Annotated in this window: 106 protein-coding genes and 3 pseudogenes (2 of these 109 only partly in view); 58 read left to right on the top strand and 51 right to left on the bottom strand. The window is 68.0% G+C overall.

Translation table 11 applies throughout. The features are described from left to right. Positions 1-56 carry the start of an aspartate/glutamate racemase family protein gene (locus Rai3103_RS06525; RefSeq protein WP_153571903.1) on the bottom strand. Its footprint begins 679 nt before the window's first position, so 56 of the gene's 735 nt are visible here — the first part of the coding sequence; its start codon is at positions 54-56; its stop codon lies beyond the left edge, outside the window. 299 nt (positions 57-355) lie between these two features. Between Rai3103_RS06525 and Rai3103_RS06530 the strand changes: the two genes are divergently transcribed. The 10 genes from Rai3103_RS06530 (at position 356) to Rai3103_RS06575 (ending at position 11,776) form a co-directional block, all read left to right on the top strand. Continuing rightward, the gene (locus Rai3103_RS06530) at positions 356-1,204 is read left to right on the top strand and encodes an aldo/keto reductase (RefSeq protein WP_153571904.1); all 849 of its coding nucleotides are present in this window, start codon (positions 356-358) and stop codon (positions 1,202-1,204) included. Between the two features lie 206 nt (positions 1,205-1,410). Beyond that, positions 1,411-2,154, top strand: a complete 744-nt coding sequence (locus Rai3103_RS06535) for a 2-oxo acid dehydrogenase subunit E2 (RefSeq protein ID WP_194793303.1) — start codon at positions 1,411-1,413, stop codon at positions 2,152-2,154. Between the two features lie 984 nt (positions 2,155-3,138). Beyond that, positions 3,139-3,558, top strand: a complete 420-nt coding sequence (locus Rai3103_RS06540; RefSeq protein WP_153571906.1) for a hypothetical protein — start codon at positions 3,139-3,141, stop codon at positions 3,556-3,558. 285 nt (positions 3,559-3,843) lie between these two features. Further along, complete coding sequence (locus Rai3103_RS06545) at positions 3,844-6,582, top strand: FtsK/SpoIIIE domain-containing protein (RefSeq protein WP_194793304.1); 2,739 nt, start codon at positions 3,844-3,846, stop codon at positions 6,580-6,582. Next, positions 6,575-7,111, top strand: coding sequence for a hypothetical protein (locus Rai3103_RS06550; RefSeq protein WP_153571908.1), 537 nt, complete (start codon positions 6,575-6,577; stop codon positions 7,109-7,111). The genes Rai3103_RS06545 and Rai3103_RS06550 overlap by 8 nt, the downstream gene beginning before the upstream one ends. A 13-nt stretch (positions 7,112-7,124) precedes the next feature. Beyond that, positions 7,125-7,589: a hypothetical protein gene (locus Rai3103_RS06555; RefSeq protein ID WP_153571909.1), complete on the top strand. Its 465-nt coding sequence runs from the start codon at positions 7,125-7,127 to the stop codon at positions 7,587-7,589. An 11-nt stretch (positions 7,590-7,600) separates the two neighbouring features. Then, positions 7,601-9,337 carry a hypothetical protein gene (locus Rai3103_RS06560; protein WP_153571910.1) on the top strand — a complete coding sequence of 579 codons (1,737 nt, stop codon included), beginning with the start codon at positions 7,601-7,603 and terminating at the stop codon, positions 9,335-9,337. 1 nt (position 9,338) lies between these two features. Continuing rightward, on the top strand, positions 9,339-9,602 hold the full coding sequence (locus tag Rai3103_RS06565; RefSeq protein ID WP_153571911.1) for a hypothetical protein: 264 nt from the start codon (positions 9,339-9,341) through the stop codon (positions 9,600-9,602). Continuing rightward, a complete protein-coding gene (locus Rai3103_RS06570) occupies positions 9,599-10,198 on the top strand; it encodes a hypothetical protein (protein ID WP_153571912.1) in 600 nt (199 codons plus the stop codon). Before Rai3103_RS06565 ends, Rai3103_RS06570 begins: the two co-directional genes overlap by 4 nt. 30 nt (positions 10,199-10,228) lie before the next feature. Further along, on the top strand, positions 10,229-11,776 hold the full coding sequence (locus Rai3103_RS06575; RefSeq protein WP_153571913.1) for an AAA family ATPase: 1,548 nt from the start codon (positions 10,229-10,231) through the stop codon (positions 11,774-11,776). 76 nt (positions 11,777-11,852) lie between these two features. Here the strand turns inward: Rai3103_RS06575 and Rai3103_RS06580 are convergent, their stop codons facing one another. The 12 genes from Rai3103_RS06580 to Rai3103_RS06635 all read right to left on the bottom strand — a co-directional run bounded on the left by Rai3103_RS06580 (position 11,853) and on the right by Rai3103_RS06635 (position 22,078). Then, complete coding sequence (locus tag Rai3103_RS06580) at positions 11,853-12,530, bottom strand: hypothetical protein (protein ID WP_153571914.1); 678 nt, start codon at positions 12,528-12,530, stop codon at positions 11,853-11,855. Position 12,531: 1 nt separating this feature from the next. After that, positions 12,532-12,831 (bottom strand): hypothetical protein, encoded by a 300-nt coding sequence (locus Rai3103_RS06585; RefSeq protein WP_153571915.1) that lies wholly within the window; start codon positions 12,829-12,831, stop codon positions 12,532-12,534. After that, positions 12,831-13,091 (bottom strand): hypothetical protein, encoded by a 261-nt coding sequence (locus Rai3103_RS06590; RefSeq protein ID WP_153571916.1) that lies wholly within the window; start codon positions 13,089-13,091, stop codon positions 12,831-12,833. Before Rai3103_RS06590 ends, Rai3103_RS06585 begins: the two co-directional genes overlap by 1 nt. 108 nt (positions 13,092-13,199) lie before the next feature. Further along, positions 13,200-13,760: a NifU family protein gene (locus tag Rai3103_RS06595; RefSeq protein ID WP_153571917.1), complete on the bottom strand. Its 561-nt coding sequence runs from the start codon at positions 13,758-13,760 to the stop codon at positions 13,200-13,202. Beyond that, a complete protein-coding gene (feoB, locus tag Rai3103_RS06600) occupies positions 13,757-15,703 on the bottom strand; it encodes a ferrous iron transporter B (protein ID WP_153571918.1) in 1,947 nt (648 codons plus the stop codon). The genes Rai3103_RS06595 and feoB overlap by 4 nt, the downstream gene beginning before the upstream one ends. Next, positions 15,700-16,095 carry a FeoA family protein gene (locus Rai3103_RS06605; protein WP_153571919.1) on the bottom strand — a complete coding sequence of 132 codons (396 nt, stop codon included), beginning with the start codon at positions 16,093-16,095 and terminating at the stop codon, positions 15,700-15,702. Before Rai3103_RS06605 ends, feoB begins: the two co-directional genes overlap by 4 nt. 220 nt (positions 16,096-16,315) lie before the next feature. Beyond that, complete coding sequence (locus Rai3103_RS06610) at positions 16,316-17,326, bottom strand: sulfate/molybdate ABC transporter ATP-binding protein (protein WP_153571920.1); 1,011 nt, start codon at positions 17,324-17,326, stop codon at positions 16,316-16,318. After that, positions 17,323-18,129, bottom strand: coding sequence for a sulfate ABC transporter permease (locus Rai3103_RS06615; RefSeq protein WP_153571921.1), 807 nt, complete (start codon positions 18,127-18,129; stop codon positions 17,323-17,325). The genes Rai3103_RS06610 and Rai3103_RS06615 overlap by 4 nt, the downstream gene beginning before the upstream one ends. Continuing rightward, on the bottom strand, positions 18,126-18,956 hold the full coding sequence (gene cysT / locus Rai3103_RS06620; RefSeq protein ID WP_153571922.1) for a sulfate ABC transporter permease subunit CysT: 831 nt from the start codon (positions 18,954-18,956) through the stop codon (positions 18,126-18,128). Before cysT ends, Rai3103_RS06615 begins: the two co-directional genes overlap by 4 nt. 4 nt (positions 18,957-18,960) lie before the next feature. Next, positions 18,961-20,067: a sulfate ABC transporter substrate-binding protein gene (locus Rai3103_RS06625; RefSeq protein ID WP_228489232.1), complete on the bottom strand. Its 1,107-nt coding sequence runs from the start codon at positions 20,065-20,067 to the stop codon at positions 18,961-18,963. Between the two features lie 149 nt (positions 20,068-20,216). After that, on the bottom strand, positions 20,217-20,894 hold the full coding sequence (locus Rai3103_RS06630) for a CE1759 family FMN reductase (RefSeq protein WP_153571923.1): 678 nt from the start codon (positions 20,892-20,894) through the stop codon (positions 20,217-20,219). Further along, entirely contained in the window at positions 20,891-22,078 is a 1,188-nt protein-coding gene (locus tag Rai3103_RS06635; RefSeq protein ID WP_153571924.1) for an LLM class flavin-dependent oxidoreductase, read from the bottom strand. The genes Rai3103_RS06630 and Rai3103_RS06635 overlap by 4 nt, the downstream gene beginning before the upstream one ends. 350 nt (positions 22,079-22,428) lie before the next feature. Between Rai3103_RS06635 and Rai3103_RS06640 the strand changes: the two genes are divergently transcribed. Then, complete coding sequence (locus Rai3103_RS06640) at positions 22,429-22,941, top strand: hypothetical protein (RefSeq protein WP_153571925.1); 513 nt, start codon at positions 22,429-22,431, stop codon at positions 22,939-22,941. Then, positions 22,925-23,317 (top strand): PNPOx family protein, encoded by a 393-nt coding sequence (locus tag Rai3103_RS06645; RefSeq protein WP_153571926.1) that lies wholly within the window; start codon positions 22,925-22,927, stop codon positions 23,315-23,317. Before Rai3103_RS06640 ends, Rai3103_RS06645 begins: the two co-directional genes overlap by 17 nt. Before the next feature lie 173 nt (positions 23,318-23,490). On the opposite strand, the gene Rai3103_RS06650 is transcribed toward Rai3103_RS06645, so the two are convergent. The 3 genes and pseudogenes from Rai3103_RS06650 to Rai3103_RS18995 all read right to left on the bottom strand — a co-directional run. Beyond that, positions 23,491-23,922 carry an ankyrin repeat domain-containing protein gene (locus Rai3103_RS06650; protein WP_153571927.1) on the bottom strand — a complete coding sequence of 144 codons (432 nt, stop codon included), beginning with the start codon at positions 23,920-23,922 and terminating at the stop codon, positions 23,491-23,493. 111 nt (positions 23,923-24,033) lie between these two features. After that, a complete protein-coding gene (locus Rai3103_RS06655) occupies positions 24,034-25,284 on the bottom strand; it encodes a DUF6884 domain-containing protein (RefSeq protein WP_153571928.1) in 1,251 nt (416 codons plus the stop codon). Between the two features lie 170 nt (positions 25,285-25,454). Then, positions 25,455-25,664: pseudogene (locus Rai3103_RS18995) on the bottom strand (DUF7662 domain-containing protein); the annotation flags it as partial. 66 nt (positions 25,665-25,730) lie between these two features. Between Rai3103_RS18995 and hrpB the strand changes: the two are divergent. The 13 genes and pseudogenes from hrpB (at position 25,731) to istA (Rai3103_RS06720) (ending at position 42,320) form a co-directional block, all read left to right on the top strand. Then, a pseudogene (hrpB, locus tag Rai3103_RS19000) lies at positions 25,731-28,411 on the top strand (ATP-dependent helicase HrpB). A 158-nt stretch (positions 28,412-28,569) separates the two neighbouring features. Then, positions 28,570-29,259 (top strand): YveK family protein, encoded by a 690-nt coding sequence (locus Rai3103_RS06665; RefSeq protein ID WP_153571929.1) that lies wholly within the window; start codon positions 28,570-28,572, stop codon positions 29,257-29,259. Beyond that, positions 29,217-29,990: a CpsD/CapB family tyrosine-protein kinase gene (locus tag Rai3103_RS06670; protein WP_194793305.1), complete on the top strand. Its 774-nt coding sequence runs from the start codon at positions 29,217-29,219 to the stop codon at positions 29,988-29,990. Before Rai3103_RS06665 ends, Rai3103_RS06670 begins: the two co-directional genes overlap by 43 nt. Positions 29,991-30,174: 184 nt before the next feature. After that, positions 30,175-31,542, top strand: coding sequence for a sugar transferase (locus Rai3103_RS06675; RefSeq protein WP_194793306.1), 1,368 nt, complete (start codon positions 30,175-30,177; stop codon positions 31,540-31,542). A 650-nt stretch (positions 31,543-32,192) separates the two neighbouring features. Then, positions 32,193-32,879: a glycosyltransferase gene (locus tag Rai3103_RS06680; protein WP_194793307.1), complete on the top strand. Its 687-nt coding sequence runs from the start codon at positions 32,193-32,195 to the stop codon at positions 32,877-32,879. 83 nt (positions 32,880-32,962) lie between these two features. After that, entirely contained in the window at positions 32,963-34,042 is a 1,080-nt protein-coding gene (locus tag Rai3103_RS06685) for a glycosyltransferase (RefSeq protein WP_153571933.1), read from the top strand. Positions 34,043-34,053: 11 nt separating this feature from the next. Next, on the top strand, positions 34,054-35,097 hold the full coding sequence (locus Rai3103_RS19005; protein ID WP_194793308.1) for a glycosyltransferase: 1,044 nt from the start codon (positions 34,054-34,056) through the stop codon (positions 35,095-35,097). A gap of 145 nt (positions 35,098-35,242) precedes the next feature. Continuing rightward, positions 35,243-36,295 (top strand): glycosyltransferase family 4 protein, encoded by a 1,053-nt coding sequence (locus tag Rai3103_RS06695; RefSeq protein ID WP_194793309.1) that lies wholly within the window; start codon positions 35,243-35,245, stop codon positions 36,293-36,295. Continuing rightward, positions 36,292-37,584 (top strand): lipopolysaccharide biosynthesis protein, encoded by a 1,293-nt coding sequence (locus tag Rai3103_RS06700; protein ID WP_153571936.1) that lies wholly within the window; start codon positions 36,292-36,294, stop codon positions 37,582-37,584. The genes Rai3103_RS06695 and Rai3103_RS06700 overlap by 4 nt, the downstream gene beginning before the upstream one ends. Positions 37,585-37,807: 223 nt before the next feature. Beyond that, positions 37,808-39,115: a polysaccharide pyruvyl transferase family protein gene (locus tag Rai3103_RS06705; protein ID WP_153571937.1), complete on the top strand. Its 1,308-nt coding sequence runs from the start codon at positions 37,808-37,810 to the stop codon at positions 39,113-39,115. An 83-nt stretch (positions 39,116-39,198) separates the two neighbouring features. Then, complete coding sequence (locus tag Rai3103_RS19010) at positions 39,199-39,726, top strand: glycosyltransferase family 2 protein (protein ID WP_422396038.1); 528 nt, start codon at positions 39,199-39,201, stop codon at positions 39,724-39,726. A 393-nt stretch (positions 39,727-40,119) separates the two neighbouring features. Then, positions 40,120-41,424 carry a hypothetical protein gene (locus Rai3103_RS06715; protein ID WP_153571939.1) on the top strand — a complete coding sequence of 435 codons (1,305 nt, stop codon included), beginning with the start codon at positions 40,120-40,122 and terminating at the stop codon, positions 41,422-41,424. Positions 41,425-41,612: 188 nt separating this feature from the next. Further along, positions 41,613-42,320: an IS21 family transposase gene (istA, locus tag Rai3103_RS06720; protein ID WP_228489235.1), complete on the top strand. Its 708-nt coding sequence runs from the start codon at positions 41,613-41,615 to the stop codon at positions 42,318-42,320. Here istA (Rai3103_RS06720) and Rai3103_RS06725 read toward each other — a convergent pair. The 6 genes and pseudogenes from Rai3103_RS06725 to rfbB form a co-directional block, all read right to left on the bottom strand. After that, positions 42,295-43,583, bottom strand: a protein-coding gene (locus Rai3103_RS06725; protein WP_153571940.1) for an IS3 family transposase whose coding sequence is annotated in 2 segments (ribosomal slippage) — positions 42,295-43,310 and positions 43,310-43,583 — 1,290 coding nt in all. Because the reading frame shifts where the segments join, the coding sequence is not laid out codon by codon here. The genes istA (Rai3103_RS06720) and Rai3103_RS06725 overlap by 26 nt on opposite strands. A gap of 52 nt (positions 43,584-43,635) precedes the next feature. Next, positions 43,636-44,645 (bottom strand): annotated as a pseudogene (istA, locus tag Rai3103_RS06730) (IS21 family transposase); the annotation flags it as partial. 491 nt (positions 44,646-45,136) lie between these two features. Further along, on the bottom strand, positions 45,137-46,282 hold the full coding sequence (locus Rai3103_RS06735; RefSeq protein ID WP_153571941.1) for an acyltransferase family protein: 1,146 nt from the start codon (positions 46,280-46,282) through the stop codon (positions 45,137-45,139). Then, on the bottom strand, positions 46,257-47,174 hold the full coding sequence (rfbA, locus tag Rai3103_RS06740) for a glucose-1-phosphate thymidylyltransferase RfbA (RefSeq protein WP_153571942.1): 918 nt from the start codon (positions 47,172-47,174) through the stop codon (positions 46,257-46,259). Before rfbA ends, Rai3103_RS06735 begins: the two co-directional genes overlap by 26 nt. A gap of 3 nt (positions 47,175-47,177) precedes the next feature. Next, positions 47,178-48,614, bottom strand: coding sequence for a sugar nucleotide-binding protein (locus tag Rai3103_RS06745; protein ID WP_153571943.1), 1,437 nt, complete (start codon positions 48,612-48,614; stop codon positions 47,178-47,180). A gap of 31 nt (positions 48,615-48,645) precedes the next feature. Further along, a complete protein-coding gene (rfbB, locus tag Rai3103_RS06750; RefSeq protein ID WP_153571944.1) occupies positions 48,646-49,644 on the bottom strand; it encodes a dTDP-glucose 4,6-dehydratase in 999 nt (332 codons plus the stop codon). Positions 49,645-49,819: 175 nt separating this feature from the next. Between rfbB and Rai3103_RS06755 the strand changes: the two genes are divergently transcribed. Genes Rai3103_RS06755 through Rai3103_RS06770 form a run of 4 tightly spaced genes read left to right on the top strand, consistent with a single transcriptional unit; the run spans position 49,820 to position 52,699 of the window. After that, complete coding sequence (locus Rai3103_RS06755) at positions 49,820-50,548, top strand: response regulator (protein ID WP_153571945.1); 729 nt, start codon at positions 49,820-49,822, stop codon at positions 50,546-50,548. Then, the gene (locus tag Rai3103_RS06760; protein ID WP_153571946.1) at positions 50,548-50,940 is read left to right on the top strand and encodes a hypothetical protein; all 393 of its coding nucleotides are present in this window, start codon (positions 50,548-50,550) and stop codon (positions 50,938-50,940) included. Before Rai3103_RS06755 ends, Rai3103_RS06760 begins: the two co-directional genes overlap by 1 nt. Beyond that, positions 50,934-51,725 (top strand): sensor histidine kinase, encoded by a 792-nt coding sequence (locus Rai3103_RS06765; RefSeq protein ID WP_153571947.1) that lies wholly within the window; start codon positions 50,934-50,936, stop codon positions 51,723-51,725. Before Rai3103_RS06760 ends, Rai3103_RS06765 begins: the two co-directional genes overlap by 7 nt. Beyond that, positions 51,722-52,699 (top strand): hypothetical protein, encoded by a 978-nt coding sequence (locus tag Rai3103_RS06770; protein WP_153571948.1) that lies wholly within the window; start codon positions 51,722-51,724, stop codon positions 52,697-52,699. The genes Rai3103_RS06765 and Rai3103_RS06770 overlap by 4 nt, the downstream gene beginning before the upstream one ends. 533 nt (positions 52,700-53,232) lie before the next feature. Here the strand turns inward: Rai3103_RS06770 and Rai3103_RS06775 are convergent. Together Rai3103_RS06775 and Rai3103_RS06780 are read right to left on the bottom strand one after the other, a co-directional pair. Further along, positions 53,233-54,399: a nucleotide sugar dehydrogenase gene (locus Rai3103_RS06775; protein WP_153571949.1), complete on the bottom strand. Its 1,167-nt coding sequence runs from the start codon at positions 54,397-54,399 to the stop codon at positions 53,233-53,235. 207 nt (positions 54,400-54,606) lie between these two features. Next, entirely contained in the window at positions 54,607-55,350 is a 744-nt protein-coding gene (locus tag Rai3103_RS06780) for an SGNH/GDSL hydrolase family protein (protein WP_153571950.1), read from the bottom strand. A 173-nt stretch (positions 55,351-55,523) separates the two neighbouring features. Here Rai3103_RS06780 and Rai3103_RS06785 point away from each other — a divergent pair, with 173 nt between their 5' ends. Then, complete coding sequence (locus Rai3103_RS06785; protein ID WP_228489309.1) at positions 55,524-56,015, top strand: GNAT family N-acetyltransferase; 492 nt, start codon at positions 55,524-55,526, stop codon at positions 56,013-56,015. 24 nt (positions 56,016-56,039) lie between these two features. On the opposite strand, the gene Rai3103_RS06790 is transcribed toward Rai3103_RS06785, so the two are convergent. The 7 genes from Rai3103_RS06790 to Rai3103_RS06820 all read right to left on the bottom strand — a co-directional run bounded on the left by Rai3103_RS06790 (position 56,040) and on the right by Rai3103_RS06820 (position 63,410). After that, on the bottom strand, positions 56,040-56,741 hold the full coding sequence (locus Rai3103_RS06790; protein WP_153571952.1) for a trypsin-like serine peptidase: 702 nt from the start codon (positions 56,739-56,741) through the stop codon (positions 56,040-56,042). Between the two features lie 71 nt (positions 56,742-56,812). Beyond that, positions 56,813-58,510 (bottom strand): GMC oxidoreductase, encoded by a 1,698-nt coding sequence (locus Rai3103_RS06795; protein WP_153571953.1) that lies wholly within the window; start codon positions 58,508-58,510, stop codon positions 56,813-56,815. 46 nt (positions 58,511-58,556) lie between these two features. Then, positions 58,557-58,946 (bottom strand): C-glycoside deglycosidase beta subunit domain-containing protein, encoded by a 390-nt coding sequence (locus tag Rai3103_RS06800; RefSeq protein WP_153571954.1) that lies wholly within the window; start codon positions 58,944-58,946, stop codon positions 58,557-58,559. A gap of 4 nt (positions 58,947-58,950) precedes the next feature. Further along, positions 58,951-59,967 (bottom strand): sugar phosphate isomerase/epimerase family protein, encoded by a 1,017-nt coding sequence (locus tag Rai3103_RS06805; protein ID WP_153571955.1) that lies wholly within the window; start codon positions 59,965-59,967, stop codon positions 58,951-58,953. 15 nt (positions 59,968-59,982) lie between these two features. Next, positions 59,983-60,996 (bottom strand): ROK family glucokinase, encoded by a 1,014-nt coding sequence (locus Rai3103_RS06810; protein WP_153571956.1) that lies wholly within the window; start codon positions 60,994-60,996, stop codon positions 59,983-59,985. A 10-nt stretch (positions 60,997-61,006) separates the two neighbouring features. Beyond that, positions 61,007-62,020, bottom strand: a complete 1,014-nt coding sequence (locus tag Rai3103_RS06815; protein ID WP_228489236.1) for a sugar phosphate isomerase/epimerase family protein — start codon at positions 62,018-62,020, stop codon at positions 61,007-61,009. A gap of 127 nt (positions 62,021-62,147) precedes the next feature. Next, positions 62,148-63,410, bottom strand: coding sequence for an ROK family protein (locus Rai3103_RS06820; protein ID WP_194793310.1), 1,263 nt, complete (start codon positions 63,408-63,410; stop codon positions 62,148-62,150). A gap of 131 nt (positions 63,411-63,541) precedes the next feature. Between Rai3103_RS06820 and Rai3103_RS06825 the strand changes: the two genes are divergently transcribed. The 8 genes from Rai3103_RS06825 (at position 63,542) to Rai3103_RS06855 (ending at position 72,621) form a co-directional block, all read left to right on the top strand. Continuing rightward, a complete protein-coding gene (locus Rai3103_RS06825; RefSeq protein WP_153571958.1) occupies positions 63,542-64,696 on the top strand; it encodes a Gfo/Idh/MocA family protein in 1,155 nt (384 codons plus the stop codon). Positions 64,697-64,907: 211 nt separating this feature from the next. Beyond that, positions 64,908-66,305: an MFS transporter gene (locus tag Rai3103_RS06830; protein WP_194793311.1), complete on the top strand. Its 1,398-nt coding sequence runs from the start codon at positions 64,908-64,910 to the stop codon at positions 66,303-66,305. A 136-nt stretch (positions 66,306-66,441) separates the two neighbouring features. Next, the gene (locus Rai3103_RS06835) at positions 66,442-67,659 is read left to right on the top strand and encodes an ROK family transcriptional regulator (protein ID WP_194793312.1); all 1,218 of its coding nucleotides are present in this window, start codon (positions 66,442-66,444) and stop codon (positions 67,657-67,659) included. A 140-nt stretch (positions 67,660-67,799) separates the two neighbouring features. Next, complete coding sequence (locus Rai3103_RS06840; RefSeq protein ID WP_228489237.1) at positions 67,800-68,855, top strand: sugar phosphate isomerase/epimerase family protein; 1,056 nt, start codon at positions 67,800-67,802, stop codon at positions 68,853-68,855. Positions 68,856-68,857: 2 nt separating this feature from the next. Next, entirely contained in the window at positions 68,858-69,325 is a 468-nt protein-coding gene (locus Rai3103_RS06845) for a C-glycoside deglycosidase beta subunit domain-containing protein (protein WP_194793313.1), read from the top strand. Between the two features lie 25 nt (positions 69,326-69,350). Further along, positions 69,351-69,767 (top strand): C-glycoside deglycosidase beta subunit domain-containing protein, encoded by a 417-nt coding sequence (locus Rai3103_RS17665; RefSeq protein ID WP_228489238.1) that lies wholly within the window; start codon positions 69,351-69,353, stop codon positions 69,765-69,767. A 227-nt stretch (positions 69,768-69,994) separates the two neighbouring features. Then, positions 69,995-70,906, top strand: coding sequence for a TIM barrel protein (locus Rai3103_RS06850; protein ID WP_228489310.1), 912 nt, complete (start codon positions 69,995-69,997; stop codon positions 70,904-70,906). A gap of 266 nt (positions 70,907-71,172) precedes the next feature. Continuing rightward, the gene (locus Rai3103_RS06855; RefSeq protein WP_194793314.1) at positions 71,173-72,621 is read left to right on the top strand and encodes an MFS transporter; all 1,449 of its coding nucleotides are present in this window, start codon (positions 71,173-71,175) and stop codon (positions 72,619-72,621) included. 244 nt (positions 72,622-72,865) lie between these two features. Here Rai3103_RS06855 and Rai3103_RS06860 read toward each other — a convergent pair whose 3' ends face one another. Next, positions 72,866-73,825, bottom strand: a complete 960-nt coding sequence (locus Rai3103_RS06860; protein WP_153571963.1) for a TauD/TfdA dioxygenase family protein — start codon at positions 73,823-73,825, stop codon at positions 72,866-72,868. Positions 73,826-74,027: 202 nt separating this feature from the next. Between Rai3103_RS06860 and Rai3103_RS06865 the strand changes: the two genes are divergently transcribed. After that, a complete protein-coding gene (locus Rai3103_RS06865) occupies positions 74,028-75,179 on the top strand; it encodes an ROK family transcriptional regulator (protein ID WP_194793315.1) in 1,152 nt (383 codons plus the stop codon). On the opposite strand, the gene Rai3103_RS06870 is transcribed toward Rai3103_RS06865, so the two are convergent. Continuing rightward, the gene (locus Rai3103_RS06870; protein ID WP_153571965.1) at positions 75,169-76,167 is read right to left on the bottom strand and encodes a dihydroorotate dehydrogenase-like protein; all 999 of its coding nucleotides are present in this window, start codon (positions 76,165-76,167) and stop codon (positions 75,169-75,171) included. The genes Rai3103_RS06865 and Rai3103_RS06870 overlap by 11 nt on opposite strands. Next, entirely contained in the window at positions 76,164-79,949 is a 3,786-nt protein-coding gene (gene nifJ, locus Rai3103_RS06875; protein ID WP_228489239.1) for a pyruvate:ferredoxin (flavodoxin) oxidoreductase, read from the bottom strand. Before nifJ ends, Rai3103_RS06870 begins: the two co-directional genes overlap by 4 nt. A gap of 668 nt (positions 79,950-80,617) precedes the next feature. On the opposite strand from nifJ, the gene trxA reads away from it, so the two are divergent. The 4 genes from trxA to amrS all read left to right on the top strand — a co-directional run bounded on the left by trxA (position 80,618) and on the right by amrS (position 83,847). After that, a complete protein-coding gene (trxA, locus tag Rai3103_RS06880) occupies positions 80,618-81,046 on the top strand; it encodes a thioredoxin (protein ID WP_153571966.1) in 429 nt (142 codons plus the stop codon). Between the two features lie 121 nt (positions 81,047-81,167). Beyond that, positions 81,168-82,022: an AmmeMemoRadiSam system protein B gene (gene amrB, locus Rai3103_RS06885; RefSeq protein WP_153571967.1), complete on the top strand. Its 855-nt coding sequence runs from the start codon at positions 81,168-81,170 to the stop codon at positions 82,020-82,022. Further along, the gene (amrA, locus tag Rai3103_RS06890) at positions 82,019-82,633 is read left to right on the top strand and encodes an AmmeMemoRadiSam system protein A (RefSeq protein ID WP_153571968.1); all 615 of its coding nucleotides are present in this window, start codon (positions 82,019-82,021) and stop codon (positions 82,631-82,633) included. Before amrB ends, amrA begins: the two co-directional genes overlap by 4 nt. Before the next feature lie 8 nt (positions 82,634-82,641). Next, entirely contained in the window at positions 82,642-83,847 is a 1,206-nt protein-coding gene (gene amrS, locus Rai3103_RS06895) for an AmmeMemoRadiSam system radical SAM enzyme (RefSeq protein WP_153571969.1), read from the top strand. A gap of 117 nt (positions 83,848-83,964) precedes the next feature. On the opposite strand, the gene ilvD is transcribed toward amrS, so the two are convergent. The 4 genes from ilvD to Rai3103_RS06915 all read right to left on the bottom strand — a co-directional run bounded on the left by ilvD (position 83,965) and on the right by Rai3103_RS06915 (position 88,291). Beyond that, positions 83,965-85,653, bottom strand: a complete 1,689-nt coding sequence (gene ilvD / locus Rai3103_RS06900; RefSeq protein WP_153571970.1) for a dihydroxy-acid dehydratase — start codon at positions 85,651-85,653, stop codon at positions 83,965-83,967. Positions 85,654-85,761: 108 nt separating this feature from the next. Next, complete coding sequence (locus Rai3103_RS06905) at positions 85,762-87,390, bottom strand: glutamate synthase-related protein (RefSeq protein WP_153571971.1); 1,629 nt, start codon at positions 87,388-87,390, stop codon at positions 85,762-85,764. A 68-nt stretch (positions 87,391-87,458) separates the two neighbouring features. Then, entirely contained in the window at positions 87,459-87,944 is a 486-nt protein-coding gene (locus Rai3103_RS06910; protein ID WP_228489240.1) for a PTS sugar transporter subunit IIA, read from the bottom strand. After that, complete coding sequence (locus Rai3103_RS06915) at positions 87,941-88,291, bottom strand: PTS sugar transporter subunit IIB (protein ID WP_153571972.1); 351 nt, start codon at positions 88,289-88,291, stop codon at positions 87,941-87,943. The genes Rai3103_RS06910 and Rai3103_RS06915 overlap by 4 nt, the downstream gene beginning before the upstream one ends. Positions 88,292-88,431: 140 nt before the next feature. On the opposite strand from Rai3103_RS06915, the gene Rai3103_RS06920 reads away from it, so the two are divergent. The 8 genes from Rai3103_RS06920 to Rai3103_RS06955 all read left to right on the top strand — a co-directional run bounded on the left by Rai3103_RS06920 (position 88,432) and on the right by Rai3103_RS06955 (position 96,881). Next, positions 88,432-89,160, top strand: coding sequence for a GntR family transcriptional regulator (locus Rai3103_RS06920; protein ID WP_153571973.1), 729 nt, complete (start codon positions 88,432-88,434; stop codon positions 89,158-89,160). Positions 89,161-89,270: 110 nt separating this feature from the next. Then, positions 89,271-90,521 carry a PTS transporter subunit EIIC gene (locus Rai3103_RS06925; protein WP_153571974.1) on the top strand — a complete coding sequence of 417 codons (1,251 nt, stop codon included), beginning with the start codon at positions 89,271-89,273 and terminating at the stop codon, positions 90,519-90,521. Positions 90,522-90,658: 137 nt separating this feature from the next. Next, entirely contained in the window at positions 90,659-91,438 is a 780-nt protein-coding gene (gene nagB, locus Rai3103_RS06930; RefSeq protein ID WP_153571975.1) for a glucosamine-6-phosphate deaminase, read from the top strand. Then, entirely contained in the window at positions 91,435-92,574 is a 1,140-nt protein-coding gene (nagA, locus tag Rai3103_RS06935) for an N-acetylglucosamine-6-phosphate deacetylase (protein WP_153571976.1), read from the top strand. Before nagB ends, nagA begins: the two co-directional genes overlap by 4 nt. A gap of 83 nt (positions 92,575-92,657) precedes the next feature. Continuing rightward, positions 92,658-93,362 (top strand): trimeric intracellular cation channel family protein, encoded by a 705-nt coding sequence (locus tag Rai3103_RS06940; RefSeq protein WP_153571977.1) that lies wholly within the window; start codon positions 92,658-92,660, stop codon positions 93,360-93,362. 81 nt (positions 93,363-93,443) lie between these two features. Continuing rightward, on the top strand, positions 93,444-94,688 hold the full coding sequence (locus tag Rai3103_RS06945; RefSeq protein ID WP_153571978.1) for an alpha/beta hydrolase: 1,245 nt from the start codon (positions 93,444-93,446) through the stop codon (positions 94,686-94,688). 4 nt (positions 94,689-94,692) lie between these two features. Next, positions 94,693-95,790, top strand: a complete 1,098-nt coding sequence (locus Rai3103_RS06950) for a hypothetical protein (RefSeq protein ID WP_153571979.1) — start codon at positions 94,693-94,695, stop codon at positions 95,788-95,790. Between the two features lie 317 nt (positions 95,791-96,107). Then, positions 96,108-96,881, top strand: a complete 774-nt coding sequence (locus tag Rai3103_RS06955) for a GerMN domain-containing protein (protein ID WP_153571980.1) — start codon at positions 96,108-96,110, stop codon at positions 96,879-96,881. Between the two features lie 53 nt (positions 96,882-96,934). Here the strand turns inward: Rai3103_RS06955 and Rai3103_RS06960 are convergent, their stop codons facing one another. Next, on the bottom strand, positions 96,935-97,579 hold the full coding sequence (locus Rai3103_RS06960) for a dihydrofolate reductase family protein (protein WP_153571981.1): 645 nt from the start codon (positions 97,577-97,579) through the stop codon (positions 96,935-96,937). A gap of 142 nt (positions 97,580-97,721) precedes the next feature. On the opposite strand from Rai3103_RS06960, the gene merA reads away from it, so the two are divergent. Then, entirely contained in the window at positions 97,722-99,215 is a 1,494-nt protein-coding gene (merA, locus tag Rai3103_RS06965) for a mercury(II) reductase (RefSeq protein ID WP_479685344.1), read from the top strand. A gap of 19 nt (positions 99,216-99,234) precedes the next feature. Here the strand turns inward: merA and Rai3103_RS06970 are convergent, their stop codons facing one another. Then, positions 99,235-100,986 carry a sialidase family protein gene (locus Rai3103_RS06970; protein WP_153571982.1) on the bottom strand — a complete coding sequence of 584 codons (1,752 nt, stop codon included), beginning with the start codon at positions 100,984-100,986 and terminating at the stop codon, positions 99,235-99,237. A gap of 151 nt (positions 100,987-101,137) precedes the next feature. Between Rai3103_RS06970 and Rai3103_RS06975 the strand changes: the two genes are divergently transcribed. Further along, positions 101,138-101,437, top strand: a complete 300-nt coding sequence (locus tag Rai3103_RS06975) for a LysE family translocator (protein ID WP_228489242.1) — start codon at positions 101,138-101,140, stop codon at positions 101,435-101,437. Between the two features lie 4 nt (positions 101,438-101,441). On the opposite strand, the gene Rai3103_RS06980 is transcribed toward Rai3103_RS06975, so the two are convergent. Next, positions 101,442-101,855: an arsenate reductase ArsC gene (locus tag Rai3103_RS06980; RefSeq protein WP_153573651.1), complete on the bottom strand. Its 414-nt coding sequence runs from the start codon at positions 101,853-101,855 to the stop codon at positions 101,442-101,444. Between the two features lie 60 nt (positions 101,856-101,915). Further along, a complete protein-coding gene (gene arsB / locus Rai3103_RS06985; RefSeq protein ID WP_153573652.1) occupies positions 101,916-103,001 on the bottom strand; it encodes an ACR3 family arsenite efflux transporter in 1,086 nt (361 codons plus the stop codon). A 111-nt stretch (positions 103,002-103,112) separates the two neighbouring features. Here arsB and Rai3103_RS06990 point away from each other — a divergent pair, with 111 nt between their 5' ends. After that, positions 103,113-103,496, top strand: a complete 384-nt coding sequence (locus Rai3103_RS06990) for an ArsR/SmtB family transcription factor (RefSeq protein ID WP_153571984.1) — start codon at positions 103,113-103,115, stop codon at positions 103,494-103,496. 58 nt (positions 103,497-103,554) lie between these two features. On the opposite strand, the gene Rai3103_RS06995 is transcribed toward Rai3103_RS06990, so the two are convergent. The 5 genes from Rai3103_RS06995 to Rai3103_RS07015 all read right to left on the bottom strand — a co-directional run bounded on the left by Rai3103_RS06995 (position 103,555) and on the right by Rai3103_RS07015 (position 107,203). Continuing rightward, on the bottom strand, positions 103,555-103,905 hold the full coding sequence (locus Rai3103_RS06995; RefSeq protein WP_153571985.1) for an SHOCT domain-containing protein: 351 nt from the start codon (positions 103,903-103,905) through the stop codon (positions 103,555-103,557). 141 nt (positions 103,906-104,046) lie between these two features. Next, complete coding sequence (locus Rai3103_RS07000) at positions 104,047-104,463, bottom strand: VOC family protein (RefSeq protein ID WP_153571986.1); 417 nt, start codon at positions 104,461-104,463, stop codon at positions 104,047-104,049. 308 nt (positions 104,464-104,771) lie between these two features. Further along, entirely contained in the window at positions 104,772-105,968 is a 1,197-nt protein-coding gene (locus Rai3103_RS07005; RefSeq protein WP_153571987.1) for an alkaline phosphatase family protein, read from the bottom strand. Positions 105,969-106,101: 133 nt separating this feature from the next. Further along, entirely contained in the window at positions 106,102-106,488 is a 387-nt protein-coding gene (locus Rai3103_RS07010; protein ID WP_153571988.1) for a VOC family protein, read from the bottom strand. 325 nt (positions 106,489-106,813) lie between these two features. Beyond that, complete coding sequence (locus tag Rai3103_RS07015) at positions 106,814-107,203, bottom strand: hypothetical protein (protein WP_228489243.1); 390 nt, start codon at positions 107,201-107,203, stop codon at positions 106,814-106,816. A 147-nt stretch (positions 107,204-107,350) separates the two neighbouring features. Between Rai3103_RS07015 and Rai3103_RS07020 the strand changes: the two genes are divergently transcribed. Beyond that, positions 107,351-108,418 carry a helix-turn-helix transcriptional regulator gene (locus Rai3103_RS07020; RefSeq protein WP_153571989.1) on the top strand — a complete coding sequence of 356 codons (1,068 nt, stop codon included), beginning with the start codon at positions 107,351-107,353 and terminating at the stop codon, positions 108,416-108,418. 18 nt (positions 108,419-108,436) lie between these two features. Here the strand turns inward: Rai3103_RS07020 and arsA are convergent, their stop codons facing one another. The 4 genes from arsA to Rai3103_RS07040 all read right to left on the bottom strand — a co-directional run bounded on the left by arsA (position 108,437) and on the right by Rai3103_RS07040 (position 111,950). Beyond that, the gene (arsA, locus tag Rai3103_RS07025) at positions 108,437-110,248 is read right to left on the bottom strand and encodes an arsenical pump-driving ATPase (RefSeq protein WP_153571990.1); all 1,812 of its coding nucleotides are present in this window, start codon (positions 110,246-110,248) and stop codon (positions 108,437-108,439) included. A 12-nt stretch (positions 110,249-110,260) separates the two neighbouring features. Then, positions 110,261-110,497 carry a thioredoxin family protein gene (locus Rai3103_RS07030; protein WP_153571991.1) on the bottom strand — a complete coding sequence of 79 codons (237 nt, stop codon included), beginning with the start codon at positions 110,495-110,497 and terminating at the stop codon, positions 110,261-110,263. A gap of 65 nt (positions 110,498-110,562) precedes the next feature. Beyond that, a complete protein-coding gene (locus Rai3103_RS07035) occupies positions 110,563-111,618 on the bottom strand; it encodes a permease (protein ID WP_153571992.1) in 1,056 nt (351 codons plus the stop codon). Then, entirely contained in the window at positions 111,609-111,950 is a 342-nt protein-coding gene (locus Rai3103_RS07040) for an ArsR/SmtB family transcription factor (protein ID WP_153571993.1), read from the bottom strand. The genes Rai3103_RS07035 and Rai3103_RS07040 overlap by 10 nt, the downstream gene beginning before the upstream one ends. 162 nt (positions 111,951-112,112) lie before the next feature. On the opposite strand from Rai3103_RS07040, the gene Rai3103_RS07045 reads away from it, so the two are divergent. The 3 genes from Rai3103_RS07045 to Rai3103_RS07055 form a co-directional block, all read left to right on the top strand. Further along, positions 112,113-112,475, top strand: a complete 363-nt coding sequence (locus tag Rai3103_RS07045) for an ArsR/SmtB family transcription factor (RefSeq protein ID WP_153571994.1) — start codon at positions 112,113-112,115, stop codon at positions 112,473-112,475. Between the two features lie 7 nt (positions 112,476-112,482). After that, positions 112,483-113,313 (top strand): arsenite methyltransferase, encoded by an 831-nt coding sequence (locus Rai3103_RS07050; RefSeq protein WP_153571995.1) that lies wholly within the window; start codon positions 112,483-112,485, stop codon positions 113,311-113,313. Between the two features lie 164 nt (positions 113,314-113,477). After that, positions 113,478-113,542, top strand: partial view of a S1C family serine protease gene (locus Rai3103_RS07055; RefSeq protein ID WP_153571996.1) — the 5' end (the start) only. Its footprint extends 886 nt past the window's final position; 65 of the gene's 951 nt are visible here — the first part of the coding sequence; the start codon lies at positions 113,478-113,480; its stop codon lies beyond the right edge, outside the window.

Here is a 113,542-nt window from a genome sequence, read left to right on the forward strand (position 1 = left end):
GCGATCGACTCGGTCATCGACTCCGTCGTGTTCACATTGACGACCAGGATTCTCATCGGATGCCTCCACCGCACTGAGTCGTCAGCGCGACACAGCCGCGACCGCTCACGGGGAGCGTGCGGGAAAGGATGAGAGAGCGGCCCTCGGGGCTGTGGGGGACAACGTTGTCCTTTCGTCCGGCGGGTCGAGCTCCTGGTGAAGATTCACGATGCGGAACTCGTTTTTCGCTAAGTGGTTGTTGGTAGCCTACGACAAGACGTAAGACAAGAGCAACGGGTCGGGGCTCACAGTTCTGGTGGCACCCCCGTCGAACCGGCCAAGGCGCCGACAACCGAAGCAGGACAAGGGAGGACGCATGGAGGCCACGCAGGTAGCGATCACGCCGGATGTCAGGGTTCCGGCGATCGGAATCGGTACCTGGTATCTGGGAGACCAAGATCACACCCGGGCGCGCGAGATCGCCGCGCTGCGCGCTGGGCTCGAGGCGGGTGCGCGGCTCGTCGACACCGCCGAGATGTACGGCAACGGGCGCAGCGAGCGGCTCGTCGGCGAAGCACTGAAGGGCATCCGCGACCAGGCGTTCCTGGTCAGCAAGGTCCTGCCCACCAACGCGACGCGCCGGGGCACCGTCGCGGCCTGCGAGGCGTCCCTGCGCCGGCTCGGCACCGACCACCTCGATCTGTACCTGTTGCACTGGTCCGGCCTGCACCCGGTGGCGGGCACGATCGCGGCGTTCGAACAGTTGCGGGCGGAGGGCAAGATCGCCGCCTGGGGTGTCTCCAACATGGACCCGGGGGAGATGGAGGCCATCTGGGGGACCCCGGGCGGGCCCGACTGTGCCACCGATCAGGTGCTGTACAACCTCACCCGGCGTGGGCCCGAACTCGACCTCTTCCCGCTCCTCGCGGAGCATCGGACCTCGGTGATGGCGTACTCACCGCTCGAGCAGGGCCGCCTGTTCGCGGGCGCAGCCGGACGGGCCCTCACGTCGATCGCCGCGGACGCGGGAACCACGCCGACGGCTCTCGCTCTGGCCTGGGCCATCCGGGACGGACGTACGGTGGCCATCCCGAAGTCGGGCGACCCGCAGCGGATGCTGGCGAACCTCGCCGCCCTCGACGTCACCCTCTCCGCCGAGACCCTGGCCCGGCTCGACGAGGCCTTCCCGGCGCCCCGGCGCCCGGTCCCGCTCGAGATGCTCTGAGGTCAGGATTCCGGAGGGGCGCCCGATGACCGCGGCCCCGATGACCGCGGGCACCCGACAACCCCAGCGGCGACCGCACCGATCGGCGATAGTGAGGAGAGGGCGGCGGAGGGCGGCTGGACATGGCTGGGGTGAACGCTCGGCAGGGGGCGCATCGGGCTGAGGGGTCACATCGTCCACATCGCGAGGGCTACCGCGTCGAGCGGATGAGCAAGGCCCGTCGGGCGCTGGCGATGGGGCAGAACGTGGCGGTCCGGCGACACCTGATGTACGCCCTGGTCGAAGCGGATCTCACCGAGCCGCGTCGGTTGCTGCGGGAGCATCGGGAGCGTACGGGGGAGCGGCTGTCCCAGACCGCGTATGTGGTGTCCTGTGTGGCGCGGGCGCTGGCCGAGTTCCCCGAACTCAACGCGTTCCGGCGCGGTCGATCACTGGTCTTCCTCGACGAGGTGATCATCGAGGTGCTACTCGAGCGCCGGATCGGCGACCAGCCCGCCGTCGGCTACCTTCCCGTCCGGCGCGCCGATACCAAGTCTTTCCGCGAGGTCCACGACGAGATCCGTGCCGGGCAGGCGGCCCGGCACGAGACGATCGCCGGGCAGCGGTGGCTGGAGATGGTGCCGCTGGCCCTGACTCCGCTGCTGATGTGGGGGATGCGGCGCAGCATCCGCTGGGGTCTCCGGATGGGCGTCGCCGGGGTCAACAACCTCGGGCTCGGCACCGGGACGGCCGGCTGGGGTTTCGCGCCCGGCGCGGGGACCCTCGCGGTGACCATCGGTGGGATCACCCGGCGTCCGATCTGGGTGGAGGGCCGGCTCGCGGATCGGGAGATCGCCGACATCACCCTCACCTTCGACCATGACGTCATCGACGGCGCCCCGGCGGCGCGGTTCGCACGGCGACTGGTCGAGCTGCTGGCCGAGGGTGCGTCGCTCCGGGACACGATCTGATCCGGCGCAGGGCGGCCGGCCGGTTGCCGCCCGACAGTTCACCGCCTTCTCGCCGTGGTGTTGACGGCTCCGCCTGCCGGCATTGACGTCCGTCCCGGGGGCGATGGACATCCAACCGTGCCTGGAGCAGATCACGCTTCCCTTGGTCGGATTACCGACGATCAGGCCGTGATCGACACCATGCCCGATAGACTCCGATCAATGTTGCGCCGGAAGCCCGGTATCCAGAGGAGTTGGATGGTCCGGTATCGGTTTGACCGGGATATGTGCAACGAGAGGCAGGCGATGCGGTGTTCTGACTGGGGGAAGATCACGGCACGCGTACATTGGTCCCGCAAATCCCCTGCTCGGCGTGGGCGATGTGACGCCGGTCGTGAACGACTCCTCGTGGCAAGGTCGCACGAATCTGTGCAGAGGAGTTCCTCGCGTCGGTCGTACGTCTCCCTTGACGCTAGAAGGAGAGAAGCAGTGGCCATTTGCAGCCTGTGCGGTCATGAGGCGAATGGGCCCTTTTGCAGGGCGTGTGGCGCCCCGGTCGGCTCGCCGCCGGACAATGTGACGGCGACTGCCTCGCCGCCTCTTCCAAGGGCCTCGTCCTCGCCGTCTGCGGTGCCGCGATCTTCGTCGGCCAATCTCTCGTCAGCGCGTCAGGACGGAACACCTCATGCAGGGGATGGCCCGATGAGCACCCCGGCTCGGGTGACGTCTTCACCCGCATCTCCTGTGACCACTGAACGTCGCGCCCCGAGTCCGAAGCGCATCCTCATCATCGGAGGTGGGCTGATCGCGCTGATCGTGGTGGTGGCGATCGCGGCGGACCTTCGCGGCTCCTCCCGGAGCTCTCGCTCAATCGCGTACCCGTCCGCTGAATCCGTGCCTGCCGCCACCTCTGCTGCCACCTGGGGCGCTACGAGGGCAGCAGCGTCAGCGTCGTCGGGGGCTGGGTGGTCGCCCTCGGCCGCGACCTCATCCGCCTCTTCCGACGTGGTGACTGAGCAGGAGGCTCGATCCTGGCTCGAGTCCGAGTCATCCACCTACCGCGTCACGACGGACGACCACTATGTCATCGCATTGTCCGCGAAGTACGTCGGTGCTACTGATCCACAACTGACTGCGGCCAATGGCACTCACACCTTCATGTTTCGCGACATCGTCGCCGAATTCCAGTCACTCCGCTCGCGTTTCGGCTCCGACGTCCACTTGGTCAAGTCGACATCCTTCGGCAAGCAGAACGCCAACGCGAACGTGCCGGCCGGAGAGTCCATCTATGTGACCGTCTATGATCCTGGCACCTTTCTGAGCAAGGAGGCGGGCCAGGCCTGGTGCGCTCGGAATTTTCCCGATCTCTCCGGGGCATCCCTCGACAACGTGTGTCTGCCGAGGGTGGCGTCCGTCCCACACTGAGCCGAAGGGCGCAGATGAGGCGATGAGCCTCTCGGCTATATGCTGACGCCGGAGTCTGATGACTCCTACTCACTCGGCTTTGGGGGGAAACACATGACCGAGGGGGATTCGGCGCGCCGCCGTATCCATATCGAGGGTGAGCCGCAATGGAATGGCGGTCGCCCGTCGGGGCGCTTTGTGCCGGGATCGACTTTTCGCCCGCAGACGCCGCCACAGCGGTCCGGGGCTGAGGATGTGCCATCGATTCTGGCCGAGGAGTCAGGGCGTCAGCTCGACCGTGCAGTCGTGGATGTTCGCCGTCGGGTTGCCACACTGAAGGGTCGCCTCGAGAGCGTCTCGGCGCTCATCCCTGCGCTGGCCGAGGCCACCAGTGCCGCCGACGAGCGCGAGCTCGCCCTGGCGCGGGCCCGCGCAGAGTCGCAGCGTGAGGCCCAGCTGGACTCGGTGATCCGACGATTCGAGGCCGACTCCCGGCGAGGCATGACGGGCGTCGTCGATCTGTCCCGTCGCCTGGCTCCGGGATGGGCATCAGCCATATGCGAGGGCTCCTGGAGCCCCCAGGAGGTCAGCATTCCCGCTGACTTCGTACGGGTCGGGGCCATCCCTCACGAGACCGTGGGTGGCGTGCCGCTCATCGTGCCGATGGTGAACCATCCGGGACTCGTGCTGTCCGGTGCGGCCTCCGCAACGGACAACCTGGCGCTGTCCCTCGCTGCCCGACTGTTCGCCCAGAGCCCTCTGAAGCATGTCGTCCTCGAGGTGTTCGACCCGAAGGTGCGGGGCACTCTGGGGACCTTGACCGGCTTGCGTGCGGGCCACCCCGGCGCTTTCCCTCCGCCGACCGTGGATGCCTCCTCGTTCGCCGGCCGCCTCGACGCAGTCATGCAGTCCGCAGTGCGCAATGTCGAGCTCTCCCGGCTCGCTGGTGTCTCGAGCCTTACCGACCTGTGGCGGCTTCGTGGAACCCCGGAAGGCACCCTCCACCTCGTGGTCATCCTCGACTACCCATACGCAGTCGACAGGGCCCTCCAGGAACGACTGCTCAGGATCGCGACCATCGGTGGTCCGTCCGGGACGAGTCTGCTCGTGGTCGTGGATCCGACCGCGGTCCCGGACCGTGAGGTGATCCCGGACGAACTCATCGGACGTCTGACCCTCGTCGAAGTGGGCGCCGACACGGTACGCGTCCCCGGCTACCCGTGCGACGGTGTCCCCGATCCGGCCCTGCGCCCCGACTTCGTCGAAGAACTGGTGCGGGGCGTCGGCGCCTCTGCGCGACTCGTGCAGGGCCCTACCATCCCGCTCGAGAGCCTGATGCCCGACGACGTCGAAGTGCCCTGGGCCCACTCTGCAGAACAGTCGCTCGACGTCGTCGTCGGGCGTACGGGGCGCGAGCCGCTGACCATCTCCTTGCGCACGGAGAATCCGCCCCATCCCAACATCCTCATCGGTGGCGCCGTCGGGCAGGGTAAGTCGAATCTGGTCCTGGACATCATCTACGGGCTCGCGGTGAGGTACTCCCCGCAGGAACTGGAGCTGTACCTGCTCGACTTCAAGCGGGGACTGGAATTCAAGCGCTTCGCTCCCGACCCGGATGGTCGCCACTGGCTCCCGCACGTCAGGGTTCTCAGCCTCGAATCGAACCAGGCCTTCGGCGTGGCGGTCCTCCGCTCCGTCGATGACGAGATGGAGCGGCGTTCGCAGCTCTTCAAGCAGGTAGGCGCCAATTCCCTGAACAGCTACCGCACCCTCACGTGTTCGCCTATGCCTCGGCTGTTGCTTGTCGTCGATGAGTTCCATGTGCTCTTCGAGGGAGAGGACCGCTACGTCGACCAGGCGGTGGAGCTGATGGACCGTCTGGCCAAGCAGGGCCGTGCCTACGGCATCCACCTCCTGCTGGCGTCCCAGACGACGTCGGGAGTCCGGGGGCTCGCCATCAAGGGGAACTCGATCTTCGCCCAGTTCCCGCTGCGACTCTCCCTCAAGAACACTGCTGCTGAGTCCCAGGCGATTCTCAGCGAGGGGAACACGGCTGCAGCTGATCTGAGCTATCGAGGTGAGGTCGTCCTCAATCGCAACTTCGGTAGCGATCCCGAGGGATCGAACGTTCGCGGCATGGCGGCGTACGCCGAACCGGACAGGATGGCCGCACTCCAGGCCCGCCTATGGGAACAAGGCCACGGTGAGATGCCGATGGTGTTCGTGGGACGCGAATATGCGGCCTGGGATTCTTCGCGCGACCACGTTCCTGAGGCGCACGGCCGGGGCCTGTCGATGATGTTGGGGCGCCCGGTCGCGGTGACGCGTGAGCCGGTTGTGCTGACGGTCGACCAGGATGCCGACCAGACGGTTGCCCTGGTGGGGTCGGACGTCCACGTCGCGGCGGCTGCGGTCAACTCGTTGGTCCGCTCCGCGATCCCGACCCTGGTGGAGCGTGGAGGGTCCGTGGTGATCCTCGATGGTCTCGAGGAAGGGGCGTGGCTGGATGCCCTGGCCGAGGATGTCCGGGGGGCCGGGGTGGGGATCACGCGCGTCCCACGGGCCGACATCGCCGGTCACCTCACCGGCACCCTCGGCCCTGCCGCGGAGACCGCGGGTCGAGGGGATGACCGTCCACCGCTGCTCGTGGTGGGCCTCGGGCTGCAGAGGGCACGGGGCATGGACCAGGCACCCTCGACGTCGGGCTTCGACATTGACTTCGGTTTCGACGGGGATGCGACGACAGGGCGCGGTGTGCTCAGGAGACTTGCTCGGGAGGGTGCACTCATGGGAGCACATCTGCTGGGCTGGTGGTCCAGCCTGCGGGCCCTGGAATCGGATCTGGGAATGGCCCACGACGGAGTCGCCCACTACGTGACCGTAGGGCTCGGGCTCGAAGAACTCCGCGCCGTGGCGGGGGCGATGACGCCGCCGATCGACGGCTCGCCTCGGGTCGGCTGGTTCGATCGCAACGGCGACTCCGGCCTGGTCACAGTGGTGCCCTTCCACCCCGATCAGTTCCGGATGGAGGACATCGATGGTTGAGGACCTCACTGCCTACACCCGAGCTATCGCCGGACTTCTTGGGCTTCCCGAGGCGCGTGATCGGGCGGTGGCGGACGCCCAGCGGGCGGGCCAGGAACGGATCGACCAGGCCTTGGCAACGCAGCGCCGTCACGCCGAGTCGACGAACAGAGCATCACGTCTCGTCGAGCAGGCACAGAGCAGCCTGCGTCGCCTCGAATTGCGGACGGGCGAGGTGGAAGCGTTGGCCGCGGAGGACGTGCCGCGCGACGTGGAGTCGCTTCCTCAGTATCTCGATGAGCTGATCCGGGACCTCGAAGCCTCGGAGAAGGCCCAGCAGTGGGTGGAGAACTTCCGTGCTCAGCAGGAGCTCGAGTCGGATCGGCTGGCCGCCCGGCAGAGCGACTTCCGTCCCGCCAACGCGCCACCGGTCCCGGTCGAGCCGACAGCCCTGGTGCGCCCATCGGTGCCGCCAAGGACTGCCTTGCTCCTCGCAGCGATCGCGGCCCTGGTGCTGGTCGCGATCACCGTCTTCCTTGTCTTGCAGTAGGAAAGGTCCCCACGTGGAATCACGCAGACACCTCGTTCCCCGCGAATCCTCTCGTCACGGGTCGTCCTTCGAAGTGCCGTCGCAGACGGTGGCTGCCCGGACGACGTCAGCGCACGTGATGAAGAACCGCGAGCAGCGCCGTTCGGCCGAGTTACTCGAGGCCATTGCCCAGATCGACACCATCACCGACCCGGTGACACAGGCCGAGTTGGCCGGCTGGATCCAAGAGCGGTACGAGGAACGCGGGGGCGGCACACTGATCGGTCTGTTCGGTCACTGCTACCTGGGGCACCCCTACGTCGACCACCGGATGGACGTCGCGGGCAACATCACCCAGCACTTCAAGATGGCGGACGCGGTTCCGGGACCGTTCGCCGCGGCCAGGCCGCTGGCTCGATCGTCGGCCTACCTGTTCATCGAGATCTATGACGACGGCCAGGTCGTACCCGTCCGTCCCGACGGTTCAAGCGCAATCTAGGAGCAAAAGTCATGTCATCAACTGTCCACGTGGATCTCTCCGGGGTGGAGCGGGCGCTCGATCGGATGTCCTCGCAGCTCTCCTCGCAGATCGACCAGGTCGACGCATCGGTCGGCGTGGTACGCAGTGACCTCCACCTGACCACGACCGAATTGCGTGAGCTTCGGGAAGAGTTCGAGGAGTACGTCAGGACGGCACAGCGTACGGCCTCGGTGCAGCAGTCCGAGACGCGCGTCGTCAACCTGAAGGCGGAACTCGACCGCCAGTTCGGCCACTACGGTGTCGTGCGCCGGACCTCCGTCGGACTCCTGCAGGCATTCGATGTCGGCAACGTTTCGAACGACGCCGTGAAGCAGGTATCCGAGGAGTTGATGGTCCAGACGCCCCGGTACTGGCTGGCACCGGTGATCGTTGCCCTCGCGGCCTGGTCGCGGGACAACAAGGAGGTGGCGGAGAAGTCGGTCCAGGAGGCCTACAACCGCGATCCCCGCAAGACGAGCCTGTTCTTCACGCTGGTCCTGCGTCGTCAGGGGCGGATGGATGGGGCCAACCGGTGGCTTAAGCACTACCTGGCCTCCCTCGATCCGAGTTCCCCAGGGCGCGAGTTCGCCGTCGTCCTCGAGGCGACCAGCTACAACGCCTTCGGACCCGCCGCGCAAGTCCTGCTGACCGAGCAACTGACCACCTGGAGGGCCGATCTGCGCCACAACCAGGAGACAGTGGAGGCACAGATCCGCACTTGGGCCGGGGAACTCGGGCGCCAGCGGGAGCAACTGACGGATGAGAGCTATCCGACACTCCGTAAGATCTCGCCGGAGTGGGACCGCCTCCAGTGGATGCTCGAGCAGTCGTCGGCGCTTCCGGTGACCATCGATACGTACCAGGCCATCGCCACGTCGGATGGCACGATCCCGACGGTGCTCGAGGGCATGCTCGACGACATCCTCGATGGACTCGTCACGGAGTACGACGCGGAGGAACTGCCGCTGCGCCGCGACGTCATCTACCACGAGTCGGTGATCGAGGAGCAGGGTGACCTCGACCGCGCCCGTGAGCGTACGGATCTGATGCTGAAGGCCACCGACGAGAGCATCGACATCGTGTCGCTCCAGACGATGGCAGCGATCACACCGGAGTTGGTCGGCGTGAGTACGCAGACACAACGCATCGCGATCGGCGTCGGGCAGAGCGACTTCCGGACCGCAGTGGGCCGGTACTGCGCCGTGTACCGCGGTCGGGCGGTCGCATCGCTGTCGCTCGTCCTGGACGGGCAGCACTCGAACTACGCCGCGACCTACGGATTCGGCGGCGTCACCCTGAGCACGGACACCCCTGAGGCCACGGGCATCATGACCATCCGCTCGGCGTGGGAATCTGCGTTGACCTCGTACATCGAGCGAGTCTCGTTCAAGAACTCCTGGTACACACGCCCAGTCCTGATCGCTGCGGCGATCGCGCTCGTCGTCGCTTTCATCAACCCTGTCGCGGGCCTGGTCGCCGCCCTTGTGGGAGGCGGCATCGTGTACTTCCTCGGGGAGAAGGCGAAGGAGAAATGCCGGGCCGCAGTGGCCGACGTCGAACGGATCCGTGAGACGGCCATCGGAGTGTCGGTCGACCTCTATCGGGACGCGACGGCGGAGTTCGTCGACGCGATGGAGACCTACTCCGCACTCGACAGTCAGGAGGGCGATCTGCTGAGGCTGATCGACACCTGGCCCACCGCAACCAACGAGATCCAGGAGTCCTGAAGTGTCCGATAACGCCCGACTCGAGCCCGCTGACGGCAATGTGCCCCTGCGGCGTCCCAGCACCCGGCTGCGGCAGTTCACCCCGAGGCCTGAGGCGGCCGAGGAGTCTGACTCGGTGGTCCTCCAGCGGAACGTGCTTCGACCGAACAATGCCTCGGCGACTGAGCACCAGACCGGTCGTCGTCATGTCGTGGCCGGCGACCTGCCCGACTGGGAACCGCTCCCGCCGGGGGAGTTGTTCCTGTCGCGCCCGTCCGGTCGATGACCTCCCCGACGTTCAGTGGACCCACGGCGTACGAGACGTGGGTCCACACGTTGCGGGCGTGGTCGAGCGACCCCACGATCTCGCTGTCCCACCTCCCACCCCTCCAGGACGACACCTACACACCCCAGACCTACGAGCGGCTGATGGTGTACATCACTGAGGCGTTGGAGGCAGTGTCGGCGCGCTGGGTGGACCAGTTGGGCCGCGCGCTGTCCACGTGGGGCTCGCCCTTCGATCTGGCGCATGAGCTGATCCAGCTCCGAGCCGGTCTGGCCCGCCGGGTGCAATTGTCCTCGCATCCATCATTGCCGCCAGGGATCCGGACGGTGCTCCTGGCGGACTCGCGTCGAACGGTCGAGCGTTACCAACGTGAGCTGGAGGAGGGCGTCCGCGAGGGGCTCTCCCGGGGCCGCTTGCCACGGGCCGACCAGGAGCACGTCCTGCGCGTCGTGGCCGAGAACTCTTTCGTTCGGGTCCTCGACATGGCGGTCAGCCAGGACGGCTCTCGTCAGACCGTCGCGCCGCTCCCGGTCGTGCAGAGCGATGGGCCTCCTGTTTCCCGATTCGGCCACCGCCGCCTGCCACCGTCCGTGTGAATCCCGTTTCTCCCTGAGAAGGAAGCATTCGTGCCCGACCTCATCGAAACCCAGCGCATCGTCCACAGCTACCTCAGCGCACGCGTGCCACTCGTGGTCATCAGGTCCATCGAGCCGACGCGTGTCATGGACATGCTGCGGGGGTGCGCCTCCGCCCTGCGATCAATGGCTTATTACGAGCACTCCAGGACCGAAGGACTGAAGGATCTGGTCTCGGGACAGACTGTCGTCGACGACACCTCCCTCGCCTCCGCGCTCGAGCACGCTCGCGTCACCTTCAAGGCGCGGAACAACGTCAACTTCGTGTTCTCCGACGTCGAGGACCTGGAGCAGGAGAGCTCCACTTCGCGACACCTTGCCGAGATGGTCCGGTTGGCAGAGTCGCGCAGCGGCTCGATCGTTCTCATCGTTGCGCGACCGGTCTGGAGTGGACTGGCTCGTCTCGGCATGAGCGTGCCTCTGGATCTTCCTTCCACCGACGAACTGGCCACAACGCTCGGAGGCATCCTCACCGATCATCAGGGAGTGGTGGAGGTGGAATGGGGGCACCGCGAACTGCGGCAGGCTGCCGAGATCCTCTCCGGCGTGACCGAGATGGAGGCGGTCAACGTCCTGATGACGATGTTGACCAAGCGCAAGCTGCTGAACTCCGACATTCCGCAGCTTTCCGAGTACAAGGACCGCATCTTCGGTGAGTTGACTGGTATCGAGCGAATCCAGCTCAGAGAGGACTACAGGGTCGGTGGGCTGAAGCAGCTCCAGCAGTGGCTTGTGGATCGCGAGACCCTGATGAAGGCGGACCTTTCCCAGACCTCACTGCACCCGCCCAAGGGAGTGCTGCTCGTCGGTGTGCCCGGTTGCGGCAAGTCCTTGTCTGCCAAGGCGATCGCGGCGCAGTGGGGACTGCCTCTCTACAGGCTGGACATGGCGGGGATCCTTGGAATGTACGTCGGACAGTCGGAATCTCAGCTCCGGGAGGCGCTGGACACCGCTGATCGGGTGGCCCCTTGCGTGTTGTGGGTCGATGAGATCGAGAAGGCTCTCGCCAACGGCGGTGGCGACTCCGGGACCTCCAAGCGCCTCATCGGGCAGTTCCTCTATTGGCTCCAGGAGTCCCGAGCCAAGGTCTTCATGGTTGCCACGTCCAACGACGTGACGACGTTGCCGCCGGAGCTGCTCCGCAAGGGACGCTTCGACGAGATGTTCTTCGTCGATCTGCCCGACCATCATGACCGGGAGGAGATCCTGCAGATGTACTTCGTCAAGTACCTGAAGACGGATCTCTCACCGGCGCTCGCGACCCAGCTCGTGGCTCAGTCGGAGGGCTTCTCGGGATCGGACATCGAGGCCGTGGTCCACGGTATCGCGTCCCGTATGTTCAGCCGTGGGACTGTCCAGCTCCCCTCGGATGAAGAGCTCAGCGACTGGTTCAGCGATGTGGTCCCCTACAGCCGAACCAACGCCGAAGACGTGGCGGCATTGCGCGCGTGGGCGCAGGGACGATGCATCCCGGCCGGTACAACCCCCTCGGTGGTGCCTGTCGGTGGCCAGCCGGTGCGGCGGGTGGTCATCTCATAGGCGGTGATTCGGTGTCTTCCTACCTCGTTGGTGTCTGCCCACCTCGTTGGGTACGACAACGAGAGCACTGGGCCGCTCAAACGACCTTCGCCGGCACGTGAGTGAGCCCCAGTCTGCGGGCGATGGCGATGCGATGCCTCCCATTGCCGGGATCAAGAGCGTCCATGCCCGGCTTCCTGTTCAGGATGATGCGGGAGTCACCGAAGAATCCGGAATACGTGTCGGCGTACGACCTCGTTCCCATCAGACCGAGGCGGGCATCCATGTCTCGAAAGTCGTCCTGAGTCATGCCTTTGGCGAGGCCGGGCTGGATGACACTGCGGAACGCCTGCCACGCCCATTCGAGGTCCTCCGGGCTGTAGCCCTTGACCCAGTCGAGCTGCTCATCGGGGGCGATGCCGGCCAGCGGAACCATGTCGATGTCGTCAGGGAACCCGTTCGGGTGGTAGCGGTCCAGCGAGACGTGTGCTGGAGAGGGACGGGCACCGGTCTGCGGTGAACCACCCACCAGCCGGGCGGCGAAGGCATCGGCCTCCTTGCTGAACTCGTCCAGCAGGTGACTCGCCTCGGCCAAGGCCTTCCCGGCCGCCTGCAAGGCGACAGCTGCTTGTCGGGCCGAGGGAACGCCCTGCGGGACCCCGGACGATGCACGTGTCGCCGAAAGGGAGGCCCGGGCGATCTGGCCACGGACCGGCCCCGACGCATCCCCGAGTTGCCGGACGGCTTGCGCCAGGCGCTCCAGGTCGGATGCCATGTCAGCCTCTCCTCTCCATCCTCCTGCGCTCCGCCTCGCTGGCGGCCACCGCCTCCTGCGAGGCCTTACGGGCCGCGGCTGCCGCTTGGTGGAGGTCCTGGACAGCTCCCGAAATCCTGCGCGCGGACTCCCTGGTGACGCTGATCATCTTCTTGTCGGCGCCGGTGGCAGTCGTGGCGAGGAGCCGGTCGGCATGGACCGCCAGCGCCGTAATCCCCGACTCGACGCGCTGGAGATGGCTCGCCAGTTCGGCGGCCTCGCGCGCCACTTGCTCGTACCGTGCCGGATCCGGTACGGGCATCAGAGCGATTGGCCGTACTGGGATGTCACTCGAGCAGCCTGCTGGAGGGCCTGGGCGGCTTCCTTGACCGCTTTGGACGCTTGCTGAAGGGCAGCCATGACCTCTTTGTCCTTGTTCTGTGCTGACCCCTGGAAGGCTTGCTGGACGCCCTGCGTCTGTTGATTGAACTGCTGGTCGAACTGGGCGAGGCCCGTCGCTGTCCGCTTCGAGGCCTCGGCGAGACCATTGAGAGTTTGCTTGAGCTGGGCCACTGTCGTCATGGCAGACGTCCTTCGCAGAGAGGTTTCAGCGGATCAACGGTATCGTCGCGAGGGTCCTCATCAGCGGCCTCCGCTGCCTCCAAGGAGGCCCGGCCTGTCGCCTACCGGCTAGCGCCGCCCCCACCGCAACAGCAACGGCTTCCCGTTCTCCTCCAGCACCACCTCGGCGCCGGGGCAGAGGGCGTCCACGGCCTTCCCGAAGCGCAGCCCGAGCGTCACCCCACGAGCCGGGCAGGACGAGCACGAGCCGTCCAGAGCGATGGTGGCGACACTGCCCTCGACGCGCATCAGCCGGGCGCGGCCGCCGTGGGAGCGTACGTACTCGCCGACTTCCCCGGCGATGACCTCCTCGACCGCCGACGCCAGCACCGATCCGGGCTGCGCGGGAGCCACCCACCCCGAGGGCTCCGCGAGGGCCTCGGCCAGAGCCTTCCGCACCGGGGCGCCGAGCGTACGCCAGTCACCGTCGGTGCTGAGGAGGACCGCCGTCGGTTCGACGACGATCGAGGTGAGCGTGCCTCCATCGCGCAGCGCCTGCAGCGCGGCCGGCACCGCCTTCGGCGCTCCGACGAACGGGAGCGTTCCCGCGGGAACGACCCACCGGATGGTGTGCGGGTCCGCGGTCGCCTCGGGGTGCAGGGCGACGACCGCGGCGCCGGAGGCGCTCATACGAACACCCCGACCACGACCCGGGTCAGGAACGCGAAGCCCCAGGCCAGCGCGAACATGTACGCCCACGCGATCAGCGGCCACTTCCAGGTCCCGGTCTCCCGGCGCATCACCGCCATTGTCGACAGGCACTGCAGGGCGAACATGAAGAACACCATCAGCGACGCCACCACCGGCGGGGTGAAGAGCGGCTCGCCGGCCCGGGGGCCGTGGTCGACGGTCATCGAGGCGAGAGCGTCACCCGGGTTCGCCGGGTCCGACGCCGCCGCGACCTGCCCCAGCGTCGAGACGAACGTCTCGCGGGCCGTCAACGACGAGATGACGCCGATGTTGATCCGCCAGTCGAACCCGAGGGGCTCGAAGACCGGTTCGATCGCCTTGCCGACCGCCGCGGCCGCCGAGTGGTCGAGCGTGTACGTCGCCACGGCTCCGCTGTCGGCAGGGTCGATCCCGGCGTCGTGCAGGCGGGCGGCTGAGGGCATCGGAAAGCTCAGCAGCAGCCACATCACCACGGTCGCACCGAGGATGATCGTCGTCATCTTCTTCAGGAACGCGGCGCACGCGTCCCAGACCGCGTGGAAGACCGTCGAGAGCCGCGGCAGCCGATACGGCGGCATCTCCATGTAGAACGGCAGTTGTCCCTGCCGGCGCCCGGTCACTCGGCTGAAGAACCAAGCGGTCCCCATCGAGGCGAACGCGCCGCCGAGATACAGCGCGAACATCACCGCGCCCTGTGCCCCGACCGGCCCGAAGCGTACGTCGGCCGGCACCAGCAGGCTGATCAGCATCACGTACACCGGCAGCCGGGCCGAACACGTCATCAGCGGCGCGGCGAGCATCGTCGCCAGCCGGTCCTTGGCGCTCGGCAGCGAGCGGGTCGCCATGATGCCGGGGATCGCGCAGGCCAGCGACGACAGCAGCGCCACGAACGCGCGCCCCTCCAGGCCGGCCTTCGCCATCACCCGATCCATCAGGAACGCCGCCCGGGACATGTACCCGGTCCCCTCGAGCAGCGAGATCAGCACGAACAGCAGCGCGATCTGCGGCAGGAAGACGATCACCGCACCGACGCCACCGATCAGGCCCTGGCTGAGGAAGCCGGCCAGCCAGCCGATCGGCACGTACGTCTGCGCAAGCCCGGCCAGCCAGTCGAAGAACGACTGGACGAGGTCCTGCACCGGGGCGGCGACAGTGAAGATCACCTGGAAGAACAGGAACATCGTCACGAAGAAGACGATCGTCCCCCACACCGGATGCAGCAGGACGCCGTCGATCCGTTGCGTACGGGCGTCGATCGCCGGCACCCGGTAGCCGGCCGACTCCAGCACGGAGGCCACCCAGCCGCTGACCTCGTCCGGGTCGGTCGGCGGGGGGATCACCGGGCGGGCCCAGTGGTGGGCGTGGTTGAGGTGTTCGCGCAACTCCGCGACGGCCCGCGGGTCGCCGGCGGCGATGCCGCGCACGGGGACGCCGAGCGCACGTTCCAGGGCGACGAGGTCGAGGCGCCCGTGTCGGCGGGCGAGTTCGTCGGTGAAGGTGACGATCACCGTGGTCGGCAGGCCGACGGTGAGCACCTGCGCGATCAGGCCGAGGGAGCGCCGCAGCGTGGTCGCGTCGACGGTGGCCAGCACCGCGTCCGGCGTGGTCGGGGAGACGCGTTCCGGGTCGAGGACGTCGTCGACGACCTGCTCGTCGGGGCTGATCGGGTCAAGGCTGTAGGCGCCGGGGAGGTCCTCGACGACGACCTGTCCGGCCGGGGTCTGGACGACGCCCTCATAGCGCGCGACCGTCACGCCGGGGTAGTTACCGGTCTTGGCGTGCAGGCCGCTGAGGGCGTTGAAGAGGGTGGACTTGCCGGAGTTGGGGCTGCCGACCAGCGCGATCCGCGGGGTGCCTTCGGCGACCGCGACCGCGCCACCACCGCCGTGGTGCTCGTGGCTCATGCCGCGAAGGAGCGTACGGCGGACGTCCCGGCGGCGACGAGGGGCGCGGTGTCGTCGAGGACGGTGCCAGCGAGGGCGGTGTCCACGAGACACGTGTCGACCAGGATCGTCCGGGCCTGTGAGGGCCGCAGGGCGATCTCGTAGTCGGCGACACGGTAGACGGCCGGACCGCCGAAGGGAGCCCGGCGGATCTTCTCCACGCGTGCCCCGGGGGCGAAGCCCAGATCGAACAGCCGGCGCGCGCACGCGGCGTCGGCGCCGTCGCAGACCCGTACGATGATCGCCGGTTCACCCTCGTGGAGCTCGGCCATCCCCCGCGGGGCATGGTCGGTGTCGGTGTCGAGGGGGCGGTCGACCTGGCGTTGGGACAGGGCGGCGGTGATCTGGGACATGCGGTTACCTCGGAAAGAGTGCGGGGGCTCGGCACCGTTGCCGACGACGGTAAGGCTAGCCTTACCTTGTTCTCTAGAGGAACCCCGCGCCCCTGTTTGTGGGACATTTCACACGGCTCCCCGCGCGCGGGGGAAGGGGCGCGTACCGCCCCTCGGTCTACCGCCGGGTCCCGTCCGGTAGTTCCTCCGGGTCGGCGGATGCGGGCCGGCCCGGCGAGGATCAGATCACGTAGTCGTCGAAGGAGGCCGTCGACGGGTCGCGATCGGCCGTCGCCAGCACGTGGTCCCCGACGGACAGGCCCAGGACGTTGGCGTCGGCGCGGGTCAGGGCCACGGTGAACCCCTCGCCCGTGCCGATGGACGCCAGTTCGATCCGGGTCTCGAAGCCGAGGTGGGTGACCCGCTCGACGATCGCGCGTTCGGTCACCGCGTCGGCCGACCAGTCCGTGTGGGCCAGCGCGACGCCCTCGTCGATCCGGCGCAGGTGGATGTGCTGCGGGCGGACCAGCGCGTTGCCGAGCCGCGACACCGAGCCGAGGAAGCCCATCACGAAGGCGTTCGCCGGGTGGTCGTAGAGGTCGGTCGGTTCGCCGACCTGCTCGAGGCGGCCCTGGTTGAGCACGGCGATGTGGTCGGCGACGTCGAGGGCCTCCTCCTGGTCGTGGGTGACCAGGATCGTCGTCACGTGCACCTCGTCGTGGAGCCGGCGCAGCCACTCGCGCAGCTCGGCGCGGACCTTCGCGTCGAGGGCGCCGAACGGCTCGTCGAGCAGCATCACCTGCGGCTGGATCGCGAGCGCCCGGGCCAGCGCCATCCGCTGCCGCTGCCCGCCCGAGAGCTGGGCGGGGTAGCGGTCCTGCAGGCCGCCGAGCCCGACCAGGTCGAGCAGTTCGTCGACCCGGGAGCGGATCACCGACTTCGACTCCTTGCGGATCTTCAGCCCGAAGCCGACGTTGTCCCGTACGGTCATGTGCCGGAACGCGGCGTAGTGCTGGAAGACGAAGCCGATCCCGCGCCGCTGCGGCGGCACGTCGGTGACGTCGAGGCCTTCGATCTCGATTGTGCCGGAGTCGAGGAGTTCCAGGCCGGCGATCGCCCGCAGCAGGGTCGACTTGCCGGAGCCGGACGGACCCAGCAGGGCCGTCAGCGACCCGGCGGGTACGTCGAGGCTCACCCCGTCGAGGGCGCGGAAGTCGCCGAAGTCCTTGACGGCGTTGGTGACGGTGATCATCGTTGCTTCTTCCACTTGTCCAGCACGGTGGTCGCGACGAGCGTCAGGAGCCCCAGCCCCATCAGGACGGTCGCGGCGGCGTACGCCCCGTAGAGGTTGTGGTCCTCGACGTAGCGGGCGTGCACCAGCAGGGTCAGCGTCTGCGAGACGCCGGGGAGGTTGGAGGAGACCAGCAGCACGGCGCCGTACTCTCCCAGCGCTCGGGAGATCGTCAGCACGGTGCCGTACGTCAGGCCCCAGCGGATGCCGGGCAGGGTGATCCGCCAGAAGATCTGTGGCCGGGTGGCGCCCAGGGTGGCGGCGGCCTGCTCCTGGTCGCGGCCGATCTCGCGGACGACCGGTTCGACCTCGCGCACGACGAAGGGCATCGTGACGAAGGCGGTGGCCAGCACCATCCCCGGCAGCGCGTAGACGACCCGGATGCCGTGGTGCGGCAGCCAACCGAACCAGCCGTTCACGCCCCACAGGGCGATCATCGCCACACCGGCGACGACCGGGGAGACGGCGAACGGCAGGTCGACGACGGTCTGCAGCAGTGCCTTGCCGGGGAACCGGCCCCGGGCCAGCGCGAGTGCGGTGATGACGCCGAAGACGACGTTGAGCGGGATGACGATGGCGATGACGAGCACAGTGAGGTTGAGGGCCGAGATGGCCGCGGGGGTGGTCACCCAGGACCACCAAGTCGCCAGGCCGGCCCCGAAGGTCCGGACCAGGATCATCCCCACCGGGACGGCGACGAGCACGCCCAGGTAGGCGATGGCCAGGATCCGCAGGCTCCATCGCAGGGTGCGGGTCTGCCTCACGACGCTTCCTCCCTCTGCTGCATCCGGCTCGACAGCCCGCGCAGGGTGGTGAGCACGACGAACGAGACCAGCAGCAGGACGACCGAGACGGCCGCCGCGGAGGCCGGGTCACCGACCTCGATCAGCTGCTGGATGTACTGGGAGGCGATCTGCGTACGTCCGGGCAGGTTGCCGCCGATCAGCACCACGGAGCCGAATTCGCCGATCGCCCGGGCGAATGACAGCCCGGTGCCGCTGGCCACGGCGGGCAGCAGGACCGGCCAGACGATCCGGCGGAAGATGGTCCAGCCCGGGGCGCCGAGGGAGGCGGCGGCCTGTTCGGCGTCGGCGTCGAGTTCGCGCATCACCGGCTGGACGGCGCGGACGACGAACGGCAGCGTGACGAACGCCAGGGCCATCAGCACCCCCGCGCGGGTGCCGGCGAGGTGGACCCCGACCGGGCTCTCCGGGCCGTAGAGCGACAGCAGCACGATGCTTGCGACGATCGTCGGCAGCGCGAAGGGCAGGTCGATCAGGGCGTCGACGATCTGCTTGCCACGGAAGTCGTCGCGGACCAGCACCCAGGCGATGACGGTGCCGGCGACCGCGTTCAGCAGGGCGACGCCCGCGGCCAGGGCCAGGGTGAGGCCCAGGGTGACCAGGGCGCTCGGTCGGGTGACGGCCGCCCAGAAGCCGGCCGGCCCGCCGGTGAGGCTGGTGGCGACGAGGGCGGCGATGGGCAGCGCGACGAGGACGCTGACCCAGAGGACGACGACGCCCAGCGCGGAACCGCTCACCCCGCCGAGGGCGAACCTGCCCCCGGGGGCCTTGAGGGTGGTCAGACTCATCGCGTCACCTTGTCGCTCGGCTGTAGATCTGGCTGATGGCACCGGTGTCCTTGGCGAACAACTGCGCGGTCACGCTCGACCAGCCCCCGAGGTCCTTCACCGTCCAGAGCTTGGCCGGGGTGGGGAACTGCGCGGCGTGCGCGGCGGCGACGGTGGGGTCGACCGGCCGGTAGCCGGCTGTCGCCAGGGCCTCCTGGCCGGCGGGGGTGGCGACGAAGTCGACGAACCGTTGCGCCGCGTCCCTGTTCGGCGAGGCGGAGACGGCCGCGACGGGGCACTCGATCCGGATGGTCTGCGGGGGAACGACGTACTCGACGTCGTCGCCCTTGCGGATCGCGGCGATCGCCTCGTTCTCGTAGCTGAGCAGCACGTCGCCGTGGCCCTGCCGGAAGGTCTCGGTGGCGTCCGATCCGGACGAGGGCCGGGTGGTCACGTGGTCCTCAACGAGGGAACGTACGTAGTCCAGGCCGGCCTGCTTGTCCTTGCCGCCGTTGCTCTCGGCGGCGTAGGGGGCGAGCAGGTTCCACTGGGCCGAGCCGGAGCTCAGCGGGTTGGGCGTGACGACGTCGACGCCGGGCCGGAGCAGGTCGTTCCAGTCGTGGATGTTCTTGGGGTTGCCCTTGCGGACCACCATGACGACGACGGAGTTGACCGGGGTGCCGGCGGTCGGCCCGGCGTTCCAGCTGCTGTCGACCAGGCCGGCTTTCACCACCCGGGTGACATCGGGGGTGATGGAGAAGCTCACCACGTCGGCCGGGGCGCCGGCGACGACCTTGCGGGACTGGTCACCCGAGGCGCCGTACGAGCTGAGGACGGTGACCTTCGAGCCTTCCGGCGTCGTGGCGTACGCCGCCCCGAGCGCCTCGAAGGCGGGCTTGGCCACCGAGAAGGCGTAGAGGTTGAGCACCTGCCCGCCGGCAGGGGCGGGAGCGGCGCCCGGCGTGTCGCTCGAACCGCCCGCGCAGCCGGCCAGCGTGACCACCAGGAGGAGGGACATCGCCAGGGACATCGCCAGGGCTACGAGCCGTCCCGGCCGTCGCCGGTCGCCGACGCCTCGCCCGGCCCACGGGCCATGGCGGAGCCGGCTGGCTCGGTGCTGCGAGTCGGGCATGCGACCTCCGGGGTGTCCCACTCCTATAAGTGCAGGTTAAATGACCTCTAACCGACCATGATTATAGGAATCTGATGCCGCCCCAAAGCAAACGGGCCCGCGATGTGGCCCGTTCGCCATGGTGTAGTGGCCGCGGGTGGCCCGGCGCGTCAGTCGCTGTGATTGCCGTCGTGACCAGCCAGCAGGCGGGTGAAGGGCGTGATGGAGGTCACATCGAACCCGTCACCGCGCTGGGCCCGGGTCGTGCGACCGGTCGGCACGAATCCCTCCACGGCGTCGCTCGTGGTCACCATCAGGGCGGCGAGTTCGCCGGCGGCCCGTACGATCCGGCGGTTGAGCTGCTCCCCACCGGCCCCCGCGCCGAAGTCCTCGGTGGCGGCGAACACGCCGGTCGGGACGACGGTCATCCGGAAGTAGGTGAACAGCGGGCGGATCGCGTGGTCCAGCACCAGGGAGTGCCGCGGCGTGCCGGCGGTCGCGCCGATCAGCATCGGGATGCCGTCGAGGTCGTCGGGGCCGAACACGTCCCAGAATATCTTGAACAGCCCCGCGTAGCTCGCGGAGAAGACCGGTGTCACCGCGATGACGCCGTCGGCGTGGCGGACGATGTCCTGGGCGCGGGTGACCTCGGGGACGGGCAGGCCCGCGGCGGTGGTCATCGTGGCCAGGGCGGCGGCGAGTTCGCGGACCTCGATGACGTCGACGTGGACGTCCTCACCGCGCGCGCCGACCTGGCTGTGGACGGCCTCGGTGAGCCGGTCGGCGAGCAGTCGGGTCGACGACGGGGTGCCGACCCCGGAACTGACGACGGCGAGACGGCGGGTCATGCGAGCTCCTCAGAGGTGGTGGTCTCGGACCGCTCGGTGGCTGCGTCCGCGTCCGCGGCCTCGCGGTCCTCCGGCAGGGTGGCGGGCTGCACCAGGCGGTGCTTGCTGCCCGGGCCCTGGGCGACGAGGGAGGCGTGGGTCGGCGGGTCGGAGGGGACGTGGGCCGGCCGGCGGGCGTCGAACTCGCGGCGCAGCACCGGGACGACCTCCTCGGCGAGCAGGTCCATCTGCTCCAGCACGACCTTCAGCGACAGACCGGCGTGGTCCATCAGGAACAACTGGCGCTGGTAGTCCCCGACGACGTCGGCGTACGACAGGTACTTCTCGATCACCTGCTCGGGGGTGCCGACGGTCAGCGGGGTCATCGCCGTGTACTCCTCGAGCGAGGGACCGTGCCCGTAGACCGGGGCGTTGTCGAAGTAGGGACGGAACTCCCGCACGGCGTCCTGCGAGTTGCGTCGCATGAACACCTGGCCGCCCAGCCCGACGAAGGCCTGGTCGGCGCGCCCGTGGCCGTAGTGCTCGAACCGCTGCCGGTAGAAGTCGACCATCTGGGCGACGTGGCCCTTGTCCCAGAAGATGTTGTTGTGGAAGAAGCCGTCACCGTAGAAGGCGGCCTGCTCGGCGATCTCGGGGGAGCGGATCGACCCGTGCCAGACGAACGGCGGGACGTCGTCCAGCGGCATCGGGGTCGAGGTGTAACCGCGCAGGGGCGTACGGAACTCGCCCTTCCAGTCGACCACGCGCTCGCGCCACAGGCGGCGGAGCAGGTGATAGTTCTCGATCGCCAGCGGGATGCCCTGGCGGATGTCCTTGCCGAACCACGGGTAGACCGGGCCGGTGTTGCCGCGGCCCATCATCAGGTCGACGCGGCCGCCGGCGAGGTGCTGGAGCATGGCGTAGTCCTCGGCGATCTTCACCGGGTCATTGGTGGTGATCAGCGTCGTCGAGGTGGAGAGGATGATGTTCTTCGTACGACCCGCGAGGTAGCCCAGCATCGTGGTGGGGCTCGAGGGGACGAACGGCGGATTGTGGTGCTCCCCGGTCGCGAAGACCTCGAGGCCGAGCTGTTCGGCGTGCTCGGCGATGGTCATCATCGACAGGATGCGTTCGTGCTCGGTGGGCTTCCGTCCGGTGGTCGGATCGGGGGTGACATCGCCGATGGTGAAGACGCCGAACTGCATGACAGGCCCTTTCGGTTGAACTGTCAACTAGTTTAGGACGCCCGGAGGTGGGACCCAAGTCCGTGCCGCTGTGCGCGCCGCTGTGTGCGGATCCGCACGCTGACCCACGCCGTGGGGAGTGCGTTGTCGAATTCGTATTTCACCCCCTCGTGACACCCCTCGGCGGCCACCGGGGCCTTGGGGCGGGTGCGACAAAGGCCTTTGTGGCACGTGGAGGGTTGCGGACGTCACCCCCGGGGTGAAGCCTGAGTTCGCGAACGCTCGCCTGATTCGTTTCGCCTGATTCGTCTCGCCTGATTCGTACTGGCCCATTCTCTGGCGCCGATTGTGATGGACCTCATACTGGAGGTATGAAGGTCCTGAAGTGGCTTCTGGTCCTCGTGGGTGTCGCTGGTCTCATCGGGGCCGGCGTCGACACCTATCTGAGTTGGTACCAACTGCAGAAACTCCTCGCTGTCGTCGCATCCGCTCCCAATGCCGCGCAGCTCGATCCCACCCAGGAGTGGGCCCTGGCCATCGGCCTCGCGGCGGCAGGCGGCCTGCTGCTGGGCATCGGCCTCGGCATGCCTCGCCGTTCGGCCACCCGCATCCGCAAGCAGACGCTCGAGACTTCCGCCACTGTGCGGGACGCCGAGATCCGTCGCCGCGCGGTGGGGACTCCACCGGTCACCACGGAGCGGGTCACGACTGACCCGGCCAGGGCTGAGCGGGAAACGACTGAGCCGGCGGGATGGCCGCCCGCGGGGGCGCCACCGGTTGAGCCGACCCGTGACCGGCACCGCCGCCGGGGGGCCCATTACGACGAGGAGGCCGGACGAGGCCCCGCCGCCCCCCCCGGGACTACCCGTGACCCGCGTCGCTGAGGCCGCGCACATCCTCGTGACCTCCTATCCGCCGGAGGACGAACCCGTCTCCTCGGTGGAGCGGGTGGTGCAGCTGGCCGACCTGCGGCTGGCCTATTGGCTGCCCAACGCCATCGAGGCGAGGGAGCGCTTCGCCGGCGGTCCTGTGGTGAGTGTCCGGCCGTGCTCGCGGGGCGGAAAACCCGAGTTGGCCGCCCCGCTGCTCGAGGGCCGCGTGGAGGTGGTGACGGAAGGTCCTCTCTTCGACGAGACGAAGGCGGCGATCAAGGCCAAGTACGGCCTGGGGGTGGCCATGGCCGAAGCGGTCGACCGCGCCCGAAGACTCTTCGGTGACCGGACACCGGAGGCTGTCGTGGTCGTCGACATCGTGGCGTGACCCGGGTGCGCGCGCGTGAGGTCGGGAGCCCCTGAGACTGGGTGGCGCCCGCGCGACCTGGTCGGTAGGGCGCGATGACGTCATAGGTTTGCCCTATAGAAAAATTGCGGCACTCTGCCGGCCCGACCGGCCCTTGGTCGCGCCGCCCCCGACGCCTCTAGTGGAAGGCGCCTCTAGTGGAAGGCGTGCCCCAGTTCGCTGCGCAGTTCGGCGTCCAGTTCGGGGTCGGGTTGGAAGACCCGCTCCTGGCCGCACTGCCTAGCCGTCTCCCGCGCCGAAGGCCTGCCGAGCTCAGGATTCGCCCCGCAGGCGAGCAGGAACCGCGCCACCCGCTGCTCGCCCTTGAAGATCGCCCCGGACAGGGCCGTCTGCCCATGGCTGTCCACGACGTCGAGCTTCGCCCCGCGGGCGACGAGGGCGGCGACGAGCTGGGCGTTGCCGTAGAACGCGGCCAGCATCAGCAGCGTGGTGCCGTGGTCGGTGGCAGACTCCAGGGAGTGCCCGGCGTCCAGGGCCGCCATCAGGGCGTGGGTCTCCCCGTGGCGGGCGAGATCCAGGACTTCGTCGGGCGTCAGGTCGTCCGGCGACGATGCCGTCGCGTTCATGCCGGGCAGCCTAACCCCGCCTCACGACAAGGGCGAGGGCAGGGTGGGCGAGATCACCGCGCCGAGATCACCCCGGCCGAGATCACCCCGCCGGGATACCCCCCGTCGAGATCACCCGGTGAAGCCGTTGAACGCGGTGCGGGCCTCCCGCAGTCCCATCCGGACGCCCGGCTCCGCGTGGTCCGGGCTCAGCTGGGGAACGAGGTGGGCGGCCACGCGTTCGGCCGCTTCGGCCAGGTGCTCGACGTCCTCGGCCGCGACGATGGCGACCCGCAGGTGCGCCTGGATCCATTCGGTCAGCGCGTCCTCGCTGGTCACCCCGGACCCGGGGTCGCGGAACAGGATCGCGCCCAGCGTCCGTCGCAGCGGCGAGAGCCGGATCGAGCGGCCCAGGTCCACCCAGGCGATCTGGTTGCGCAACGTCATCGAGGAGTTCAGGCCACTGCCCGGTCGTACGGCACCTGCCTGGCCGATCCAGACCAGTCCCGGGGCGACGCGGCTGCCGAGCCCGGCGGAGAGTTGGGTGGCGCCGACCTCGTCGACGAACCAGCTGTAGAGGCCTGGGCGGCGCAGCGTCGGGTCGATCCCGGCGAGGAGTTCGGAGGGCCGTACGGCGCGGGACGCGTCGCCGAGCAGGGCGGTGAACGGGTCGGCGCCACTCCCGGTCGGGTAGGTCGGAACGCCGGCGTTGCGAGGCACGGTGCCGTCGTACCAGGTGATCCGGTCTGCCACCGACAGGCCGCGCAGCGGCTCCATCACGTACGCCCCGAAGCCCAGCAGGTGGGGACGCAGCGCCTCCGAGGCTCCCGGGGTCGCGGCGTGCACCTCGACGCGGACCCGGCGCAGGGAGCCGGCGAGGAGTTCGAGTCGGGCGACGGTCCAGGCACCCCACGCGGCGCGGTACTCCGCGGAACTGGTGAGCAGCCGGCGTTCGTACGGTCCGACGATCTGTTCGGGGTCGAGCAGGCCGAACTCCCCCGACAGGATGAACCACGGCGCGCCGGTCCAGCGGGCGTACGCCTTGGCGCGGGTGAAGAGGGGGCCGGTGAAGAGGTCGCCGGCCGGTGCGGGGGTGCGGCCCTGCTCGCGGTCCTCCTCGATCAGGACGATGTCGGGGCGGGTGGCGACCACGGGACGCTCTTGCTCGCTCCGGGCGGCCGGGCGACGCGACACCGCGGCAGGGGTGGCCCGCGGTTCCGGGACGCGAGGCTCCGGTGCCGGGGGCTGCGGCTCGGGTTCCGGGGCCGGGGCCGGCGGCTCGGGCTCCGGCGCGGGTGCGGGACTCGTCTCGGGTGCGGGCACGGCCTCCGTGAGGAGCGCGGCCTCCTGGGTGGGGCTGATCCCGGCGGTGGCCGCCGCCATGGGGGTGATCTCCGTCGGACCAGGAGGGGAGACCTCCGGCGCGGGTTCGATCTCCGGCTCGGACGCGGGCTCCCGTTCGGGTTCCGGTTCCGGTTCGGCCAGTTCGGCGGCCAGCGGGGCGGTGTGGTGGCGGCGGCCCAGGCGGAGGGCCCGGGCACGAAGGTGATCAACGCGCCGGGGATGATCAGGGAGACGCGGTAGCCGACCTCGAGCCAGGCGTCGGCCTCAGGACGTACGGTCGCGTCGGTGAGCCACCAGTCCTCGGAGGTCTGCGCCTCCTCGGGGAGGTCGCCGATGAGGGCCTCCAGATCGGCCCACTCGAGCGTGATGCCGCCGGACTCGGTCTCGAGCCGCTCCGACAGTCGCTCCCAGGTGCTCATCGCACCCCCTTCTCCTCGTCCCGCCTTCACTCCTGGCCTGATTGTGCCAGGCAGGAGTGCGTACCGGTGCGCGACACTGGACCGGTGCCCCTCTTCGACCTCACAACGATCGGCGCCGGCCTGCCCGCCGCGGGCCTGGTGCCCGCGTTGCGACAGGCTCTCACCGACCGGGGCGTGGCGGTCGTCCAGGCCCCGCCGGGCGCCGGCAAGACCACCGTGGTGCCGCCAGCCGTCGCCGGCCTCGCGTCCGGACGGGTCATCGTCACCCAACCCCGCCGGATCGCCGCCCGTGCCGCGGCCCGCCGGCTGGCGCAGCTGAGCGGCACCGTTCTCGGGCGTGAGGTGGGCTTCACCGTCCGCGGCGAACAGCGGACGAGCGCCGCGACGCGGGTGGAGTTCGTCACCACCGGGGTGCTGGTGCGCCGGCTGCTGCGCGACCCGGACCTGCCCGGCGTCGGCGCGATCGTCCTCGACGAGGTGCACGAACGCCATCTCGACTCCGACCTGGCCGTCGCGATGACCCACGAACTCGCCGAACTGCGCGACGACCTCCTCGTGGTGGCGATGTCTGCGACCCTCGACGCCGAGCGCTGGGCGGGGCTGCTCGCCACGACGTCGGATCACGACGCAGGCCCAGGAATTGACACGGAGCCCGCCCCGGTCGTCCGGGCCGAGGCGGACCTCCACCCGCTCTCCGTCGACTGGGCCCCGACGCCGCCGGGCGTCGCCCGGCTGGACGCCCGCGGCGTGACGTACGCGTTCCTCGACCACGTCGCCCGGACCACTCGGCGCGCCCTGGCCGACCACCCGGAGGGGGACGCCCTGGTGTTCCTGCCGGGAGCGTGGGAGGTCGGGCAGGTGGTGGCCCGGCTGGCGGGTTCGATCGTCGCGGACGCGCCGGTCGACGTGCTGCCGCTGCACGGCCGGCTCACCCCGCGCGAACAGGACGCCGCCCTCTCCCCTGGGCCGCGACGCCGGGTCGTCGTCACCACCTCGGTGGCCGAGTCGTCGCTGACCGTCCCCGGCGTACGGCTCGTCGTCGACGCCGGGTTGGATCGCCAGCCGCGCTACGACACGCTGCGCGGGATGTCGGGCCTGGTCACCGTCAGCGAGTCGCGCGCCTCCGCCGAACAGCGCGCCGGCCGGGCCGCGCGGCTGGGGCCCGGGGCTGTGGTGCGGTGCTTCGCCGAACACGACTGGGCCCGGATGGCGGCGTACGCCCCGCCGGAGATCGCCACCGCGGACCTGACGGGCTTCGCCCTCGACGTGGCCTGTTGGGGAGCACCGGGGGCGGAGGGGCTGGCGCTGCCCGATCCGCCGCCGGCCGCCGCGATCGCGGCGGCCGTGGAGACCTTGACGGACCTCGGCGCACTGCGGGATGGACGGGCGACCGACCGGGGCCGGGCGATGGCCGCCGTGCCGGTCGATCCCCGGCTGGCCCGGGCGCTGCTGGACGGTGCGGGGGAGGTCGGGGCTGCGATGGCGGGGGAGATCGTCGCCCTGGTCGCCTCGGACGAAAGGCCACCCGGCGGTGACCTCGCCGCGCAGTGGCGGACGTTCCGGCGAGGGGGACGCCGGCGGCGCAGCGGTGGCGCCGGGAGGCGGAGCGGTTCGAACGGCTGGTGCGGGACGGGGCCTCCGCTGGTGAGGTGGCCCGGGAGGTGGCGTCCACTCGGTCAGCGCCGGTAGCAGCGCCCGCGAACGCGACAGAACGGTGCGGAAGCCGGCTCAGTGGCGATCTGGCGCTCAGCCTGGTGGTGGCGCTGGCGTTTCCCGATCGGGTGGCCCGGCGGCGCGGCGGCCGGGACGATCCGGCCTACCTGCTCGCCTCGGGGACCGGGGCGGTGCTCGAGCGCGGTTCGGCGCTGCTCGGTCAGGAATGGCTCGCCATCGCCCAGGTGGAGCGGTCCGCCACCGCCGGCTCCACCGGCGCGGTGATCCGGGCGGCGGCCGCGCTGGACGAGGCGACGGCCCTGGCGGCCGCGGCGCCGCTGCTGGTCGAGGAGGAGATCGCCACTTGGACCGGGCGCAAGGTCAGCGCGCGCCGTGTCCGGCGTCTCGGGGCGATCGAACTGTCCGCGGCGAACGTCCGGCCGTCACCGGAGGCCGGTCGGGAGGCCGTCCGGACGGCCCTGGCCGAGCGGGGACTGGGGCTGACCGGGTCGGGTGGGGTGTTCACCTGGACGGAGAACGGGCGCACCCTCGCCCGGCGGCTGGCGCTGCTGCACAGGGTGTACGGGGAACCGTGGCCGGCGATGGACGAGGCTGCGCTGCTCGCTCGCTGGCAGGACTGGCTGGTCCCCGAGGTCGATGCCCTGATCGCCGGAACGTCGGCGGATCGGCTGGACCTGACCAGCGCTCTGCGCCGGTTGCTGCCATGGCCCCTGGCCCGGCGCCTGGACGAACTGGTGCCGGAGCGGATCGAGGTGCCGACAGGCTCGAACATCCGCGTCGACTTCCCCGAGATCGACGACCCTGATGGCCGGCCGGTCTTGGCGGTGAAGTTGCAGGAGTGCTTCGGCCTGACCTCGACGCCAGCGGTGTGTGAGGGCCGGGTGCCGGTGTTGCTGCACCTGCTCTCCCCGGCGCGGCGGCCGCTGGCGATTACCGATGACCTGGCTTCGTTCTGGGTGAACGCGTATCCGCAGGTGCGGGCCGAGAACCGGGGCCGTTACCCGAAGCATCCGTGGCCGGAGGACCCGCTGACGGCGCCGCCGCAACGGGGAACGGCACGATCTCGCAGCTGAATACAGAGGTGGATCGTGTGAGGTTCCGGACACTGCGAACCGCACCATTCCGTCCTTCAGGTCGCTTTCAGGTTAAGGCGAGGCTGTCCTACGTCTATGTGTGACCTGTGTGAGGGCTAGCCTGCCGAGCACATGTATTGCGACCGGGGGGTCAGTGAATGGAATTGCGGGACTACGTTGCCGTTCTGCGCAAGTACTGGCGCAGTATCACGAGTGTCACCTTCCTCGGTGTGATTGCGGCGGTGGCCTTGAACTACTTGGTGACTCCGACGTATACAGCCAAGACCGCAGTGTTCTTCTCGGTCTCCGGTGCGACGTCAGCGTCCGACTTGGCTCAGGGAACGACGTTCACCTCGAAGCAGGTCGAGTCGTATGTCGAAGTGGCGACGTCCCCGTTGGTTCTGCAGCCGGTGATTTCCGGTCTAAAACTCCCGGAATCTCCCGAGACACTGGCGAGGCACATCAAGGTCACCGTTCCGACGAATACGTCCGTGATCAACATCACTGTGGACGACACCGACCCGGATGCGGCTGGAGCGATCGCCAACGCAACGGGGAACCAGTTGGTGACCGCCGTGAGCAGCCTTTCGCCGGACAACGGTAAGGGGCAGAAGGCCGTCACCGCCACGATCATCACTCCGGCAAGTGTTCCCTCCGTGCCGACCTCGCCGAAGACGGCGCAGAACCTGGCCCTCGGCCTGCTACTGGGACTCTTCCTCGGCGCGGGTCAGGGATCTTGCGGAACAGCTTGGACACCCGGGTGCGCACTGCGTCTGACGTCGCTCAGCTTACCGATTCTCCGCTGGTGGGGCGCATCGGCTACGACGCGGCCTCTGAGCGTGGACTGACTCTCATTTCCGATGCCATCACTTCCCCGCGGGCTGAAGCTTTTCGTCGTCTCCGCACTAATCTGCAGTATTTGGGGCGTGGACAGGGCGGCAACTCCTTTGTGATCACCTCGTCCGTGCCTGACGAGGGCAAGACAAGTACGGCGATCAACACTGCGCTCGTCCTGGCGGATGCAGGACTGCGTGTGCTGCTGATCGATGCCGACATGCGTCGACCCCGGGTGGGGCAGAGCTTGAGGTTGGAGGACGCCGCAGGGCTCAGCACCATCCTCATCGGCAGGGCTTCGTTGAGGGAGGTGGTCCAGGTTGCCGGAATGGGCACGCTTCAGGTCCTGACGTCGGGCCCCGTACCGCCGAACCCTGCTGAACTGCTCGGATCGATCTCGATGGTGCGGTTGTTGGAATGCGCCACGCATGAGTACGACGCCGTGGTGATCGATGCGCCACCACTCTTGCCGGTCACCGACGCCGCCATCCTCTCCGGTATGACCACGGGGGCTCTGCTGGTCGTCGGTAGCGGAGAGGTTCGGGCGCCGCAACTGGCTGCGGCTCTGGAAAGCCTGGAGTCCGTCGAGGGACGACTCTTGGGCATTGTGCTGAACAAGCTCCGTGGGAAGGACGTTGGGTACAGCGCATATCGCAACCGTTCCGGTCAAGGGCCCGAGCCCCGACGCGTCGCACGGCGAGCCGCAGGTGAGGAACCGGCGGATCGGCAACGCGTCATCGCATGAGATCGCAGGAGTAGCACGAAATTTTGCGTTGCCTGTGCTTTGCGCAGACGCGTGGGGATGGAACAACTTACGTCCGGGGGGACACATGTCGGTGCAGGTTGAGCAGGCGATCAAGCCGAGGGGACACCAGAGGGACGAATTGAGTCGAGGACGCGGCTGGTACGACGTGCTTCGGCGTCGCCTGGTGAGTGTCGACCTCGTGATGGTGACGGGGGCGGTCGCTGCGACCTACGGGCTCAAGTTCGGTGATGAACTGACCACCGAGGTTGGTGGCACGGGAGTCCCTTACGTCGTGGCCGGGGTCCTGATAGGACTGTTGCTGATGGCCGCCCTGGAGGCTTCGGAGTCGCGCAGCCGACGAATCTTGGGGGCGGGACTCGAGGAGTACCGGCGCGTTCTCAACGCGTGCTTCGTCGTCTTCGGTGGCGTCGCGATCGGTTCGTATCTCCTCGGTGCCGAGCTGTCGCGCTGGTTCTTCCTCACCACTCTTCCGCTCGTGGTCGGGATGCTCTTGGCAGGCAGGTGGGCCGTACGACGTCAGCTGAATGCGCAGCGTCGTGCCGGAGAAGCGCTCACGCCCACCCTGGTGGTCGGTTCGGTCGAGGACGTCGTCGGGATGGTCGAGGACATGCGTCGGCGCCCGGATGCCGGTTACCTCCCCGTCGCAGTGGCGCCAACGGACGGGGCGCTGGCCCCTGAGCAGCTTGAGGGTCTGGTTCTGGTGACCTTTGAGGAAGTAACCGAGTGGGCGCGCGGCGGCCGCGTCGAGGCCGTGGCCGTGACGAGTGGACTTACCCGCGGTGAGGCACGTCGGCTGGCGTGGGAGCTGGAGGACTGCCGTGCTCAACTAATGTTCGCTCCGCGCCTCACAGATGTGACGGGTCCGCGCGTCCATATCACCGACGCCCAGGGACTGGAGCTGGTCCACGTCGACCTGCCCAAATTCTCCGGGTGGCACCACATGGTCAAGAGGGGCTTCGATGTCGTCGTTGCGGCAACAGCACTTGTCATCCTCTCCCCAGTCCTACTCATCGTGGCATTGGCCATCAAGCTCGACGACGGTGGTCCGGTGCTCTACCGCCAGGAGCGGATCGGGCTGGGCGGACGGACGTTCACGATCCACAAGTTCCGTAGCATGGGCGTGGACGCGGATCGACTCCTCGACCGGATGATCGACGAAGCCGGAGGCCAGGCTCTCCTCTTCAAGATGGAGAATGACCCGCGGATCACTCGGGTAGGGAACTTCCTTCGCCGCTATTCGTTGGACGAACTTCCCCAGTTCTGGACGGTGCTCCTCGGCGGGATGAGCATCGTCGGCCCACGACCCCAAGTAGCACGCGAGGTCGCCGAATACACGGAAGCGGCGCACCGGCGCCTACGTGTCAAGCCGGGGATCACAGGTCTATGGCAGGTCAACGGCCGTTCGGACCTCTCTATCAAGGAAAGCGTTCGCCTAGATCTTAGGTATGTGGAGAATTGGTCGCTGCTGGGCGATCTAATTATCGTTCTAAAGACCGTGAAGGTGGTGTTCTTTCCAAATGGCGCATACTGACCCAGCAGCTCGGACTAACGGCAAAAAGGCACCGGCAGCGCAACCCTCTAGGTTACACACGTGCGACACATTCCCGTCTAACGTAGGCCTCAGTGCAGAAGCTGCTCTCTCCTATCCGGCAATTCTGACCAACTGAACCGCGAACCACTGTGCAGAATACCAGACATCCTCGTCTAGAACCATGAATTCGAGTACCCGTGAGACCTAAGCGAAACGCACGCAAAGCGATAGAGCAACCATCAGAACTAGAGGGCAGAGCACTTGTGGTCATCTGTCCGACTGAGTATGGAGGTCACATCGAGCATGCCGCAGAACTTGCCGCTGCCGGCAAACGCTCTGGTGTATTTGACCGCGCTTTACTCATATCGCGTCCAGGGGTGCGTGACTCAACCGCGGGCTGGAGTGGTGCATTCGAGATACAATCCATACTCCGACCGCGACGCCTTAAGGGGGGCATCGCTAAGCCACTGTTCCAGATAATCGATGCGTTATGCGAACAGCGAACGATACGTCTAAATGTCGATAAGATAGCGAAGTCGCTCGAAGTCAGCGTTCTTTATGAGACGGCCAAGTATGGCATCGTCCGAACGAATGCCAGGGTCATGAACGTCTTGTTCGTTCATAATGCAATCCCACATTCTATAGGGAGTATGAAACTGCGGGATCGAATCTTTCGAATTCAGGAAATGCGAGTCGCCCGGGCTGCAGACCGGGTTGTTGTCCATGGTGAAACGCAACGCGCCATTGTCTTCGGGTGGACTCCCTCGGACGTGATCGCGGTCGACTTGCCTGGCGACACACGCCAACTGCCGGAATCCGACTGGGAAAACCGTGATCCCTTCGCGCTCTGTCTTGGCGAAGTACGGCCTAATAAGGGTATCCATACGGCACTGGAGGCAGCGGCCGATGCCGGCTTCAGGTTGGTGGTCGCTGGACGACCGGTGCCAGAAGCGTACGGCACAGAGATGGAGTCGAAAGCGGCAGGGATTGGGCCCTTAGTCGATATGAAACTGGGCTATCTCTCGTCCGACGCCTTCGGCAGACTACTTGGGGAAGCATCAGTCATCCTCCTACCGTATATGACGTTCGGGGCGCAGAGCGGCATTCTTGCGCGAGCTATGCAATGCAAGAAACGCATCATCTCCTCCGATCTTCCGTCACTAGTAGAGCAGGCTGGCGATTACGGGCGGATCGACTTCTTTCCGGCTGGTGACTCGGCGGCTCTGGCAGCACTGCTTCGGAAGACCGCAAGTGCTACATCAGTAGAACCCGAGGCATCGTCCCTCGCATCCGAAATGGCGAGGTGGGATCGCTTGATCAAACAAGTGTTCGACTAGAATGAAAGACATAACGCCAGAACAATCGGTCACAGGACGGGCGGCCTCCGCATGACACCCGAAGATTCAGACGAGAACAAGGCATGAAGATCCTCCACGTCGTGAACAACCTTGAGACTGGTGGAGCGCAAACACTCATAGAGGCTCTGACACAGGAACAACAGTCTCTAGGCGTGGAAACCCACGTTGTAGTCCTCCTTTCCCGCGGCACCTTGAGCGATCGAATAGAAGCAGTCGCGCGTTCAGTAGTCTATCTAGAGATTCATGGCGTTTCCGACGCTCTAATAGTTGGGGCGCGCCGACTTAAAAAAGCCATCCGACGAATTGCGCCGGATATAGTCCACTCCCACCTCCTTCAGGCTGACTTGTTATCCATATTGGCCGCAACAGGCATCCCACACGTGTCTACAGTGCACACGAGTGGCGGTCACGAAGCAAGCCTCCCAGCAAGAATCGTTACTTGGCTTCTAAGCCAGTTATCGTCCAGCCCAGACGCGGTCATCGCCTGCTCACCATCTGCCGCACTATTTAGCTGCTCCCGGCTCCGAAGGCAACCCGACGCGATAATCCTCAATGGGACTGCCCTCCCGGACAACCGAGTTCTAAGGGTGGGCCAGAGGGACTACGTTTTACATCTCGCTCGTTGGCATCCAATGAAGGACCACGACACACTGTTCCAAGCTGTCGAGCTGCTGGGGCCCTGCGCTCCCCAACTCGTCTGTGCTGGTGAGGGTATGACGGTCGAGGGTGGCGGGGCCAAGTTAGTGGCGAGGTATCCGAGCGTTAACGCTACCTTCGAGGGCCCCGTGCCCGAAGTTTCGAGGTACTTCGCGAATGCGCTATGTCTGGTTATATCAAGCTCGCACGGCGAAGCCCTGCCCATGGCAGGAATCGAGGCGCTTAGTCATGGCGTGCCTGTGGTTACGACCGACGTGGGTGACTGCCGTCTTCTTGCAGTTGAACCAAAATTGGTCGTGCCACCTAAGGATATCGAAGCGATCGCGGCGGCGATTGCTTACGTGAAGGCGAGTAACGAGGAAACACCGACTCGTCTTGCGAGTCTGGCCCGGGCAGTAGCAGAGAAAACCTTTAACGTAAAGCAAACGGCCGCCGCCTATCGTCGCGTCTACGACAATGTTCTCCAGGAAAGAGGAGACTCGTGAGGATATTGCACGTGTCGGAATCACTCGCCACTGGCGTCCTAGATGTCGTCATTCGATTGGTGCGCGAGCAGCACGCTCTGGGCAACGAGATTAGCGTACTGTATTCAAGAAGAGGAGATAGTCCGACTGAGACTGAACTCTCATGTTTGCTTCCGGGGGTCCGGATACACGCAGTTGGGTCCTTAAGTCAGAACAGGCTCCAGAGAACGCGCTCCTTGCGCCGTCGCCTCCGCTCTCTCACGCAGCTTGAAGAATTTGACATCGTCCATCTGCACTCGACGTTTGCAGGAATCGCCGGTCGCACGATCGACATTAATTGCCGATGTATCTATTCGCCTCACGGCTTCAGCTTCCTTCGATCCGATAAGGGTCGCTTCATGCGCTCACTATATAGAACTCTCGAGCGTACCCTCGCATCTCGGACGGACCTTATCATCGGGGTCTCTTCAGACGAAGTTAGCATCGCATGCGATGAGCTATCTGCCCGCGCGGTACTCCTCAGGAATGTGCTGGACATAGATTCGCTGCCGCCGAAACCGGCCCTGGGGTCGCGATTCCCGATCGTGGCGAATATCGGGAGGTGGTCCGCGCAGAAAGCACCTGAACGTTTCGAACGTGCCGCGGAAGCCCTGTGGAAAATGGCGGAGTTCCGCTGGATCGGCGCGGGGGTGGACGAACCTAAGTCTGCGCGCGTCACAGGAACTGGGTGGCTAAGCCACTCTCAAGTACTTGATGAGCTTACGCAGGTGAACCTAATCTACTTCACGTCTCGATGGGAAGGCATGCCCGTCGGTCTGATGGAGGCCCAGGCAATGGGGATACCGGCAGTCGCTATACGATGCACCGGAGTGGCAGACGTGGTAATCGACGGGGTTACGGGTGTCATCGTAGAGGATGAGGAACAAGGGATGCATGCTCTCAAGGCACTCCTGGAGGACGAGAAGCGCTTAGGGAAGATGTCCCTCGATGCGTGGCGTAATCGAGACCGATTCTCTGCGTCTGGTTATGGAACACGCTCACTCAAGGCATATCAGGAAGTGAAGACTTGCGACTGAACTGCTGCCCTCTTTTTGGGAGCGGCAAGCGGCTTCGAGACCGGGAATTAAGGCCTGCATCGAGACCATTGAAAGAGGAGATGGCGTAATGACCGTACACTTCGTTCTCCCAGGCTATGCGCCTCGGCCGGTTGGCGGTTACCGCGTGGTGTATGAATATGCGTACTGGATTGCGAAGAACCAAAAGGATGGTGTTATCGTCCATCATGTCCCGGTGGCAGATGCTGTATACACCAGACCGGTCACCATTGATCACATCAGAGGCTTGGCTTCACGCGAGCTGCGTGCATTTGTAGACAGGCCAAAAAAGTATGGCGTCCCTTGGTTTCCGGCGACGAAGGAACTAGAATGTCGCTATGGAATCGACCATCTGTCGGCCCGGTTGTGTGACGGCGATATTGTGATCGCCACTGCCGCTCAAACCGCTTTACACGTTGGAAGAATCCTGAAGCGAAAGCCTGAAGTTCTAGGCGTGAACTTCATCCAGCACTTGGAGACGTGGTCGACTAGGGCGTCCTTAGTTGAGGCCGCTTGGAGGCTTCCTATGCTAAGGATTGTAATCGCTCCTTGGTTAGAAGAGCATGGGAAATCGCTGGGAGTAGAGAGTCTGCTTGTGCCCAACGCGATCGATCCCTCAACGTTCGAGGCGGGCGAGCCGGTATGCCGCCGAGCTGAGTCCGTCGTCGCTATGTTGTCAGACGCACCATTCAAGAGGGCTGATGTGTTGATTGCGGCCCTGGTGGAAGTTTCGCGGCGGCGGCCAGGCGTTGTCCTAACCTGCTTTGGTGTGGGCCCGCGACCAGAGGAATTGCCCTCCTACATCGGATACATTAGGAATCCGTCGCGGTCTGAGGTTGCTGCGTTGATGAAGAGTGCTCGTGTATATGTCTGCGCAAGCGATGCGGAGGGCTGGCACCTACCGCCTGCCGAGGCACTCCTTTCTGGGACTGCGGTAGCTTCCACTGATATCGGCGGCGTCCGTGCATACGCTGATGGAGCCGCGCTGTTCTCCCCACCGGGAGATAGTCTCGCGCTCGCCGAGAATACTTTGCAGTTGCTAACGCAGACCGATATTGCGCAGTCTCTGGTGGCGGTCGGACATGAGCGCTTGAGGACGTATAGTCCTGATGATGCCGCAGCGGCCTTTTGGAACGCCGTTCAGCGGGTTCGTGAGCCGCTGAACGAAAAGGGGAAATGATGGGCCGCCGTGCCGGTGTTGCCCGAAATATCACCACCACGTATGTCGCCCGGTTAGCGAGCATCTTAACGCTATTCGTTCTGTTTCCAGCTGTTGCAAGGGTAGTTCCCGCATCTGAATATGGTGTATACCTGTTGACAGCCGGAATGGCCAGTCTCTTTTCAGTCGACCTAGGAATGGCGGGTTCGGCGACACGCTACGTGAGCGAGGCGCACGTCCTTGGAGACGACTCAAGAATGCGATCCGTACTGGCTGGAAGCGCCGTGTTCTTTGTTGGGGTCGGAATCTTCAGTTCTGGTGCGCTGGTTGTCACAATTGTCTTCGGGTGGAAGGACTTTCATTTCACCCCTGAACAGGCCTCAATCGGTCTGGTGGCGGGCGCGGCCGCGGTCGCGCAGGTCGCGCTCGGATCAATCGCTGCGAACGAACGCGCGATACTGACTGGATTGGGGCGTATTGATCTAGCGAATTGGATTCTTATTGCGCAGGCTTTCACGAGATTCGGGGCCACGCTAGTAGTCTTGGGCGTTTCTCGCGAGATTATCTGGGTTGCGGTAGTTGACGCTTCCGCAGCAGTCATTGGGACGTTTCTCTTTGTCATAATTCGCAGAATGGTTCTGCGGACGAGGTTTGAGTTTGGCAGGGACTTCAACTGGGCGGTCCTTAGACATATGTGGGGACTTAGCCGCGACATGCTCGTCATGTCATTGGCGGCTACCGTTATTCTTTACGCCGGTGGAGTCGTCGTCGGGCTCACATCCTCGGCAGTATCGGTGGCCTTGTTTGCAGCTGGGCAGCGCATTTATCAGGCCGCCAAGGAGATTCCCAACAGCTTGACTGCTCCGCTACTTCCCATCGCCACTGCGAATCATTTAGACGGGGCTGGGCGGAACAAATGGCTGTATCTCGATGGGACGCGTTTCTCGCTTGCGCTGGTCTTGGCCTCTTTGCCGCCTGTTTGCGTCTACATGGCGACCCTAGTGGAGTGGTGGCTGGGGCCCAACTACTCAGTAGCGGCCGATGTGGCAATGCTCCTGACCGCCTCAGTGATTCTAAACTGTCTCCATCTCGTGGCAGTGCCGGTCATGGGGGGTCAAGAATCTCTCGGATGGTACTCCGTCCTTCATGGAATGTGGGCTGTTAGCGCCTTGGGACTTGGGTTTCTGTTCTCTTCTGAATTCGGGGCAGTGGGGATGGCATTGGCGGTGGCTCTTCCGCTCGTGATTCTTGAACCTCTGTATGTGGGGCGTGCGCTTCGGAAAACCGGGGGACTTGGCTCGAGTTCTTGACCAGGTCGATCGCTCGGCCCGTGGCCGTGACGATTCCGGCGACAGCGTTGCTCTGGGTGTGGTGGAGTCTGACGCGTCATTCAGGTCTGGCGGGGGCGCTAATCGGTTGTCTATTATGGGTGACTTCGTATTTGGTGGTTGCTTGGTCTTGGATCTTGGATCGCGATCAGCGGGCAGCAGTACGCTTGCGTGCATCGCTGGTGTTCGTTAGAGGGGAGAGACTGTGAAAGCATTTTTGTGCGGTTCATATAAGTGGGCGAATAAGGGCGATGCGGCGCTCGTAGTGAGTCTTATTGCTTGGCTGCGGCGCTTGGATGTGAACGCAACTGGGATGACGAGTTTTGACCCTGTCGGGGATCAAACCCACTACGACATTCCTGTTCACGCGATGCCGGTGCGTCCGCCGGGTCGATACCGCTTGTTCGCAGAAGGCCTGCTGTCGCGGTCACAACTAGCGCGCCGAATGTTGGCTCGTTGTAGAATGTTGGTGGCTTGGGGTTGGTTCGTCTATTTTCCCTACTGGGGGCGCCTGTATGTTCGGCACCCTTGGGTTGCACGCGTGTTTTCCACGAGGTCAACTTGGGTGTTGGCTAAGGAGATGCGAGGTTCTGATGTCGTCATAGGTGTTCCTGGGGGCTATATTCAGGCTCCTCGCCTGATTGATGACTGGTGGCTATTGCATCTCCCAGGCTTCCTGTTGGCAAAGGGGATGGGGAAGCCCGTCATACTTAGTCCGTGTTCCGTTGGTCCATTTGATTCCGCCCATCTCGCGTTGGCAAAGCGTTTCCTTATGTCGCTCGATCTAATTGCCGTTCGGGAGGATTATACTGTTCTGCTTCTCGAGGGATTGGGGATCTCTGAAGACCGTTTATCGAGGTCACCGGATATGGCATTCCTTTTTGATCGCCAGGACATCGGTGCATTTGGACAGCTAGCGTTGGCGAGTCTCGAGAAATATGCGGTGGAGCATTCTGGGTTGGTTGGTGTATCGGTTCGTGAGCACTCGTTTCCCGGCTCGGTGAATCCACAGGCTCGAATGGACGCATATCTAGCCGAGTGTGCTTTCGCGCTGCGTAGATTGCACGATGCAGGTGCTGGTATCGTTCTGATTCACCAAACGGAGGAAGACGCGCGAGTCACCTCGGAATTGGGTCGCCTACTCCAGCAGGAGCACGTGCCTTGCATTGTTCTTGACCCGAGGCTTGAGCCCTGGGATCTGCGGCAGGTGTATCGGAAGCTTGACATGCTTATCGGCACACGCATGCACGCCAACATTCTGGCAATGGGTGCCGGCACACCTGTCGTGGGGATTGGTTATGAGCACAAGACAATGGGAATCTTGGCGCGGTTAGGTCTAGACGAGTGGGGGCTATGGATTGATCAAGTTGTTGACGGGGATCTATGGCCACTCGTCCAAAGGTGCTGGAACGCAAGGGCCGCGAATTGCTCTTTGTTGCCAAGCGTTTTAAAGTCCGTGGATGACGAATTCGATCGAGTCGGCCGCGAGATCGCTCGTGTGGTAAAGGGATGATCTTGTGGGTGGTTTACGTACTCCGAATCGCTCCATATCCCCGAACTTGTCCATTCTAGGGCCGATGGAGTGGCGGTATGGCAATGACGTCGTCTGAAACCCTCGCTGAGGCTCTACCTCCTTTCGCTGTTGTGATAGTCCACTATCGAGATCGGCCCGCGGTTCAAGCTCTGATTGCAGCATCTGTAAGATGGACAGTGTCTCCACGTGAAATAGTTGTCGTTGATAATTCCGGCGACTTTGAGGCAACTGAATCTGATCGTGTATTTGTGGCGTCTATGGGGGGCAATCTCGGGTATGGACCAGCGGTGAATGAGGGTGTACGGATCGCCGTAGAGCGTGGGTTTGAGTTTGTCTTAGTTTTGACCCAGGATTGTTCGCTTGAAGACCATGCGTCAGCGTATCTCCTCAAGGAGTTGGTCGCTTCCGACGAAACTGCTATCGCCGCCCCTTGCTTATGTATCGGAGCGATGTCGAACGCGTATTTTCTGCTGGGGGCATACTCGGTAGTGACGGCAATACGGCGCACAAAGCCAGTGGGGTCCCCCTTCGGGACTATTCCGCTCAGGGGAACCGATCCGTGGACTGGGCGGACGGGGCGTGCCTCATGATGCGCGTGAGAGATTTTCTCTCGGTTGGTGGCTTTGATCCGGCGTACTTTCTTTACGTTGAAGAGGTGGATCTGCAGTTGCGATTGCGTATGCAGGGGCTGCGTATTCGTCTCGTGGAGTCGGCTCGGGCATGTCAGGAACCGGGAAACTACACACTATATCTGAAGCATCGGAACCTAACATATTTGACTGGGAAGTTTTCTTCGGTATTGTCGGCATGGCCATGGCTGCGCCACTGGCTCATTGACTCAGCTCGAATGGTTAGGCGTGGCAGGTTGGGTCAACCGTTGTGGGGAATTCGTGGAATTTTGGATGGCAGAGCCGGCCGAATGGGTCCGCCACCGGTAGGGTTATTGTGCATGCGCCGAGTTGGAAACGTGTGATGTCAGGCGAATGGTGAAGACGGTTGAAATACGTATGAGGCAGTGTGAGACGTCCAAACTAGGCGACGCCCGCTTTAATGGTGGCGTTCAGGTGATCGGACCGAGTAGTTTTCTTTCGTCGGCGTTTATTGTGTTGTCATTCTTTCCCTATCTAGCATTGCCGGTCGGAACGGGATCTAACGTCCCGGTGTCTGCGTTCCTAGGAATCGCGGTGTGGTCTTTAGCCCCAAGGGTTCGCGCATTGGATTTGATGGTGGTAGGTTTAGTCGGTGCACCAATATTGGCCAACGCACTCTCGGCCATGCTGCTAGGGGCTCGAATACCTGTGTCGGGTCTTGTTACCTGGCTCACCGTTGTTGGAGGGTTTGCCGGTGGCGCGACAGCGATCTCCGTGAGTGCGGATCGCTGTGTCAAGAGTATCGCATACTCAGTGATCGGGACCTTCGGTTTCGAACTCGTGCAGTTGAGGGGGATAAGGGCTGGGAGCGTGCCGTTTATTGAGTGGTACACTTTGCCGGGATATGGCAGGCTTTCGGATAATGCATCGTCTATTGTTGAGTTTGTTCGACGCCCCTTCGCTCAGTTTCCTGAGCCTTCCTTCATGGCGGGTACACTCTTACTTGCACTCGCGGTATTGTTGACGGTGTCTAGGTCCGTACGACCTAAGTTGTTGAGGTTAGAGCTCCTCGCCCTTGGGGTCGGATCAGTTGGCGTGATTCTGAGTCAGTCAGGCGTCGCGGTGGTTGGGCTGGGGTTGCTGGCAATAGTGTTCCTTGCAACGTCTGGAAGGGGGTTTAGGGCTAGGGTCGGGGGGATTATCTTTGTGGTGCTCGGAGTCGCCGGGGGTCTTTCGGTGTTGGAGCAGCGATCCCAAGCGCTGAACTTTTCTTGGACTGATAGATTGAGTTCAATCAGGGTTAGTCTTCAATATTGGTTCAGCGATCCGGGTTTGTTTATCTTCGGTCTTGGGCGTGGTGGGATGTCTCGTGCGTTCATGGACGGGAGTGTTCGAGTCTCCGCTCTTGACTTTACCGTGGCTCCGAAAGATGTTTGGAGCGTTGCCGTCCGGGATATTGTTGAATTGGGGCTGATTGTCGGAGGCATATTCGTTGCCTTCATGCTCTCTCGAATCGCAGCCGGCGGGCGGCGCCTTGGGTATATTCCGGTGCTTGTTTTGTGTGCCATTTGGCTGTTGGTAGCTTGCTTGGCTACCAGCTATGAAAGTGCTGTTTGGATATGGATCATGCCTGGTGCCTGTCAGGGGATTCGCGTGTTGAGCGGAACACGACCGGGTGGGAGTTCTCCGCGTCTTTGATCCGCATCGCGATCGCCAATTGGGTCAACCCGGTGCCCGGCTGAGTGTGACAACCTGAAGTGGCCCCACCTGGGGGGCGTTGTGCTGGCCTGAATTGGCCCCACTCCCGACCTGACCTGTCCTAGCTTTCGTGGCGTCCGACCAAAGACGTGCACGAGAGGCGAAGGGACGTGGAGGAGAGATCGAGAGTGGAGCAGTTCGAAGCTATCCGACGAGACGCGCGTGATGAAGGGCTGTCCATCCGGGCCCTGGCAGCCAAGCATCAGGTGCATCGCCGCACGGTGCGGGCGGCGTTGGCGGACGCGGTCCCGCCGCCGCGGAAGACCCCTGCCCGGACCGCGCCGGTGCTGGGCCCCTACGAGGCGTTGATCCGCGGGTGGCTGATCGAGGACCTGAAAGCGCCGAAGAAGCAGCGCCATACCGCCCGGCGGGTCTGGCAGCGGCTGGTCGAGGAGGAAGGAGCCGAGGTGGCCGAGTCCAGCGTCCGCAACCTCGTCGCCCGGTTACGCGCCGAGATCACCTCCCCACTGTCACAGGTGACGGTGCCGCAGACTCACCCGCCAGCCGAGGAGGCCGAGGTCGATTTCGGCGAGTTCGTCGGCGAGATCGACGGGCAGGCGATGAAGTTGTTCATGTTCTGCCTGCGGCTGTCGCATTCGGGCAAGGCGGTCCATATCGTCTATGCCAACCAGGCCCAGGAATCGTTCCTCGACGGTCACGTGCACGCATTCGAGGCGTTGGGTGGGGTGCCGGTCGGGATGATCCGCTACGACAATCTGAAGCCCGCGGTGATCCGGGTCCTGTTGGGCCGGGAACGGTTCGAGCACCCCCGCTTCGTCGCGTTGAACCGCCCCAGGTTTTCTGCCGCCCTCATGCGGGTTGCGGCGCTCTGTTGAGGGTCGCGTAGTGGGCGTTCTCGAACTCGTTCGGGGTGGCCATTCCGAGGCTACCGTGGAGCCTGCGGTTGTTGTACCAGTCGACCCAGCCGGCGGTGGCGTACTCGACGTCGGCCAGCGTTCGGTAGGGGCCCTCGTGGAAGATCGTGGTGCGGATGCATTCGGCCTTGTAGAGGCCGTTGATCGTTTCCATGAGGGCGTTGTCGAAGGCGTCGCCGACCGTCCCGATCGAGGGGGCGATGCCGTCCAGGGCGAGCTTGTCGGTGTAGGTCACCGCGGTGTATTGCGACCCTGCGTCCGAATGCGCCCTCAGCTGGCGGGGCCTGACGGGGTGGCCCTGGCGGGCGCGTTCCCACAGCGCCATCCGTAGCGGGATCATCACCAGGTCGACGTGCTTGGTGGTCTGGGCATGCCAAGCGACGATCCGCTGGGAGAACACGTCCACGATGAACGCGACGTAGACCCAACCCGTCCACGTGCGGCAGTAGGTGAAGTCCATCACCCAGGTGTGGTCCGGGCGCGGGGCGGTGAAGTCGCGGTTCAGCAGGTCACCGGCACGCACGCCGTCGGGGCTCGGGATCGTGGTCCGCACGGTCTTGGTCCGGCGGGCCCCTTCCAGGCCGAGCAGTCGCATCGCCCGGTCCACCGCACCCGCCGAGGCATCGGGCACCGTCGTGCGGCGCAGCAGCGCGGTCATCTTCCGCCGCCCGTAGAGCCCTTCGGGGGTCATCGTGCGCCGCTGGGTGCCGTCGGGCATCGTGACGCTGGTCCAGACCACGTCGCGGATCGCGTCGAGGACCAGGGCGTCGCTGAGCGTCCGCGCCGCGACACGGCCCGTTCTCCACGCCCGGTAGGTGCGCGCGGCGACCTGGACGCCCTGTTCCCGCAGGACGCGGATGATCGACTCGACCGCGTGCCCTTCGGCGCGGAGCTGATCAATGAATCCCATGATCAGCGGTTGCGGGGGTCGAGTTCCCCCACGAAGAAAGACGTTGCCGCCTTGAGTATGGCGACGTCCTCGCGCAACCGCTTGTTCTCGGCCTTCAGACGTCGGATCTCCGCGGTTTCCTCGCTGGTGACGCCCTCGCGGTCACCGGCATCGATGTCGGCCTGGGCGACCCATCGGCGCAACGACTCGTGTCCCACTCCCTCCTGTCGGGCGACCGCGGCGACCGCGGCGGTCGTGGACGGGTACTCCGACCGGTGCTCACGCACCAAACGCACCGCGCGCTCACGCAACGCGGGATCGATCTTCTTCGGCATGGTGCTCATCCTCCTGGACTCAAACAGGAGCGGCATCAAACCTGGGGCGGTTCACCCGGCGCCCGTAGACCCACTGGCTGATCTCGTAGGCCACCGCCGGCAGGGGCGTCAGCCCCGGCGCCTCCAAGGTGGTGAACACGCTCGCCCGGGAGCCGGGCCGCTTCTGGAACGGCTCGCGGTTGTAGGCGTCGATCCGCTCGACGATCGCGGCTCGCAACGCGGGCAGCGAGGAGAACTGCCGCTCCCGCAGCGACGCGATGACCCAGGTCGCGACGTGGCCCACGGTGTTCTCCACGCTCGCCTTGTCCTTGGGCTTCTTCACCCGGCCGGGCAACACCGCGGCCGAGTAGTGCGCGGCCATCTCGCGGTAGGCGTCGTCAGCACGATCTCGCCCTCGCGGGGATGCTTGAGCACCCCGGTCTTCAGGTTGTCCGGCACGATGCGGGGCACCGAGCCGCCGAAGAACTCGAACATCGCCACATGGGCCCGCAGCCAGGTGTCCTGGCGCATGTCCAGGGCAGGCTCGACGAACCCATACCGGCTGAACGGCAGACACCCCACGAACAAGTACACCGTCCGCGCCGCACCCGTCACCGGGTCCGTGAGGTGCATCGTCGGACCGGACCAGTCGACCTCGACGCTCTGGGCGGCCTTGTGACCGACCCGCGACGACGCGCCGGTGACCAACACATGATGCTGGTAGCTCCGGCAGAACCGGTCATAGCCCATCGCGGGCTCGCTGCGGGTCGCGCAGCCGTCGGCGTACTCCTGGTGCAGCAGTTTCAGCGTCACCCCGACCCGGGCCATCTGACGGTGGACCTCGTCCCAGTCCGGCTGGGCGAACACGCTCTCGTGCTCACCCCGCCCCGGGAACAACAGCCCGTAGACCTCGTCCTCCGCACGGTCGGCGATGTCGTCCCAGCCGACACCGGCAGCATCCGCGGCCTCCAACACTGCCGTCACACTCTTGCGCGACATCGCCTGCGACGCCGCGATCGCCCGCCCGGACAAGCCCTCGGCGCGCAACCGCAGGACGAGTTTCGCCCTGATCTTCCGTACCATGACTGCTCAACTCCTTCCGCCGTGTGCCCGATACACACGGCGGGGGAGCCTAAGCAGGGTGGCCCCCACACACGCCATCACCGGCCCCCAAACCCGCGATCAGGCGGTCAGCCCACCGGCCCCCGAAGACACGACCATCGGACCCCAGCGAAGCGAATATTCAACGTCACGAGTCGCGCAACCATCGCCGTTGCCAACGGGAACGACCTGAGGCGGGAACCACACAAGAGACCGCACTGCACGATCTCACGGCACAGGTACCGGCCGGTCGGCGGATCCGGGTGGCCATACCAAGTGTGATTGTGGGCAAATGAGTGTTGATTGAAGATCGCGACCGCGGGTTCTCGTACCCGACTTGGCTCATTTGGTGGCTCTTCACAGAAGAGAGTGGAGTCTGGCCAGGACCCTCCTTGATGCCCTCGTCCAGCTCACCCCGCAGGGCGCCTACACCCTCAACTGTGAAGAGCCGTTAATCTGCAGGCTCCTGAGGGTCAGCATTCACTGGGCATCGACACGGATCGTAGCTCAACCGTCGCTTCGCGCTGTCGTGTGTTGAGGAAGTGCCGCTCGACTAGCCAGAACATCCCTGAGGCGACGGCTAGCGCAACGGGGATGCCGAGGAACGTAAGCACTATGTAATGCGTAATGACGGGCAATCCCAGAGGAAGGGTTAGCAGGTTGAGGAGGGCCAGTAGTGGGCTGTGGAATAGGTATAGGCTGTAAGAAATGAGTCCGAGGAAGACCAGTGGCCGAGATTGGAGGAACTTGGCAGCATAAGTCGGCCGTCCCGATATTTCCCGACGCCCTATCCAGATGAGGCCAGTCGCCACGGAGAGCCCAGCCAATGTCTCGGCCATGCCGTCTCGAGCGATGCCTAGGGTGCTCGCGGCCGAAGCAGCGACTGGCGTCAGTGCGAGCAGTGCGAGTGCGGCAAGGCCGTAACGGCGTGTCGAGGTACCTGTGAGGGTTAGCTGCGCCGCCCACATTCCGGCCGCGAATAGTCCGAGGAACCAGGGGTGCGCGCTGGCACCGACGCCGTAGATCGCGGGAGTTAGTGTCACAAGTAGGAGGGTGCCGACTAGCCACCCAGGGGGTACCCGTCGCCACAGGGGCAGTAGGACCAGCGCCATTGCGAAGTAGATCTGCCACTCAATCGCGACGCTCCACATCGGGCCGTTGATCTTCAATATCCAGGCGGGAGAGGAGTCGTGTACGAGGAAGATGTGCGCGACGATGCTGTCCCAAGTGATCGGCAGCTTCGAATCCCATGCAGTGCCCCTTGTCGACTGCATGACGGGAACAACCCTGATCAGTGCAAGCGAGAAAGCGAGTGCAGCGTAGTACGGCGGCAGAATGCGCCGACCGCGTCGCTTGAGGAAGCCCCATATCCCACCGCGCAGCCTGAGGTCATCAGTGCGAGCGATAGGTAGCATCAGGACGTAGCCGGAAAGGACTATGAAGACCGCGACACCTGTGTAGCCGTACCCAATGACGTGATACCAGATCGACATCGCTTGGGCAGCTTCGCCTTGGTAGCCGGTGAATAGGAATGCGTGATAGGCCACGACGATCAAGGCGGCGATGCCGCGGAGGCCGTCAAGGTAGGGGAACTTAAGGCTTGCGCTGGGCCGAGTCATTTCCCCCCCGTGTGGCGTGCCAGCTGCGTCCGCGCTGCAGTTGTTCGAGCAGGTAGTCGCCGTAGCCGGACTTTCGCAGCCCCATTGCCCGAGTCTGCAGTTCGTCGTCGCTGAGGAAACCCATCCGCCACGCCGCTTCCTCCGGGCAGCCGACCTGGAGACCCTGGCGCTTCTGCAGGGTATGGACGTAATTCGAGGCGTCCAACAGGGAATCGAACGTCCCGGTGTCCAACCAGGCGGTCCCGCGAGGGAGTACCTCGACCTGCAGCCGGCCCTGATCGAGGTAGCAGCGGTTCACGTCGGTGATCTCGTACTCGCCGCGGGCTGACGGGGCCAGGGACCGTGCGATGTCGACGACGTTGTTGTCATAGAAGTACAGGCCAGGCACCGCATAGTTCGACTTGGGGACGGCCGGCTTCTCCTCGATGGACAACGCCCGGCAGGCCTCATCGAACTCCACCACGCCGTACGCGGTGGGATCCGCCACCCAGTAGGCGAACACCGCGGCGCCGTCCAGTTCCTCGAACCGCTGCAGGCGGGTGCCCAGGCCAGGGCCGTAGAAGATGTTGTCCCCCAGCACCAGTGCCACGCGGTCGCCACCGATGAAGTCGGCGCCGATGGTGAAGGCCTGGGCCAGGCCCTTCGGCTCGGGCTGCTGAGCGTAGGTGAGGGAGACCCCGTACTGGGAACCGTCGCCGAGCAGTCGCTGGAAGGCTGCCGCCTCGTGCGGAGTGGTGATCACCAGGATGTCCCGGATGCCGGCGAAGATCAGCGTCGACAGAGGGTAGTAGATCATCGGTTTGTCGTAGACGGGCACCAGCTGTTTGCTGACGCCGAGAGTGATGGGGTGGAGCCGCGTCCCTGAGCCCCCCGCCAGGATGATCCCGCGCATTCGTCATTGCCCTTCACTGGAGGTTGGACGTTGATCCAACGTACGTTCAGAGGTCAGGAGGGCCCGCAGGCGGGCCAGGTGCTGTGAGGCATCGCGGGGTGTGAAGCCGGTCGCGATGATCTTGTCCAGGGCGAGGGTGCTGTGCCGGGGACGGGCTGAGGTCTGTTTTCCGGCCGAGTAGACGGCGGTACTGACCGGGGTGATATCGGTGCGAGGGCGCCCGCAGAGTTCGTAGACATCAGCGGCGATGTCGGCCCAGGACTGGACGGGCCCGTCGCCGGTCAGGTTGTACACCCCGTAGGCGGGGCGGGTGGCGAGGAGGTGGGCGATGCCGGCGGCGAGGTCGTCGGTGAACGTGAGTCGTCCGTACTGGTCGTCGACGACGCTCGGCGTGATGCCCTTGTCGGCGAGAGCAGCCATGGTGCGGACGAAGTTGGGGCCGTCGCCGATCACCCAGCTGGTTCGCACGATGTAGTGCCGTGGCACCGTGGCGACCAGAGCATCGCCGGCGGCCTTGGTCTGCCCGTAGACCCCCAGCGGGCTCACCGGTTCGTTCTCGTCGTGAATCTTGGCGGTGCCGTCGAAGACGTAGTCGGATGACACGTGGACCACGGTGAGGCGGTGTTCGGTCGCGACCCGGGCCAGGTGCCCGACAGCCGTCACGTTCGCGGCCCACGCGTCCCGGCGGCCCTCCGGGGTCTCGGCGGCGTCGACCTTCGTGTACGCGGCGGCGTTGATCACCGTGTCGTAGTCCTGCCACCGGACTGCCTGGTAGGCGGCGGGGTCGGTCACGTCGAAGCGGTCCCTGCCCCAGGCCTCGGCGTCGGGCAGGACCTGAGTGAGGGCACGGCCGAGCTGGCCGTTCGCTCCCAGGATCACCGTCCGGCGCCGCGGCATCGGGACGACGTCGGCCAGCAGTGGATGTTGCCGGTCGGCGTCGGAGATGACCGCCTGCGTCAGCGGGATCGGCCAGTCGATTCCCAGCGCGGGGTCGGCAAGGTTCACATAGGTGTACGAGGCCCGCGCCTGCGGGCTCCAATGGTCATTGACGAGGTAGGAGTAGGCCGTGTCGGGCTCGAGCGTCTGGTAGGAGTTCGCCACTCCGCGAGGGACGAACACCGCAATGTCCGGCCCGACCTCGACGCTCACCACGGTCCCGAAGCTCTCGCCGGCCCGCAGGTCGACCCAGACGCCGAACACCCGCCCGGTCGCCACCGAGATCAGCTTGTCCCACGGCTCCGCGTGGATCCCGCGCGTCACGCCGACCTGCGGGTTGAACGACATGTTGTTCTGCACCGGCCCGAAGTCCGGGAGTCCCAGCGCCGTGAACTTCTCCCGCTGCCAGTTCTCCTTGAACCAGCCGCGCGCATCCGGATGGACCTGCAGGTCGATCACCAACAGGCCCGGAATGGCCGTCTCTCGAACAGCCAACGTCCCCATCACAGTCCCCTCATCGTCGCGTCCGGGCCGCTCACTGGCCCTGCGCCGCGTAGGCGGCCTCGACTGCCGCCTTCTGGGGCCGCCACCACGATTCGTTGTCCCGGTACCAGTCGATCGTCGCCGCCAGCCCCGCCTCGAAGTCCGAGTACACCGGCCGCCAGCCGAGCTCGTCGCGCAGCTTGGACGCGTCGATCGCGTACCGCAGGTCATGACCCGACCGGTCCGCGACATGGTCGTACGCATCCTCCGGCCGGCCCAGCAGCCGCAGGATCGTCTCGATGACGGTCTTGTTGTCCTTCTCCCCGTCCGCGCCGATCAGATAGGTCTCCCCGATCCGGCCGTGCGCGATGATCTCCAGTACCGCCCGGTTGTGGTCCTCGACGTGGATCCAGTCGCGGACGTTCAACCCCGCCCCATACAGCTTCGGGCGGCCCCCGTCGAGGACGTTGGTGATCTGACGCGGGATGAACTTCTCGATGTGCTGATAGGGACCGTAGTTGTTGGAACAGTTCGACAGGGTCGCGGCGACACCGAAGGACCTCACCCAGGCCCGGACCAGATGATCCGACCCGGCCTTCGACGCCGAATACGGGCTGGACGGCCGGTAAGGCGTCTCTGGGGTGAACTTCGCGGGATCGTCGAGGGCGAGGTCCCCGTACACCTCGTCGGTCGACACATGGTGGAAGCGCACGTCGTGGTGCCGGCACGCCTCCAACAACGTGAACGTGCCCACCAGGTTCGTCCGGATGAACGGTGACGGATCCCGCAACGAGTTGTCGTTGTGCGACTCAGCCGCGAAATGCACCACCACGTCAGTGGCCGCGACCAGATCGTTGACCACGTCCGGGTCGGCGATATCACCCTGCACGAACGACAGCCGATCGGACGGGAGCCCCGCCAACGACTCCCTGTTGCCCGCATACGTCAACGCGTCCAGCACCGTCACGCGGTGGTCTGTCGTCGCCAATACCTGATGCACGAAGTTCGAACCGATGAACCCCGCGCCCCCCGTCACCAGATAATTCATCACGGCCCGACCGTAGCGTCTGATGAGCTCGTCACTCGAGAAATGGAATGGCCTCCCCGGGCTGCGGCGCGCGTTGACGTCGCGGACGCCGCTCTCAGCGGCCGGCCTTGTTGACTTAGAATCCGCCGTATGACGGCGCGCTCGCCGCGAGGGTCGCTGCCTGGTCAGAGGAGGGAACATGGCGGCTGAGCCCTACGAAGCACGGTACCGGGGTCGGCGGCTGGGCGCCGGTGGCCCGGCCCTGCCGATCAGGCTCGGGGTGATCGACGACCATGAGGCCATTCGCGTCGGTGTCACCGGGGCGGCCATGATCGACGCAGCAGCTACCGACGTCCCGGTGCGGGTCACCAGGGCCACTCCCACAGTGGATGCTCTCGTCGGGGCAGGACGGGATGTGTGCCAGGTCGTTGCCCTCGACCTGTCCCTGGGCGACGGCTCGAGCCCTGGCATCAATGTCCATCGGCTGCGGGAGCACGGGTGCAAGGTCATCATCTACTCCCTGGCCGATGACGCGGAGGCGCTCAAAGAGGCCCTGGCCGCCGGGGCCGCTGGCTATGTGCGCAAGGCGGAGCCGATGTCGAAGCTGCTCGACATGGTCCGAGACGTCCATGCCGGGCGTGAGGTGGTCTGTCGGGAATTCGCCGCGGTGCTGGATGATGATCGGGAATTCTCGGGGAGCACCTTGACGGAGAAGGAGCGAACGGCCGTCGGGCTGTACGCCTCGGGGCTCAGTATCGACGCGACGGCAGCGCGGATGGGGTGCAGCGCCGCCACCGCCAAGACGTACGTGGACCGGGCGAAGGCCAAGTATCAGGCCCAGAACCGCCCGGCGACCCAGAAGGTCCATCTGTTCATCAACGCCATCAAGGACGGCATCCTGCCGCCGATCATCCCCGGATCGCGCTAGTGGACCCGACCGTACGCAACGGCAGCCACAGCGCGGCCGCTGAGGCGGTCTTTGCCCGATTGATAGCGGTTTTCGCGGTCGCACTGCTGGCCCAGGGAGCCGGCGACATCCTCGACCAAGTGCCAGGCCTGGCCCCCTGGTGGAACGTGCTGTTCGGCGGCGGGGCAGCGCTCACGCTCGTCTGGGCGATCGCGGCCAGCATCCGGGGGCGCGCTGACCCGAGGGCGTTGGGCGGGTTCGCCGGTGCCGTCGCGCTGGGCCTGCTGACCTGGCCGCTGGCCCACCCCGCCGCCGAGGGCGGCCCCCGTGGCTCTGGCACGTGCTCGCGCTGGGGACGACCTGCCTGGCCGCCGCAGCGGGCCTCAGGGCTGCGACCCTCTACGCCGTGGTGACCTCGGTCCTGTTCATCGTGGTCCGTCACTCGCCGTCCGGCGGCGCAGCGGCCGTCGTCGTCGCCGTCGAGGACGGTGTCTATGTTGCGGTCATCGGCGTTGCCATCGCGGCCGCGATCCAAGCCGTCCGCGTTGGCGCACAGCGCACTGACGCCGCGGAAGCCCAAGCCATCGCCGCCTACCGGGAATCAGCGGGCGCCCGGGCCCATCTCATCGAACGGCACCGTCTCGGGGCAATCCTGCACGACTCGGTCATGACAGCCCTCGTCTCTGCTGCTCGGGCCTCCACGCCCGAACAGCGCCGGGGCGCCGCGGAAGCGGCACGCGAAGGGATGAGGCAGCTCGAGGAGTACGCCGCCACAGGGTTGGCGCGAGACGACGTCCCCCTCGCCGAGCTACCCGCACGTCTCCGGGCGGTCGCCAAAAATCCTGCCCTGCTCCCGGTCGACATCGTCTCGACGCTGCCCGCGGATGGCGAGTTGTCGCTGCCGGCCCCTGCCGCCGACGCCCTGGTCGAGGCTGTCTACGCAGCGCTCGACAACGCCAGCCGCCATTCGGGCGCCTCGCGCGTGCAGATCGCCGCCGCCGTGGCGGACGGTATCCTGCGGGTCCAGGTGGCGGATGACGGCCGCGGGTTCGACCCCTCGGCGGTCCCGCAGAGCCGACTGGGGATCAGGCTGTCGATCGTCCAGCGGGCGACGGACGCCGGTGGACGTGCGGCCGTCGAATCGGCCCCAGGACTCGGAACCAGGGTCCTGCTCGAGTGGGCGGTTCACTCACCATGACCCGCTCCATACCAACAGCCTTCCTCATCGTCCTGGCGGCGGTCTTCGCGGGCCTGCAGGTTGTCCTTGGCCTGGGATCTCTCCAGGACAGCCTGGCACCGGAGGCGAGTGTGATCGCCATGGTCGTCTATGCCGTGCTGATGGCATTGATGCTCCGCCCTGGCGCGGCGCGGCTTCCCGCGGCGACGTCGTGGTCTGCCGTGGCTGGGACAGGGCTGATCACGGTCCTGGTGCAGTACGGCCTGCCCACGAACACCTGGCCGGGGTACGCAGCCTGGCACCCCTCAGCCCTCCAATGCCTGCTGGTCGTGCTCGCCCTGCGCGGCCGACCACGACTCGCCGCCCTCGGCTGCACGCTCTTCGCTGCCATGACCATCGCGTGGTCCCTGACGACGCAGCCTGGAGTCGGGGAGGGCGTACGCATCGCCCTCGCCCCTGTCCTGTTCGTCGCCACAGCCATCGCCCTTGCCCGGTTCCTCGACACCAACGACCGCCAAGCGGAGGCGAAGACGAGGCAGGCGCTTGCCCTCCTCGACGAGGCTGCGCGGGCACGTGCCCACACGGTGGAGGCTGCGGACTGGGTGGCGGGGATCAGAGACCTGGCCATGCCCTCCCTCGCGCTTGCGGCCGACCCCGATGGCCCGCTCCCCGAGCATCTGCGCCACCGCATGCTCGAGACCGAGGCAGCCATCAGGGACCGCGTCCGTGGCGGCTCTCTGGCCACCGACGAGGTCCTCCTCCGGATCTCCGTGGCACGGTCCCGCGGAATCACCGTTCACCTGCTCGACGACCGAGGCGCGGTGATGGCCTCGCACGAGCTGGGCGCCCTCGTCGACGCGCTGGACCAGCTCCTGCCCAGCCTGGACGGTCAGGGCACCCTCACCGTCAGAGCACGGCCCGAGGGCACGATTCCTGCCATCACCATTGTTTTCGCCCCGTCCGGGGCTGGGGAGTCTGTCTACATCGAGCTCTGAGCGGTCGTCTGGCACGGATGGCTGGACGACACCGCTTCCCCCATGCCCGATGAGAGGCTCCCCCCAGGCGCCTCTCATCGGGCATGGCGGAGGTGCATCGCATGCCCCCCGCGTGCGCCGCACCGTTCCGCGAAGATCCGCGAGCCGAGTGTCGCCTCGACTACCGGATCACCGGGTTGTCCCTGACAGTCTGGACCCATGCTGGGCGGCGCCGCCAGCATCAGGCCTCCGGACGGCCCTCGGCGTCCCCCGATCGGGGGACAACCGTCCCCTGATCGGGGAACGGGAACGGTTGGGAAGGGCGGACGCGTAGGCGACGACAGGGAAGTGGTCCGTCACCTCGACCGCTCCGACAGCCCTCGATTGCGACGCTCGTGGAACCAGTGAACCAAACCTGGGGGCTCCACTCGGGTTCAGTGCGCGCTGTTCAGAAAGTTCACGTGGGGGCGCTCGTGGCCAGTGTCAGCACACATTCTGCCGGAGCCGCAGAGCTTCCGGCGCGGAAGCTATGCGGAGTAGGTGGCAGGGGCTTGTTAATCGCTCCCGAACAGGTCCCGGGTGTAGACCTTCTCGGCCACATCGGCCAGATCCTCGGAGTGCCGGTTCGACACGATGACGTCCGACCGGCGCTTGAACTCCTCGAGGTCCCGGACGACCTCGCTGTGGAAGAACTCGTCCTCCTCGTACAGCGGCTCGTAGAGGATCACGGTGACGCCCTTGGCCTTGATCCGCTTCATGATCCCTTGGATGGAGGACTGGCGGAAGTTGTCCGAGCCGGCCTTCATCGCCAGGCGGTAGATGCCGACGGTCTGCGGGTTGCGGGCCAGGACGTCCTGGGCGATGAAGTCCTTGCGGGTCGAGTTCGACTCGACGATGGCCTGGATCAGTGTTTGCGGCACCTGGTCGTAGTTGGCCAGCAGCTGTCGGGTGTCCTTGGGCAGGCAGTAGCCGCCATAGCCGAAGGACGGGTTGTTGTAGTGGGTGCCGATCCGCGGGTCGAGGCCGACACCGTCGATGATCTGGCGGGTGGAAAGGCCTCGTTGGACGGCGAAGCTGTCCAGTTCGTTGAAGTAGGCCACCCGCATCGCCAGGTAGGTGTTGGCGAAGAGCTTGATCGCCTCGGCCTCCGTCGCCCCGACCAGGAGCACGGGGGTGTTCTCGTCCAGGGAGCCGGCACAGAGGAGTTCCGCGAAGCGTTCGGCCTCCGGCGACGGGTCGGCGACGATGATGCGCGACGGGTGCAGGTTGTCGTAGAGCGCCTTGCCCTCGCGCAGGAACTCCGGGGAGAAGAGGATCGTCTGGTCGGGGAACTCCGTACGCATCCGCTCGGTGAAACCCACCGGGATCGTCGACTTGATCACGATGATCGTCTGCGGGGAGATCTCGGCGATCTGGGCGATCACCGACTCGACGATCGAGGTGTCGAAGAAGTTGGTCTGCTCGTCGTAGTTCGTCGGTGCGGCGATCACGGCGAACTCGGCACCCGCGTACGCCGCAACGGGATCGGTGGTCGCGCACAGGTCTAGCGCACGGTGGGCGAGGTAGTCCTCGAGCTCCGGGTCGACGATGGGGCTACGGCGGGCGTTGACGTCGTCGACGCGCTCCTGGTTGATGTCGATCGCGCAGACCGTGTGGTGTTGCGCCAGCAGGACGGCATTCGCCATCCCGACATATCCCAGCCCGCAGACCGCAATCTTCATACCCGACACTCCCGGCTTTCCTGGGCCCGAGGAGGGCTCGGGCCACTGCCCACTGTACGGGCCAGGATCGAGCGATCCGAAAACTACGTCGGGTCATGGGACCACGATGAACCGCCCGTGTCAGCAGGGTGAATCGCTCGTGACGCGCGGGGATCCATGGGTCGCCAACGTTGGTTGAGGAGCGCGTCAGCGAGAGGTGGGGACGGCTCAGCCGATCTTGGATACCACGACGTCGGCGATGGTCCGCTGGCCATCCCCGTTGGGGTTCACCCCGTCGGCGGCCACCAGATCCCGGTGACCCGTCAGGGGCTGGCCGATGTCGACGTACGTCACGTCGGCCTGCTGGGCGGCCTTCTGCACCGCCTTGGCCTCGGTCGTGAGCGCGGCTGGCACTGCGCCGGCGTCCCAGAGGGGCGACAGCACGATGATCCGGGCGTTGGGAGCCCTGGAGTGCAGGTCGTTGAACAGCGCGGATGCCGCGGAGGAGACGTCGCGACCGGCGTCGATCCGCCCACCGGAGACGACGACCACGTCGGGGGAGGCGGCGATGGCGTCGTCCACCACGTCCCCGTACGCCGGGCAGGTGTCCTTGCCGCAGGCCGCCTTGGCCTTGGTGCCGCTCGCCGAGGTGAGGTAGCCGGTTCCGGCGTTGGCGAGGTTGACCTCCTGCCAGCCCTGCTTGTCGGAGACGATCGTGGTCCACCGGGTGCCGTTCCCTCCCGCACCGGCGGTGGAGGCGTCACCGATGAAGACCGCGACCTTCCGCTTCGGCGTCGGAGTGGGGGTGGGGGAAGGCGACTCCGATGCTGTCGGAGTCGAGTCCGACGTCGACGGCGCGGCGGGTGTCGCGTCAGGTGGGCGGTCCAGCTTGAGGTAGGCGAAGACGACCAGCGCGATCACCCCTGCGGCGAGCAGGGCGATCCCGATGTTCTCCCACCACTGTCTCCTCACACCTGAAGCCTACGGTCGGGCGGTCCTTTGAGAGCTGGATCACGGCGGGTCGGAGCGACGCGGCCCTGCGCCGCCCGACAAATGGTCGAGGAGCGGTCTGTTTCCTTGGTAACGTCTGTGGACATGGAGGCCGTCCCCACTCCCCCGCCGCCTTCGCCACGTCCCGCCTCGATCTGCGCCCGCTGGCGTACGCAGATCTCGACCACCTGGCCGAGCTCTACGCCGTACCGTCCGTGGTGCGCTATCTGAACAGCCAAGGGCCCTCGTTGGAGTGGACGCGCCGGGAGCTCGCCGGCTTCGAACGTCACTGGGCCACGTACGGCTTCGGGCAGAGCGCGCTGATCGAGCGCGCCACCGGACAGTTCATCGGCCGGGTCGGTCTGCAGGTGCGCGATCCCTGGGACGACATCGAGTTGCTCTACGTGATCGCGAGAGACCGGCAGCGCCGGGGCTATGCCAGCGAAGCCGCGGCGGCGTGGATCGCCTGGGCCCGCGAGCAGGGCCTCGCGTCGCGCCTTGTCGTCGTCATCCACCCTCGCCACGAAGCGGCGCTGCGGACGGCCCGAGCCCTCGGCTTCCAGCCGGATCTCAGCTACCCGACCGCCTGGGCGGGCGACCGGATCGCGCACCGGCTCGCTCCCGTCGCCGAGACCGCCGGCTGCTGAGGTCTGGCTCGTACGGCTGACCGTTCAGTCCACCACCCGGTGGATCCAGGCGACGGTCTCGTCGGTGAAGGCCGTGGACTCGGTGTCCCAATCGCTCGTGCCACCCTCGTTCGGGCCGCCGACCACACCGTGCAGCACCCCGTCGGGCGTGTACCACGGGGACCCGCTCGTCCCATTGGGGAGTTCGCAGGCATCCACCACTAACCCCGCGGGCCCGACCGTCACGGGCAGGTCGTCGCAGCCGGTCAACTCCCCGGTCTCGGTGGGATAACCCCAGATCGACACCATCTCGCCGGTCGCGGGGGCGGTGCCGACAGTGAAACCGCCCCCGACCGCAGCTTCGATGTTGCCGTCGACCCGCAGCAGGGACAGATCGAGGGTGTCGCCGTCCGCGCCGAGATGCCAGCGGGTGCTGACGTTGTCGAGCACCGTCCACGTCCGTCCCGCCGCGACCACCGATGACGGCGTCGCGCAGTGCGTCGCGGTCAGCAGCCAGGAACCACTGGGCGTGTCCAGCACCGCAGCGGTGCACGACCCCTGGAGGATCCAGGCGTGCATGTCGTCGACCGTACGGCTGGTGCGGGTGGTGGCTGAGACCGGGGTCGAGACCGGGGTGGCCGGAGATGCGAGCAGGGCGTGGATGCTCGGCGGGACCACGTACAGGCAGGCCAGGGCGACGGCGGCCGCGACCATGGTGAGCCTGCGCCCGCCCGGTCTCTCGCTCATCGTCCTGGCCCCCTCCCGCCCTCGCGGGCCCAGGATCGAGGCTACCCGGCGCCGGGCCCGCAACCGTACGCTCAGATCGTGGCGATCTCGGTGGGCCGCGTCAGGGTGCCGTCGCCGTCGTGCTCCGCGACGAACGCCGCCGTACGGGCCGCCAGCGCCATGATCGTCAGCGCCGGGCCTACCGTGCTGCCGCTGACGAAGGACGAGGCGTCCGGGACGAAGACGTTCGGCACGTCCCAGAGTTGGTTCACCCCGTTGACCACGGACGTAGCCGGGTCGTTGCCCATCCGGGCGCCGCCGGTCTCGTGGATGGCCGCCCCCAGCACGATCGACATCTTGATGCCCTGCTTGAAGATCGCCCGCTGCAGCGGGGTGAAGTCGGGCCAGACCTTCGCGGAGTCGAGCCCGGCGGCGGATCCGATGAAGTTCACCCGAAGGCCCGCCTCGTCGGCCATCTCGCGCAGCGCGTGCATGCTGCGGCGCAGCAGGATCCGGTCGTTGTCGCCCATCGACAGGTCGATCCGCGGCACCGGCAGGCCCCACTTGTCCTTGCGTCGGGCCAGGCTCACGGTGTTGTCGAAGCGGGCCAGCATCTCCCCCGACCCGCCGAGCCCGAACGCCGCCGGGTGGCCGTCCGGCACCGGGAAGCGGCCGCCGAGGCCCTGGAACGAGATGCCGCGGCGGTAGGCGGGGTCGTGCTGCCCGTCGAGGTTCTCGTAGCGGGGGATGAGGATGCCGCCCGGCGTCCCGTAGAAGGGGTCGCCCGGGATGTTGTCGGCCGCGTCCCACACACCCGGATGGCGCGGGGAGTCGAAGAAGCCGACGGTGATCGTCTGGTCCATCACGTAGTGGCCCAGGGTCCCCGACGAGTTCCCCAAGCCGCGCGGATGGCGGGCCGACCCGGAGTGGAGCAGCAGCCGGATCGACTCGATCGTCGACGCGCAGACGATCACCGCGTCGGCGTACACCCGGTGTTCCTGCTTGGTGGTGCGGTCGACGAAGACCGCGCCGGTCGCCAGACCGGTGGCGTCATCGGTGGTGATCCGGGTGACCTCGGCCTGCGTACGGATCGTCAGCCGGCCGGTCCGCCGGGCGGCGGCGATGCCCGGCGGCACCCGATCAGGGAACGGCGCCTGGACCCGCCAGGAGATGACCTTCCGCTCCGGCCAGCGCCCCTCGATCCGCTCCTTGAAGTCCCGCTCGACGGTGGTGAGGAAGCCCGGCCCGGCGTACGTACCGTCCGGCGGGTGCACCAGACCGTCGGCGTCGCCGTAGAGGCCGACGGCGCGCTCGACCCGGTCGTACCAGGGCTCGAGGTCGGCGTAGCTGATCGGCCAGTCGTCGCCGTAGCCGTCGAGGCTGGCGGCGTGGAAGTCGACGTCGGACATCCGCTGCAGCACCCGCCCGTAGCTGTGCATCCGGCCGCCGAGGAGCTTGCCGCGGATCCACAGGTAGGGGCGGCCGAACGGCGTGGTGTACGGATCCTCGAAGTCGTTGACGAGGAACCGGTTGGAGGTCTCACTGAAGTACGGGCGGCAGGCCTGCCGGAACTGGCCGGACGCCATCGCCTTGGCCCGCGGCACCAGGTCCATGCCCATCGCGGCCGGCTTCTTGCGCTTCGGCGGGGCGAAGTCCTCCTCCCGCAGTTCGCGCCCGGCCTCGAGGAGCAGGACCTCGAGACCGCGCTCGGTCAGTTCCTGGACGGCCGTGCTGCCGCCCGGCCCCGACCCGATCACGATCGCGTCGTACCGGCGTTCCGTGCTGCCCATGTCAGTTCCTCTCCGTGCTCCTCGTGAATGTCCGGCGGCCGGCGGATCAGACGGTGACCAGCCGGGTGCGCTCGCCGCCGAACGGCACCGGGATGTACGCCACCCGGATCTTCAGCCGCAGGGTGATCTCGTGCTCGCCGGCGGGCAGGCCGCCGGGCAGGAGACGGCGTACGTGCAGCGGGGTGCCGTACTCCCAGCGGTAGGTGGTGACCGTGGTGGCCTCGTCGAGGGTGAACCAGTCGGTGCCGTTGGGCGAGATGACGATCTCGTCGCGGGGCACGTCGACGCCGTCGACGACGAGTTCGACGTCGTGGACCATCGACAGGGGGATGCCGCGGTAATAGGTGATCAGGGTCTCGAGCTGGAAGCCGATGACCTCCTCGCCCTCGGTGATGTTGCGGGCGGAGCCTTCGGTGAAGACGTAGCTGTCGAACATGGGGTCACTTCCCGTCGTTGAGGTGGGCGGCGAGCATCGCCTGGTGGGCCCGGACCTGGCCCTGGTCGTCGACCGGCTGGTCGATCGGGGTGAACCGGTTGCCCTCGTACTCGCTGGCGATGTAGCCGTCGTAGCCGAGCCGGTTGAGCCGGGTGAGGATCGTCGGGTAGTCGATGGAGTACTCGGTGCCGTCGGGCAGCATCTCGTAGAACTTGCCGTGGAAGTGGCGGGTGTAGGGCAGGTACTCGTCGAGGACGTCCAGCGGGGTGTTCTCGTAGCCGGTGGAGAAGAAGGCGTACTCACCGTCGATGGGGGAGCGGAAGAGGCTGGTCAGCTCCTCGGGAAAGTTCATCCCGTGGCCGAACGAGGTCCCGAAGATCCGCCGCGTGTCGCCGTTGGCCTCGTACAGGTCGTTCACCTTGTCCGCGACGGCGGGGGTGAGGCCGATGCTGCGGAAGTAGTCGGTCGAGATGCGGGGATGGCGGTCGCAGAAGATGCCGAAGTCGATGACCAGGCCGAGGCGTTCGGACTGGACCCGCTTCATCATCTCGATCCACTCCCGGGTCAGGGAGCCCTGGAAGCTCATCCCGGCGTGGATCTCCAGCGCCATCGTGACGCCGATCTGCTCGGCGTACGGGAGGGCGGCCTCGGTGACCTCCGCGGAGGTGTCGGAGACGAGGCGTACGAGGTCGAAGCCCAGCCGCTTGCTCACGTCGAGGTCGCGCTTGAGCAGTTCGACCTGCTCAGGGACGCGCAGGGTGCGGTTCCGGTAGATCGTGGAGTTGATGAAGATGTCGTTGCAGACCGGCTGCAGGCCCGAGGCGTCGAGGGCTGTACGCCAGGTGGCGACAGTCTCGTCGGTCGGGAAGGGCGTGCCGGTGATCATCTGGTCGCTGATCAGCTCGACGCCTTGGGCGCCGGTGTCGGCGACGAAGGCGAGTGCGCCGGCGAGGTCCATCCGCCCCCGGGCGTACGAATCCTGCAGGCTGTAGAGGGAGACGGCAGTTTTGATCTGGTTCATGGGGTATCCGTTCGTTCAGGCGGGCACCGGGACCGCGGCGCCGGCGACGGCGACGGCGGGGTCCAGGGTGCGGGCGGAGTCGGCGGCGCCGATGAGGCCGGCGTCGTTGGCGAGGGCTGCGGTGACGATGTCCAGTTCGCCACGGAAGCCGCGTCCGGAGAGCTTGGCGAGGAATCCCTCGCGGGCCGCCGGGAGGATGAGGTCGCCGGCCGCGGCGGCGATGCCACCGCCGACCACGACGAGGCCGGGGTCGACGACCGCGGCGAGGGTGGCCACCCCGAGGCCGAGGTAGCGGCCGAACCGGACGAGCAGCCCGGTCGCGACGGGGTCTCCCTGGCGGGCGGCGGCGGTGACGTGGGCGCCGGTCAAGGGTTCGCCGTCGGCGATGGCGAGCATCGGCCGGGCCCCCTCGGGGTCGGCGACGGCGACGTTGCGGGCGAGCTTGGCCAGCGCGGTGCCGCTGGAGTAGGCCTCCCAGCAGCCTTCCTGGCCGCAGCCGCAGTAGTGGCCGTCGGGGACGATCGTCATGTGGCCGAGTTCGGCTGCTGCTCCGAAGGCTCCGCGGACCAGGTGGCCGTCGCAGATCACCGCACCGCCGAGACCCGTGCCGAGGGTGAGCATCACCATGTTCGCGGCGCCGCGGCCGTTGCCGAAGCGGTACTCGGCCCAGGCGGCGGCGTTGGCGTCGTTCTCGATGACCACCGGTAGGCCGATCCGCTCGGCGAGCCGGGCGCCGAGGGGATGGTTGCGCCAGGCGATGTTCGGCGCGAAGAGCATGGTCGTACGGTCGGGGCCGACGAAGCCGGCGGCGGCAGCGCCGACGGCGGTGACCTCCGGGTACTGCGCGACGAGTTCGGCGACCGCGTCGGCGACGGCGGCCTCGATCTGGTCGGGGTCGGCGGGATCGGTGGCGCGCATCGTACGGGCCCAGATCTGGCCCGAGGCGGTGACGACGCCGGCGGCGATCTTGGTGCCGCCGATGTCGACGCCGATGGTGAGGGAATCGTGGGTGAGGGAATCGTGGGTCATCGTCGTCGCCTCAGTGGTTCGAGAAGGCGGCGTCGAACGCGGCGGCCGGCGGGGTGAACAGGTTGTCGCGGACGAACTGCAGCGCCTGCGGGGCGCCGACGAGCCGGTCCATGCTCGCGTCCTCCCACTCGACCGAGATCGGGCCGGAGTAGCCGATGCCACCGAGAGTGCGGAAGATCGCCTCCCAGTCGACGTCACCCCGTCCGGCGGAGACGAAGTCCCAGCCGCGGCGCGGGTCGCCCCAGGCCAGGTGCGAGCCGAGCGGGGCGTTGCGGCCGTTGAAGCGGCGCTTCGAGTCCTTGCAGTGCACGTGGTGGATCCGGTCGGCGAAGTCGACCAGGAAGCCGGGGGCGTCCAACTGCTGCCAGTTCATGTGGCTGGGGTCGAAGTTGAGGCCGAAGACCTCGCGGTTGCCGATCGCGTCAAGGGTGAGCTTCGTCGTCCAGTAGTCGTACGCGATCTCCGAGGGGTGCACCTCGAGGGCGAACCTGACGCCGTTCTCCTCGTAGACGTCCATGATGGGGTTGAACCGGTCGGCGAAGTCGGCGTAGCCGTCGGCGATCATCTCCTCGCTGGCCGGCGGGAACATCGCGACGTACTTCCAGATCTTCGAGCCGGTGAAGCCGGTGACGACCTGGGCGCCGAGCCGGCGGGCCGCGACGGCGGTGACCATCAGCTCCTCGGCCGCGCGGGCGCGGACACCCTCGGGGTCGCCGTCACCCCAGATCCGGGCCGACACGATGCCGCGGTGGCGCTCGTCGATCGGGTCGTCGCAGACGCACTGGCCGGTGAGGTGGTTGCTGACCGCGTAGACCTGCAGGCCGTACTTCTCCAGCGTGGCCTTCTTGGCGGCGAGGTAGTCGTCGTCCTCGGCGGCGGCCCAGACATCGAGGTGGTCGCCGGAGGCGGCGAGCTCCAGCCCGTCGAAGCCCCACTCCGAGGCGCGCCGGCAGACCTCCTCGAACGGCATATCGGCCCACTGGCCGGTGAACAAGGTGACCAGGTGGGGCATCTTCTGCTGCATTAGCTCTCCTCATTGAGACAAATGAGGGCTCAAAAGCCTCCATTACGGCGCAAAGAGGGGCAACTCCTGCGCTCTTAAGCACAGAATATGCATAAGTGGCGAGGAGTGCAAGCGCAGCCGTCGTCGGTCAGGACTGCGTCTCCCGGGTCAGCAGGGCGGGCGCCTTCCGGGGGGATCCGACCGGGGCCCACTCGGCGAGGATGTCCGGGGAGAGCAGGGCGTCGCGGACCATCGCGACCGCTCCGTAGACCTCCTCGACCCGATCGCGCGCGCCGACCTCGAGCTCGAGGTGCTCCACCGAGGCACCCAGTGCCCGCGCGTGCAGGGTGCGGCTGAGGGTGCTGCGGAACAGCGGGTCCACCGCCAACGCGCTGCCGCCGACGACGACCCGGCGCGGGTTGAACCAGGTGACCACCGCGGCCAGAGCCCGACCCATCGCCTCGGCGGCCCGCAGGACGATCTCCGTGCAGGCCACGTCGCCCGACCCGGCGCCGGCCACCACGTCATCGACCGTGGCCGTGGGGTGGTTCGTCAGGTAAGGGCTGCGGCCCTCCGCCAGGGCGTGCTTGGCGTCGGCCTCGATCGCCCACTCGCCGGCGAAGGCGTCCAGGCAGCCGATCCGGCCGCACATGCAGATCCGCCGCGGGTCGTCGGAGACGGCGATGTGCGTGATCTCCCCGGCCACCCAGTCGGCACCCCGGTGCAGCTTCCCGCCCGAGATGATCCCGCTGCCGACGCCCTTGTCCATCCGTACGAAGATCAGGTCGGCCGGGGCGCCGGGGGCTTCCGCTCCGCCCAGGGCCATCAGATTGGAGACCGATTCCACCCACACCGGGACCTGCATCCGCTGGGTGAACCAGTGGCGGATGTCGAAATCCTTGGGCCAGCGCACCATCTGCGTCGACGTGACGGGGTCCGTGCTGCGCCCGGTGACGGCGTTGACCGGGGCCAGCATCCCGAGTCCGACTCCCCAGAGATCGCCCTCCTCCTGGGTGGCCAGCACCGCCTCCATCTCCTCGGCGATGCGGGTGCAGGTGCGGAGGGGGTCGGCGGTGAGGGGGAACTCGACGACGCGACTCTCCAGCAGGGTGCCGCTGAGGTCGGCGAGGGCGACCCGGAAGCGGTCGACGCCGAGAGTGCCGATGAGGATGCGGCCCTCCTCGCCGCGGAACTCCCAGACCTCGGCGGCCCGGCCACCCCGGGACCGCAGGTCGCCCGAGGGCCGGATCAGGGCGAGTTCTTCTGCTGCCTGGATGCGCAGCGTGATCACGTTGCGCCCGAGGCGGGTGGCGTCGGCGAGTTCCGGACGCGTCTGGGCGTGCCCGGTGCGGATGAGGCGCAGGATCTCGGAGACCTGCGCCCAGGGGTCCTGGGCTGGGACGGGGGCCACGATGGTGCCTTCCTTGAGGTCTGCTGAGGCACTCCCATCATATCGACGGGTTGACTTGCGCATCTTTCGGGCATATGGTCAGAGCACTTCTGATCAACGTGATCATAAGATCCACCGCTGGAGGGACTTCAATGACGAAACTTCGGATCGGGATCGTGGGCCTGGGGTTCATCGGAACCCAGAAGCACCTGGTCGGCCTGTCGCAGCACTTCGACAAGTGCGAGATCGTCGGCTTCTGTGACTTCGACCTCGACCGCGCCCAGGCCGCCAAGGACTCGTACGGCTCCGCCGACTCGTACGTCACGACCGACTACAAGGAACTGCTGGCCGACCCGAGCATCGACGTCATCCACGTCTGCACCTGGAACGTCAGCCACTGCGAGATCACCTGCGCCGCCCTCGAGGCCGGCAAGCACGTGCTCTGTGAGAAGCCGATGGCCATCACCGGCGCCGACGCCCGCAAGATGCTCGAGACCGCCGAGCGCACCGGCAAGAAGCTGTCCGTCGGCTTCCAGTACCGGCTCCGCAAGGAGTCGCAGTACCTGCGCAAGGTCGTCGACGAGGGCCGCCTGGGCGAGATCTACGCCGCGACCGCCCACGCCGTCCGCCGCCGCGGCGTCCCGATCTGGGGCGTCTTCACCGACAAGGAGAAGCAGGGCGGTGGCCCGCTGATCGACCTCGGCGGCCACGCCATCGACCTGGCCCTGTGGTACATGGACAACTACGACATCGACTCGGTCACCGGTGTCGTCAACTACAAGCTCGGTGACAAGCCCGAGGGCAACATGGCCGGCCCCTGGGACCCCGAGACCTACACCGTGGAGGACTCCGCCTTCGGCTTCGTCCGCTTCACCAACGGCGCCTCGCTGTTCGTCCGGGCCGCCTGGGCCCTCAACGTGGCCGAGTCCCGTGAGGCGTGTGTCGAGCTGTGCGGCACCGAGGGTGGCGCCGATGTCGTGCCGCTGGGCAGCGATCAGCTGGTGACCCTCAACAACGTCCAGGGCGGCGAACTTGTCACCACCAAGCCCGAGATCGGCGGCGCGTACTTCGGATCCGGGGAGAAGACCATGGCGGGCTTCGCCTACATGGGCGGCCTGGAGGCCGAGCAGTGGCTGAACGCCATCCTCAACGACACCGAGCCGCTGGTGACCGCCAAGCAGGCCTGCGTGGTGACCGAGATCCTCGACGCCATCTACACCTCCGCCACGACCGGCGAGCCGGTCTACTTCAACCGGGAGCCCGAGCTCGACGCGGCCGAACTGGTCGGCGCCCAGGGCGAGCACTGACCCTCCTCGGGCGCGGCGCCGACGCCGCGCCCCGGGCACGAGGAGCCGCGCGTCGAGCGGCACCACCCGCGTCCGCTGGCACGGACGCGGGTGGCCTCACCACTCACTGAAACTGCGCCGTTGGATGCGGCCGGCAGTAGCCAGACACAATGTGGTGTTATCAGAGAAGAGAACTCTCAAAATGGCTGAACAGCAACTGACAGGAGCTCGCGTGACAGCTCCTTTGGCGGCGACCGTGGACAAGAAGCTGTCCTTCGGCACCAAGCTCTCCTATGGCCTCGGCGACTTCGCCAGCCAGCTGATGTGGACCCTGGCCTCGAGCTACCTGGTCCTCTTCTACACCGACAACGTCGGCCTCGCGGCCGCCAGCGTCGGTGTCCTGATGCTCGTGGCCCGTGTGGCCGATGCTGTCTTCGACCCGATGCTCGGGGCGTTCGCCGAACGGCACCCCACCAAGTACGGACGCTTCCGCCCCTGGCTCCTCTTCGGCGCCCCCATCCTCGCGGTCAGCGTGATCCTCACCTTCATGACGGTCCCCGGCGGTCATACGGTCAAGTTCGTCTGGGCTCTCGTCACCTACCTGCTGATGGGCTTCCTCTACTCGGCGGTCAATCTGCCGTACGGTGCGCTGTCCACGGTGATGACCCGGGATGCGCAGGAGCGGGTCTCGCTCAACTCCTTCCGCATGATCGGCACCAATCTCGGCGCCGTGGCGCTCAGCGCCCTCACCATGCCGCTGATCCTCCGCTTCAGCGGGGTCGGTGACGGCAAGACCACGACGGTGGGCGGCTTCACCATCACCGCGGCGATCATGGCCGTCATCGCCGTACCGATGTTCTGGACCGTCTTCGCCAAGTGCAAGGAGGTCATCCAGCCCGACATCCAGCAGACGAAGGTTCCGCTGAAGACGACGCTCAAGGTCGTCCTGGGCAACAAGCCGCTGATGCTGGTCGCGGCCGCCCTGTTCTTCATCCTCACCGGCCTCTTCGGCCGGCTCGCCGTGGCGGTCTACTACTACATCTACCTGATGCACCGCTTCGATCTGATCGCCCTGCTGATGATGCTGCCCTCCATCGCGGGCGCCATCGGTATCGCGGTGTTCGCCCCTCTCGCCAAGCTGCTCGGCAAGAAGCGGACCGTGACGATCTCGATGATCGTCACCGCGGTGCCGACCATCATCCTGTTCTTCGTCAACCCGTCGAACGTGACGATGGTCATCGTGCTCACCGCCCTCTACGGCCTGGGCAACTTCGCCGCCCCGATCATCATGTCGATGGTGCCCGACTCGATCGACCACGCCGAGGACCTGACCGGTGTGCGCAGCGACGGGACGGCGTACGCCGCGGTCAGCCTGGCCACCAAGATCGCGGCCGCGGTCGGTGCGGCGCTCGGGGCCATCCTGCTCGGCGCCTTCGGCTACGTCGCGAACGCCCATGAGCAGACCGCGCAGGCGGCGATGGGCATCAACTTCACCGTGAACATCGTGCCGGCGGTCCTCAGCCTGCTGGCGATCGTTCCGGTGCTGCTCTACCCGATCACCGAGAAGAGCTACGCGGGGATCCGCGAGCGTCTCGAGGCCCGACGATCTGCGGCCCAGGCCGAGGTCTGAGACCGGGTCGGCGTCCGACGGTGGTGGGCCGGGAGCCCTCGGCCCACCACCTCCGAGCAGGAACGACAGAAGTCCGGCCCGTGGCCGGATCAAGCGGGCAGAACTGACCCGCAGCGATGAAGAATAGGAACGGAACATGCACAAGGGGGAGGGGCAGATGCATCAGCCGGGAAGCGCGGGTGAGATCCTCGAGATCCTCCGCGACGGCACGCCGCGGACCAAGCGCGACCTGGCCCTGCTCACCGGCCAGGCCCGGACCACCGTCGCCCAGCGGTTGGCCGTGCTCACCGACGCCGGCCTCGTCCGCGAGACCGACGAGGCGACGGCGACCGGTGGCCGCCCCTCGGCCGCGTACGCCTTCAACGCCGACGACAAGATCGTCCTGGCCGTCGACCTGGGGGCCAACCACGCCACCTGCGCGGTGAGCGACCTCTTCGGCGAGGTGCTCGCCCACACGACCGACGCGGTGCCGATCGCGGAGGGCCCGCAGACGGTGATGGGCCTGGTCCTCGACCGGCTCGACGCCCTCCGGTCCCAGGTGGTCGAGCTCTCCGTCGGGCCGGCGGTGCGCGAGGTGATGGCGGTCGGCATCGGCCTGCCCGGCCCGGTCGCCCAGGATTCCGGGCGCCCGACCAGCCCGCCGATCATGCCCGGCTGGGACGGTTACGACGTCCGCCGGGTGCTCGAGGAGCGGTACGGCTGCCCGGTGTTCGTCGACAACGACGCGAACGTGCTGGCCCTCGGCGAACGCGCCGTCGCCTGGCCGGGCGTCCAGGACCTGATGTACGTGAAGGTGGCGACGGGCATCGGCGCCGGCATCATCAGCGGCGGCCGGCTCCTGCACGGCGCCGAGGGTGCGGCCGGCGACCTCGGCCACGTCTACTCCGCGGCGGCGGGCGAGCGGCCGTGCCGATGCGGCAACCGGGGCTGCCTGGAGTCGCTCGCCGGGGGGATGAGCATCGCCGCGACGTTGACCGAGCAGGGCATCCCGGCCGGCTCACCGCGCGATGTCGTCGACCTGGTCCGTGCCGGCAACCTGGAGAGCATCCACGCCCTCCGCGAGGCGGGCCGGGCGATCGGCGACGTGCTCGCCGCCTGCACGGCGCTGTTCAACCCCCGGGTGATCGTCATCGGCGGCGAGATCGTCGAGGTCGGTGAGCCGCTGCTCGCCGGGGTCCGCGAGTCCATCTACTCCCGCGCCCTCCCGCTGGCCAGCCGCAACCTGCGGGTGACGGTGGCCCAGTCCGGTGCGCTCGGCGGCGTCCAGGGCGCCTCCCGGATGGCGATCGACGCGGTGTTCTCCGCTGAACACCTCGACGCGGCCCTCGACAGAGCGCCGGCGGCCGTCGGCTGACGTCCGCCTGAGACGATTTCGCCCCTCATACGGGGGCTCTGCACCTACTGCGGCGATCTCGGCGCACTGCGCGAGCTGGCCGCCCCACCGCGCCGTCCCCACGGCGCGCCCCCAGCATTCACCGAACGCGAAAGATGACCATGACCCACGACCTCCGTACGGGCGTCAGCCTGTACTCCTTCCAGGAGGATTACTACGAGGGACGCCGCGACCTGGAGGGCTGCATCGCGGCGGCCGCCGAACTCGGTGCCGAGGGCATCGAGACCCTGGCCGAGCAGATGATGCCCGGCTACCCCGACCTCTCCGACGACTTCTACGCCACCTATGCCGGCTGGATGCAGACGTACGGCACCGTCTCCGTCGCCCACGACTTGTTCCTCGACACCAAGAAGTGGCCCGACCGGCTGCTCTCCCACGACGAGATGGTCGCCTCCGTCCGGCGCGACATCGACCACACCGCCAAGCTGGGGGCCACCAGCATCCGCGTCATCGTCAACACCCCGCCGGAGGTCGTCGAGGCCGCCGCTCCGTACGCCCGCGACGCCGGGGTGAAGCTCGGAGTCGAGGTGCACGCCCCGTTCTCGTTCGACGATCCCTGGATCAAGCGACACCTCGACGTCGCCGACCGCGTCGGCACCGATGTCGTCGGCTGCGTGCCCGACCTCGGCATCTACGTCCGCCGCTTCCCCCGCGTGGTGATCGAGCGGGCGATCCGCGACGGGGCCGACGAGGCCGTCGTCCGCCGCTGCGCCCAGAACTACGACGACGGCGGTGACACGAAGGCCCTGTTCGAGCGGATCGAGGCTTCCGGCGCCGACCCGGTGACCGTCGGCTTCGCCCGGATGACGACCCACTTCATCCAGACCGACCCGAAGCAGCTCACCGACCACGTGGACTACATCAACCATGTGCACGCCAAGTTCTACGAGATGTGCCCGGACGAGACCGAATACTCGATCCCGTACCCGGAGATCATCACCGCGCTGCAGGTCGGCGGCTTCCGCGGCTACCTGTGCAGCGAGTACGAGGGCAACCGCCACATCCAGGACGTCGAGACCGTCGACTCGTACGGCCAGGTCGGCCGCCACCAACGGATGATGCGCCGGCTGATCGACAACGGCGCGTCCGTCGAGGGGCCCGCACCGGTCGGCCGCCCCGCCCAGGCCGGCCGCCCCGCCCACACCGAAGGGAACTGAACATGTTCGACACCTACATCGTCGGCGAGGGCAGCGTCCGCAACGTCGTCGAGGACGACCAGGTCGTCGGCTTCGCCTTCGACACCCGACTGGCCTACTACCGCGGTCTCGGCGTCAGCATGGTCGAGCCGTACCAGGTGCGGGTCGACGGCGGCGAGCCGATCCCCACCGAGCAGCTGCGATTCGGCCTCGGCGGACGGACCTGGACCTTCGACCAGCTCGCCCACGACGGGGACTCCCGCTGGGAACTCACCGACACCGCGACGATCACCGCGCTGGTCCCCGGCGGTCTCGCCCCGGGCGAACACCGCATCGAGGCGCTCCAGCCGCTGCGGATCAGCTACCTGCCGTTCCCCTCCCGGACGGCGTACGCGCGGACCGTCACCATCCCCTCGCACGACGCCGGCTCGCAGGACGCCTCCCCGCACGGCGCCGGCTCGCAGCACGCTCCCGCACACCCCATCGCCTGACCATCACACGAAGAAGGAGACAACAGTGCCCACACTGTTCATGAAGCTCCCGCACGAGGACAAGGTCCTCCGGGAGGACGCGCTCCGTGAGCTGACGCTCCGTGACCGTACGGTCGGGTTCACCCTCGACATCGGCCTCAACTACTACCGCGGCCTGCCGCTGTCGGCGATCGAGAAGCTCGAGATCACCGTCGACGGCGAACTCGTCCCGGCCGAGCTCATCCTCGTCGAGTTCAACGAGAAGCTGTTCCAGCCGCACGAACTGGCCCTGGCCTGGACCGAGTTCTGGGGGTCAAGCGCGACCTGCACGTCAAGGTGTTCAACGGCGGGCTCGCCGCCGGCGATCACGAGGTCGCCGTCCGGCTCGATCTGCGCAACGTCTACATGCAGTTCGGCCCCGGTGCGTACGGCATGGTCGACGGTTCGGCCACCCGGACGCTGACCCTGCTGCCGGCGGAGGCGGAGGCGGAGGCGGAGGCGGACGCCGGCACCGCGTCGGGTGTCGTCGTCACCGCATCGGGTGTCGCCGTCACCGAGCACCCCGAGCGCTCAGGGCAGTCCGAGCGCCCCGAGCCGGCACCGACCACCATCGGCCGCATCGAGCAGGCCGTGTCGCTGTACGGGTTCGAGGAGCGGCTCGTCGACGTCCCGTCCTACGGCGTGGCGGACATGTTCGCCGAGCTCAACGACCTGGGCGTGCAGAAGTTCGAGCTGATCGGCTCGATGGTGTTCGACCAGTACCCCCGTCCCAAGGCCGCCGAGATCCGGGCGATCAACCAACTGGCCGAGAAGTACGGCGTCCGGGCGAACAGCTACGGCGGCTACCTCGACAAGGGCAAGATCACCGGCCGGGACGCCACTGATGCCGACATCATGCTGGACGTCACCGCCGACCTGATGACGGCCCGCGACCTGGGCGCACCCTTCCTGCGCTCCGGCGACATTCCGCTGCACCTGCTGGAGGCCTCCGCGGCGATGGCCGAACGGTACGGCGTCCGCATCGGCATCGAGGTGCACGCGCCGCACAAGCCGAGCGATGCGAGCATCCAGGCGATGCTGGCGAGGATGGACGAGATCGACAGCCCGTATATGGGGCTGGTGCCGGACTTCGGCTGCTTCATCGAGCGTCCGGCCCAGCCGGCCCTGGATCGTCATATCGCCAACGGCGCGAAGCCCGAACTGCTCGACTACGTGATCGAGCATCGCCACGACGGTCTCGACGAGGCCGGGATGCAGGCCACGATCGCGTCGATGGGTGGCGGCGAGGCCGAGAAGTGGGCGATCAGCGAGATGTTCGGCTTCCTGTCGTTCGGGCCGGCCGACATCGAGGGCTTCAGGACGCTGCTGCACCGCACGCAGTACTTCCACTCGAAGTTCTACCACGTGACGCAGGACCTCACCGATCCCCAGATCCCCGTCGACAAGCTGCTGGCGGCGATCGTCGAGTCCGGCTTCCAGGGCGTCCTGTTGTCCGAGTACGAAGGCCATGCCTTCCACCTCGATGATGCGCACGAGCAGCTCGAACGCCACCTGCGCCTGGAGCAGAAGGTGCTGAACGGGCTGTCGGTCCTGGCCGGCTGAGCCCGATCGCCGTTCCTGATCCACACGATCCACACGATCCACACGATCCGAACGCTGCCGCGCGTGCTGAACCGTCCCCACGGTGGGGCGGCAGCACCTCCTCGGCAGCGTTCGGGTCCGTGGACGGCCCGGGCACCTACCGCCCTGCCCCCCGTACACTTTCCATGTCTTGGCCGAGTCGTCTCGGCGTTGGTCCGGCCGCGTGCGTTGCCGATCGAGGGCTGGAAACCCCCGTGACATCACCTCACCCGACGGAAGGCACCCGCATGCCAAGACCCACCCGTTCCGCGTCCCACCGCTGGTGGACCCTCGCCGTGGTCTCGTTGACCCAGCTCCTCATCGTCCTCGACGGCACCATCGTCAATGTCGCCCTGCCCCGGGCCCAGGCGGACCTCGGACTCTCCGACGCCAGCCGCCAATGGGTGGTCACCGCGTACGCGCTGGCGTTCGGCTCATTCCTGCTGCTCGGCGGCCGGGTCGCGGACTTCTGGGGCCGCAAGCGGACCTACCTGCTCGGGCTGGTGGCCTTCGGCGCCGGCTCGGCCTGGGGCGGGCTCACCGACACCGCCGCTGGGCTGCTCGCGGCGCGGGGCCTGCAGGGGCTGGCCGCGGCGTTCATGGCACCGGCCGCGCTGGCGTTCGTCACCCTCACCTTCCCCGACGGCCCGGAACGCAACCGCGCCTTCGCCATCTTCGGGTCGCTGGCCGGCCTCGGCTCGGCCCTGGGCATGCTGCTCGGCGGGGTGCTCACCGAGTTCTTCTCCTGGCGCTGGTGCCTGCTGGTGAACGTCCCGCTGACCGGGCTCGGCCTGATCGCCGGCTGGCGGCTGCTGGAGGAGAGCCGCGCCGAGGGGGATCGCCGCTACGACGTCGCCGGCGCCTTCACGGTGACCTTCGGCTCCGGGGCGCTGGTCTACGGGCTGACCCTGGCCGAACAAGCGGCCAATGCCCCCATCGCCGTCGCCCTGGTCATCCTCGGCGCCGCGGCCGTGGCTGCCTTCGTGCTGATCGAACACCGATCGCCACACCCCCTGCTGCCGCTCCGCGTCCTCACCGACCGCACCCGCGCTGCCGGCTTCTCGATCCAGGCGCTCCTCGGCGCGGTCGGGGTCGGCGTGATGGTCTTCCTCGCCTTCCACCTGCAGTTGGTGATGAAGTTGCCGCCGTTGCTGGCCGGTCTGGGCACGCTGCCCTTCACCGCGTCCCTGATGAGCACGGTGCCGTACGCGATCCGGCTGCTCGACCGGGTCGGCCCGCGCCGTCAGCTCGTCGTCGGCCCGCTGATCAGCGCCGCCGGCCTGTTCTTCCTCAGTCGGATCACCGTCGACGGCGGCTACTGGACCCAGGTGCTGCCGGGGGTAGTGCTGATGGGCGTCGGGATGGGCTTCACGGTGGTCCCGCTGAACAACCTGGCCCTGTACGGGGTGGAGCCGCGCGACGCCGGTGTCGCCTCCGCCACGGCGACGGCCACGAACCAGTCGGGCGGGTCCGTCGGACTGGCCGTGTTCACCGCGCTCGCGGCCATGGTCTCCAGAGCCACCGTCCATGGCACGAACCCGCTCGAGGCCACCCTCACCGGCAACCGCGCGGTCTTCGCGCTGGGTGCATGCATCTTCGCCGCTATCGCGGTGGTGGCCCTTGCTCTGGTCCGGCCTGGGGCCGAGGTCGAGTCCGCCTCGCCGGGACGGGAGGCTATGGCGGGGTCAAGGGGCTGAGTCGGGTCGGGTCGAACACTCCCTTGCCCTGGCGGGCGAGGGAGTGTTCGAAAATTCGACCATAGGGGAACCCTATGGAAGCCTTCCGACCGTACGTGTCGGCCGTCGCCGTGGCCCGATCGGCCGCCATCCATAGGGCAGACCTATGGTCAAATTCTCGTACCCATGGGGGCTGAGGCTGCTGAGATGTCCGCGTGTCGCACGATCTGGTCGGCTCCGCAGCCTGACAGGTCCGCCGAGGCCCTCAGCGCCGGGGACGTCCAGGCCCGTCGATGTCGGAATAGCTCGACGCATCGCCCCGCAGCACGCTGCTCTGCCGGCCGTCGACCCCGATCGGGACGTCCCCGGCCAGGGTGATGCGGTGCAACCGGCGGTGCTGGCCCCCGTAGTCGGCGACCGCGCGGTGCTGGGTCGCCCGGTTGTCCCAGATGGCGACGTCGCCGGGGCGCCACGACCAGCGGACGGTGCGGTCCTCGTCGACCGCGTAGCCCTGCAGCAGGCGGAACAGCGCCAGCGACGCCGATGTGGGCAGGTCGACGAAGCGCCGCACGAAGTGGCCGAGGAGCAGGGTCCGTTCCCCGGTCTCCGGGTGGATCCGTACGACCGGGTGCTCGGTCTCGTAGACCGTCGACTCGAACTCGGCCCGATAGTCCTGGTAGTTCGGGGCAAGGCCCTCGTCCACAGCGCGGGTGGCGTAGTCGTACACATTCGAGTGGACCGCCCGGAGGGACTCGGCGAGCGCCTTCAGCGGAGCGGGCAGCGCGGCGTACGCCGCCACACCCGAGGCCCAGATCGTGTCGCCGCCGTACGGTGGCAGCTCGACCGCGCGCAGGATCGACGCCTTGGGGATGCGGTCGACGAAAGTGACGTCGCTGTGCCAGGTGTTGGCGCTCTGGTAATCGGAATCGACCGGCAGGATCACCGCGCCGCGCGAGGTGACGGTCGGGTGCGCGATGGTGGGTGTCCCGATCAACTTGGCGAACGCCTGCTGGCCGTCGTCGGTCAACTGGTGCTGGTCGCGGAAGAAGATCACCTTGTGCTCGAGCAGGGCCCGGTAGATGAGGTCGACCGTCGAGGGGTCGAGGTCGCCTCCGAGCCGGACGCCGTCGATGCGCGCGCCGAGGTGCTCGCCGAGCTTGACGACGGCCGGACTGGACGGCTGGGGTGTGGGGGACTTCACGACGGACTGCAGATCGGTGGACATGAGGAGGCCTTTCGGTCGAAACACGTTGGTGGCCACCTCAGCAGAGCCACGACGCCCGGATAAGGGTTTGGTTCCGGCCGATTTCTTCCCTCCATAGCCCGTGCCCGTCGCCTGGCCCGGGCCGGTGCTACCGTTCAAGACATTAGGACAGCTTTTGATGTACGAAAGGAACGGTTATGGATGGCGTGGTGGGTCAGCCGTGGTGAGGCCCTCTCCCGTCGCGGCGTCTGCGGTCATCCAGTCGATCCGGCGGCTGGGCCCGGTCCTGCGCCAGGATCTCGTCCGCGACACGCACGTGAGCACCGCGACGGTGGCGCGCACCGTCAGCTCGCTGCTGGCGGCCGGACTGATCCGGGAACGTCCCGACCTTGTGCCGTCGGGCGTGGCCGGGCGCCCGTCCCTGCCGCTCGAGATCGACGGCCGACGCCACGCAGTGCTGGGCCTCCACGTCGGAAAGCATGTCCTGACCACCGCCCTTGCGTCGATCGACGGCAGGGTGCTGGTCACCGGCCGCAGCAGCGGCGGACCGGACGGGACGCGCAGCGGAGCAGCACCCGACCCCGTCCAGGTCATCAGCCGCGCTCTGCTCCGCTGCGCGTCCCGATTTCCGCGTCATCGGGTGCTGACCATCGGCCTCGTCGGGCCGTGGGGTGACGTGCCCTGGGACCCGGCCGACCTGCGTGACCGCGTGCAGCGGTCGACCGACCTCCCGGTCGCGGTGACGGACCATGTGGCCGCCCTGGCCGCCGCCGACCTGCTGAGCCGCCCCGGGCGTACGGACGGCTCGACGCTCTACCTCTATGCACGCGACACGATGGGCTTCGTCCTCGTCCGCGACGGACGGTTACCCGAGGACGGGAAGGCAGGGCGGCTCACCCACCTGCCGACCGGCGGCGATGTCCCCTGCGGGTGCGGTGAGGTCGGTTGCCTCGGGGTGAGTGCCGGCGACACCCCACTGGCGGTGCGGGCCCACCGTGCCGGGGTGGTCGACAGACCGGCCATCGCCGCCGTCGTCGCGGCCGCGCGGGGCGGCGACCCCGCGGCGCTCGCCCTGTTGCGGGAGCGGGCCCGCATCCTGGGGCGCGCCACCGGGGTGCTTCGCGACATGCTGCATCCCGACCGCATCGTCGTCGCCGGGCAGGCCTTCACCGGCTTCCCGGCGGTCTACGAGGACGTCCTCGCCGCCTTCAGGGCATCCACGACGTCGGCCTCCGGCCAGACACCGGTCGACCTGCACGGACTCGCCCACTCACCGACCGCGGTCCAGGCCGTCGCGGCCACTTCCTGCGCGCTTCGGCTGCTCTACGCCGATCCGCTGGCCGTGGTGGGGGAGACCCGGGCGCTCAGTGCGTGACGATCTCCCGGTACTGGCTCCGTTCGTACGAGGACGGATCCGGCACCGACGCGGCCGACATCGAGCCGCGCAGCTGGTCCACCGAGTCGTACTCGTTGTCGATCAGCCAGCCCCGCAGCCCGTCGAGCATCCGCGTGATGGCGGCGGGGCCGTCCTGGATCACCGCCGCCGTCGTACACGCCACGTCGGCCCCGACCAGCAGCGCCTTGGCGACGTCCTCCCAGCTGTGCACGCCTCCGGTCGCCGCCAACCCAACAGTGGGCAGTTGGGCCCGAAGGATGCCGAGCCAGCGCAGCGACAGGCGTAGATCGGCGGAGGTGGACAGCGCCAGCCGCGGGGTCACCGCGAGCCTGTCGAGGTCGATGTCGGGGGCGTAGAAGCGGTTGAAGACGACGAACCCGTCGGCCCCCTCGCGTGCGGCGCCGGCAGCGAAGTGCGCGAAGGAGGAGTAGAACGGCGACACCTTGACCGCGAGCGGGATGTCGACCGAGCTGCGGACCGCGGAGATGACGTCGAGCTGGCGGGCCTCGACGTCCGCGGCCGACAGGGCCGGGTCGGCCGCGACCGTGTAGAGGTTGAGTTCCAGCGCGTCCGCGCCGACCTCCGCCATCATCCGCGCGTACCGCTCCCACGACCCGTGATGGGTGGCGTTGAGCGAAGCGATCACCGGGACGTCCAGCGCGGCCCTCGCCTCCTCCAGGAGACGCAGGTGGTGCCCGGCGCCGAGCTCCGGCAGTTCCATGGTCGGCAGCGGCCCCGTGGCGAACTCGGCGAACGCGTCGCCGGCGTCCATCGACTCGGCCAGCCGCAGCTCCTCCTCGAGCACGTCCTCCTCGAACAGACTGGGCAGCACCACCGCGGCGGCGCCGGCGTCCTGCAGGGCCAGCAGCGTGTCGACGTGGCGGGTCAGCGGCCCCGCCGAGGCGATCACCGGCCCCGAGAGGGGCAGGCCGAGATACGTCGTCGCGAGGACGGGCTCGGTGGTCACGGGTTCCTCCGTTCGATCTGCAGGCCGGTCGTGCGGACGCCGGTCCGGGGCGTCTGCGGGGCGGCGGGCGCCGGGGTGTTCTGGTCGGTGGGGCCGTCCTGGCTCGGTCGGCCCTCAGCGTCGGGTTGGCCCTCGGTGTCGGGTTGGCCCTCGTCCGCTTGGCCCTCGTGCACGACCGTACGTTCCATCCCGGCCAGCTGCGAGTAGTAGCGCCATCTTTCATCGGCGTCCGACTGGGCGAGTGCCGCCAGCTCAGCGGCCCGCTGCGGGTCGGAGCGGGTGAGCATCGAGAAGCGCGTCTCGGCCCGCATGAAGTCCGACACCGGCTTGGTCGGCGCCTTGGAGTCGAGGTGCAGCGGGTGCCCCTCGCCGGCCGTGTCGGGGCGGAACCGGTAGAGCGGCCAGTACGCGCTGGCCACCGCGTCGGCCTGGTGGGTCATCGACGTCGCCATCTCGATGCCGTGGGCGATGCAGGTGCTGTACGCGATCAGCAGCGACGGCCCGTCCCATGCCTGCGCCTCGAGCATCGCGCGGATGGTCTGCTGCTGGTTCGCACCGATGGCGAGCTGGGCGACATAGACGTTGCCGTACGACTGGGCCAGCAGGCCGAGGTCCTTCTTCGCACCCCCCTTCCCGGAGGCCGCGAACTTCGCCGCCGCGGCCCGTGGGGTCGCCTTGGACGCCTGACCGCCGGTGTTGGAGTAGACCTCGGTGTCGAGGACGAGGATGTTGACGTTACGACCCGAGGCGAGCACGTGATCCAGCCCGCCGGAGCCGATGTCGTACGCCCAACCGTCGCCGCCGACGATCCAGATGGTCTTCTCGACCAGTTCATCGGCCAGGGAGAGCAGGCGCCGGGCGGTCGGATCCCCTGGCTCCTCGCCCTGCGGCCCGGTCAGCGCCTCCCGCAGCCGGGCGACCCGGGCCCGCTGGTCGGCGATGCCCTGTTCGGTCGACTGGTCGGCGCCGAGCAGCCCCTCGATCAGCTCCGCGCCGGACTGGTCACCCAGTGCCTTCACGAGCGGGCCGCGGACCGCCTCGACCAGTCGGCGCGCCTCGGTGTGCTGCTGTTCCCAGGCCAGGCGCATGCCGAGTCCGAACTCGGCGTTGTCCTCGAACAACGAGTTCGACCAAGCGGGCCCCCGCCCCTGCGGATCCTGCGCGTACGGGACGGTCGGCATGTTCGCCCCGTAGATAGAGGAGCAGCCTGTGGCGTTGGCGATGATCATCCGGTCGCCGAAGAGCTGGGTGAGGGTCCGGATGTAGGGCGTCTCCCCGCAGCCGGAGCAGGCCAGCGAGAACTCGAACAGCGGCTGCAGCTGCGCCGCGCCCTTCACCTGGTCGTGCCGCACCAAGGTGCGGTCGATCTCCGGGATGCCGAGGAAGAAGTCGAAGTTCGCCCGCTCCACCTCCCGATGGGCACGGGCCGGCTCCAGGTTGATCGACTTGTGCTTGACCTCGGTCTTGGACCTGGCCGGGCAGACGTCGACGCAGATCCCGCAGCCGGTGCAGTCGTCCGGGGCGACCTGGACGATCAGGCGGTGGTCCTTGAGGGTGCGGTCCTTGTACGGCTTGGACTGCAGGGTGACCGGGGCGCCCTCGAGGGCCTCCTCCGGGGTCACCTTGATCCGGATCGCGGCGTGCGGGCAGACGATGGCGCACTTGCCGCAGTCGATGCAGATGCTCGGGTCCCAGATCGGGATCTCGGAGGCGATGGCCCTCTTCTCCCAGCGGGAGGTCCCCGTCGGCCAGGTGCCGTCGACCGGGAACGCCGAGACCGGCAGCTCGTCGCCGTGGCCGTGCAGCATCGCCTGCGTGACCCGGCGGACGAAGTCCGGGGCCTCCGGCGGCACGGGGACCTGCCGGTGCTCGGTGCTCGTCGCCTCGCCGACCGGCAGTGGGTAGAGATGGGCGACGGCGGAGTCGATCGCGCGATGGTTGCGCTCGATCACGGTGCGACCGCGCTTGGCGTACGTCTTCTCCACCGAGGCCTTGATCGCGGCGATCGCCTCGTCCGGCTCGAGCACCCCGGACAGGTAGAAGTAGCAGGTCTGCATCACCGTGTTGATCCGCTTGCCCATGCCGGCGTCCCGGGCGACCGTCTCGGCGTCGACGACGTACGGCTTCAGGCCGCGGTCGAGGATGATGCTCTGCACCTCCACCGGCAGGCGGTCCCACGTGCCGTCGGGTCCGTAGGGGGAGTTGATCAGGACGGTGGCGCCGGGCTTCGCGACATCGAGGGTGCGCATCGCCGAGAGCAGGCCGAACTGGTGGACGCCGACGAAGTTCGCCTCCTCGACCAGGTAGCTGGACCGGATCGGCGCCGTGCCGAAGCGCAGGTGGGACACCGTGGTGGCGCCGGACTTGCGCGAGTCGTAGACGAAATAGCCCTGGGCCCAGCGACCGGGCAGCTCTCCGAGGATCTTCACCGTGTTCTTCGAGGCGCCGACGGTGCCGTCGGAACCGAGGCCGTAGAACACCCCGGCACGTACGGCGCCCGGCAGCGCGAAGTCCGGGTCGACGTCGAGGGAGAGGTGGGTGACGTCGTCGTTGATGCCGACGGTGAAGCGCTTCTTCGGCGCATCGGCGGCCAACTCGTCGAAGACGGCCTTGGCCATCCGCGGCGTGAACTCCTTGCTCGACAGGCCGTAACGGCCGCCGATGACGCGTGGGAGCGTACGGGGCGCCGCGATCTCGTCGGAGGGGCCTGTCGCGAGCGCGGTGAGGACGTCGGCGAGCAACGGCTCGGCCGGGGCACCCGGTTCCTTCGTACGGTCGAGCACGGCGATGCTGCGGACGGTCGGGGGCAGGGCTGCGAGGAAGGCGTCGATGGGGAACGGCCGGTAGAGCCGGACCGTCAGCACACCGACCTTCTGGCCGTGGACGTTGAGTTCGGCAGCCGTCTCGGCCAGGGTCCCGGCGGCCGACGCCATCACCACGACCACCCGGTCGGCGTCGGGGGCGCCGGCGTACTCGACGAGGTGGTAGGCCCGCCCGGTCAGCGCGGCGAACTCGTCGAACACCTCCTGCACCGCCTCCGGAACGGCGTCATGGAACCGATTCGACGCCTCGGCGGCCTGGAAATAGGTGTCCGGATTCTCGGCGGTGCCGTGGAGGGTCGGATGGTCGGGGGAGAGGCCGCGCGCCCGATGCGCCAGCACGTCCTCCTCGCGCACCAATGCCCGCATCGTGTCGTACGGCAGCAGTTCGATGGTGGTGATCTCGTGGGACGTACGGAACCCGTCGAAGAAGTGCAGGAACGGGACTCGTGTCCGGAGGGTGGCGGCATGGGCCACCGCGGCCAGATCCTGCGCCTCCTGGACGCTCCCGCTCGACAGCATCGCCCAACCGGTCTGCCGCACGGCCATCACGTCCGAGTGGTCGCCGAAGATGCTCAAGGCATGCGTCGCCACGGTGCGGGCGGCCACGTGGATGACCGCCGGTGTCAGCTCGCCGGCGATCTTGTACATGTTCGGGATCATCAGCAGCAGGCCCTGGGAGGCCGTGAACGTGGTGCCCAACGACCCCTTGGTGAGGGCGCCGTGCAGGGCGCCGGCCGCGCCGCCTTCGGACTGCATCTCGATCACCTCGGGCACCTCGCCCCAGATGTTCGCCCGCCCGTGCGCGGACCACGCGTCGGCGAGTTCGCCCATGCCGGAGGACGGGGTGATCGGGTAGATCGCAATGACCTCGCTGAGCGCATGCGCGACCCGCGCCGCCGCCTCGTTTCCCTCCACGGTGGCGTGGACCACTGTGCCCGTCTCTTCCGTCGGTACGCTCACATGCCCTCCTACGACGCTTTGTAGGACATTGTGTCACTTCGGTGGTGAAGTGGCGGTCTGCAGTTCTTGGGGACCGGGGGCGGGTGGCCGGGATCCTTCCCGAGGTCCGCGGCGTCGGTGGCACCATGCGCGCCGCGGCAGGTCAGTAGTCGAAATTTTTGCTATAGGGGAGACCTATGGAAGGCGCTCGTCTGGCCGTGGTACCGCTGTCCCCGTCCTGGCCCAGTCAAAACCTGAGAGGCCGACGAATCTGCACGCGGCCGACGAATCTGCACGCGGCCGACGAATCTGCACGCGGCCGACGAATCTGAACCTCGACGATCTACCAAGATCGGCCCGCCTGAGATTCATCAGCGAGCTTGAGAATGATCGGCGCGGCTGAGTTTGGTCGGCCAGGACGCTCTCGAACCCCGCCTTCGAGCCCAGCCTTCGAGCCCCGCCTTCGAGCTCCGCCTCGACGCCCTCCATGAGCCAGAGACCGAGCCGCAAAGCCCCGAGCTGCCGGAAAGCCCTTTCCATAGGGCAAACCTATGACGGAATTGTCTATCACTGACCCTGCTGACGTGGTCTGAGGCGGCCGCGCCGCACGACGAGAGCGTGGCGGAATGCATACCCATCCGGGCGGCGTTGGACTGACGCATGACCCGCCTGCCCCGAGGATGGAAACCATGGCCAGCAACGTCATCACGTGCCCGTCCTGCGGCACTCGCAACCGGGTGCCTGCCGCCGCCCAAGGGGTGCCGAAGTGCTCCCACTGCCACGAGCCGCTGCCGTGGATCGCCACCGCCGACGACGAGACCATCCAGCAAGTGATCAACTCCTCCAAGGTCCCCGTCGTCCTCGACCTGTGGGCACCGTGGTGCGGCCCCTGTCGGATGGTCTCACCGGCGCTGGAGACCCTGGCCCGGGAGCGGGCCGGCCGGCTGAAGCTGGTCAAGGTCAACGTGGACAACTCCCCACGGACGCAGGCCCGCTACCAGGTCCAGTCCATCCCGACGCTGATGATCTTCGACAAGGGCAAGCAGGTCGCACGGCAGAGCGGAGCGATGCCCCTCAACCGACTGCGGGCCTGGCTCGACCGATCCCTGAAGGCCTGATCGGCATGGTCCACGGCTCGGCGGGGGAGCCCGGAGGTTCGTCGTACGACCCTCCCGTGGACCGGTCCCCGGATAAACTGGCAGTCCACCCTGAGTGCCAGCGCTGCACGTGGAGGCCGTGATGCAGACCGTACGTCCGCCGGCCGTTGCCGGCACTTTCTATCCGGGGGACCGTGCCGCGCTCGAGTCGATGATTGCGGGACTGCTCTCCGAGGCACGCGCCGAGTTGCCTGCCGAGGATGAGCGCGGTCCCGTGCCGAAGGCGCTGATTTCCCCCCATGCCGGTTACATCTACTCCGGCCCGACCGCCGCGCGGGGCTACGTACGTCTCGACCCTGCGCGCGAGACGATCCACCGCGTGGTGCTGCTGGGGCCTGTCCACCATGTCCCCATCCGCGGGCTGGCGCTGCCCGGGGCCCGGTTCCTACGGACGCCGTTGGGAGACGTCCCCGTCGAGGTGCCCGACGTGCTGGGCACGCTGCGCCAGGTCGACACCGACGTCGAGGCCCACCGCTGGGAGCACTCGCTCGAGGTGCAGTTGCCGTTCCTGCAGACGGTGCTGGCCGAGTTCGCCGTGGTGCCGCTGGTCGTCGGACAGGCCTCCCCCGAGTCGGTCGCCGAGGTGATCGAAGCACTCTGGGGCGGCCCGGAGACGCTCGTGGTGGTCAGCTCGGATCTGTCCCATTATCTGCGCTACGCCACGGCCAACGGCATCGACACCGCGACGGTCGACCGGATCCTCTCCCTCGAGGGGCCGCTGGAGTCGCGGCAGGCCTGCGGCGCCTCCCCGGCGAACGGGCTGCTCACACTGGCTCCGCGTCGTACGTTGCGGCCGGTGCTCTACGACCGTCGCACCTCCGGCGACACCGCCGGTGACAAGGACCGGGTCGTCGGCTACGCCTCGATCGGCTTCCACGAGCCCATCACGGGAGCCCGAGCCGGAACCGAGCCTGGCTCGGGAGACGGTGCCGCATGAGCGGTGCGCTGCCGGACGACGCGGGCCGGGTGCTGCTGCCCCTGGCCCGCGAGGCCATCGCGGAACACCTGCGCCTCCAGGTGGGCGTTGAGGACGGGTTCGAGGCGCCGTACGGTGCGCCCGAGGCACCCAACTGGGAGGTCGACGAGCATCCGGCCTGGCTCGACGCGCCGGGCGCGACGTTCGTCACCCTCACCATCGACGGGGAGCTGCGCGGCTGCATCGGCACCCTGGAGGCGTTCCGGTCGTTGGAGGAGGACGTCCGGCGTAACGCGGTCAACGCCGCGTTCAGGGATCCACGCTTCGCGCCGTTGGGGCCCGAGGAGTTCGACCTCGTCCGGGTCGAGGTGTCGGTGCTGTCGGCCCCTGTCCCGCTCGACGACGTCCGCTCGGAGGCCGAGGCGATCGCGCGGCTGCGGCCAGGCGTGGACGGGGTCATCCTGCGTTCGGGATCTCATCGCGCGACCTTCCTGCCCCAGGTGTGGGACCACATCCCCGCGCCGAAGGACTTCCTCGCCCACCTGCGTCGCAAGGCCGGACTACGGCCCGACCACTGGGACGAGCACACCCGCATCGAGCGCTACACCGTCCGAGCGTGGGAGGAGGAGTGACCCAGCACATGCCCGGAGAGTCCTTCCCGGCCCGGTGGTGGCACCCCGCCGAGGACGGGCGACTGGTCTGCGACGTCTGCCCGCGGGCGTGCGCCCTGACCGACGGCCAGGCGGGGATCTGCACCGTACGCGCCCGTGAGGGCGACAAGCTGGTCCTCACCACGTACGGCCGCGGCGCGGGGTTCTGCATCGACGCTGTGGAGCGCCGGCCGCTCTACCACTTCCTGCCCGGTTCGGCGGGGCTGTGCCTCGGGACGGCCGGCTGCAACCTCAACTGCCGCACCTGCCGGGTCTGGCGGCCCGAGACCGTCGCGCAGGTCACCGGGCTGCTCGAGGATGCCTCTCCGCTGGCGGTCGCCGGTCTGGCCGCCGATTGGCGGTGCGCCAGCGTCGCCTTCACCTACAACGACCCGGTGATCTACGCGGAGTACGCGATCGCCGTCGCCCGGGTGGCCCACGTGCTGGGCCTGCGGACGATCGCCGTGACGGCCGGGTACATGGAACGGGCGGTGCGCCGCGACTTCTTCGGCATGATGGACGCCGCCCTGATCGAGCTCAAGGTGTTCGACGCGGAGGCGCACCTGCGCTACGCCGGCGGGGACCTGCAGACCGTCCTCGACACCCTCGTCCACGTCCGCCACAGCCGGACCTGGCTGGAGATGAGCACCCTGCTCGTGCCCGGGCTGAACGATGATCCCGCGCAGCTCTGGGCTATGTGCACCTGGATCCGCGCCGAACTGGGCCCCGACGTCCCGCTGCACTTCTCCACCCTGGGGACGAGCCAGCGTCGGCCCGCACCAGGCCCCGCCGGCCGGTCGGGGACCGGCGCCGCCTCGCACGGTGTGCCGGCGGCTCGTACGCATCCGGCCTCGCCGACGCGGCAGACTCCACGGGCGCCGCAGACCCGACCCACGCCCCAGACCCCCACGCCACAGACCCCGCCCGACGACCGGGCCCATCTGGTGATGGCCCGCGAGATCGCGCTGGAGTGCGGGCTGAACTACGTCTACACCGGCCTCGCGGACGTCCCGGAGGGTCGGACCACCCACTGCCCCTCGTGCCGAGCGGTCCTGATCGAGCGCGACGCCGTGATCCGGCGCTATCGCCTGACCTCCGAGGGTCGCTGCCCGGAGTGCCGGGCACCCGTCCCCGGCGTCTTCGCCGACCGGGCGGGCGAGTCCGGGGCGCGGAAGATCCCGGTCCGGGTCACCTGAGCCACCCGACGGGCATGCCTGGGGAGGACGGCGACTCGAGGTCGGTTGTCTTTCTGATGAGCATAGGTCTTCCCTATGACCTTGCGGTGGAGCACAGCCGCAGGCGCGCTCTCACGCTCAGCTCGTGACGGCCCCCTCCGACGCCGAGTGGACCAGCCGGCTGTACTTCGCCAGGACCCCGTGGGTGTAGCGGTGCGGCACCGGCGTCCAACCGTCCCGCCGGGCCGCAAGCTCGTCCGGGTCGACCAACAGGTCGAGCGTACGGGCGGCGATGTCCACCCGGATCCGGTCCCCGTCGCGGACGAAGGCGATCGGGCCGCCGTCGACGGCCTCAGGGGCGAGGTGACCGATGCACAGGCCCGTCGTGCCGCCGGAGAACCGCCCGTCGGTCAGCAGCAGCACGTCCTTGCCCAGCCCGGCACCTTTGATCGCCCCGGTGATGGCGAGCATCTCCCGCATGCCGGGCCCGCCCTTGGGTCCCTCGTACCGGATCACCACGACGTCGCCCTTCTGCAGCCGGCCCTGGTCGAGGGCGTCCATCGCCGCCTGCTCACGCTCGAACACCCGCGCCGGCCCCTCGAAGACCTCCGCGTCGAACCCTGCCGACTTCACCACCGCCCCGTCGGGGGCCAGGGATCCCTGCAGGATCGCGATCCCGCCGGTGGGGTGCAGCGGGCGGTCCATCGCCCGGATCACCTTGCCGTCCAGCGGTCGCGGACCGATCTCCTCGAGGTTCTCGGCGAGCGTACGACCGGTCACCGTCAACGCGTCGCCGTGCAGCAGCCCGGCCCCGAGCAGCGCGGCCATCACCACGGGGATGCCGCCGTGGAAGTCCATGTCGGCCATCACGTACTTCCCGAACGGCTTCATGTCGGCCAGGTGCGGCACCCGATCACCGATCCGGTTGAAGTCGGTGAGCTGCAGGTCCACGTCCGCCTCGTGGGCGATGGCGAGCAGGTGCAGCACCGCGTTGGTTGATCCGCCGAGCGCCATCAGCAGCGTGATCGCGTTCTCGAAGGCGGCCCGGGTGAGGATGTCGCGGGCGGTGATGCCCTGGCGCAGCAGTTCGACGACTGCCTCGCCCGAGCGATGGGCGTACGTGTCCCGGCGCCGGTCAGCGGCCGGCGGGGCCGCGGAACCGGGCAGGCTCATGCCGAGGGCCTCGGCGAGGGAGGCCATCGTGTTCGCCGTGTACATGCCACCGCAGGCACCCTCGCCGGGACAGATCGCGCGTTCGATCGCGTCCAGGTCCTGGCGGCTGAGCAGCCCTGCCTGACAGGCGCCGGCGGCCTCGAACCCGTCGATCAGCGTCACCTCCCGCTCGGTCCCGTCACTCAGCAGTGCCTTGCCGGGGGCGATGGAGCCCGCGTAGAGGAAGACGGCGGCCAGGTCGAGCCGGGCAGCGGCCATCAGCATCCCCGGCAGGGACTTGTCGCAGCCGGCGAGGAGCACCGAACCGTCCAGCCGTTCCGCCGACATGACCGTCTCCACCGAGTCGGCGATCACCTCGCGCGACACCAGGGAGAAGTGCATCCCCTCGTGCCCCATCGAGATGCCATCGGACACCGAGATGGTGCCGAACTCCAGCGGATACCCACCGCCGGCATGCACCCCCTCCTTGGCCGCCTTCCCCAGCCGCTCGAGGGAGAGGTTGCAGGGGGTGATCTCGTTCCAGGAACTCGCGATGCCGATCTGGGGCTTGTCCCAGTCGTCGTCGCCCATGCCCACAGCGCGGAGCATGCCGCGGCTGGCGGTGGCGTGGATGCCGTCGGTGACGACGCGGCTGCGGGGCTTGATGTCGGGCATGGTCTTCCTCGATCCGTGCGCGTGTGCCTCTGGTCACAGTACCGCCGTGAGTTTGTCAGCGGGGTCATCCGGAAGAACGGGAGGATTGCAGCGGACAGCTCCGGCAGCTCAGCTCGACGGCCCGGCGAAGGCCACACCCGTGAGGGCCGCGATGTCGGTCTTCCAGGTGGTGAGGTCGTCGGGCTGGAAGTCGCGCAGGTGGGAGTGCCCACAGGCCCGGGCCAGAGTCTGCATCAGCCCGGTCGTGGCCGCGAGGAACCTGGCCAGGCGCCGGGCGGACTCCTCGACCACCAGCCGGCTGCGGAGGTGCGGCTGTTGGGTGGCGATGCCGACGGGACAGTTGTTCGTGTGGCAGGCCCGCATCCCGAGGCAGCCGATGGCCTGCATGGCGCTGTTGCCCACCGCGACGGCGTCCGCCCCGAGCGCCAAGGCCTTGACGAAGTCCGTCTCGCGGCGCAGTCCGCCGGTGATCACCAGGGTCACGTCGCCGCGCCCGGACCGATCCAGGTGTCGCCGGGCCCGCGCCAGGGCAGGCATCGTGGGTACGGAGATGTGGTCGCGGAAGATCAGCGGCGCCGCGCCGGTCCCGCCGCCACGCCCGTCGAGGATGACGTAGTCGGCGCCCGCCTCGAGGACGAAGTCGAGATCCTGCTCGATGTGCTGAGCCGACAGCTTGAAGCCGATGGGGATCCCGCCGGTGACCTCGCGCACCTCGTCGGCGAGCGCCGCGAAGTCGTGCGGCGTCCGCAGGTCCGGGAACGCCGCCGGACTGATCGCGTCCTGCCCCGGTGACAGCCCCCGCACGGCGGCGATCTCCGGGCTGACCTTCGCCGCGGGAAGCAACCCACCGGTGCCGGTCTTCGTCCCCTGCCCGACCTTGAAGTGGAAGGCCTGGCATGTGGCGGCCTTCTCCAGGCTCCAGCCGAAGCGCCCCGACGCCAGTTCGTAGAAGTAGCGGGAGTTGGCCTCCCGCTCCTCGGGCAGCATCCCACCCTCGCCCGAACAGATGCCGGTCCCGGCCATCTCGGCCCCGCGGGCCAGGGCGAGTTTCGCCTCGCGGCTGAGGGCGCCGTAGCTCATGTCCGTGACGAGGATCGGGATCGCCAGCCTTAACGGCCGAGCGGCTCGGGGGCCGATCACCACGTCGGTGCCCACCTCGGCGTCGTCGGCCAGCGGTCGGCGCGCCACCTGGGCGGTCAGCAGTTGCAGGTCGTCCCAGCGGGGAAGATCGACGAGCGGCACGCCCATCGCCGCCACCTCGCCCTGATGCCCGATCCCGGTCAGGCCGTCGCGGGCGAGCATCTGGATATAGGCGTTCTGGGGCTCTTCGGGGCCGCCGTGGATGTCGGCGTACAGCCCTTGGTAGGCCTCGCGATCGTACGGCTGCGGATGCTCCCGCTCCCAGGCAGCGATCTCGGCCTCGTCGACCATCACCGCATCGGCCTCGATGTCGACCCAGGCGCTGAACTTCGCCAGCACCTCGTCATTGGCGTACGCGCTGACGCCGGTCTGGTAGCGGTAGTCCCACCCGTGCACGCCACAGACCAGGTCGTCACCCCGGATGAAGCCGTCGGCAAGCAGGGAGCCGCGGTGCAGGCATCGCCCGTAGAGCACGGAGACCGCGTCGTCGTGGCGGATCACCACCAGGTCGACGCCCGCGGCGAGCGCGTAGGTGGGCGTACGGTCGGCGAGTTCACTCCAGGTCGCGATCCTCACCGCTGACTGCTCGGGCGCCATGGCTCACCCTACCTCCGTGGCCCGCGCCGGCGGGGGCGTACGAAGCCGCCGCCCCCGCCGGCACACGGTCAGGAGGCGCGCCGCCCGCGTCGACTCGACCCCTCGGCCGGTTCGACCTCGAACAGTGCCTCACCCACGTCGGCGTGCTGGCCGAGCAGCGGTGAGACGATGCTGCCGGGCGCCGAGTCCAGCACGCACACCAGCACCACCGGGGAGAGTCCCTGCGCCTCGATGGCCGCCGGATCCCACCGGATCATCTCCTGACCGGCGACGACCTCGCCCTTGAGGGGCCCGAGGATCTCGAAGCCCTCGCCGTTCAGCCGGACGGTGTCGATGCCCAGGTGCACCAGGATCCCGCGGCCATCCGGGGTGGCGATGGCGTACGCGTGGGGGTGCACTTTGGCGACCTTGCCGGCGACCGGTGCGACGGCGACACCGACCGTACGGTCCGGGTCGACGAGCACACCGGAGCCGACCATCTCGGCGGCGAACACGGGGTCGGGGGCCTCGCTCAGGGGGCCGACGGTGCCGGGGAACGGGTTGAGGATCTTCACATCAGGTCCTGCATGTCCTCGGCGATGGTGTCGGCCTCGGGGCCGACGACGACCTGGACCACCCGGCCCTGCTTCACCACGCCCATCGCGCCGGCGGCCTTGAGGGCGGCCTCGTCCACCAGTGCCGCGTCGCGGACCTCGGTGCGCAGGCGGGTGATGCACGCCTCCATGTCTTCGATGTTGTCCGCCCCGCCCAGTCCGGCGAGGAGCGCTTCGGCCTTGTGCGTGCCCGGCTTGCTCATGGCTGTCCCTTTCTGCTGCCCCGATCGGCTCTGATCGGAGGTCGGTCGTGCTGTCCGGTGAGTCCTGCTCGGGTCGAGCGGTGACTCGTTGCGGGCTTCCTCCATTGTCACTTGACAGGGCGGCCGCGGTGGAGAACACTTGCTGGTACGTACCGGACTGTACCAGACCGAACCGGTACGAGCCAAGAGGTAGATTGCGACAGATCTACCGCGGATCACCGCAGATCGCAGGGCAAGGAGGACCAGTGAGCCAGACCAAGGTGCTGAAGCTCGGCGCTGTCCCGAAGTACTCGCAGCTCGAGGCCGAGCTTCGGGCGCGCGCCGCCGCGCTCGGTCCCGGTGAGCCGATCGAGTCGGAACGCTCGCTGATGGAGACCTACGGCGTCAGCCGCGCCACCGTCCGCCGTGCGATCGCCGACCTGGTCAACGACGGGGTGCTGGTCAGTCTGGCTGGCCAGGGCACCTTCGTCGCCGAGGCCAAGGTGCAGACCAACCTCCACCTCGCCTCGTTCACCCAGGACATGACCCAGCGCGGCCGCGTCCCCTCCACCGCTGTGCTCTCCATGCGACTCGCTGAGCCCGACGCGCGCGCCGCCGAGTACTTCGGCACCGGCGCGCCGGCGTGGCACCTCGAACGGGTCCGCTGCGCCGACGGCGAGCCGATGGCCCTGGAGGACCAGTGGATCGACCCGCGGATCGCCCCCGACCTGGGCACCAAGGACCTGCGCGGCTCCACGTACGCCATCTTCGCCGAGGACTACGACGCCCCGGTCGACGCCGCGGAGCAGACGATGTGGGCCACCACGGCCGACGAACGCCTCGCCGAGATCCTCGACATTGAGGTCGGCCAGGCGGTGCTCGTCTTCGACCGCTGGTCGAGCAGCCGCGGCCGCCCGGTCGAGTCGGTGCGGTCGTGGTACCGCGCCGACCGCTACCGCGTCCACATGAGCCTCGACACCTCGATGCGCGCCTGACCCTCCGAACCACCACCGATGACCCCCACGAGGGGCCACCCCCCGAACAGGCCCTGGCTGATCCAGGGCCCACCACCGGCCGACGTACGGCCCACGAAAGGAAACACCTCATGTCCACTGCCACCGCTGAAGCTGGCAAGAACAAGGCCTGGCTCGCCTGGCTGCAGAAGCTCGGTCGCAGCCTGATGCTGCCGATCGCCGCGCTGCCGGTCGCCGGTCTGTTGCTGCGACTCGGTCAGGACGACCTGCTGGGCAAGGACGGCCTCCATTGGAACGCCGTCGCCTCCGTCGTCGGTGCCGCCGGCGGCACCCTCTTCGACAACCTCCCGCTGCTGTTCGCCCTCGGTGTGGCGATCGGCATGGCCAAGAAGGCCGACGGCTCCACCGCCCTCGCCGGCCTCGTCGGCTACCTCGTCTACAAGGCCGTGGGTGACGCCATGTCCCCGCTGATCGGACTGCCGGTCGGCGCCAACGGCAAGCAGACGGTGATCAACTACGGCGTGCTCGGCGGCATCCTCGTCGGCATCATCGCCGCCTCCCTCTGGCAGCGCTTCCACCGGGTGAAGCTGCCCCCCTACCTGGCGTTCTTCGGCGGTCGCCGGTTCGTCCCGATCATCACCGCCCTCGCCACCATGGTGCTCGCCGTGCTGATGGCCTTCATCTACGGCGGCTTCAACGCCGGCCTTTCGGGGCTGGGTGTCTGGTCAGCGCAGAACTCGATCATCGGTGGCTTGGTCTATGGCACCGTCAATCGCCTGCTCATCCCGCTGGGCCTGCACCACATCATCAACACCACCGTGTGGTTCCAGGTCGGTGAGTGCGTCAAGGCGGGAGCCCCGGCCCACGGCGACCTGACCTGCTTCTTCGCCACCCAGGGTGCCCAGGGCGGCACCTTCATGACCGGCTTCTTCCCGATCATGATGTTCGCCCTGCCGGGCGCGGCCCTCGCCATCTGGCGCAACGCCCGCCCCGAGGCCCGCAAGATCACCGGCGGCCTGATGCTGTCGACCGCCCTCACCGCGTTCCTCACCGGCGTGACCGAGCCGCTGGAGTTCTCGTTCATGTTCGTGGCGTGGCCGCTGTACATCGTGCACGCCGTCCTCACCGGCACCTCGCTGGCCCTGGTCAACGCCCTCGGCATCCGCGACGGCTTCACCTTCTCGGCGGGCCTGTTCGACTACGTCCTCAACTTCGGCATCGCCACGAAACCGTTGTTGTTGATCGTCATCGGCCTGGCGTACGGCGTCCTCTACTACTTCCTGTTCAGCATCATCATCAAGCGGATGAACCTGAAGACGCCGGGTCGCGAGGAAATCGCCGACGCGGCCGAGGGCGAGACCGTGGACGCTGACCGGTCCTGACCGCGCTCTCCTGACCCCGTGGGTTCCTGACCGGCGCCCTCACCCTCTCCCAGCTTGACCTGGGGCGTACGGCCACGCCATCCCGGTGGCCGTACGCCCCCGCCCGGCCCGGCCGGGCCGACACCGAAGGAAGAACAGTGGAAGTCATCATCAAGGATTCGGCCGCCGAACTGGCGACGGTCGCCGCGGACATCGTCCAGCGCCTCGTGCACCGCAAGGCGGACGCCGTGCTCGGCGTCGCCACCGGCTCCAGCCCCGTCGGCCTCTACGACGAACTCGGCCGCCGCGTCGCCGCCGGCACCCTCTCGCTGGCCGGCTGCCAGGCCTTCATGCTGGACGAGTACGTCGGGCTGGCCGCCGACCACCCGCAGCGCTACCGCAACGTCATCGAGACCGAACTCGTCGCCCGCACCGACATCCGCAGCGAACGGGTGCACGGGCCCGACGGTCTGGCCTCCGACATCCCGGCGGCCTGCGCGGCGTACGAACAGGCCATCCGGGACGCCGGTGGGGTCGACCTGCAGGTCCTCGGGATCGGCACGGACGGGCACATCGCCTTCAACGAGCCCACCTCCTCCCTCGGCTCGCGGACCCGGATCAAGACCCTGGCCCGCCAGACACGGATCGACAACGCCCGCTTCTTCGACGATGAGGCGCAGGTGCCCACCCACTGCCTGACCCAGGGCGTCGGCACCATCCTCGAGGCCCGGCGGATCGTCCTGCTGGCCGAGGGGGAGCAGAAGGCCGAGGCGATCCGCCAGCTGGTCGAGGGCCCGGTCTCGGCGATGTGGACCGCCACCGCGCTGCAGTGGCATCCGTACGTCACCGTGATCGTCGACCAGGCTGCCGCCTCCCGGCTGGCGCTGCACGACTACTACCTCGACGTGTACGCGCAACGTCCCGGATGGCAGGAATGACCGCGACGGTCCTCCGGGCGACCCGCGTGCTCACCCCGGACCCAGTGGACGACGGTTGGGTCCGGGTCGAGGGGGAGCGGGTGGTCGGCGTCGGCTCGGGGCCGGTCCCCGCGGCGGCGGCGCAGGACGCCGACGTCGTCGACCTCGGTGATCGGCTGCTGGTGCCGGGTTTCGTCGACATCCACGCCCACGGTGGCGGAGGGGCGGCGTACACCGACGGGGTGGACGCCGCGCGGACCGTGGTGGCCGCCCATCTCGCCCATGGCACCACGTCGGCGATGGCGTCGCTGGTCACCGACGCCGTGCCGGTGCTCGAGGACCAGGTGCGCGCCCTCGTCCCGCTGGTCCGGGCCGGTGAGCTGCTCGGGATCCACCTGGAGGGCCCCTGGCTCTCCGAACTCCACTGCGGAGCCCACGACCCCGACCTGCTACGTGACCCGATGCGTCACGACATCGACACCCTGCTCGCCGCCGGTGAGGGGACGGTCCGGATGGTCACCCTGGCGATCGAACGGCTGGGCGGCCTCGCCGCCGTACGCCACCTCGCCGAGGCCGGCGTCATCGTCGCGCCCGGTCATTCCCATGCGACGTACGCCGAGGCGAACCTCGCCATTGACGAGGGTGCCCGGGTCGCGACTCACCTGTTCAATGCCGAGCGGCCGATCCACCATCGCGAGCCCGGACTCGTCGTCGCCCTGCTGGAGCGTCCCGAGGTCACCGTCGAACTCATCGCCGACGGCGTCCACCTTCACCCGGCGATGGTGGGCGACATCGCCCGGATCAAGCGGGGCCGGTTCGTCCTGGTCACCGACGCGATGGCCGCGGCCGGCAGCGAGGACGGCGACTACGAGCTGGGCCCGCTCAAGGTCGAGGTCCGCGGGGGAGTTGCCCGACTCGCCCACGGCGGGGCCATCGCCGGCAGCACCCTGACCCTGGACCGGGCCGTACGCTTCTGCGTCGAACGCGCCGGGATCGACCTCGTCGACGCCGTCCGGGCGGCCACCCTGACCCCCGCCACCGTCATCGGCCGCGACGACATCGGCCGGATCGCCCCGGGGGCGTACGCGGACCTGGTGGTGCTGCGCCCCGACCTGACCGTCGAGGCGGTCCACCGGCACGGACGAAGGGTCCGCTGACGCGACGACGGCACCTGCACGATACTGAGGACCGCGGGTGGGGTAGCTGACGCGGTGTCGGTGACGAGGGTCGGAGGTGTGTGGTGTCGGGTCTTTCGGCAGCGGTGGTCCAGGCGTCGGGGTTCCTCGACCTCACCGGCGTGCTGTCCAACGCCATCCTCGGCGGTGTGGTGGCGCGCAACGAACGCTTCGACCCGATCGGCTTCGCGACGTTGGCGATCATCTCCGGGCTGGGCGGGGGACTGATCCGCGACACCCTGCTGCAGCACGGCACCCCGATCGCCCTGACCGACCCCTGGTACGTCATCACGGCCCTGATCGGCGCGACCATCGCCTTCCTGATCCCGGTCGAGGGCAGGCTGTGGAACGCGATCTTCCCGTGGATCGACGCCCTCGCGCTGGGGACGTGGGCCGTGGCGGGCGCGACGAAGACCCTCTCCGTCGGGCTCGGGGCCCTGCCGGCGGTGATCCTCGGCGCGGTGACGGCGGTGGGCGGTGGCGCCGTCCGCGAAGTGCTGCTGCGTCAGGTCCCCTCGGTCTTCGGCGGCAACACCCTCTACGCCACGCCGGCGCTGGTGGCCAGCGGTCTGCTGGTGCTGCTCAACCGGCTGGGACATCCCACGGTGGGACTCGTGGTCGGGACATTGGGCGGGGCGGGATTCATGTTGCTGTCCCGGTGGCGTCAGTGGCAGTTGCCCGAGGCGTACCACCTCACCCCGGTCCGGGTCTGGAAGCGGCGGTCGGAGCCGGGGGAGACGTCCGGTCGGCGGTGGCGTCGGGGGCGTTGAGGCGACCTTCTCCCCGCCAGCCTTCTCCCCGTCAGCGTACGACGGCAGGGTGATGGCCCGAGGCCCGGGCATGATGGGTCCATGCCGCGCGCACGGGTGATCGCGACAACCGCCGGTCTGCTGGGCCTCGTCCTCGTCGCCGCAGCGGGGTGGGTGTGGCCGCGACCCCATTTCGCCACGACCGGGCGGCACCCGGTCGGCACGACGACGCTGACCTGGACCGACACCTCCCGGCCAGAGATCACCAGCCAGGACCCCGCGCGGCGCCGCACCCTGGTCGCCCAGGCCTGGTACCCCGCCGTGCCGGGAGCGTCCGGGCCGCGGGCACGCTACTTCGCCGACCCCGCCTTCGCGGAGGCCATCGCCCGCCTGTTCGGAGTGCCGAACTGGCTGCTGGCCGGGGTATCCGCCGCCGAGACGCCCGCCGTCGTCGGGGCTGCCCCAGCCGTGGGACGCCATCCGATCATCGTGGCGTGCACCGGCCTGTCGGGTTCTCGGTCATTGAGCTCCTTCCAGGCTTTGGAACTCGCGTCGCACGGCTACGTCGTCGTGGCCCTCGACCAGCCGGGCGCCTCGGCCGCCGTCACCCTTCCCGACGGCCACGTGGCACCCGTGCTGGGACTCAAACCCACCTTCGACCCGCTGCTCTACCACGGCATCGAGCCCCGCACACCGGCGCCGGTGGTGAACGGCCACCCGCTCCCCACCGGGATCGCCACGTACCTGGCCGACGACGTGTCCTCCACACTCGACCACCTCGCCGACCTCGCCGATCTCGCGACCGAGCCGACCGGACTGGGCCCGCATCTGGACCTTGAGCGCGTCGGAGTCACCGGGGTCTCGCTGGGCGGAACCACGGTGGCAGAGGCGTCCGCCCGCGACCACCGCATCCGCGCGACCCTCATTCTCGAGGCACCCCTGACCCAGGCCGCCACCACGCGTGGGCTTCCGCAGCCCGTGATGGTCATCACCCGCGGTGCCAACGCCATGCGCCGGGAACGCGACAGTGCCGGCGGCTGGACCGAACATGAGATCGACGTCCACCAGCAGACCCAGCGCGCCGTGATCGACCAAGCCCCCGGCGAGGCCTGGTTCGTCCGCATCGACACGCTGTCCCACATCGACTTCACCGATCTGCCCGCCTGGACGCCTCTGTTCCGCCTGGCAGGCTGGTCCGGGCCGCTCGACGGCCGGCGAGGCCACCAGATCATCAACGGCCTGAGCCTGACCTTCTTCGACCACACGCTGCGCGGCGCGGGCACCGCCCCGGAGGCGGCTGCCGGCGCCTGGCCGGAGGCCACCATCGAACCGCGCTCGGCAGGATGAGGCCATGGTTGAGGTGAACTGGAAGGGGATCGCTCGGACCGCGAAGGCGCTGGGCGGCGAGGGCACGAACTACCTGCTCCTCAAGACCAAGCAGCAGATCGACGAGGACACTCTTGATGCCGCGCTGCCGATTGTCGAGGAGGGGCCGGACAACGGTGGCTGGTTCCTCGGCCCGCAGGGCTGGATGGTGCTCGTCGAGGGACTGGACGAGCAGGTCAACCCGTGGATCGAGCAGCTTGCCGCCCGCCTGACAGCCGCGGGAATCGAGGGGACCCTGACCGGGGCGAGCGTCGCCGTACCGCCGATGTGGACCCGGGGAGATTGGGATTCACGCGGGCTGTACGCCAGCATCGCCTACGCGGCGGAGGCCCGCTCTTCCTCCGTCGAAGCCGGGGACCCGGGTGCCGATCGCGCTGCGCAGCGGTCCGTCGACCTGGGGTTGAGCTGGTTGACCGCACATGGCGGGAAGGTGATGGTCTCCACCGGCATGATGGTGCGAACGGCGTTCTGGGTCCCGGCCGAAGCCGCCCGCGGCATCATGATCCAGGACGTCGAGCAGCTCGGATCGGCTCTTTCGATGAACTTCAACAAGGCGGGGCTGGAGTACAGCCACCTGTACGTCCAGCCCTGGGGGCTGGAGCTGGGCCGCACAACCGCCGATTACCGGTGGCGCGACATCGTCGGCGACTTTCGCGCCACTCTGGTGTCCGCGGCGTCGCTCGGGCAGGTCTCCTATGCCTCGGTCGCGCACCGAGATTTGGGGGCCCTATGGTGTACTGACACCCCGGGCAGCGAGCAGTATGCCGGGAGCGCCTACAGGGACCACCCGGAGCTGTGGAGCGAGTTCGTCCTCGAGCCGTGCGGCGTACAGATCCTGACGAATCGCCACCTCGAGGCTGCCAACGACCTGTCCGCGTGGCAGACCACCCGGCTCGACGACACCCACGTGCTGGTCCAGGCCCGCGACCTCGAACCCTGGTACGCCACCCGCCGGTGGTCGTACGAGCTACTGGACCCGCAGCTCATGGCCCAGGCCCGCGACGACTTCGGCGCCATGATCCTCACCCCGGAGCGGGCCCGCGAGGTGGGCTTGACGGCCTGAGGATCCGCTGCCGTGGGGTGCATGGCGAAGAGCGCCTTCGCCGCGGTGCGGTGGGGTGCGGTGCGGTTCCCCGCAGCCGCCGCCGTTTCAGTTACGCGCCGGGCATCGGCGCCCGGCGGGTAACTGGAAGCCCGGCTGCTGTGGCCGGGTCAGGCCGGGGTCGCCCGGCTGGTCGGCCAGGGTCGGCTGGGGAACGAGGAACGGGGGTCCGGAGTCGGCGCCGGCTGTGACCCCACTGACGCCGTCCGCCCTTGTCAGCCCTCGGTCCTGCCAGGAGAATGCGAATCATCCCGATCGTCCGCACGAGGGGGCGTCCGATGAGGAAGCTGATCGGCATCGTCGCCGCGCTGGGGCTGGTGCTCGTGGTGGGCGCGTGCAGTCTGATGCCCACGGCGGGGCCCACACCACAGCCCATATCGCCGGCCACACCACGTACGAACGCGTCCACCTCGCCGTCGGGAAGCGTCACCTCGTCGACGCCGGCCGCCACGATGACGGTGACCCTCTACTACGGCAACCAGTTGCTCAACCCCGGATCGACCGACTGTGCCCAGGTCTATGCCGTCCATCGGACGGTGCCCGCCTCCGGTGACGTCCTGACGGCGACGATGAGGGAACTGGTCGTCGGCCCGACGATCGCCGAGACGGCTCAGGGGTACGTGTCGTTCTTCTCCCCGGCCACCTCCCAGAGCCTGATCAGTGCCAAGGTGGTCGGGAACACGAGCTACCTCAACTTCACCGACTTCCGCCCGATCATCCCCAATGCCAGCACGTCCTGCGGAAGCGCCGCCCTGCTGGCCCAGTTGCGCACGACCGGCCAGCAGGCGGGGATGACCCCCGGGTGCTGTACGCGATCAACGGTCAGCCGCGGACCTTCTGGGAGTGGCTCCAGGTGGGCTGCGACGCGTCCAACGACAACTGCGACCCGGCGCCGTTCGGCGGCTGACCCGACCCACCCCCCGTCCGGGCCTGGCCGGGTCGCGGTGCCCGACCACCCCGCACAGGCGCCGTCGTTCCATTCAGCCGCCGGGCGCCGACGCCCGGCATCGGAATGGAAGCCCGGCGGCTGCGACGGCGCCGTGAGCTCGTGAGCAGCCCGTAGGCGGTTCGGGCCGGCCCTCGTGCGATTCCGACCCGGTGGACCTCAGTCCCGCCAGAACAGGTGGTGCACCACGCCGCTGACGCTGGGGACCTTCTCCAGGTGGTAGCGGTCGAGCAGCTCGTCGGGGCTGTCCCAGAGCCGCTCACCTCGTCCGGCGGTGATCGGCACGACGGCGATGTGCAGCACGTCGACCAGGCCGGCGGCGAGGAACTCCCGTACGGTCGCTACCCCGCCACCGATGCGTACGTCACCGCCGTTCGCCGCCTGCTTCGCCGTCGCGAGGGCCTCCTCGGGTGAGGCGTCGAGGAAGTGGAAGGTGGTGTCGGTCAGGCTGAACGAGGGCCTGAGGTGGTGGGTGAGGACGAACACCGGGGTGTGGAACGGCGGATCGTCGCCCCACCAGCCTTGCCAGCTCAGGTCCTGCCAGGGTCCGCGTTGCGGTCCGAATTTGTTGCGCCCCATGATCTCGGCGCCGATGCCGTTTGAGAAGTCCCGGCTGAAGTAGTCGTCCAGTCCGCGGCTGCCGCCGGGCTCCCGCCGGCCGACCCAGCTGGCCGTCGCGAAGGCCCAGGCATGCAGGTCCGCCGGGTCGAGGCTGCCGAAGGGACGCTCCAGGCTCTGTCCCTCCCCGCTGCCGAAGCCGTCGCTGGACACGCTGAAGGATTGGACGCGTACGAGTTGGGTCATGGCCGGCACCTCCGTCGGTTCGGTTCTGCCTTGATTGTGGCGCAGATCACTTGTCGCGTGTGGGGTGACCCGCGGATCTGGCTACTGCGGGGGAGTATCACTGCAGGAGATCGGATGGCGATGGAGGCGGGAGGTGCCCGACATGGACACATCGGTCACGACGGGTACAGCGGATACGACGAGCAGATCGGGCAGGCAGGAGATGGACGACGTCAGCGTCGATCTCGCCATCATCGGCTCCGGCGCCGCTGCCTTCGCGGCGGCGATCCGGGCCAGTGGACGCGGACTGTCGGTGGCCATGATCGAACGTGGCACCCTCGGCGGCACCTGCGTGAACACCGGCTGCATCCCCTCCAAGGCGCTGATCGCGGCCGCCGACGCGCGGCATGTCGCCATGGACGCCGGCCGCTTCCCGGGTATCGCGGCCGCTGCGGGTCCGGCGGACCTGCGCGCTCTCGTCGGGGGCACGCAGAGCCTGGTCGAGACGATGCGGACGGAGAAGTACGCCGACGTCGCCGAGGCGTACGGCTGGACGATGCTGACCGGCGAGGCGGCTTTCACGGGTACGCCGGAGGTGCCATGGCTCCGGGTGAGCGCGCCGGACGGCAGAGGCGTACGCGTCGAGGCGCGGCACTACCTGGTGGCCACCGGTTCCGCGCCGTGGATGCCCCCGATCGAGGGCCTCACGGACGTGGATCCCCTGACCTCGACGACCGCGATGGCGCTGGAGGAGGTGCCCGCGTCGCTGCTGGTGCTGGGCGGTGGGTACGTGGCACTCGAGCTGGCCCAGCTCTTCGCCCGGCTCGGGTCGAGGGTGACGATGCTCGTCCGCTCCCGGTTGCTCTCCCATGAGGACCGCGAGGTGTCCAGGACGTTGGAGGGGGTCTTCGCTGACGAGGGGATCCGCGTCGTACGCCGCGCCGAGGTCACCGCGTTCGGGCGGGTCGAGGCCACCGGAGAGGCCGTCGCCACGGTGACGGTGCGCGGGGAGCGGGAGGAGTTCCGGGCCGAGCGGGTGCTCGTGGCGACTGGCCGCCGACCGGTCACCGACGGACTGGGCCTGGCCGGGGTCGGCGTCGACACCGGACCCACCGGGCAGATCGCTGTCACTGACGACCTCGCCACCGCCAACCCCCGGATCTGGGCGGCCGGCGACGTCACGGCCCACCCGGAGTTCGTGTACGTGGCGGCATACCACGGCGCGATGGTGGTCGACAACGCCTTCGGCGACGCGCGACGGACGGTCGACTACAACACGCTGCCGCGGGTGACCTTCACCGACCCGGCGGTGGGGGCGGTGGGCCTGACGGAGAAGCAGGTCGTCGCCGCCGGGCACCGCTGCCACTGTGCGGTCCTGCCGCTGGCGTACGTTCCGCGGGCGGTGGTCAACCGCGACACCCGCGGCTTCATCAAGATCAACGCCGACGCCGACACCGGCCGGATCCTCGGCATCACCGCGGTCGCCAAGGACGCCGGGGAACTGGCCGCCGCCGGGGTGCACATCCTCGAGGCCAACCTCGGCATCGAGGACGTCGCTCACCGCTGGGCCCCGTACCTCACGATGGCCGAGGGCCTGAAGATCGCCTGTCAGGCCTTCACCACGGACGTGTCGATGCTGTCCTGCTGCGCGACATGAGGACGCGATGTGAAGCGGGTCAGGGCCGGATCACCGCCGCGTAGACGTTCTGGTCCAGGCCGCCCGAGGTGTCGAAGCATGTGGTGCTCAGCGACGTGCAGGTGCCACCGGTCTCCGGATCACCCGCCACATCGGCGCCGTCGGCGTCGCCGGTGCGATCCGCGGCAGCGACCGTGTCACGCTGATCGGCCCAGACGGCGCCGATCCGGTCACCCTGCGCGGCGACCGTGATGTAGTCGCCGAGGAACGGCACGCGTCGGCCGCCGAACTGCTCGTAGTTCGGGTTGAAGGGCCTACTGGTCACCCGGATGCTCGTGCCCCAGGTGCTCCCTCCGTCGGTGGAGGCGGCGTAGCGGACGTTCAGGCAGGCGCTGGTGGCCCCGGTCGCGCTGTTGCACGGCGGCCGGGTCGCGGCGTAGTCCCCGTCCCCGCGGGAGTCGTACCAGATAGCGCTGACGCGGCCGGCCGAGGCGACCAGATAGGGGAAGAACTGGTGCCCGGTGCCGGACGGTGCCAGGGCCGTCGGGGTCGACCAGTGGCTGCCACCATCCGTGGACGTCGCGACCTGGATCTGTCCCTGACCCGACGGCAACGCCGTCTGGAAGGCCATCACCACGGTCCCGTGCACGGTGTCGGCCGCGAGGTACGGCTGGGCGAGATCGAAGCGCGGGAAGGTGAAGCCGGTGGGGCAGGCGTACGGCCCGTCCCCGCAGTCGCGGGCGCCGTTACCGGAGAACTGGGACGAGTCGAACGCGCGGTAGGGGACCGCGATCCGGGCGTTCGTGAAGGTCTTCCCGTAGTCGGCGGAGGAGACGAAGGCTGCACCGGTGACCGAGTTCATGGCCGGGCCACCAGCACTCCCCACCCAACTGACGAAGACCTGACCGCCGGCACCGATCGCGATCGAGGGGCCCTGGTTGCCCGACGTGGCGGCGGAGAGCCGGACCGGAGTGCTGAAGGATGCACCATGATCGGTCGACCGGCTGAACATGATGCTCGCGCCGCCGCTCCCGCGGAAGTCCGACCAGGCGGCGTACACGATGCCGGTGGCGGGGTCGACCGCCATGGCGGTCTTGTCGTTGCTCGAGCCGAGTCCGAACGTGTTCTGGGCGAGGACCACGGTGCGGACGTACTTCTGGCCGTCGGTGCGGTTGTCACTCGGGTCCTTCGGTGCGTAGGTCGCCACCCAGACCGACCCGATGTTGTCGCGGGTGGTGAAGCCTGAGTTGCCGTTGTCGGTCCCGCGGTTGAAGTTGTTGCCCATGAAGAAGAGGTTTCCGCTGCCGTCCCAGGCCATGACGGGGTCGCCGGAGGCGATGGCCCCGCCGGCGACCAGGCTGCTCAGTGGCGAGGCGGCGCCCTGCGTGGAGGAGTCGCCCAGGTAGCCGGGCAGGAGGCTGTTGGTCCACGTGCCACCGCCGTTACTGCTGCGATAGAACCCGGCCCACGCATCGCCGACGGTGGCCGTCGTGCAGTAGTTGTTGGAGCCGGCGGCCCACACGTCGGGGTTGCGGGGGTCGATGGCCAGGGTCGGCTCGTTCTGCTGTCGGCGATCGGTGGTGCAGCGTGCCAGGACGGCGTCGGTGTACGACCCTCCGGCCAGCTGGTCGGCGCTCTTCCAGGTGGAGGTGCCGTTGTCGAGGGTCACGCGGACGTTCGTGCCGGCCGTCGGGGTCGGTGGTGGTGGGGTGGCGTGGGCCGCGCCGCCCTGGGTCAGCAGTGCTGCGGCGGCGATCGCCGCGTACGCGATGGCAAGTCGAACACGCGCCATGGAATCCCCTTGTGCCGGCGGCCAGGCACGACGATGTGCGCTGGAGCGATCCGTACGGCCCCTGGCCTGAGCGTAGTGGCGTAGGTCACACTCAGTGAATGCCTGTGAGGTGCGTCCTCGACGACGTCCTCAGGTTGCTCTTCGGGGCCTCGTGCGCGGTGATACGGGTTGGCGCCAAGGTTTCACGTCAAACATCACCAACCCGAAGGTGCTCGCCTTCTACCTCGCCGTGCTGCCGCAATTCCTGCCAGCGGGCGCGACGCCGCTGGAGGCGATCCCTCTGGCCCTGTTCCACGCGGCCATCTCGGCGCTCTACCTGGCGATCATCACCCTGGCGGCGCACCGCGCCCGCCGCGTCCTGACCCGGCGCCGCGTACGTCGCGGGCTCGACGCGGTGACGGGGTCGGTGATGATCGGCTTCGGCCTGCGGCTGGCCGGGGAGCACGCCTGACGGTTCAGCGCGCCGCCTCGGCCGGGGTGGGCAGCACCTCGACGCCGAGCTCGGTGAGGAGTTCAGTGACGCGGCGCCGGATCTCGTCGCGGATGGGTCGTACGGCGTCGACGCCCTGGCCAGCGGGGTCCTGGAGCACCCAGTCCTCGTACCGCTTGCCGGGGTAGAACGGGCAGGCGTCACCGCAGCCCATGGTGATCACGACGTCGGAGGCCTGGACGGCCTCGGGGGTGAGGATCTTGGGCTTCTCGGCGGAGATGTCGATGCCCTCCTCGAGCAGGGCTTCGCGGACGGCCGGGTTGACGGAATCGGCCGGCGCGGAGCCCGCGGAGCGGACCTCGACCTTCCCCCCGGACAGGTGGTGGGTGTACGCGGCGCCCATCTGGGAGCGGCCGGCGTTGTGGACGCAGACGAACATGACGGAGGGCTTGTCGGTCACGATGGTTCCTCTCGTGGGGTGCGATCGAGGTCGGGTGGCTCAGCGGGTGGGCAGGGTCGGGTCGTGCGGGAACAGCCGGGGCGCCAGCCAGAGGGCGACGTAGACCAGACCGACCAGGACGGGGACCTCGATGAGCGGTCCGACGACGCCGGCGAGGGCCTGACCCGACGTGACTCCGAAGGTGCCGATCGCTACAGCGATGGCCAGCTCGAAGTTGTTCCCGGCGGCGGTGAACGCGACGGTGGCGGAGTGGCCGTAGTCGAGGCCCGCCGCGCGGGAGGCGAAGAGCCCGCCGAGCCACATGATCGCGAAGTAGGCGATGAGCGGCAGGGCGATCCGGGCGACGTCCCACGGACGGCTGGTGATCTGGTGGCCCTGCAGGGCGAACAGCAGCACGATCGTGAAGAGCAGGCCGTAGAGCGCCAGCGGACCGATGCGGGGCAGGAAGCGCCCTTCGTACCAGGTGCGGCCCTTCGTCCGCTCGCCGAGCAGGCGGGTGAGGAAGCCCGCTACGAGGGGAACGCCGAGGAAGACCAGCACCGAGACGAAGATCGCCCAGAACGAGAAGTCCGCCGAGGTCGTGGGCAGGCCCAGCCAGCCGGGGAGCACCTGGAGGTAGAACCAGCCGAGCGCGGAGAAGGCGATCACCTGGAAGATCGAGTTGACGGCCACGAGAACGGCGGCGGCCTCACGGTCGCCACACGCCAGGTCGTTCCAGATCAGCACCATGGCGATGCAGCGAGCCAGGCCGACGATGATCAGGCCGGTGCGGTACTCGGGCAGGTCGGGCAGCAGCAGCCAGGCCAGGGTGAACATGACGGCCGGGCCGATGATCCAGTTCAGGCCGAGGGAGAGTCCCATCAGCCGCCGGTCGGCAGTGACGCGACGGGTCTCGTCGTAGCGGACCTTGGCCAGCACCGGATACATCATCACCAGCAGGCCGATCGCGATCGGCAGGGAGACCGAACCGATCTTCACCGTGTCGAGTGCGGCGGACAGCCCCGGCACGAAACGGCCCAGCAGCAACCCGACAGCCATCGCCGCGATGATCCAGACCGGCAGGAACCGGTCGAGCATGCTCAGCTGACCTGCCACCGACGCGTGATGGGTCGTCTCCTCGTACATGCCGGCCTGCTCGGTCTGGGACACGGGAACCTCTCTCCATATCGACGATCGTCGATGGACAGTCTTCCCTGATGTATTGATGACTGTCAATGTGTGGGTTAGGGTGGTGCGATGCCACGGGTCACTCTGGACGCACCCCTCCTCGTCGAGCCGGGCGAGGCCTGTCTGCCTGCCCCGGCACCTGCTGTGCTGATGCCGGCCGAGCGGGCCGGCTGCCTGGCCGAGATCTTCAAGGCTCTGTCCGACCCGACCCGGGTGCGTCTGCTCGCCCATATCTGTTCGTCGGAGCATGGCACCGCCTGCGCGTGTCACCTGCCCGACGCTCTCGGGATCAGCCAGCCGACGCTGTCCCACCACTTGAAGAAGTTGGTCGACGCCGGCCTGATCACGCGAGAGCAGCGGGGGCGGTGGGCGCACTACACGGTCGTTCCGGAGGTGCTGGGCGTCGCGCGCGACTTCCTCGGCGAATCCACCGGCGGCATCCGCTGCTGCTGAAACTCGGCTGTTCAGACCGCGACTGCTGGAACCCCGACTGCTGAACCGCGGCCGTCCCTCACGCCAGGGGATCGCCCTGGTCACGCACGCTGCGCAGAGTGTTGACGCGGGCCTGATAGTCCTCGGGGGTGATGTCTCCGGCGGCGAGGCGGTCCGCGAGGATGCGCATCGCCTCGGCCTCGGGCGCGGCGCCCGGATCGGTGGTCGGACGAGGAGGAGTGGCCGCCGGCCGGCCATACCCGGTCCCACCATGGTGGGCTCGCCGGTGCCGGGCGCGCCGGATGAGGAGGAACAGGACGAGGAGGACGAGGAGGACGGGAAGTCCTCGGAACCCGAAGCCGTACGGCCTCATCATCCAGCCGTGGCCGAAGAAGAGGCCCATCATCTGCGGAACGAGTGCAACGATCATGGCAGCACTGTTCCCTATCCGCGGGGCCTCGCACATCGGCCCGGGAGCGGCACTTGACGTACGTCGGGGGGCGTACGGGGGCCTGAAGGTGCGTCCTGCACTCATCCCCTTCGCCGGCCACGAGGAGCGAAGGCGGGCCCGTTACGACCGGAAGTCCTCGACGGTGAGGCCGTCGGGGTGTCCTCGGGGCCATTCCACCAGCTCGATCAGGTACCCATCGGGGTCGGCGACCATGGACGTGCGAGGACCGTCGGGGCCGCCCGGGCGTTCCGCGGCGCTCGGCCGTCGCCCTGCCAGGGTCAGCGCCGCGATCGACGCGTCGAGGTCGTGGACCTGCACGACGAGGTGGTGGAAGCCGGTGCCCAGGTCGACGGGCCCGTCGGAGGGGCGGTACAGCAGTTCCAGGCTGCCCACGTCCTCGCCCGGGAACTTCAGCACGACCAGGATGGTGCCGTCGGCCATCTCGCCACGGCCGATCTCCCGATAGCCGAGTTCCCGATAGAACCCCATCGAGGCGTCGAGGTCAGTGACTCGGTAGGCGGTGTGCAGCGTCCTCATGGCGAGTGCCCTTCGGTGTCGTCCGGTGCATCCATCGTCCCAAGGGCCTCGAAGGGGCTCAAGGGTCTTCGACCAGGCGATCCCTCCCGCGATCCCTCCCGCGACCCCGACAGGGTGCCTCTGTGGGGTCATAGGGCAAACCTATGGAACGGGGGAGGTAGGGAGAGGGCTTGGGTGGTGGCCAACGACTCGCCGGCCTGCGACCTCCAGGATCGGCGATGAGAAAGGTCCCCGCAGCAGCAGAGCCGCAGGGACCTTCTCGCTTCGTTCTCTAGGGCCGGTTCAGCAGCCAGCGGGCGAGGCCGCGATCACGGACGGAAGAGGTCGGTGAACGTGCCGGAGGTGGTCGGGGAGCAGGTGTTCTCGAGGCAGCCGAGGTGCCACAGGTGCTCGATCGTGGAGAGCATCGTGTAGTGGTCGGTCACCTGGGTGTCCGTCTTGTGCGGGCCCGCGGCGGAGTTGATCACGATGAGCGGGGCGTCGCCACCGCCGAGGGTGGCGGGGGTGGTGCCGTTCGGGGTGCTCACACCGACCGGGCTGCCGGGGCCGCCGGTGGAGCCGGAGTAGTCGTTCTCGTCCCAGGCGAGCACGATGGTCGAGTGCGTGGTCTTCCAGGTGGTGGAGTTCATGATCTCGCTGACCTGCTGCTTGACGTAGTCGTCGCCCAGCTTGATGGCGCCGTGGTCCAGGCCTGAGTCGGGGTAGCCGCACGAGGGCATGTTGACCAGCGCGGCGGACGATGGCGAGACACCGTGCATGTCATGGCACTGGTTCGGGCTGATCCAGACGAAGTTCGGCACGTTGCCCGAGGCCAGGTCAGCGCTGAGGTTGTTCTCCAGCGGGACGATCTTGTCCATCCGAGCCGGCGAGTTGACGATGTCGGAGAAGTACAGGAACGGGTTGTGCTTCTGCGCGTACAGCTTCACGGTCTTGCCGCCGACGACCGGGGCGTACTCGACCTGCTTGTTGGTGGCCGGCATGCTCTCCATGTAGGCCTTCCAGGTCTTCCCGCCCTCCTCGAGCTGGTCGACGATCGTACGACCGGAGAACATGTGCGGCTGGGCCGACGCGCTGGCGATCTGCGCCGGCGTCAGGTACGCGTTGAGCGGGTCGGACGAGCCAGAGACGAACTCCTCCGGGGCGCACGTCACCGTGGCGCCGGCCTTGCAGTCGTCGTAGATGCCCTGGGGGGAGCCGGAGATGGCCGACAGGTAGTTCGGCAGGCTCGGGTGGGTGACGCCGTGGTAGCCGGTGGCCTCGTTGTAGCGCTGGGCGAGCGAGGTGATGTACGGGGCGTCGGCGGTGTTGCCGATGACCTGGTCCCGGCCGTGGTTCTCCATCATGATCACGAAGACGTGGTCCGGGCCGTTCTGGCTGTTCTCAGTGGCCTTGCTCGCGGCGGACGCGCCGGTCGCGCCGGCCGTTGCGGCAGCGGTCAGGGCCACGGCGGCGAGCGCGGCGACGGCACCCGCCCTGGGGCGGTTCTTCAGACTCAGGCTTCGCATCGAGTTCCTCTCAGACTGGCCCCCCGGGAGGGAGCATCAGGTCCGATCCCATCGGGCCGGCCATGAGAGGTCACTGGGAATTCGGCGACAGGGGCACGTCGTCCGGATGAACTGTTGGAGTACCGGCGCCGTCTCAGCGCCAGCCGCCGTACGGGACGGTGATGATCTCGAGGTTGTGGCCGTTCGGGTCCTTCCAGTAGAGCCCCCGGCCGCCGTCGTTGCGGTTGATGCTTCCCTCACGATGGTGGTAGGGGTCGGCCCAGAAGGTCAGGCCGCGGGCCCTGATCCGTGCCCAGATCGCGTCGAACTCCTCCTCGGACACGAGGAAGGCGTAGTGCTGGCGCTGGAAACCCTCAGGTGCATGGTCATCGGCGAAGTCCAACGAGGTGTCGCCGACCTGCACGACGACGAAGGGGCCGTAGGACACCGGCGGCGCGAGCCCGAGGACATCGGCCAGGAATGCGGCGGAGGCGTGCTTGTCGGTCGCGTTGACGATCGTGTGGTTGAGGGTGACGGTCATGCCGCACCTCCTTCCTCGTACTCATCATGCATCGCTGGTTCGGCCGTCCGGGAGGAGGCGACGTGTCAGCCGGCGACGACGATCTCGCCCTCCACGGCGTCCCATCCATGGCTCCTGCAGCCGAGCTCGGGCGGCGGAACGCCATCGGCAGTCCGTGCGCCGACCCGGTCTCGTCGCCCCGATCGACACGGTGGTGATCGCCTTGGCACTGCTGCGGCACGGGCTCATCGTCCGCGCGATTCCTATCCTCGGGCTCATCGGGGCACCGCTCGTCGCGTTGTCCCAGCATCGGGCGATGCGCCGGTGTCTCCGGAGCCGGCTGCCGTCAGCAGGTGACGAGGATGCGGGTCACCGGACTGCCCGCGAGGCCGGGGCTGTTCGAGGGGATTGCCCAGATCTTCTCCTCGAGGAATCGGAGGAACCGGGCCGCGGCCTCGCGATCATCGAACTCGAGGTCAAGGCTCACGTACCTGTCGTCATCGACGGGGCGACGGATTGTGTAGGCGCGGACCCCCGCCTGCGACCTGGCCGCTGCGAACCGATCGAACGCGGCATGCCAGGTCGCGTAGTCCGTCACCGGGTGCTCGATGTGCAGCGTCGTGGTGGCCCTTGGTGGTGTCCCGGGAGCCGATGGGCTGGCGCTCGCCTGTGTGCCGGAGCCGGTCTGTGTGGTGGAGCCGGTCTGTGTGGTGGAGCCGGTCTGTGTGGTGGTCATGTTTCCAGCGTCGCCGGCAGCACGGCGCTTCCCCATCCCAGGCATCTGGGATTGTCGGCAGGGCCCGATCCTCGACGGGCTCCGGCCGGAATCCTGGACCAGGGCCGGTGTCGGCTCTTCCGGAGCCCGGCGCCTTACCCTCGAGGTGTGTCCATTCGTGGATCCGCAGGACGGTCCACCCTCGCCCACCGGATCGAACGCCTCTGCGCCGTCGAGCCGGACCTCCGCGCCCTGCGACGCGCGGTCCTCGAGGCCATCCGACCGACGATCGGGTTCGACTGGTATGTCTGGGTCCTCACCGATCCCCTGACGTCCGTGGGCGTCGATCCGATCGCCCGGGTGCCTGGTCTCGACCGGTTGCCAGCACTGATCGGGGCGAAGTACACCAGCGGGGTCAACCGGTGGACGACGCTGGCCGACGTCGCACCTCTCCCCGGCGCACCGGTCGGTGCCGACCCCTGGCTGGCGGTGCTCGCCGCCCACGACGTACGGGACGTGCTCTCGGTCGTCCTGCGTGACCGGTACGGGTACTGGGCGTTCCTAGACCTGTGGCGCCGCGGACGTCCGTACGTCGAGGAGGAGATCGCAACGGTCGCTTCCCTGGTCCCGCCGCTCACGGAAGCGACCCGTCGCGGGTGTGCGTCGACCTTCGGTCCCGCCCCGGGGGCAGACCAGGCCACCCCTCTGCCCGGATCGCCGCCACCGGGGCCCGCCGTCGTGCTCCTCGACGACGAGCTCAGGGTCGAGGGATGGACGGCGGGTGCCGATGCCTGGCTCGCCAGGCTGCTGCCGCCGCGCCCGGGCCGGTCCCCGATCCCGGCCGCCGCGTTCAACGTCGCCGCCCAGTTGCGCGCCCGCGAGTTGGGCATCGACGGACACGAGGCGATGGCGCGGGTCCACCTCACTCGCGGCGGGTGGATCCGGCTCCAGGCTTCCCGCGTGGAGCCGTCGGGTCAGATCACCGTGACGATCGAGCCGGCCACCCCGGCGGATCGGATCGATCTCTTCTCCCGGGCGTACGGCCTGACCGATCGCGAGCGGGAGGTCCTCGAGGCGGTCGTCGGGGGAGCGGACTGCCGGAAGGTCGCCGAGCGGCTGTTCATCTCACCGCTGACCCTGCAGGACCATCTCAAGGCGCTGTTCGCGAAGAGCGGGGCTCACAGCCGCGGCGACCTGGTGGGCCGGGTGCTCGGCGTGGGCGGCGGGGCTCCGTAGGACCGCTCACGCCTCCTATCAGGTGCCGGGCGCCGTGGTTGCCACCCGAGACGAGGTGAGCTCGCGGAGTCGCGCCACGCCCACCGGCTCCTCGGCCAGGTACGGGACCACGGCCAGCCGGGGGGCCGCCGCTTCGACGGTCCGGATGGGTTCGGCCTCGAGGGCCGCCCGGCGCCGGAGCAGGGGCGAGGAGGTGGCTGTGACGCTCAGTGCCTGGTTGATCACGTACGCCCAGGGCGTGATGTCCGCGCGGACCAGGTCGTCGCGAAGCTCGAGGGCCTCGAGCACCGGGGTGGTTTCCGGGAGGGTGACCAGCACGATGTGGGTGTAGCCGGGATCCTGCAGCCGCATCAGCGGCGTCGTGAACTTCATCCCCGGCGCCATGCCGCGCCGGACGTCACGGTCGTACGCCCCGGTGGTGTCCATCAGCAACAATGTGTGGCCCGTCGGGGCGGTGTCCATCACCACGAACGTCCGGGCGGCCTGGTTGACCAGGTGGGTGAACTTCTGGAACACCGCGATCTCCTGGTTGCAGGGCGACATCAGGTCCTCGGCCAACGCGGCCCGCCCGGCCGCGTCGAGCCTGGCGCCCTTCGTGGCCATCTGGTGTTCCCGGTAGTCGCGGATGGCTTCCGTCGGGTCGATCCGGGAGATCGTCAACGTCGGCAGGTCCGCGGTCGCGGTCAGCGTACGGTCGAGATGGGCAGCCGGATCGGTGGTGGTGAGGTGCACCCGGTGACCGAGGTCCGCCAGGCGTACGGCGACCGCGGCGGCGATCGTGGTCTTGCCGACGCCGCCTTTGCCCATGCACATGACGAGGCCGTGTCCGGCGGCGGCGAGTTCCTCGACCAGGCTGTCGAGGTGTTGCTGGTCGCCTTGTGGTGCTGGTACCGACTCCCCATCGCCGGGCCGCGCCTCGCTGGACACCGGGGTCCCGAGCCTCTCGTCGCCATCGGAGAGCAGGACGCGCAGGGCCTCCAGTCCGACCATGTTCTGCCCCTGCAGATCGATCTCGTCGCGGGGCACTGCGGCCAAGGTGCCGTCGAGGGCGGTGATCGCCCGCTGCTCCCGGTCCCGGATGGCCCGGGCGAGGGGGTCATGACCGACCGCGTCCTCGGGGAGGACGGCGTTGAGGACGAGATGGGTCGCCCGCAGGCCGATCTCGTCCAGCTCCCGCGCCGTACGCTGCGCCTCCGCCAGGCTCGTCGGCTGCGGCCTGGCGACCAGCACCAGACGGGTGCGGGCCGGGTCGGTGAGGGCCGCGACAGCGTTCGCGTACGACGCTCGGTGCTTCTCGAGACCGGACATCGGCCCGAGACAGGACGCCTCGCCGCCGGCGTCGAGGAACCCGGTCCAGTCGCCGGGCAGCTGCAACAGTCGCAGCGTGTGCCCGGTCGGCGCGGTGTCGAAGATGACGTGGTCGTACGCCGCTGTGGTCGCCGTGTCGGCGAGGAAGTCCGTGAACTCGTTGAACGACGCGATCTCGGTGGTGCACGACCCGGACAGTTGCTCGGTGATCGAGGCGATCTCGTCCTCCGGCAGGACGGCGCGGACCGGGCCGATGATGCGCTCCCGGTACTGGTCGGCCGCGGACGCGGGGTCGATCTCCACGGCGTCGAGACCCCGAAGACCGGGGACGGGAGTGATCCGGTTCCCGATGGTCGCTCCGAACACCTGCCCCACGTTCGAGGCGGGGTCCGTGGAGACGAGCAGCACGCGTCGACCCTCGGCGGTCAGCCGGACGGCGGAAGCGCACGCGATGGACGTCTTGCCGACCCCGCCCTTGCCGGTGAAGAAGAGGAACCTGGGCGGATCTGCGAGGAAACGCATGGGAAGGCCGGCTCAGCGCTTGTCGAGGAGGTCCGCGATCTCCGCCGGCTTGGCCACGCGACCCGAGAGGACGACCTCCTCATCGACGACGAGACCCGGGGTCCGCATGATGCCGTAGGAGGCGATCTCGGCGAAGTCCGTGACCTTGATGAACTCTGCTTCCCGACCCAAGGTGGCCAGCGCCGTACGGGTGTTCTTCTCGAGGTTGACGCAGTTGGCGCAACCGGAGCCGAGGATCTTGATCTGCATGGGAATGCTCCTGTCGGATTCGATGGGTTGTCGGGGGTAATGGCTCGGACGTCCGCAGGCCTGGGTCAGCTCGGCAGGACGGCATTGAACAGGTAGCCGACGGCGATGATCCCGATCGAAGTGATCGCCACGAAGGTCGCGATGAGCTTGGGCTTCAGGACTCGGCGCAGCAGGATCATCTCCGGCAGCGACAGCGCGACGGTGGCCTGCATGAAGGCCAGCAGCGTCCCCATCGGCAGGCCCTTGGAGTGCAGCGCGTCGACGAGCGGCAGGATGCCGGCGGCGTTGGAGTAGAGCGGCACCCCGACGACCACGGCGATCAGCACGCCGAACGGATTGTCCGCCCCGGCGTACTGGGCGAAGAAGTTCTCCGGCGCCCAGCCGTGGATCACGGCGCCCAAGCCGATGCCGACCAGGAGGTAGGGCCAGATCTTCTTCAGGATCGAGCCGACCTCCTCGACGCCCATCCGGACGCGATCGGCGAAGCTCAGCCCGATGGTCGAGTCGACGACCTGGCCACGCAACCGAGTCTCGAACACGAACGGTTCGACCCACCGCTCCAGCTTCAACCGGCCGATCACCAACCCCGCGATGGTCGCGATGACCAGACCCGAGCCGATGTACAGCGCGGTCGGTCCGGGACCGAACAGCCCGAGCAGAAGCGCAATGGCGACCTCGTTCACCAGCGGACTGGCGATCAGGAAGCTCATCGTGACCCCCAGCGGCACTCCGGAGGCGACGAACCCGATGAACGCCGGGACGGCGCTGCAGGAGCAGAAAGGCGTGACGACACCGAGGCCGGCGGCGAGCACGTTGCCGACGCCTTCGCGCCGTCCGCCGAGCAGGGCCCGGGTGCGCTCCACGCTCATGTACGAGCGCCCCACGGTGACCAGGAAGATGATCCCCGCCAGCAGAAGCGCGATCTTGACGGTGTCGTAGAAGAAGAAGTGCACCCCGGAACCCAGGCGCGTAGTCAGGTCGAGCCTGATGACACCGCCGACCAGCCAGTCCCAGAACGGTTGGTTGACCAGGTAAAGGGCCGTCCAGGCGACGGCTGCCGCCGCGAGGGCGGCCCACAGCCGGATCGCCGGGCGGATGCTGCGCTGCTGTATCACCGACATGACGTGTGCCCCTGGCAGGAGCCGGAGGCCCCGGGGAGGGCCGCGTGAAGACGCTCCAGGGCGTCCTCGGCCAGCGTGTAATCGACCCACCGGCCGCGCTTCGCGCTCGTCACCAGTCCGGCATCACGGAGCACCTTCAGGTGGTAGCTCAACTTGTTCTGCGGAATCGGATCCAACGGCTGCAGGTCGCACACGCACCGGGTGCCCTGGGCGGCGAGACGCTGGAGAATGCTCCAGCGGACGGGGTCGGCGGCCACGGCCAGGAGCGTGACGGCATCTGTGGGGGACGCGGCCTGCCGTGATACTTCAAGCCGGATTGATTCGATCACCATTGAACTGTGGCTCCCTTGCGACAAGTTCGCAAGTGGTTCCGGGGCGGTGTGGGCAGAAGCACATACTGGTCGATCCGCGCTGTCGCCGGCCCTTACCCCGTTGACACTGCCGCCCTCCCGCACCAATTTGACATATGTCGAAAGGGTGCGACCATGAGAGGCATGCCACGACCGTTGCCACTGCTGGAGGACACCTCCCCGATCTGCTGCGCGCCGCTGGACGCACCTCAGCCGATGTCCGCTTCTGATGCCGTGGCCCTGGCCGTACGTCTCAAGGCGCTCGCCGATCCCACACGTCTCCAGTTGCTGGACCACCTGCTGGGCCTACCCGGTCAGGAGGCCTCCACCGGTGAACTGGCACGGCACGTGGGTCTCTCCGACCCGACCGTCAGCCATCACCTCAAGACCCTCGAGGCCGCCGGACTGCTCACCAAGGAGCGCCACGGCATGAGCGTCCATCACCGCGTCCTCCCCGAGGCGATCCACGCGATCGCCCGGGCCCTGCACATCAACGCCTGCTGCTAGGAGCACCATGAGCCAGACCACCGACGACGCCATCCGTTCGGCCGTCCGCGACACCTACAGTCGGGTCGCCCAGGCCGGCGCGGACAGTTGTTGCGGCCCCAGCGACTCGTCCTCGTCGTCGTCCTGTTGCGCTCCGGCCGCGCCCGTCCAGATCGGATCCCTTCAGCTCGGCTACTCGGCGCAGGACCTGGTGGCCGTTCCCGAGGGTGCCGACCTCGGGCTCGGCTGCGGCAACCCGGGCGCGATCGCCGCGCTGCAGCCGGGCGAGACTGTACTCGACCTCGGCAGCGGTGCCGGCTTCGACGCCTTCCTCGCCTCCCGCGCGGTCGGGACGAGCGGCCGGGTCATCGGGGTGGACATGACCCCGGCCATGGTGACGAAGGCCCGCGCGAACGCCGAGACCGGCGGTTACGCCACTGTCGAGTTCCGCCTCGGCGAGATCGAGCACCTCCCCGTCGCCGACTCCAGCGTCGACGTGATCATCTCCAACTGCGTCATCAACCTCTCCCCGGACAAGCCTGCCGTCTTCCGTGAGGCGTTCCGGGTCCTGCGCCCGGGCGGGCGTCTGGCCGTCTCCGACGTCGTGGCATCGGACGAGATCCCCGAGGACGTCCGGGGTGACCTCAGCCTCTACAGCGGATGCGTCGCCGGGGCGGCGGCCGTCGCGGAACTCGAGGCGATGATGACCGCGGCGGGCTTCGACGACGTCCGGGTGGCTCCGAAGGACGAGAGCAAGGCCTTCATGGAGCAGTGGGCGCCGGGTCGCAGCATCACCGACTACGTCGTGTCCGCGACCATCGAGGCGGTCAAGCCTCTCCCCGCGGGCTCCTGCTGCTGACGGCCACCGCAAGCTAGGAAGAGGTGAAGCGGTCACCAGTGTGATGGCGGGCCGTGATTCCTTCACCACACCCCGGACAAACAGGTCGCGGACCGGTCGCCGACGCGTCGGGAAGTCTCGGGGCCCCACCGGCGTTGAGACCTCAGAGTCATCGGAGGCGCGCCATGGAAACAAGCGATCACGGACCCCGGGACGACGAGGCGCTGGATGCCTACTCCCAGGTCGTGAC

The sequence above is a fragment of the Raineyella fluvialis genome (assembly GCF_009646095.1).
Classification (GTDB): Bacteria; Actinomycetota; Actinomycetes; order Propionibacteriales; family Propionibacteriaceae; genus Raineyella; species Raineyella fluvialis.

Bases quoted from the DNA above. Each gene is read 5' to 3' on its own strand.
- Rai3103_RS06685 (WP_153571933.1), top strand. From the start codon at position 32,963: ATGAAGATCCTCCACGTCGTGAACAACCTTGAGACTGGTGGAGCGCAA.
- Rai3103_RS06860 (WP_153571963.1), bottom strand. From the start codon at position 73,825: ATGTCCACCGATCTGCAGTCCGTCGTGAAGTCCCCCACACCCCAGCCG.
- Rai3103_RS07045 (WP_153571994.1), top strand. From the start codon at position 112,113: ATGCCACGACCGTTGCCACTGCTGGAGGACACCTCCCCGATCTGCTGC.
- Rai3103_RS06585 (WP_153571915.1), bottom strand. From the start codon at position 12,831: ATGCCCGTACCGGATCCGGCACGGTACGAGCAAGTGGCGCGCGAGGCC.
- Rai3103_RS06955 (WP_153571980.1), top strand. From the start codon at position 96,108: ATGAGGAAGCTGATCGGCATCGTCGCCGCGCTGGGGCTGGTGCTCGTG.
- Rai3103_RS06640 (WP_153571925.1), top strand. From the start codon at position 22,429: ATGAAGGTCCTGAAGTGGCTTCTGGTCCTCGTGGGTGTCGCTGGTCTC.
- Rai3103_RS06835 (WP_194793312.1), top strand. From the start codon at position 66,442: ATGCACAAGGGGGAGGGGCAGATGCATCAGCCGGGAAGCGCGGGTGAG.
- ilvD (WP_153571970.1), bottom strand. From the start codon at position 85,653: ATGCCCGACATCAAGCCCCGCAGCCGCGTCGTCACCGACGGCATCCAC.
- Rai3103_RS06775 (WP_153571949.1), bottom strand. From the start codon at position 54,399: ATGAAGATTGCGGTCTGCGGGCTGGGATATGTCGGGATGGCGAATGCC.
- Rai3103_RS06795 (WP_153571953.1), bottom strand. From the start codon at position 58,510: ATGGGCAGCACGGAACGCCGGTACGACGCGATCGTGATCGGGTCGGGG.
- Rai3103_RS06650 (WP_153571927.1), bottom strand. From the start codon at position 23,922: ATGAACGCGACGGCATCGTCGCCGGACGACCTGACGCCCGACGAAGTC.
- Rai3103_RS06570 (WP_153571912.1), top strand. From the start codon at position 9,599: ATGACCTCCCCGACGTTCAGTGGACCCACGGCGTACGAGACGTGGGTC.
- Rai3103_RS06905 (WP_153571971.1), bottom strand. From the start codon at position 87,390: ATGGCGCCCGAGCAGTCAGCGGTGAGGATCGCGACCTGGAGTGAACTC.
- arsB (WP_153573652.1), bottom strand. From the start codon at position 103,001: ATGTACGAGGAGACGACCCATCACGCGTCGGTGGCAGGTCAGCTGAGC.
- Rai3103_RS06625 (WP_228489232.1), bottom strand. From the start codon at position 20,067: ATGCCCGACTCGCAGCACCGAGCCAGCCGGCTCCGCCATGGCCCGTGG.
- Rai3103_RS06925 (WP_153571974.1), top strand. From the start codon at position 89,271: ATGTCCACTGCCACCGCTGAAGCTGGCAAGAACAAGGCCTGGCTCGCC.
- Rai3103_RS06990 (WP_153571984.1), top strand. From the start codon at position 103,113: ATGCCACGGGTCACTCTGGACGCACCCCTCCTCGTCGAGCCGGGCGAG.
- amrA (WP_153571968.1), top strand. From the start codon at position 82,019: ATGAGCGGTGCGCTGCCGGACGACGCGGGCCGGGTGCTGCTGCCCCTG.
- Rai3103_RS06995 (WP_153571985.1), bottom strand. From the start codon at position 103,905: ATGATCGTTGCACTCGTTCCGCAGATGATGGGCCTCTTCTTCGGCCAC.
- Rai3103_RS06630 (WP_153571923.1), bottom strand. From the start codon at position 20,894: ATGACCCGCCGTCTCGCCGTCGTCAGTTCCGGGGTCGGCACCCCGTCG.
- Rai3103_RS06960 (WP_153571981.1), bottom strand. From the start codon at position 97,579: ATGACCCAACTCGTACGCGTCCAATCCTTCAGCGTGTCCAGCGACGGC.
- cysT (WP_153571922.1), bottom strand. From the start codon at position 18,956: ATGAGTCTGACCACCCTCAAGGCCCCCGGGGGCAGGTTCGCCCTCGGC.
- Rai3103_RS06605 (WP_153571919.1), bottom strand. From the start codon at position 16,095: ATGTCCCAGATCACCGCCGCCCTGTCCCAACGCCAGGTCGACCGCCCC.
- Rai3103_RS06770 (WP_153571948.1), top strand. From the start codon at position 51,722: ATGACCCGCTCCATACCAACAGCCTTCCTCATCGTCCTGGCGGCGGTC.
- Rai3103_RS06580 (WP_153571914.1), bottom strand. From the start codon at position 12,530: ATGGCATCCGACCTGGAGCGCCTGGCGCAAGCCGTCCGGCAACTCGGG.
- feoB (WP_153571918.1), bottom strand. From the start codon at position 15,703: ATGAGCCACGAGCACCACGGCGGTGGTGGCGCGGTCGCGGTCGCCGAA.
- Rai3103_RS07015 (WP_228489243.1), bottom strand. From the start codon at position 107,203: ATGACCACCACACAGACCGGCTCCACCACACAGACCGGCTCCACCACA.
- Rai3103_RS07035 (WP_153571992.1), bottom strand. From the start codon at position 111,618: ATGTCGGTGATACAGCAGCGCAGCATCCGCCCGGCGATCCGGCTGTGG.
- Rai3103_RS06945 (WP_153571978.1), top strand. From the start codon at position 93,444: ATGCCGCGCGCACGGGTGATCGCGACAACCGCCGGTCTGCTGGGCCTC.
- Rai3103_RS06810 (WP_153571956.1), bottom strand. From the start codon at position 60,996: ATGACCCACGATTCCCTCACCCACGATTCCCTCACCATCGGCGTCGAC.
- Rai3103_RS06715 (WP_153571939.1), top strand. From the start codon at position 40,120: ATGGTGAAGACGGTTGAAATACGTATGAGGCAGTGTGAGACGTCCAAA.
- Rai3103_RS06805 (WP_153571955.1), bottom strand. From the start codon at position 59,967: ATGAACCAGATCAAAACTGCCGTCTCCCTCTACAGCCTGCAGGATTCG.
- Rai3103_RS06825 (WP_153571958.1), top strand. From the start codon at position 63,542: ATGACGAAACTTCGGATCGGGATCGTGGGCCTGGGGTTCATCGGAACC.
- Rai3103_RS07000 (WP_153571986.1), bottom strand. From the start codon at position 104,463: ATGAGGACGCTGCACACCGCCTACCGAGTCACTGACCTCGACGCCTCG.
- Rai3103_RS06745 (WP_153571943.1), bottom strand. From the start codon at position 48,614: ATGGGGACGTTGGCTGTTCGAGAGACGGCCATTCCGGGCCTGTTGGTG.
- Rai3103_RS06915 (WP_153571972.1), bottom strand. From the start codon at position 88,291: ATGGAGGAAGCCCGCAACGAGTCACCGCTCGACCCGAGCAGGACTCAC.
- amrB (WP_153571967.1), top strand. From the start codon at position 81,168: ATGCAGACCGTACGTCCGCCGGCCGTTGCCGGCACTTTCTATCCGGGG.
- rfbA (WP_153571942.1), bottom strand. From the start codon at position 47,174: ATGCGCGGGATCATCCTGGCGGGGGGCTCAGGGACGCGGCTCCACCCC.
- Rai3103_RS06590 (WP_153571916.1), bottom strand. From the start codon at position 13,091: ATGACGACAGTGGCCCAGCTCAAGCAAACTCTCAATGGTCTCGCCGAG.
- trxA (WP_153571966.1), top strand. From the start codon at position 80,618: ATGGCCAGCAACGTCATCACGTGCCCGTCCTGCGGCACTCGCAACCGG.
- arsA (WP_153571990.1), bottom strand. From the start codon at position 110,248: ATGCGTTTCCTCGCAGATCCGCCCAGGTTCCTCTTCTTCACCGGCAAG.
- Rai3103_RS06560 (WP_153571910.1), top strand. From the start codon at position 7,601: ATGTCATCAACTGTCCACGTGGATCTCTCCGGGGTGGAGCGGGCGCTC.
- Rai3103_RS06550 (WP_153571908.1), top strand. From the start codon at position 6,575: ATGGTTGAGGACCTCACTGCCTACACCCGAGCTATCGCCGGACTTCTT.
- Rai3103_RS06755 (WP_153571945.1), top strand. From the start codon at position 49,820: ATGGCGGCTGAGCCCTACGAAGCACGGTACCGGGGTCGGCGGCTGGGC.
- Rai3103_RS06535 (WP_194793303.1), top strand. From the start codon at position 1,411: ATGAGCAAGGCCCGTCGGGCGCTGGCGATGGGGCAGAACGTGGCGGTC.
- Rai3103_RS06700 (WP_153571936.1), top strand. From the start codon at position 36,292: ATGATGGGCCGCCGTGCCGGTGTTGCCCGAAATATCACCACCACGTAT.
- merA (WP_479685344.1), top strand. From the start codon at position 97,722: ATGGACACATCGGTCACGACGGGTACAGCGGATACGACGAGCAGATCG.
- Rai3103_RS07030 (WP_153571991.1), bottom strand. From the start codon at position 110,497: ATGCAGATCAAGATCCTCGGCTCCGGTTGCGCCAACTGCGTCAACCTC.
- Rai3103_RS06970 (WP_153571982.1), bottom strand. From the start codon at position 100,986: ATGGCGCGTGTTCGACTTGCCATCGCGTACGCGGCGATCGCCGCCGCA.
- Rai3103_RS06980 (WP_153573651.1), bottom strand. From the start codon at position 101,855: ATGTTCGTCTGCGTCCACAACGCCGGCCGCTCCCAGATGGGCGCCGCG.
- Rai3103_RS06610 (WP_153571920.1), bottom strand. From the start codon at position 17,326: ATGATCACCGTCACCAACGCCGTCAAGGACTTCGGCGACTTCCGCGCC.
- Rai3103_RS06530 (WP_153571904.1), top strand. From the start codon at position 356: ATGGAGGCCACGCAGGTAGCGATCACGCCGGATGTCAGGGTTCCGGCG.
- Rai3103_RS06735 (WP_153571941.1), bottom strand. From the start codon at position 46,282: ATGACTCGGCCCAGCGCAAGCCTTAAGTTCCCCTACCTTGACGGCCTC.
- Rai3103_RS06790 (WP_153571952.1), bottom strand. From the start codon at position 56,741: ATGAGCGAGAGACCGGGCGGGCGCAGGCTCACCATGGTCGCGGCCGCC.
- Rai3103_RS06680 (WP_194793307.1), top strand. From the start codon at position 32,193: ATGAAACTGCGGGATCGAATCTTTCGAATTCAGGAAATGCGAGTCGCC.
- Rai3103_RS06595 (WP_153571917.1), bottom strand. From the start codon at position 13,760: ATGAGCGCCTCCGGCGCCGCGGTCGTCGCCCTGCACCCCGAGGCGACC.
- Rai3103_RS06635 (WP_153571924.1), bottom strand. From the start codon at position 22,078: ATGCAGTTCGGCGTCTTCACCATCGGCGATGTCACCCCCGATCCGACC.
- Rai3103_RS06840 (WP_228489237.1), top strand. From the start codon at position 67,800: ATGACCCACGACCTCCGTACGGGCGTCAGCCTGTACTCCTTCCAGGAG.
- amrS (WP_153571969.1), top strand. From the start codon at position 82,642: ATGCCCGGAGAGTCCTTCCCGGCCCGGTGGTGGCACCCCGCCGAGGAC.
- Rai3103_RS07005 (WP_153571987.1), bottom strand. From the start codon at position 105,968: ATGCGAAGCCTGAGTCTGAAGAACCGCCCCAGGGCGGGTGCCGTCGCC.
- Rai3103_RS06815 (WP_228489236.1), bottom strand. From the start codon at position 62,020: ATGCAGCAGAAGATGCCCCACCTGGTCACCTTGTTCACCGGCCAGTGG.
- Rai3103_RS06655 (WP_153571928.1), bottom strand. From the start codon at position 25,284: ATGGCGGCGGCCACCGCCGGGATCAGCCCCACCCAGGAGGCCGCGCTC.
- Rai3103_RS06855 (WP_194793314.1), top strand. From the start codon at position 71,173: ATGCCAAGACCCACCCGTTCCGCGTCCCACCGCTGGTGGACCCTCGCC.
- Rai3103_RS07040 (WP_153571993.1), bottom strand. From the start codon at position 111,950: ATGGTGATCGAATCAATCCGGCTTGAAGTATCACGGCAGGCCGCGTCC.
- nagA (WP_153571976.1), top strand. From the start codon at position 91,435: ATGACCGCGACGGTCCTCCGGGCGACCCGCGTGCTCACCCCGGACCCA.
- Rai3103_RS06850 (WP_228489310.1), top strand. From the start codon at position 69,995: ATGTTCGCCGAGCTCAACGACCTGGGCGTGCAGAAGTTCGAGCTGATC.
- Rai3103_RS19010 (WP_422396038.1), top strand. From the start codon at position 39,199: ATGACGTCGTCTGAAACCCTCGCTGAGGCTCTACCTCCTTTCGCTGTT.
- Rai3103_RS07050 (WP_153571995.1), top strand. From the start codon at position 112,483: ATGAGCCAGACCACCGACGACGCCATCCGTTCGGCCGTCCGCGACACC.
- Rai3103_RS06845 (WP_194793313.1), top strand. From the start codon at position 68,858: ATGTTCGACACCTACATCGTCGGCGAGGGCAGCGTCCGCAACGTCGTC.
- Rai3103_RS06950 (WP_153571979.1), top strand. From the start codon at position 94,693: ATGGTTGAGGTGAACTGGAAGGGGATCGCTCGGACCGCGAAGGCGCTG.
- Rai3103_RS06800 (WP_153571954.1), bottom strand. From the start codon at position 58,946: ATGTTCGACAGCTACGTCTTCACCGAAGGCTCCGCCCGCAACATCACC.
- Rai3103_RS07010 (WP_153571988.1), bottom strand. From the start codon at position 106,488: ATGACCGTCACCCTCAACCACACGATCGTCAACGCGACCGACAAGCAC.
- Rai3103_RS06665 (WP_153571929.1), top strand. From the start codon at position 28,570: ATGGAATTGCGGGACTACGTTGCCGTTCTGCGCAAGTACTGGCGCAGT.